Annotated in this window: 110 protein-coding genes, 1 tRNA gene and 3 pseudogenes (1 of these 114 running past the window's edge); 49 read left to right on the top strand and 65 right to left on the bottom strand. The window is 55.6% G+C overall.

The features are described from left to right. Together C3406_RS18990 and C3406_RS18985 are read left to right on the top strand one after the other, a co-directional pair. Positions 1-554, top strand: partial view of a nucleobase:cation symporter-2 family protein gene (locus C3406_RS18990; RefSeq protein ID WP_103824300.1) — the 3' portion only. 838 nt of this gene lie to the left of the window's left edge; the window shows 554 of its 1,392 coding nt (coding positions 839-1,392); the start codon falls outside the window, past its left edge; its stop codon occupies positions 552-554. Positions 555-673: 119 nt separating this feature from the next. Then, on the top strand, positions 674-2,374 hold the full coding sequence (locus tag C3406_RS18985) for an AsmA family protein (RefSeq protein ID WP_103824299.1): 1,701 nt from the start codon (positions 674-676) through the stop codon (positions 2,372-2,374). A gap of 147 nt (positions 2,375-2,521) precedes the next feature. On the opposite strand, the gene yicI is transcribed toward C3406_RS18985, so the two are convergent. Next, complete coding sequence (gene yicI / locus C3406_RS18980) at positions 2,522-4,840, bottom strand: alpha-xylosidase (protein WP_103824298.1); 2,319 nt, start codon at positions 4,838-4,840, stop codon at positions 2,522-2,524. 12 nt (positions 4,841-4,852) lie between these two features. After that, complete coding sequence (locus C3406_RS18975; protein ID WP_103824297.1) at positions 4,853-6,247, bottom strand: glycoside-pentoside-hexuronide family transporter; 1,395 nt, start codon at positions 6,245-6,247, stop codon at positions 4,853-4,855. Between the two features lie 282 nt (positions 6,248-6,529). Between C3406_RS18975 and C3406_RS18970 the strand changes: the two genes are divergently transcribed. Continuing rightward, positions 6,530-6,624 (top strand) — tRNA-Sec (locus C3406_RS18970). Positions 6,625-6,630: 6 nt separating this feature from the next. On the opposite strand, the gene C3406_RS18965 is transcribed toward C3406_RS18970, so the two are convergent. After that, positions 6,631-7,842: a DUF3644 domain-containing protein gene (locus C3406_RS18965; protein WP_103824296.1), complete on the bottom strand. Its 1,212-nt coding sequence runs from the start codon at positions 7,840-7,842 to the stop codon at positions 6,631-6,633. A 49-nt stretch (positions 7,843-7,891) separates the two neighbouring features. Next, a complete protein-coding gene (locus tag C3406_RS18960) occupies positions 7,892-8,083 on the bottom strand; it encodes a toxin-antitoxin system HicB family antitoxin (RefSeq protein WP_103824295.1) in 192 nt (63 codons plus the stop codon). Between the two features lie 125 nt (positions 8,084-8,208). Between C3406_RS18960 and C3406_RS18955 the strand changes: the two genes are divergently transcribed. Beyond that, positions 8,209-8,496 (top strand): SymE family type I addiction module toxin, encoded by a 288-nt coding sequence (locus tag C3406_RS18955; RefSeq protein ID WP_103824294.1) that lies wholly within the window; start codon positions 8,209-8,211, stop codon positions 8,494-8,496. Between the two features lie 64 nt (positions 8,497-8,560). On the opposite strand, the gene C3406_RS18950 is transcribed toward C3406_RS18955, so the two are convergent. Then, positions 8,561-8,998 carry an acetyltransferase gene (locus C3406_RS18950; RefSeq protein WP_103824293.1) on the bottom strand — a complete coding sequence of 146 codons (438 nt, stop codon included), beginning with the start codon at positions 8,996-8,998 and terminating at the stop codon, positions 8,561-8,563. A 117-nt stretch (positions 8,999-9,115) separates the two neighbouring features. On the opposite strand from C3406_RS18950, the pseudogene C3406_RS18945 reads away from it, so the two are divergent. After that, positions 9,116-9,327 (top strand): annotated as a pseudogene (locus tag C3406_RS18945) (transcriptional regulator). Between the two features lie 401 nt (positions 9,328-9,728). Here the strand turns inward: C3406_RS18945 and C3406_RS18940 are convergent. From C3406_RS18940 to C3406_RS18930, 3 genes are all read right to left on the bottom strand, one after another. Beyond that, positions 9,729-10,079 carry a hypothetical protein gene (locus tag C3406_RS18940; protein WP_103824292.1) on the bottom strand — a complete coding sequence of 117 codons (351 nt, stop codon included), beginning with the start codon at positions 10,077-10,079 and terminating at the stop codon, positions 9,729-9,731. 161 nt (positions 10,080-10,240) lie between these two features. Continuing rightward, a complete protein-coding gene (locus tag C3406_RS26210) occupies positions 10,241-10,471 on the bottom strand; it encodes a class I SAM-dependent methyltransferase (protein WP_103824291.1) in 231 nt (76 codons plus the stop codon). 48 nt (positions 10,472-10,519) lie between these two features. Beyond that, entirely contained in the window at positions 10,520-11,044 is a 525-nt protein-coding gene (locus C3406_RS18930) for a lipocalin family protein (RefSeq protein ID WP_103824290.1), read from the bottom strand. A gap of 117 nt (positions 11,045-11,161) precedes the next feature. On the opposite strand from C3406_RS18930, the gene C3406_RS18925 reads away from it, so the two are divergent. The 4 genes from C3406_RS18925 (at position 11,162) to C3406_RS18910 (ending at position 14,692) form a co-directional block, all read left to right on the top strand. Beyond that, the gene (locus tag C3406_RS18925; protein WP_103824289.1) at positions 11,162-11,890 is read left to right on the top strand and encodes a MerR family transcriptional regulator; all 729 of its coding nucleotides are present in this window, start codon (positions 11,162-11,164) and stop codon (positions 11,888-11,890) included. Between the two features lie 96 nt (positions 11,891-11,986). Beyond that, positions 11,987-12,397, top strand: coding sequence for a hydroxyisourate hydrolase (uraH, locus tag C3406_RS18920; protein ID WP_103824288.1), 411 nt, complete (start codon positions 11,987-11,989; stop codon positions 12,395-12,397). Between the two features lie 102 nt (positions 12,398-12,499). After that, on the top strand, positions 12,500-13,459 hold the full coding sequence (locus tag C3406_RS18915) for a YbgA family protein (protein WP_103824287.1): 960 nt from the start codon (positions 12,500-12,502) through the stop codon (positions 13,457-13,459). Between the two features lie 144 nt (positions 13,460-13,603). Beyond that, positions 13,604-14,692: an AAA family ATPase gene (locus C3406_RS18910; protein ID WP_103824286.1), complete on the top strand. Its 1,089-nt coding sequence runs from the start codon at positions 13,604-13,606 to the stop codon at positions 14,690-14,692. A 19-nt stretch (positions 14,693-14,711) separates the two neighbouring features. Here the strand turns inward: C3406_RS18910 and C3406_RS18905 are convergent, their stop codons facing one another. The 6 genes from C3406_RS18905 to C3406_RS18880 form a co-directional block, all read right to left on the bottom strand. Continuing rightward, positions 14,712-15,674: a GlxA family transcriptional regulator gene (locus tag C3406_RS18905; RefSeq protein ID WP_103824285.1), complete on the bottom strand. Its 963-nt coding sequence runs from the start codon at positions 15,672-15,674 to the stop codon at positions 14,712-14,714. A 25-nt stretch (positions 15,675-15,699) separates the two neighbouring features. After that, positions 15,700-16,479 carry an MBL fold metallo-hydrolase gene (locus tag C3406_RS18900; RefSeq protein WP_103824284.1) on the bottom strand — a complete coding sequence of 260 codons (780 nt, stop codon included), beginning with the start codon at positions 16,477-16,479 and terminating at the stop codon, positions 15,700-15,702. 127 nt (positions 16,480-16,606) lie between these two features. Then, on the bottom strand, positions 16,607-17,410 hold the full coding sequence (nlpA, locus tag C3406_RS18895) for a lipoprotein NlpA (RefSeq protein WP_103824283.1): 804 nt from the start codon (positions 17,408-17,410) through the stop codon (positions 16,607-16,609). Between the two features lie 195 nt (positions 17,411-17,605). Beyond that, entirely contained in the window at positions 17,606-18,004 is a 399-nt protein-coding gene (locus C3406_RS18890; protein WP_103824282.1) for a type II toxin-antitoxin system VapC family toxin, read from the bottom strand. Continuing rightward, positions 18,001-18,267, bottom strand: coding sequence for an antitoxin (locus C3406_RS18885; protein ID WP_103824281.1), 267 nt, complete (start codon positions 18,265-18,267; stop codon positions 18,001-18,003). Before C3406_RS18885 ends, C3406_RS18890 begins: the two co-directional genes overlap by 4 nt. A 117-nt stretch (positions 18,268-18,384) precedes the next feature. Further along, positions 18,385-19,884: an MDR family MFS transporter gene (locus tag C3406_RS18880; RefSeq protein WP_103824280.1), complete on the bottom strand. Its 1,500-nt coding sequence runs from the start codon at positions 19,882-19,884 to the stop codon at positions 18,385-18,387. Between the two features lie 77 nt (positions 19,885-19,961). On the opposite strand from C3406_RS18880, the gene C3406_RS18875 reads away from it, so the two are divergent. Continuing rightward, entirely contained in the window at positions 19,962-20,621 is a 660-nt protein-coding gene (locus C3406_RS18875) for a TetR/AcrR family transcriptional regulator (protein WP_103824279.1), read from the top strand. Here the strand turns inward: C3406_RS18875 and C3406_RS18870 are convergent. Then, a complete protein-coding gene (locus C3406_RS18870) occupies positions 20,618-21,037 on the bottom strand; it encodes a GNAT family N-acetyltransferase (protein WP_103824278.1) in 420 nt (139 codons plus the stop codon). The genes C3406_RS18875 and C3406_RS18870 overlap by 4 nt on opposite strands. 320 nt (positions 21,038-21,357) lie before the next feature. On the opposite strand from C3406_RS18870, the gene C3406_RS18865 reads away from it, so the two are divergent. Beyond that, positions 21,358-21,654 (top strand): YicS family protein, encoded by a 297-nt coding sequence (locus C3406_RS18865; RefSeq protein WP_103177671.1) that lies wholly within the window; start codon positions 21,358-21,360, stop codon positions 21,652-21,654. A gap of 36 nt (positions 21,655-21,690) precedes the next feature. On the opposite strand, the gene C3406_RS18860 is transcribed toward C3406_RS18865, so the two are convergent. Beyond that, positions 21,691-22,638, bottom strand: a complete 948-nt coding sequence (locus C3406_RS18860) for a LacI family DNA-binding transcriptional regulator (RefSeq protein ID WP_103824277.1) — start codon at positions 22,636-22,638, stop codon at positions 21,691-21,693. Positions 22,639-22,932: 294 nt separating this feature from the next. Here C3406_RS18860 and C3406_RS18855 point away from each other — a divergent pair, with 294 nt between their 5' ends. The 6 genes from C3406_RS18855 to C3406_RS18830 all read left to right on the top strand — a co-directional run bounded on the left by C3406_RS18855 (position 22,933) and on the right by C3406_RS18830 (position 28,882). Then, entirely contained in the window at positions 22,933-23,247 is a 315-nt protein-coding gene (locus C3406_RS18855) for a PTS sugar transporter subunit IIB (RefSeq protein WP_103824276.1), read from the top strand. 12 nt (positions 23,248-23,259) lie between these two features. After that, positions 23,260-24,585 (top strand): PTS sugar transporter subunit IIC, encoded by a 1,326-nt coding sequence (locus C3406_RS18850; RefSeq protein ID WP_103824275.1) that lies wholly within the window; start codon positions 23,260-23,262, stop codon positions 24,583-24,585. Positions 24,586-24,602: 17 nt separating this feature from the next. Then, a complete protein-coding gene (locus C3406_RS18845; protein WP_103824274.1) occupies positions 24,603-25,988 on the top strand; it encodes a glycoside hydrolase family 1 protein in 1,386 nt (461 codons plus the stop codon). Between the two features lie 11 nt (positions 25,989-25,999). Then, positions 26,000-26,302, top strand: coding sequence for a PTS lactose/cellobiose transporter subunit IIA (locus C3406_RS18840; protein WP_072250852.1), 303 nt, complete (start codon positions 26,000-26,002; stop codon positions 26,300-26,302). Between the two features lie 162 nt (positions 26,303-26,464). Then, positions 26,465-27,844, top strand: coding sequence for a carbohydrate porin (locus tag C3406_RS18835; RefSeq protein ID WP_103824273.1), 1,380 nt, complete (start codon positions 26,465-26,467; stop codon positions 27,842-27,844). A gap of 132 nt (positions 27,845-27,976) precedes the next feature. Further along, complete coding sequence (locus C3406_RS18830; RefSeq protein ID WP_103824272.1) at positions 27,977-28,882, top strand: EamA family transporter; 906 nt, start codon at positions 27,977-27,979, stop codon at positions 28,880-28,882. A 37-nt stretch (positions 28,883-28,919) separates the two neighbouring features. Here C3406_RS18830 and nepI read toward each other — a convergent pair whose 3' ends face one another. The 10 genes from nepI to ivbL all read right to left on the bottom strand — a co-directional run bounded on the left by nepI (position 28,920) and on the right by ivbL (position 39,207). Further along, on the bottom strand, positions 28,920-30,110 hold the full coding sequence (nepI, locus tag C3406_RS18825) for a purine ribonucleoside efflux pump NepI (protein ID WP_103824271.1): 1,191 nt from the start codon (positions 30,108-30,110) through the stop codon (positions 28,920-28,922). 150 nt (positions 30,111-30,260) lie between these two features. Then, positions 30,261-30,713 carry a DUF1198 domain-containing protein gene (locus tag C3406_RS18820; protein ID WP_103824270.1) on the bottom strand — a complete coding sequence of 151 codons (453 nt, stop codon included), beginning with the start codon at positions 30,711-30,713 and terminating at the stop codon, positions 30,261-30,263. 129 nt (positions 30,714-30,842) lie between these two features. After that, entirely contained in the window at positions 30,843-31,847 is a 1,005-nt protein-coding gene (locus C3406_RS18815; protein WP_103824269.1) for an alpha/beta fold hydrolase, read from the bottom strand. A gap of 162 nt (positions 31,848-32,009) precedes the next feature. Continuing rightward, on the bottom strand, positions 32,010-33,401 hold the full coding sequence (uhpT, locus tag C3406_RS18810; RefSeq protein ID WP_103824268.1) for a hexose-6-phosphate:phosphate antiporter: 1,392 nt from the start codon (positions 33,399-33,401) through the stop codon (positions 32,010-32,012). 140 nt (positions 33,402-33,541) lie between these two features. After that, positions 33,542-34,861, bottom strand: a complete 1,320-nt coding sequence (uhpC, locus tag C3406_RS18805) for an MFS transporter (RefSeq protein ID WP_103824267.1) — start codon at positions 34,859-34,861, stop codon at positions 33,542-33,544. Next, the gene (gene uhpB / locus C3406_RS18800; protein WP_103824266.1) at positions 34,854-36,359 is read right to left on the bottom strand and encodes a signal transduction histidine-protein kinase/phosphatase UhpB; all 1,506 of its coding nucleotides are present in this window, start codon (positions 36,357-36,359) and stop codon (positions 34,854-34,856) included. Before uhpB ends, uhpC begins: the two co-directional genes overlap by 8 nt. Further along, positions 36,359-36,949: a response regulator transcription factor UhpA gene (uhpA, locus tag C3406_RS18795; RefSeq protein WP_103824265.1), complete on the bottom strand. Its 591-nt coding sequence runs from the start codon at positions 36,947-36,949 to the stop codon at positions 36,359-36,361. The genes uhpB and uhpA overlap by 1 nt, the downstream gene beginning before the upstream one ends. A gap of 77 nt (positions 36,950-37,026) precedes the next feature. Beyond that, the gene (ilvN, locus tag C3406_RS18790) at positions 37,027-37,314 is read right to left on the bottom strand and encodes an acetolactate synthase small subunit (protein WP_039032259.1); all 288 of its coding nucleotides are present in this window, start codon (positions 37,312-37,314) and stop codon (positions 37,027-37,029) included. 3 nt (positions 37,315-37,317) lie between these two features. Beyond that, positions 37,318-39,006 carry an acetolactate synthase large subunit gene (ilvB, locus tag C3406_RS18785; protein ID WP_103824264.1) on the bottom strand — a complete coding sequence of 563 codons (1,689 nt, stop codon included), beginning with the start codon at positions 39,004-39,006 and terminating at the stop codon, positions 37,318-37,320. 102 nt (positions 39,007-39,108) lie between these two features. After that, a complete protein-coding gene (gene ivbL, locus C3406_RS18780; RefSeq protein ID WP_103824263.1) occupies positions 39,109-39,207 on the bottom strand; it encodes an ilvB operon leader peptide IvbL in 99 nt (32 codons plus the stop codon). Between the two features lie 524 nt (positions 39,208-39,731). Between ivbL and tisB the strand changes: the two genes are divergently transcribed. The 4 genes from tisB (at position 39,732) to dsdA (ending at position 43,073) form a co-directional block, all read left to right on the top strand. Further along, entirely contained in the window at positions 39,732-39,821 is a 90-nt protein-coding gene (gene tisB / locus C3406_RS18775; protein ID WP_039032257.1) for a type I toxin-antitoxin system toxin TisB, read from the top strand. 73 nt (positions 39,822-39,894) lie between these two features. Beyond that, on the top strand, positions 39,895-40,341 hold the full coding sequence (locus C3406_RS18770; protein ID WP_103824262.1) for a GNAT family N-acetyltransferase: 447 nt from the start codon (positions 39,895-39,897) through the stop codon (positions 40,339-40,341). Positions 40,342-40,527: 186 nt separating this feature from the next. After that, entirely contained in the window at positions 40,528-41,712 is a 1,185-nt protein-coding gene (gene emrD, locus C3406_RS18765) for a multidrug efflux MFS transporter EmrD (RefSeq protein ID WP_103824377.1), read from the top strand. Positions 41,713-41,774: 62 nt separating this feature from the next. Beyond that, positions 41,775-43,073 (top strand): D-serine ammonia-lyase, encoded by a 1,299-nt coding sequence (gene dsdA / locus C3406_RS18760; RefSeq protein ID WP_103824261.1) that lies wholly within the window; start codon positions 41,775-41,777, stop codon positions 43,071-43,073. A gap of 1 nt (position 43,074) precedes the next feature. Here dsdA and C3406_RS18755 read toward each other — a convergent pair whose 3' ends face one another. The 4 genes from C3406_RS18755 to C3406_RS18740 form a co-directional block, all read right to left on the bottom strand. After that, positions 43,075-44,178, bottom strand: coding sequence for an anaerobic sulfatase maturase (locus tag C3406_RS18755; protein ID WP_158250571.1), 1,104 nt, complete (start codon positions 44,176-44,178; stop codon positions 43,075-43,077). Beyond that, a complete protein-coding gene (locus C3406_RS18750; RefSeq protein ID WP_103824259.1) occupies positions 44,175-44,537 on the bottom strand; it encodes a DUF202 domain-containing protein in 363 nt (120 codons plus the stop codon). The genes C3406_RS18755 and C3406_RS18750 overlap by 4 nt, the downstream gene beginning before the upstream one ends. Further along, positions 44,527-44,874, bottom strand: a complete 348-nt coding sequence (locus C3406_RS18745) for a YidH family protein (protein ID WP_103177645.1) — start codon at positions 44,872-44,874, stop codon at positions 44,527-44,529. The genes C3406_RS18750 and C3406_RS18745 overlap by 11 nt, the downstream gene beginning before the upstream one ends. Before the next feature lie 181 nt (positions 44,875-45,055). Continuing rightward, a complete protein-coding gene (locus C3406_RS18740) occupies positions 45,056-46,471 on the bottom strand; it encodes an aryl-sulfate sulfotransferase (RefSeq protein WP_103824258.1) in 1,416 nt (471 codons plus the stop codon). Positions 46,472-46,948: 477 nt separating this feature from the next. Here C3406_RS18740 and C3406_RS18735 point away from each other — a divergent pair, with 477 nt between their 5' ends. From C3406_RS18735 to C3406_RS18725, 3 genes are read left to right on the top strand one after another with little or no spacing between them, the layout of a single operon-like run. Beyond that, positions 46,949-48,274, top strand: coding sequence for a PTS sugar transporter subunit IIC (locus tag C3406_RS18735; RefSeq protein ID WP_103824376.1), 1,326 nt, complete (start codon positions 46,949-46,951; stop codon positions 48,272-48,274). 28 nt (positions 48,275-48,302) lie between these two features. Then, the gene (locus C3406_RS18730; protein ID WP_103824257.1) at positions 48,303-48,626 is read left to right on the top strand and encodes a PTS sugar transporter subunit IIB; all 324 of its coding nucleotides are present in this window, start codon (positions 48,303-48,305) and stop codon (positions 48,624-48,626) included. A gap of 9 nt (positions 48,627-48,635) precedes the next feature. Then, positions 48,636-50,120 (top strand): sulfatase, encoded by a 1,485-nt coding sequence (locus tag C3406_RS18725; protein ID WP_103824256.1) that lies wholly within the window; start codon positions 48,636-48,638, stop codon positions 50,118-50,120. On the opposite strand, the gene C3406_RS18720 is transcribed toward C3406_RS18725, so the two are convergent. The 3 genes from C3406_RS18720 to ibpA form a co-directional block, all read right to left on the bottom strand. After that, on the bottom strand, positions 50,117-51,778 hold the full coding sequence (locus C3406_RS18720; RefSeq protein ID WP_103824255.1) for a putative transporter: 1,662 nt from the start codon (positions 51,776-51,778) through the stop codon (positions 50,117-50,119). The two genes, C3406_RS18725 and C3406_RS18720, sit on opposite strands and share 4 nt — an antisense overlap. Positions 51,779-51,967: 189 nt before the next feature. Further along, entirely contained in the window at positions 51,968-52,396 is a 429-nt protein-coding gene (gene ibpB / locus C3406_RS18715) for a small heat shock chaperone IbpB (RefSeq protein WP_103824254.1), read from the bottom strand. Positions 52,397-52,533: 137 nt separating this feature from the next. Next, the gene (gene ibpA, locus C3406_RS18710; RefSeq protein ID WP_103826497.1) at positions 52,534-52,944 is read right to left on the bottom strand and encodes a small heat shock chaperone IbpA; all 411 of its coding nucleotides are present in this window, start codon (positions 52,942-52,944) and stop codon (positions 52,534-52,536) included. A 310-nt stretch (positions 52,945-53,254) separates the two neighbouring features. On the opposite strand from ibpA, the gene C3406_RS18705 reads away from it, so the two are divergent. After that, positions 53,255-53,587 carry a YceK/YidQ family lipoprotein gene (locus C3406_RS18705; RefSeq protein ID WP_103824253.1) on the top strand — a complete coding sequence of 111 codons (333 nt, stop codon included), beginning with the start codon at positions 53,255-53,257 and terminating at the stop codon, positions 53,585-53,587. Here C3406_RS18705 and C3406_RS18700 read toward each other — a convergent pair whose 3' ends face one another. Further along, positions 53,588-54,814, bottom strand: a complete 1,227-nt coding sequence (locus C3406_RS18700; RefSeq protein WP_103824375.1) for a YidR family protein — start codon at positions 54,812-54,814, stop codon at positions 53,588-53,590. A gap of 100 nt (positions 54,815-54,914) precedes the next feature. Here C3406_RS18700 and cbrA point away from each other — a divergent pair, with 100 nt between their 5' ends. Beyond that, entirely contained in the window at positions 54,915-55,979 is a 1,065-nt protein-coding gene (cbrA, locus tag C3406_RS18695) for a colicin M resistance lipid reductase CbrA (RefSeq protein WP_103824252.1), read from the top strand. Between the two features lie 42 nt (positions 55,980-56,021). Here cbrA and yidA read toward each other — a convergent pair whose 3' ends face one another. The 5 genes from yidA to dnaA form a co-directional block, all read right to left on the bottom strand. Next, a complete protein-coding gene (yidA, locus tag C3406_RS18690; RefSeq protein ID WP_103824251.1) occupies positions 56,022-56,834 on the bottom strand; it encodes a sugar-phosphatase in 813 nt (270 codons plus the stop codon). A 192-nt stretch (positions 56,835-57,026) separates the two neighbouring features. Beyond that, the gene (gene gyrB, locus C3406_RS18685) at positions 57,027-59,438 is read right to left on the bottom strand and encodes a DNA topoisomerase (ATP-hydrolyzing) subunit B (protein WP_103824250.1); all 2,412 of its coding nucleotides are present in this window, start codon (positions 59,436-59,438) and stop codon (positions 57,027-57,029) included. A gap of 28 nt (positions 59,439-59,466) precedes the next feature. Beyond that, complete coding sequence (gene recF, locus C3406_RS18680) at positions 59,467-60,540, bottom strand: DNA replication/repair protein RecF (protein WP_103824249.1); 1,074 nt, start codon at positions 60,538-60,540, stop codon at positions 59,467-59,469. Beyond that, complete coding sequence (dnaN, locus tag C3406_RS18675) at positions 60,540-61,643, bottom strand: DNA polymerase III subunit beta (RefSeq protein ID WP_103177630.1); 1,104 nt, start codon at positions 61,641-61,643, stop codon at positions 60,540-60,542. The genes recF and dnaN overlap by 1 nt, the downstream gene beginning before the upstream one ends. A 4-nt stretch (positions 61,644-61,647) precedes the next feature. Further along, complete coding sequence (gene dnaA / locus C3406_RS18670; RefSeq protein WP_103177629.1) at positions 61,648-63,048, bottom strand: chromosomal replication initiator protein DnaA; 1,401 nt, start codon at positions 63,046-63,048, stop codon at positions 61,648-61,650. 322 nt (positions 63,049-63,370) lie between these two features. Here dnaA and C3406_RS26910 point away from each other — a divergent pair. The 13 genes and pseudogenes from C3406_RS26910 to C3406_RS18605 form a co-directional block, all read left to right on the top strand. After that, positions 63,371-63,421: pseudogene (locus tag C3406_RS26910) on the top strand (hypothetical protein); the annotation flags it as partial. Between the two features lie 230 nt (positions 63,422-63,651). Then, entirely contained in the window at positions 63,652-63,792 is a 141-nt protein-coding gene (gene rpmH, locus C3406_RS18660; RefSeq protein ID WP_003849659.1) for a 50S ribosomal protein L34, read from the top strand. A gap of 16 nt (positions 63,793-63,808) precedes the next feature. Next, positions 63,809-64,168 (top strand): ribonuclease P protein component, encoded by a 360-nt coding sequence (gene rnpA / locus C3406_RS18655; protein ID WP_014072458.1) that lies wholly within the window; start codon positions 63,809-63,811, stop codon positions 64,166-64,168. Then, entirely contained in the window at positions 64,132-64,389 is a 258-nt protein-coding gene (gene yidD / locus C3406_RS18650; RefSeq protein ID WP_072036746.1) for a membrane protein insertion efficiency factor YidD, read from the top strand. The genes rnpA and yidD overlap by 37 nt, the downstream gene beginning before the upstream one ends. Before the next feature lie 2 nt (positions 64,390-64,391). Further along, the gene (gene yidC / locus C3406_RS18645) at positions 64,392-66,035 is read left to right on the top strand and encodes a membrane protein insertase YidC (RefSeq protein ID WP_103824248.1); all 1,644 of its coding nucleotides are present in this window, start codon (positions 64,392-64,394) and stop codon (positions 66,033-66,035) included. Positions 66,036-66,109: 74 nt separating this feature from the next. Beyond that, positions 66,110-67,474 carry a tRNA uridine-5-carboxymethylaminomethyl(34) synthesis GTPase MnmE gene (gene mnmE / locus C3406_RS18640; RefSeq protein ID WP_103824247.1) on the top strand — a complete coding sequence of 455 codons (1,365 nt, stop codon included), beginning with the start codon at positions 66,110-66,112 and terminating at the stop codon, positions 67,472-67,474. Positions 67,475-67,668: 194 nt separating this feature from the next. Continuing rightward, complete coding sequence (gene tnaC, locus C3406_RS26905; protein ID WP_350028380.1) at positions 67,669-67,746, top strand: tryptophanase leader peptide; 78 nt, start codon at positions 67,669-67,671, stop codon at positions 67,744-67,746. A 228-nt stretch (positions 67,747-67,974) separates the two neighbouring features. After that, positions 67,975-69,390, top strand: a pseudogene (gene tnaA, locus C3406_RS18630) (tryptophanase). Between the two features lie 90 nt (positions 69,391-69,480). Then, positions 69,481-70,737, top strand: coding sequence for a low affinity tryptophan permease TnaB (gene tnaB / locus C3406_RS18625; RefSeq protein WP_103824246.1), 1,257 nt, complete (start codon positions 69,481-69,483; stop codon positions 70,735-70,737). Between the two features lie 132 nt (positions 70,738-70,869). Next, on the top strand, positions 70,870-72,045 hold the full coding sequence (locus tag C3406_RS18620; protein ID WP_103824245.1) for an MFS transporter: 1,176 nt from the start codon (positions 70,870-70,872) through the stop codon (positions 72,043-72,045). After that, positions 72,014-72,976: an HTH-type transcriptional regulator YidZ gene (gene yidZ / locus C3406_RS18615; protein ID WP_103824244.1), complete on the top strand. Its 963-nt coding sequence runs from the start codon at positions 72,014-72,016 to the stop codon at positions 72,974-72,976. The genes C3406_RS18620 and yidZ overlap by 32 nt, the downstream gene beginning before the upstream one ends. A gap of 143 nt (positions 72,977-73,119) precedes the next feature. After that, positions 73,120-73,866 carry a 4'-phosphopantetheinyl transferase family protein gene (locus C3406_RS18610; protein ID WP_103824243.1) on the top strand — a complete coding sequence of 249 codons (747 nt, stop codon included), beginning with the start codon at positions 73,120-73,122 and terminating at the stop codon, positions 73,864-73,866. A 38-nt stretch (positions 73,867-73,904) separates the two neighbouring features. Further along, a complete protein-coding gene (locus tag C3406_RS18605) occupies positions 73,905-74,471 on the top strand; it encodes an NADPH-dependent FMN reductase (RefSeq protein ID WP_103824242.1) in 567 nt (188 codons plus the stop codon). Between the two features lie 49 nt (positions 74,472-74,520). Here C3406_RS18605 and adeP read toward each other — a convergent pair whose 3' ends face one another. Then, a complete protein-coding gene (gene adeP, locus C3406_RS18600) occupies positions 74,521-75,855 on the bottom strand; it encodes an adenine permease AdeP (protein WP_139156311.1) in 1,335 nt (444 codons plus the stop codon). Between the two features lie 168 nt (positions 75,856-76,023). Between adeP and yieH the strand changes: the two genes are divergently transcribed. After that, the gene (gene yieH, locus C3406_RS18595; RefSeq protein WP_103177619.1) at positions 76,024-76,689 is read left to right on the top strand and encodes a 6-phosphogluconate phosphatase; all 666 of its coding nucleotides are present in this window, start codon (positions 76,024-76,026) and stop codon (positions 76,687-76,689) included. A gap of 36 nt (positions 76,690-76,725) precedes the next feature. Here the strand turns inward: yieH and C3406_RS18590 are convergent, their stop codons facing one another. The 8 genes from C3406_RS18590 to glmU form a co-directional block, all read right to left on the bottom strand. Further along, positions 76,726-77,874 carry an esterase gene (locus C3406_RS18590; RefSeq protein WP_476629942.1) on the bottom strand — a complete coding sequence of 383 codons (1,149 nt, stop codon included), beginning with the start codon at positions 77,872-77,874 and terminating at the stop codon, positions 76,726-76,728. Positions 77,875-78,030: 156 nt separating this feature from the next. Next, positions 78,031-78,756, bottom strand: a complete 726-nt coding sequence (gene phoU / locus C3406_RS18585) for a phosphate signaling complex protein PhoU (protein ID WP_103177617.1) — start codon at positions 78,754-78,756, stop codon at positions 78,031-78,033. Between the two features lie 14 nt (positions 78,757-78,770). After that, on the bottom strand, positions 78,771-79,544 hold the full coding sequence (gene pstB, locus C3406_RS18580) for a phosphate ABC transporter ATP-binding protein PstB (protein WP_103177616.1): 774 nt from the start codon (positions 79,542-79,544) through the stop codon (positions 78,771-78,773). 47 nt (positions 79,545-79,591) lie between these two features. Then, a complete protein-coding gene (gene pstA, locus C3406_RS18575; protein ID WP_103824240.1) occupies positions 79,592-80,482 on the bottom strand; it encodes a phosphate ABC transporter permease PstA in 891 nt (296 codons plus the stop codon). After that, entirely contained in the window at positions 80,482-81,441 is a 960-nt protein-coding gene (pstC, locus tag C3406_RS18570; protein ID WP_103177614.1) for a phosphate ABC transporter permease PstC, read from the bottom strand. The genes pstA and pstC overlap by 1 nt, the downstream gene beginning before the upstream one ends. Before the next feature lie 128 nt (positions 81,442-81,569). Then, positions 81,570-82,610: a phosphate ABC transporter substrate-binding protein PstS gene (pstS, locus tag C3406_RS18565; RefSeq protein WP_103824239.1), complete on the bottom strand. Its 1,041-nt coding sequence runs from the start codon at positions 82,608-82,610 to the stop codon at positions 81,570-81,572. A 322-nt stretch (positions 82,611-82,932) separates the two neighbouring features. Next, positions 82,933-84,762: a glutamine--fructose-6-phosphate transaminase (isomerizing) gene (gene glmS, locus C3406_RS18560; protein WP_103824238.1), complete on the bottom strand. Its 1,830-nt coding sequence runs from the start codon at positions 84,760-84,762 to the stop codon at positions 82,933-82,935. Positions 84,763-84,941: 179 nt separating this feature from the next. Then, on the bottom strand, positions 84,942-86,312 hold the full coding sequence (glmU, locus tag C3406_RS18555) for a bifunctional UDP-N-acetylglucosamine diphosphorylase/glucosamine-1-phosphate N-acetyltransferase GlmU (RefSeq protein ID WP_103824237.1): 1,371 nt from the start codon (positions 86,310-86,312) through the stop codon (positions 84,942-84,944). A 343-nt stretch (positions 86,313-86,655) separates the two neighbouring features. On the opposite strand from glmU, the gene C3406_RS18550 reads away from it, so the two are divergent. Continuing rightward, a complete protein-coding gene (locus tag C3406_RS18550; RefSeq protein ID WP_103824236.1) occupies positions 86,656-88,746 on the top strand; it encodes a right-handed parallel beta-helix repeat-containing protein in 2,091 nt (696 codons plus the stop codon). Between the two features lie 340 nt (positions 88,747-89,086). Here the strand turns inward: C3406_RS18550 and C3406_RS18545 are convergent, their stop codons facing one another. From C3406_RS18545 to asnC, 13 genes are all read right to left on the bottom strand, one after another. Then, positions 89,087-89,506, bottom strand: coding sequence for a F0F1 ATP synthase subunit epsilon (locus C3406_RS18545; RefSeq protein WP_039032217.1), 420 nt, complete (start codon positions 89,504-89,506; stop codon positions 89,087-89,089). A gap of 20 nt (positions 89,507-89,526) precedes the next feature. Further along, positions 89,527-90,909 (bottom strand): F0F1 ATP synthase subunit beta, encoded by a 1,383-nt coding sequence (gene atpD, locus C3406_RS18540; RefSeq protein ID WP_103824235.1) that lies wholly within the window; start codon positions 90,907-90,909, stop codon positions 89,527-89,529. A gap of 31 nt (positions 90,910-90,940) precedes the next feature. Continuing rightward, positions 90,941-91,804, bottom strand: a complete 864-nt coding sequence (atpG, locus tag C3406_RS18535; RefSeq protein WP_103824234.1) for a F0F1 ATP synthase subunit gamma — start codon at positions 91,802-91,804, stop codon at positions 90,941-90,943. A gap of 50 nt (positions 91,805-91,854) precedes the next feature. Beyond that, positions 91,855-93,396 carry a F0F1 ATP synthase subunit alpha gene (gene atpA, locus C3406_RS18530; protein WP_103824233.1) on the bottom strand — a complete coding sequence of 514 codons (1,542 nt, stop codon included), beginning with the start codon at positions 93,394-93,396 and terminating at the stop codon, positions 91,855-91,857. 12 nt (positions 93,397-93,408) lie between these two features. After that, the gene (atpH, locus tag C3406_RS18525; RefSeq protein WP_103824232.1) at positions 93,409-93,942 is read right to left on the bottom strand and encodes a F0F1 ATP synthase subunit delta; all 534 of its coding nucleotides are present in this window, start codon (positions 93,940-93,942) and stop codon (positions 93,409-93,411) included. 14 nt (positions 93,943-93,956) lie between these two features. Continuing rightward, on the bottom strand, positions 93,957-94,427 hold the full coding sequence (atpF, locus tag C3406_RS18520) for a F0F1 ATP synthase subunit B (RefSeq protein ID WP_032615498.1): 471 nt from the start codon (positions 94,425-94,427) through the stop codon (positions 93,957-93,959). A gap of 52 nt (positions 94,428-94,479) precedes the next feature. Further along, positions 94,480-94,719 (bottom strand): F0F1 ATP synthase subunit C, encoded by a 240-nt coding sequence (gene atpE / locus C3406_RS18515; RefSeq protein WP_000429386.1) that lies wholly within the window; start codon positions 94,717-94,719, stop codon positions 94,480-94,482. A gap of 49 nt (positions 94,720-94,768) precedes the next feature. Then, the gene (gene atpB / locus C3406_RS18510) at positions 94,769-95,584 is read right to left on the bottom strand and encodes a F0F1 ATP synthase subunit A (protein WP_040077702.1); all 816 of its coding nucleotides are present in this window, start codon (positions 95,582-95,584) and stop codon (positions 94,769-94,771) included. Between the two features lie 8 nt (positions 95,585-95,592). After that, positions 95,593-95,973, bottom strand: coding sequence for a F0F1 ATP synthase subunit I (gene atpI / locus C3406_RS18505; RefSeq protein WP_103824374.1), 381 nt, complete (start codon positions 95,971-95,973; stop codon positions 95,593-95,595). Positions 95,974-96,588: 615 nt separating this feature from the next. Further along, positions 96,589-97,212, bottom strand: a complete 624-nt coding sequence (gene rsmG, locus C3406_RS18500) for a 16S rRNA (guanine(527)-N(7))-methyltransferase RsmG (RefSeq protein WP_103824231.1) — start codon at positions 97,210-97,212, stop codon at positions 96,589-96,591. A gap of 105 nt (positions 97,213-97,317) precedes the next feature. Then, positions 97,318-99,207, bottom strand: a complete 1,890-nt coding sequence (gene mnmG / locus C3406_RS18495) for a tRNA uridine-5-carboxymethylaminomethyl(34) synthesis enzyme MnmG (RefSeq protein WP_103824230.1) — start codon at positions 99,205-99,207, stop codon at positions 97,318-97,320. Positions 99,208-99,580: 373 nt separating this feature from the next. Continuing rightward, a complete protein-coding gene (mioC, locus tag C3406_RS18490; RefSeq protein WP_103824229.1) occupies positions 99,581-100,030 on the bottom strand; it encodes an FMN-binding protein MioC in 450 nt (149 codons plus the stop codon). 90 nt (positions 100,031-100,120) lie between these two features. Beyond that, positions 100,121-100,579 carry a transcriptional regulator AsnC gene (gene asnC, locus C3406_RS18485; RefSeq protein ID WP_032615488.1) on the bottom strand — a complete coding sequence of 153 codons (459 nt, stop codon included), beginning with the start codon at positions 100,577-100,579 and terminating at the stop codon, positions 100,121-100,123. 150 nt (positions 100,580-100,729) lie between these two features. On the opposite strand from asnC, the gene asnA reads away from it, so the two are divergent. Next, positions 100,730-101,722: an aspartate--ammonia ligase gene (asnA, locus tag C3406_RS18480; protein WP_103824228.1), complete on the top strand. Its 993-nt coding sequence runs from the start codon at positions 100,730-100,732 to the stop codon at positions 101,720-101,722. Here asnA and viaA read toward each other — a convergent pair whose 3' ends face one another. Together viaA and ravA are read right to left on the bottom strand one after the other, a co-directional pair. Next, complete coding sequence (viaA, locus tag C3406_RS18475; protein ID WP_103824227.1) at positions 101,723-103,174, bottom strand: ATPase RavA stimulator ViaA; 1,452 nt, start codon at positions 103,172-103,174, stop codon at positions 101,723-101,725. Continuing rightward, a complete protein-coding gene (gene ravA / locus C3406_RS18470) occupies positions 103,168-104,664 on the bottom strand; it encodes an ATPase RavA (RefSeq protein ID WP_103824226.1) in 1,497 nt (498 codons plus the stop codon). Before ravA ends, viaA begins: the two co-directional genes overlap by 7 nt. 223 nt (positions 104,665-104,887) lie before the next feature. Between ravA and kup the strand changes: the two genes are divergently transcribed. The 7 genes from kup (at position 104,888) to rbsR (ending at position 112,806) form a co-directional block, all read left to right on the top strand. Further along, positions 104,888-106,756: a low affinity potassium transporter Kup gene (kup, locus tag C3406_RS18465; protein WP_103177598.1), complete on the top strand. Its 1,869-nt coding sequence runs from the start codon at positions 104,888-104,890 to the stop codon at positions 106,754-106,756. A gap of 196 nt (positions 106,757-106,952) precedes the next feature. Then, positions 106,953-107,372, top strand: coding sequence for a D-ribose pyranase (rbsD, locus tag C3406_RS18460; protein WP_103824225.1), 420 nt, complete (start codon positions 106,953-106,955; stop codon positions 107,370-107,372). A 7-nt stretch (positions 107,373-107,379) separates the two neighbouring features. After that, on the top strand, positions 107,380-108,885 hold the full coding sequence (rbsA, locus tag C3406_RS18455; protein ID WP_103824224.1) for a ribose ABC transporter ATP-binding protein RbsA: 1,506 nt from the start codon (positions 107,380-107,382) through the stop codon (positions 108,883-108,885). Between the two features lie 4 nt (positions 108,886-108,889). Continuing rightward, positions 108,890-109,855 (top strand): ribose ABC transporter permease, encoded by a 966-nt coding sequence (rbsC, locus tag C3406_RS18450; RefSeq protein ID WP_103177595.1) that lies wholly within the window; start codon positions 108,890-108,892, stop codon positions 109,853-109,855. Positions 109,856-109,882: 27 nt separating this feature from the next. Beyond that, entirely contained in the window at positions 109,883-110,773 is an 891-nt protein-coding gene (rbsB, locus tag C3406_RS18445) for a ribose ABC transporter substrate-binding protein RbsB (protein ID WP_103824223.1), read from the top strand. A 107-nt stretch (positions 110,774-110,880) separates the two neighbouring features. After that, positions 110,881-111,810 (top strand): ribokinase, encoded by a 930-nt coding sequence (gene rbsK / locus C3406_RS18440; protein ID WP_103824222.1) that lies wholly within the window; start codon positions 110,881-110,883, stop codon positions 111,808-111,810. Positions 111,811-111,813: 3 nt separating this feature from the next. Beyond that, positions 111,814-112,806 carry a ribose operon transcriptional repressor RbsR gene (gene rbsR / locus C3406_RS18435; protein ID WP_103824221.1) on the top strand — a complete coding sequence of 331 codons (993 nt, stop codon included), beginning with the start codon at positions 111,814-111,816 and terminating at the stop codon, positions 112,804-112,806. On the opposite strand, the gene mdtD is transcribed toward rbsR, so the two are convergent. Further along, on the bottom strand, positions 112,772-114,199 hold the full coding sequence (gene mdtD, locus C3406_RS18430; RefSeq protein ID WP_103824220.1) for a multidrug transporter subunit MdtD: 1,428 nt from the start codon (positions 114,197-114,199) through the stop codon (positions 112,772-112,774). The genes rbsR and mdtD overlap by 35 nt on opposite strands. Before the next feature lie 20 nt (positions 114,200-114,219). Further along, the gene (locus C3406_RS18425; RefSeq protein WP_103824219.1) at positions 114,220-114,912 is read right to left on the bottom strand and encodes a FadR/GntR family transcriptional regulator; all 693 of its coding nucleotides are present in this window, start codon (positions 114,910-114,912) and stop codon (positions 114,220-114,222) included. Between the last annotated feature and the right edge of the window lie 431 nt (positions 114,913-115,343).

The raw sequence follows: 115,343 nt of genomic DNA, 5'->3' as shown, positions 1-115,343 counted from the left end.
TCACCTCACTGGAAACCATCGGCGACATTACCGCGACTTCTGACGTCTCTGAACAGCCTGTCTCTGGCCCGTTGTACATGAAGCGCCTGAAAGGCGGCGTCCTGGCCAACGGTCTGAACTCGTTTGTCTCCGCCGTGTTCAACACCTTCCCGAACTCCTGCTTCGGCCAGAACAACGGCGTGATCCAGCTGACCGGCGTTGCCAGCCGCTACGTGGGCTTTGTCGTGGCGCTGATGCTGGTTTTACTGGGCCTGTTCCCGGCGGTGAGCGGCTTTGTGCAGCACATTCCTGAGCCGGTCCTGGGCGGCGCAACGCTGGTGATGTTTGGTACCATCGCGGCATCGGGCGTGCGTATCGTCTCCCGCGAGCCGCTGAACCGCCGCGCTATCATGATCATCGCCCTGTCGCTGGCAGTGGGTCTGGGTGTTTCTCAGCAGCCGCTGATCCTGCAGTTTGCCCCGGACTGGGTGAAGAACCTGCTCTCTTCCGGCATCGCCGCCGGTGGGATCACCGCTATCGTCCTGAACCTGATTTTCCCGCCAGAAAAGAACTGATCGCCTTTCACGGCAGCAGGCAACTGCTGCCGTGACACGTAATTACACCATTCCCGCCTTGAGCATTGCGTATAAATCGTGCATAACTCCTTTATGTTCGTTTTACGTGATGGAAGACCATGAAATTTATTGGAAAGCTTCTCGTCGGTATTCTGGCCGTTCTGCTTATTGCGATCCTCGCGCTCTATATCCTTGTACAAACCCGCTGGGGAGCGGCGCAGGTCAGCAGCTGGATCACAATAAACACCGATTACGAACTCAATTTTGACCTGATGGATCACCGTTTCTCGTCGCCCACGCACCTGGTGCTGAAAAACGTCACCTTCGGGCGCGATGGTCAACCTGCGACGCTGGTCGCCAAAATGGTGGATATCGGCGTGAGCAGCCGCCAGCTCACCGATCCGCTGCACATGGATACCATCACCCTGTTTGACGGCACGCTGAACCTCTCGCCCCAGACTGCCCCGCTCCCCTTCCAGGCCGATCGCCTGCTGCTGAACAACATGGCGTTTAACAGCCCGAACACTGAATGGGATTTGAGCGCCCAGAAGGTAACCGGCGGCGTGCGCCCCTGGGACCCTGAAGCGGGCAACGTGTTGGGTAAAAAAGCGCAGATTCAGATCAGCGCCGGGTCGCTAACGCTGAACGGCGTACCGGCCAGCAACGTGCTGATTGAAGGTGAACTGAACGGTAAAGAGGTGGTGCTGACCACCATCGGCGCAGACATGGCCCGGGGCTCGCTCACCGGCACCGCGCGTCGCGACGCCAACGGCGGCTGGAAGGTGGACAACATGCGCCTGAATGAGATCCGCCTGCAGAGCGATAAATCCCTTGCTGACTTTTTTGCCCCGATTACTACCCTGCCGTCGTTGCAGATTGGCCGCCTGGATGTGACCGACGCCCGCCTGCAGGGGCCGGACTGGGCGGTCACCGATCTCGATTTAAACCTGCGCAACCTGACCCTGAGCCAGGGCGACTGGCAGAGTGAGGATGGCCGCCTGTCGATGAACGCCAGCGAGTTTATCTACGGTTCACTGCATCTGTTCGACCCGATCTTGAACGCCGAATTCTCCCCGCAGGGGATCGCCCTGCGCCAGTTCACCTCACGCTGGGAAGGTGGGATGGTGCGCACCTCCGGCAACTGGTTGCGCAGCGGTAAAGCGCTGGTGCTGGATGATGTCGCCGTCGCCGGGCTGGAATACACCCTGCCGGAGAACTGGAAAACGCAGTGGATGACGACCCTGCCGGAATGGCTGCACAGCGTCACGCTGCGCAAATTCGGCCTGAGCCGGAACCTGGTGATCGATGTCGACGCCACCTTCCCGTGGCAGATCACCGCGCTCGACGGTTATGGCACCAACCTGCAACTGGCGAAAGATCGCGAGTGGGGGGTCTGGTCAGGCACTGCCACCCTGAACGGCGCGGCCGCCACCTTTAACCGTGTGGACGTGCGCCGTCCGTCGCTGACGCTTACCGCCAACGCCTCGACGATTGCCATCAATGAACTGAGCGCCTTTACCGAGAAAGGTATCCTGGAAGCGAAAGCCAGCGTGTCGCAGACCCCGGTGCGCCAGACTACCGTTAATCTGACCGGGCGCGGCGTGCCGTTGAACATCATCCAGCAGTGGGGCTGGCCAGCGCTGCCAGTGTCCGGCGACGGCAACCTTCAGCTCACCGCCAGCGGCAACGTGCAGAAAGATTCCCCGTTAAAACCGACGGTTAACGGCAGGCTGAATGCGGTAAATATGGATAAGCAACAGGTGACCCAGACGATGACGGGCGGGGCGGTGAATACGGTGGCACCACCACCCGCACCATAATGTGGGCCCGGTAAGCGTAGCGTTACCGGGCATCAGACCCCGCTGCATTGCCGGGTGGCGGCTTCGCCTTACCCGGCCTACAAAACCCACAGCATGCACGATCCGTAGGCCCGGCAAGCAACGCGCCGCCGGGCTTTTCCAGACGACTCAGAGGTGAACCACCACCTCATTCCCTTCGGCTTTCACCACCACGCCCCACTCGCTGCCGATGTTGGATGCGCCTTTCACGCTGCTAATCCGCTGCACATTGCGCAGGCAGACCGTCCAGTTCCGCGCTTCGCCGCTCCCTTTTAACGTTATGGTATCGCCGCTGCGCGTCGCGGTCAGGGTAAAGGCCACGGCACCGTTCGCCGCAGGGACTTCGCTTACCGCCGTGGCGCCATCGGCCAGGTTAAACAGCTGGAAGGCGGTGCCTTCGTTCCAGGCGTAGTCCGGTTTCTGGTCGTTGTTACCCAGCGCCAGCAGAGTGTTGTCGCGCACGTAGACCGGCAGGCTCTGGAAATCGTGCTGCTGTTTGTGCCAGCGGCTGCCCTGCAATTCGTCGTTATGCCACAGATGCGTCCAGCGCCCTTCCGGCAGGTAAAACTGCACGTCGCCCGCCTCGCTGAACACCGGCGCAACCATCACCGCATCGCCCAGCATATACTGACGGTCGAGGTAGTCGCAGGCCGGATCGTCCGGGAACTCGAGCATCATCGCGCGCAGCATCGGCGTGCCGAACTCGCGGGCCAGCGCCGCCTGCCGATAGAGGTACGGCATCATCCGGCATTTCAGCTGGGTAAAGTGGCGCACCACATCGCAGGACTCGTCATCATACGCCCACGGCACCCGGTAGGATTTGCTGCCGTGCAGGCGGCTATGGCTGGAGAGCAGCCCGAACGCGCACCAGCGTTTGTAGACGTGCGCCGGGGCGGTGTTTTCGAACCCGCCGATATCGTGGCTCCAGAACCCAAATCCGGAGAGCCCGATCGACAGCCCGCCGCGCAGGCTTTCGGCCATCGACTCGTAGTTGGCGTAGCAGTCGCCGCCCCAGTGAACCGGGAACTGTTGCGCCCCCACGGAGGCCGAGCGAGCAAACAGCACCGCCTCTTCCTCGCCCACCGTCTCTTTCAGCACGTTCCACACCAGTTCGTTGTAGATGTAGGCATAATGGTTGTGCATTTTTTGCGGATCGGAACCGTCGAACCACTGCACGTCGGTCGGGATGCGCTCGCCAAAGTCGGTTTTAAAGCAGTCGACGCCGATATCCACCAGGCCTTTCAGCTTGTCGGCGTACCAGGCACAAGCCTCCGGATTGGTGAAGTCGTAGATCGCCAGCCCCGGCTGCCATTTATCCCACTGCCACAGGGAGCCATCCGGACGTTTCAGCAGATAGCCCTTCTCTTTCAGTTCTTTAAATACCGGGGATTTCTGCCCGATGTACGGATTGATCCACACGCAGACCTTGAGCCCTTTCTCCTTCAGGCGGCGGATCATCCCTTCCGGGTCCGGGAAGGTGACCGGGTCCCACTCGAAGTCGCACCACTGGAAGGCCTTCATCCAGAAACAGTCGAAGTGGAAGACGTGCAGCGGCAGGTCGCGCTCCGCCATGCCGTCGATAAAGCTGTTCACCGTCGCTTCGTCGTAGTTGGTGGTGAACGAAGTGGTGAGCCACAGCCCGAACGACCACGCTGGCGGCAGCGCCGGACGCCCGGTGAACTGCGTATAGCGGTTCAGCACCTCTTTCGGCGTCGGGCCGTCGATGACGAAGTACTCCAGATATTCACCCTCGACGCTGAACTGCACCTTCGATACCTTCTCGGAGCCGATTTCAAAGGAGACGTTTTCCGGGTGGTTCACCAGCACGCCGTAGCCGCGGTTGGTGAGGTAGAACGGGATATTTTTATATGACTGTTCGGTGCTGGTGCCGCCGTCGCGGTTCCAGGTTTCGACCGTCTGGCCGTTGCGCACCAGGGCGGTAAAGCGCTCGCCCAGGCCGTAGACGGTTTCACCCACGCCCAGATCCAGACGCTCAAACATGTAGTTGCGATCGGTATTGCCGTCCTGCACGTAGCCGTTGTTTTTCAACTGGCTGCCGGTGATGCGCTGGCCGTCGCGGAAGAAATCCAGCGACCAGAACTCGCCTTTGGTGACGCGCACGCTGATGTTGCCGCTTTTCAGCTCGGCAAACTCCGCGTTGTTTTCAATCTGCACGTTAACGTCTTTCAGGACGTTGAGCGGATAGTGTGGGCCGTTATTCAGCGCCCCCTGGAAGTGCTCGATACGCACCCCGACAATCCCCTCCTGCGGCGCAAACAGGCGCACGGTGAACATCAGGGTGTCGAGCTGCCAGGTGCGCTCGCGCACGTCGCGTGGCGCCACATAGACCACCAGGTCGTTGCCCTGCTGCTCCACATCGAATACCTGCACCGGATAGGTTACGTTCAGACCCGGTTGAATTAGCCAGTTTCCATCACTGATTTTCATGCTTTCGTCCTCTTAGTTCTGCAATTCTTTGCTGACCGGCAGGGTGTTAAATTCCTGCTGGTTACGTCGCGCGCCCTGCGCCAGATCGTTCATGATTTTGACCAGGAATGGCGTTTTCAGGCTGTAGTAGCGTTTGGCGATCACCGCGCTCAGCAGGTAGCAAGCGGCGGGTACCAGGGTAAACAGGGCGATGATAATGCTGATGGTGGCGCTGTTCTGGGTTTTTGCTGCGGCATCGTAGCCGCCGCCAGCCAGCATCCAGCCGATTAACGCCCCGCCCAGCGCGAGGCCCAGCTTGAGCACGAACAGCGTGCCCGCAAAGCTGATGCCAGTGAGGCGTTTGCCGTTGGTCCACTCGCCGTAATCGACGGTGTCGGACATCATTACCCACTGGATCGGCGTCACCAGCTGGTGCAGCACGCCAATCACGAAGATAAAGCCGAACATGGTGATGCTGGCCTGCATCGGCACGAAGAACATCGCCACGCTCGCTACCGCCAGCAGGGCGTTGGTCCACCAGAATACGCTGACCTTGCACTTCCAGTCGGTGAGCGGTTTCGCCAGCGCGGAGCCAATCAGGTTGCCGACGCAGTAGGTGGTAAGGAAGGCGACAAACAGTTCTGGCGAGCCCATGATCCAGGTGACGTAATACATCATCGCCCCGCCGCGCACGCAGACCGCCAGAATGTTGAGGATGGTAAGCAGCCCGACGATGCGCCACTGGTCGTTCTTCCAGATGTCGCGCAGATCTTCGCGCATGGAGGTGGTGCTCGGTGGCACCTGGATGCGCTCTTTGGTGGTGAAGAAGCAGAACGCCAGCATCAGGAACGCTACCACCGACAGCACCGCGATACCGCCCTGGAAGCCGAGCGCTTTATTCTCGCCACCAATCATATTCACCAGCGGCATCATCAGTACCGTGGAGAGCATGCCGCCCGCCGTCGCCAGCACAAAGCGCCAGGACTGAAGGGAGATACGCTGCGTCGGGTCGTTGGTGATCACCCCTCCCAGGGCGCAGTAAGGAATGTTGACCACGGTATAGAGCAGGGTCAGCAGGGTATAGGTGACGGCAGCGTAAATCAGTTTGCCGTTATGGCTGAAGTCTGGGGTGGTGTAGGCCAGCACACAGACGACGCCAAACGGGATCGCCCCGAACAGTATCCACGGGCGGAATTTCCCCCAGCGGCTGCGGGTGCGGTCGGCTATCAGCCCCATGCAGGGGTCGGAGATGGCATCCAACGCACGCGCCAGCAGGAACATGGTGCCGACAAACCCGGCAGGAATGCCGAAGATGTCGGTATAGAAAAACATCATGTAGAGCATGACGTTGTCGAAAATGATGTGACTTGCGGCGTCACCCATGCCGTAACCAATTTTCTCTTTGACGGATAAGACTTCGCTTTTCATTGTTTTTCCTTCACGCGTAGGGCGCTGAGACCGGTTACATTTTTTGTAAACCATTCACCCACGGGCAGGTATTGCGTTTTCTGGTTACTTTTTTACGTTTCTTGTTTTTTGTGATCGCGGTAAAAGTGCGGGGGCGGAAAATGTAAGCTGAGGATTTTCTTAAGGTTTACGCTGGAGGCATAACACAGGTCAAAAAAGGGGTGAAATAAGTGAGGGAAAAGATGGGGTAAATGATTGAAAGTAGCTATAATGCGCCCCGCCTCCATGTAGCAATCGAGGCGCGGAAGATCGTCATCTCCGGTGAGGTGGCTGGACTTCAAATCCAGTTGGGGCCGCCAGCGGTCCTGGGCAGGTTCGACTCCTGTGATCTTCCGCCAGTTCGTTTACTTTTTTTCACGAATTTTTTTATAGTATGAAATAGATTCATTTAGCCAATTTGGTTGCTCTAAATTTTTGATTACCCATTGTATAAATTTTTCTGAATATCGATGCCGATTATCAATCGTATAATGCATATCTGAGCTCTTAGTTTTCTGTATGTTATGTTTCTTAATAATAGCTGAGAATGAATATGTGGTAATTTTAATATTACTTTGCGACTCATTAATTTTCTTGATTGCAGAGCCTTGATAATACGGATGAGTTATATCGGGATCTCGTGTCTCTCTGATAATAATAGCATTACTCCCGCTATTACCCATACCTAAAGAAAGATCGCTTTCTTTTTCATTTTTAGTCAAAATAAGTTTATAATCTAGCGATATACTGAATGAATTGGAATTTTGTTCCTTATCTGTGCTATGGAAACGAGATAAAAACTCTTTTGCGATATGAGCAGTCATCTCTCCGTAATTTTCTTTTATCGTAGCGATATCACTTTTAGGCCCATCTACGACAAGACTTAACATTCCTACACTCTGTCCTGCTAACGGTGAAGTGCCGGTTTCATTCAAATATCGTTGTTGATAATTTAAAACATTGGCTTGAAAAAGACGTGATAGCTCCGGTTGTAGCTCAGGAAGAAGAAGATGTATAGCACCATCTCGAAGTTCAATCAATGTATCAAGATTCTTTTTAACTGGATCATTTTGTTGTAGCCGCTTATTGATTGCCTCAGAAATGCATATCGAATATCCATTTTTTTTAAAGACTGAATCCATACCTAGAGATTTAATCATTTCTGCTTTTAACAAAAGCTCCCATGCATTCACCGATAAAATGCAAAACGCTTCAACACGATTATCTAAACTAGGTCTATTATACACTTCTAAAGCTAATATAAATGCATCTAAACTTCTCTTCAGAAGAGATTTATAGATTTTCATCTCTGGAGTAAGTTTTTTAGCTTTTAAAGATTGAGACATTAATAATATGAAATCATCATTTGAGATGTTTTGGATACCCTCACAACTCCATATTTTTCCATCTATACTATGTACATATTGACCATTCAGCTTCTCATTTATGTACTTTCTAATACTGTTTTCACTATAACCAGTTTCCTTTGCGAGTTCTAGTGCAGTAAATGTTGTTTTGTTTTTATCATATTTTCTAAGGGTATCTAATAATTTTCTTTGATTGGCTGTGCGTGTCATAATAAATTCCTTAATTGTTGCTGAGCAATTTATTTAAATTTGACTTTCATTAACCTTTAGGTTCTAAGCCCTTTTTTCTTAAAGCCTCCCTCGCCAGCTCCTTCAACCAGCTGGCGAGACTCACCCCCTCTTCCGCAGCCACAGCATCCAACTGTTCCTTCAATGCCGGATCAATACGCATTTTAAACTGCGGGGATTGACCGCCGCCTTTTGGTTTTTTTTCGCGCGCTATGATTGACATGGGGCCACCTATCCATCTACTCTAACTCAAATTAGGAGGCCACCTAAACCTCCGTTTTTATTAACGCCCCAATGTGCAGGAACACACCGGAGCATCTAACCTCACCAACTATCAAGGAGTTGATTATGGCTGATTCGCATTCTACCCCAGACACCACCGCAACCGGAACTGAGCGTACATTAATTGTGGGATATCGCCCGCAAGGTCGCGATCGCAGTACGCCAAACCTGATCCTTTCCGGTAAATGGCTGCGTGCGGCGGGGTTTGATACCGGAGATAAAGTCACGGTAAAAGTCATGGATGGCTGCATCGTGGTGGTGGCGCACAACCCGCATGAGAAGAAGCTGTTAGACGAATTAAAGCTGGCGCAGCAGAAGCTAAATGGCATTGAAGGTGCGCTCGCCGCTGCGTAACGTTCGCTCCATGCAGATTTTGTAGGCCGGGTAAGGCGCAGCCGCCACCCGGCATTGTGCAGGCTTAACCGCCATACCGCATATGCAACAACGGAAACGGATTACCCTGCCCGTCCCGCTCCGATCGCCCAACCTGCTCAAACCCCATATGCTGATAAAACCCAACCCCCTGCGGATTCTGCTCGTTGACGTCCACCTCGTTAGCACCGAAATGGTCAATAGTGTGTCTCAGCAGCAGCGTGCCGACGCCCTTCCCCCGGCTCGCATCATCCACAAACAGCATTTCAATGCGGTTCTCATCCACGCCCAAAAAGCCATGAATATCGCCGCTTTCATCGCGGGCGTTCACAACCTTTAAGTTCGGTAAATAGGCGTTGAGCAATAGCGGACGCAATGCCGCAATATCGCTCTCCTGCAAAAAGTGGTGCGTAGCGCGAACGGAGGACTCCCAGATCGCGACAAGTCGTTCAAATTGTGAGGGAACTGCGGGTTCAATTTTCATAATGCGATCATGGCCGGGAAACGAATCTACATCAAGCCTGAGCAGGTGTATTTATAAGCTGTAGCTTATACAATTAATAACTTATCAAGGATGACATCATGTGATGGAGACGAAAGATTGAAAACCCTGAATGAAGCGATCGCTTCGCGTTCCCCAGAAAGCCAAAAACGCATCAAAGAAATGGCCGACGAAATGATCCTGGAAACGGGTCTGCAAATGATGCGAGAAGAGCTGAAACTGCCCAAAAGCATGTCGCTGAGGCGATGGGCGGTAAACTGAGCCTGGATGTTGAACTCCCGACCGGGAAGCGCGTGGCGTTTCATATTTAGGAAATTCCAGTTTTGTCCCTCTCCCAACAGGAGAGGGAATCGACCGCGCTTAAACAGATACCTCCATCACCGTATCCACCCCGTCTTTCTGTACGACCGTATGACATTATTTTTTGCCATTAAATACTTTTGCAGCCGGTGTAATTTTCCTTTTACATATATCCATCGCACCCTGCCCCGGCAAGATATAGGACAATCAATTCGCTATATTATTGAACGTTTCCTGAAAGAGTGGATTCAATGTACGTGAGAACCTGTTGTTGATTCATTGGCGACCGCATATTGATGCCCATTCCCAGCTTTTGCAGACATGCGTGGAGCTGTTGGATTAATGCGTCATCATTCTTCAAACAGATAATATAGGCATTTTCAAAAGGTAAAATATCAACAAGCCTTATACCTTATGGGCTCAGGTAGTGGTTGATATGTTCGAGCCAAGGCATCATGTAGGGCAGATCCCAGGGCTCAATTTCAGCCTCTGACCAGTTAATTTTCTCAATGAGCGTAAAAAGATACTCAGAGGGATCAACGGGAAGAGAAACACTAGCCAGTGGTTTTAACGCCGGAAGATAACCGGTATATTCCGTCCATTCTTCATATACCATCAGATGTTGCGCGCTGAGGTTGTCATATAACCAATCCAGAACAGTTTCAGGCTCAAGGGTGGTGGGGACAGAGGCATAAAGTGAATCGGGATCTAATTCCGGGATACTGTTTTTCAGGGCGTGTATCAGGTCCTTCAAATCGTCCATTAATATTTCCTTATATTATTCACTAGATAAATTAAAAATTAATTTTCTGCTCCAGATATATCCCGCTGCGCCGTAAACAATATCAAGCGGATATAAAAACTGCAATTTCATCCCTCTGTCGTAGCCCAATAAATATGGCAACCTTACTTCCTGATTTCACTTCATCTTTCGGCACAAGGGTCGTGACGTTTTCCGCCGGGTTTCACCAGCCGTAGGATATGTTGCAAAAAGGCCACCACATCGGTGTCGTTGAAATATTCGAAGATCCCCAGCGCATCCACCTGTTTGTCGCAGCGGATCAGGCACGCTTTCAGATCGTACTGTAATGCCTGGGAACGGATGCCTATGGCGTCGTTAGCGTGGATCAACCAGTGGCGGCTGTTGCTGTCCATCCGGTTGTCCGTCTGCCCGCACGCCGCCCCAGGAAGAAAGCACGATATTTATTGCTTCACCCATACCAGCTGATCGACCCGGAAGCCCAGGCTGCGCGCGGTATTGAGATAATCCTCTTTCACCGCCTCCGGAATGGTCGGGGTGCGCGACAAGAGCCACAGGTAGTCGCGGTTCGGGCCGCTGACCAGCGCGTACTGGTAGTTATCGTCCAGCTTGATGACGTTATACCCGCCGTAGAACGGGCCGAAGAACGAAACCTTCAGCGCGGCGGTGGTCGGCGCGCCGGTGAAAGAGGCTCTCCCCTCGCTCTCGTTCCACTTGCGTTTCACCGGATCGTATCCGCGGTTGATAACGCTGATCTGCCCGTCGCTGCGCTTGCCGTAGGTGGCAGTAACCTGCTCCAGACCGCGTTCGAAGCGGTTTTCCAGGCGGGCGACTTCGTACCACTTGCCGAGATAGCGGCTGGCGTCAAAGTTGGTTATCGGCTGCACGCCTTTCGGCGGCGTAGGGGATTTACAGGCAACCAGGGTCAGCGCAATGGCGACACCGGTCACAACAGGCCATAGTTTCATGAGAGCTCCTTTCATTTGCGCGTCTGGATGTAAAGTGTAGTGCACCGGTGTGGTGCTTCATCCCGCAGGCAAATATTCGTAGTATATTGAGATTAATCCTTTCCTTCGGACGCAGACATGGCCTACTCCATCGGCGAATTCGCCAGACTCAGCGGGATCACCGCCACCACCCTGCGGGCGTGGCAGCGCCGCTACGGTTTACTCAAGCCGCAGCGCACGGAGGGCGGCCATCGCCAGTACAGCGAGGAGGATGTCCAACAGGCGCTGAAAATCCTCGACTGGGTGAAAAAAGGCGTCCCGATTGGCCAGGTGAAACCACTGCTAGAGCGCCCTGCACCGAGCCGTACCAACAACTGGCAAACGCTGCAACAAAACATGCTGGACCGTCTGCAGGCGGGCAAAATCGAATCCCTGCGCCAGATGATTTACGATGCCGGCCGCGAGTACCCGCGGCCAGAGCTGGTCGCGAAGGTGTTACGCCCGCTGCGCAGCCAGGTCTCGGCGAACGTTCCCGCCGCCATGACCCTGCGCGAGATCCTCGATGGCATTATCATCGCCTATACCTCGTTTTGCCTTGAGGGCGACAAGAAAGCGCCGGGCGACAACCTTCTGCTCAGCGGCTGGCACCTGAACGACCCCTGTGAAATCTGGCTTGAAGCCTTAGCGCACACCGGCCAGGGCCACCGTATCAACCTCCTGCCCATTCCGCCTGCCGCTCTGGCGCCGGAGATGTTCCCGGACCGCAAGTGGCTGTTGGTCACCAGCGGTAAGCTCAATGCCGCGCGCAAAAGGCAGGTTGAGCAGTGGCAGCAGCAGGTTTCCCTTGAGGTGATTATCCTCCGATGATTTTCTTCTGCGGGAATTGTCACGAAAAGTTGAATATTTTCCCGCGCAGCAAATGCTAACGTTTTCCTGTGACTTACTACTCCACAGGAAAACCCAATGAAAAAAAGTGCCCCTCTGCTGATCCTGGCCTCTATGGCCTTTGCTCCTGTCGCCTTTAGCGCCCCTCTCGGTACGCTGAGCGTGCATATTCTTGACCAGCAAACCGGTACGCCACCGCCGGGCGTCAGCGTCACGCTGGAAAAACAGCAGCAGGACAAATGGACCCCTGTTGCCAGCGGCAAAACCGACCAGGATGGCCGCATCAAGTCGCTCTATCCAGACGATCAGGATATGCAACCTGGCGTCTATAAAGTGACGTTTAAAACCGCAGAGTACTTCCAGGCGAATAAGCTGCAGTCATTCTTCCCGGAGATCCCGGTGCTGTTTACCGTGACCCGCACCAACGAGAAGCTGCACATCCCTCTGCTGCTCAGCCAGTACGGTTACTCGACCTACAAGGGCAGCTAAAAACTATTGATATTTATAGATATTAAAAAATAATCTCGCCAATACTTGGACAAAATAGTCAAGTTGTGTAACTTTTAGATATAGGCTCTGGAGGTACACACCATGACAACAAAACCTGTGCTGGGTATTAGCGGATGTTTAACCGGTTCCGCCGTTCGCTTCGACGGCGGGCATAAGCGTATGGGCTTTGTCATGGATGAGCTGGCCCAGTGGGTCAACTTCAGGCCCGTCTGTCCGGAAATGGCTATTGGTCTGCCGACGCCTCGTCCGGCGCTGCGCCTGGTCCTGACCGACAGCGGTGAGACGCAGATGCGGTTCAGCAAATCGCCTCACGAAGACGTTACGCAGAAGATGGTCGATTTTGCGGCGGGTTATCTGCCAAAAATCGGCGATCTTGCTGGCTTTATCGTCTGTGCCAAATCCCCCAGCTGCGGCATGGAACGCGTGCGGCTTTATGATGAAAACGGCAACCGGGGCCGCAAGGAGGGTGTCGGGCTGTTCACCGCTGCGCTCCTTGAAACCTGGCCGTGGCTACCGGTGGAGGAAGATGGACGCCTGCACGATCCGGTACTGCGGGAGAATTTTGTTGAGCGCGTCTTTGCCCTTCACGAACTGAACACCCTGCGCGCTAATGGCCTGACGCGCCGCGCGCTGCTGGACTTCCACAGTCGTTACAAACTTCAGCTGCTGGCCCATCATCAGGCAGGCTATCGGGAGGTTGGCCCGTTCGTCGCTTCGCTGCACGAGTGGGAGGATCTGAATGCTTTCTTCGAGGCGTACCGCGAAAAGCTGATGGCGATCCTGAAGCAACCCGCCTCGCGCAAAAACCACACTAATGTCCTGATGCATATTCAGGGCTATTTCCGTAACCAGCTTAACAGCCGCCAGCGTGGCGAATTGCGTGATGTGATCCTGCATTACCGTGACGGGTTACTGCCTATTCTCGCCCCGCTCACGCTGCTGAAGCACTATCTGGCGGAATATCCTGACCAGTACCTGATGACGCAAAACTACTTTGATCCCTACCCGGATGATTTAGGTCTGCGTCTCGCTGTAGCCTGAAATTCACAATGCGAAGGCCCCATTGACCCACAGAGGCCCAAAGCAGTACCCCGTTTAGACGACACCCTCACTGTCGTCTTTTTTTTGCAGTTTGCTTAAAATACTGTAGCTTTATACAGGCTTAAGCCGCAAAAGGGTCCGCCCATGATCAACTCCCTGCACATTCAAAACTACCGCTCAATTCGCGACATGTCGCTGGATCTGGAGCAGCTCAATATCGTTTTCGGCCCGAACGGCAGCGGAAAATCGAATATCTATAAAGCCATCCACCTGATGCACAGCGCGGCGCAGGGGCAGTTTTCCCAGGCGCTGGCAAATGAAGGCGGCATTCTGAAGGTGTTCTGGGCAGGCAAAACCCGCAGCGATCAGCTGCGGCGGATGAATCTGGCGGTGGAAACCGAAACCTACGAGTATGAACTGCAGGTGGGTTTTGTTGAAAAGCTGCCTTATCCCTCGCAGTTTCAGCTCGATCCGGTCATCAAAGAGGAGTCCATCTGGCTGAGCGGCCATCAGCGGCGCCCCTCCGCACGCCTGATGCAGCGCAAAAACCAGACCGTGTTTCTGAATAATGTTCATCACGAGAAGGTGACCCACAGCGGCACCCTGTATGAGAACGAATCGGTCTTCGGCCAGCTCGGCGAGCCGCACCTCTACCCCGAGGTGTCGCAGATGCGCGAATCCCTGCGTAACTGGCGTTTTTATCATGAGTTTTCTGTCTCATCCGGTTCGGCGATGCGCGCCCCGCAGGTGGGGTTCCGCTCCCCAGTGCTGGCCAGCGACGGCGCAAACCTGGCGGCCGCGTTTCAGACCATCGTCGAGATTGGCGACGAAATGCTGCTGATGCGTATTCTCGACCAGGCTTTCCCCGGCTGCGTCTTTTACAGCGACAATACGGGGGGACGTTTCCGGATGATGATGCAGCGCGAAGGCTTAAGCCGGCCGCTGGAGCCCGTAGAGTTTTCCGACGGCACGCTGCGTTTTCTCTGTCTGGCGGTGGCCCTGCTCAGCCCGCGCCCGCCCGCCTTTATCGCCCTCAACGAACCGGAAAACAGCCTGCATCCGCAGATGCTGCCTGCCCTGGCGAGCCTGATTGCTGAGGCCAGCCGCTATTCGCAGATCTGGCTCACCAGCCACTCGCCGGAGCTGGCGAACCTGATTGAGAAGCATCGATCGTTTTCGCTGTATCAGCTGTCGATGGTGGAAGGCGAGACGAGAATGGCGCGGCTGGGGTAAATGCCGGAAGGCGCTACGCTTACCCGGCCTGGGCCTGTGTGCGGAAGGTTTTTCGCCACTCCGCCGGGCTGACGCCAAAGCGGGCCTTAAACTGCTGACGCCAGGTCACGGCGGAGAGATAGCCCACCTGCTCTGCCACCGCCTCTATCGGCAGATTGCTGCTCTCCAGCAACAGCTGGCTACGCCGCAGGCGTTCGGCGGTGATCCACGAGACCACACTCATCCCGGTGGCTTTCATAAAATGGCGGGTCAGGGTGCGGCGACTCATCGCCACGCTCTCTGCCAGCGCATCCAGGCTGAGCGGCTGGCTGATGTTACGCTGGAGATAGTCGATCAGGTTGTTGATCCGCGCATCACGGGTGGTTTCCGGCACCGGCTGGGCGATAAACTGCGCCTGCCCGCCCTCGCGGTGGGGCGGCACGATCATCCGCCGGGCAATCTGATTTGCCACCACGCCGCCAAAGCGCTGACGGATAATGTACAGGCAGCAGTCCAGCGCGGCGGCAGTACCGGCAGAGGTGATGATGCGGTCGTCATCAACGTACAGCGCGTTGATATCGAGCTGCACGTTCGGGAAAAGCGTCTGAAACTGGCGTTCGAATTCCCAGTGCGTTGCCGCGCGTTTGCCGTCGAGAATGCCAGCATATCCGAGAACAAACGACCCCAGACACAACCCGACGATCTCCGCCCCGCGGTCTTTGGCCTGCACCAGGCTGTCGAGCAGCGCCTGCGGTGGGCGTTCAAGCACATGTGCCCAGTAGGGCACTACAACGATATCGGCCTCTGTGATGGCCGAAAAATCGTGGGTGGCATTGAGCGCAAAGCCGTCATGGGAGGTGAGTAACCCTGGATTTTCGGCGCAGATCGTCACATTAAAACGCTTTTTACCGGAAACGGTATCGCCAAACAGAATGCAGGGAACGGAGTAGTGGAACGGGCTAAACCCGTCCACGGCGACAATGGCAACGTGAGTAAGCGGCATTGATCTCTCCTTTCCCCTGATTGCCTCAGAATATAACGGATTCACCATCCTGAGGAATGCTCAGCACGTCGCTGACCTGATTATCCTCTGCATACTGGCGCAACGCGCTGCGGGTCAGCAGGCAGTGGTTGATGGCCTCCATATGGACCGCCACAATTTTCGCCTGCGGTAGCAGGAAGTGGATATTCAGCACATCCTCCTGACCCATGATGATCGGCCCAAACCCGATCACGTGGGCATAACCGGCGTTGATGACCACCACATCCGGCTGATGTTTTTGCAGATCGGTCGCCACCGCCTCGCGCCAGATCGTATCCCCAACAATGCAGAGCGTCTTTTCGTCAGGATGACGAAACACCACGCCGCAAGCTTCGCCCAGTCGCTCCGCCAGCTCCGGCACCGCATAGGCACGATCGGTACCGTGCTGGCCGCCGTCGGTTTTACTTAGCCGGATATCGCCAAACGGGCTGTTGTCCGTCAGCACGTTAAGATGGGTGAAGCCCTGGCTGCGCAGAAGCTGCGCGTCATCTTCGTTCTGAACGAAGATCGGTTTGTCTTTGGCGATCCGCTCGATGGCGTACTGATCCCAGTGATCCGGGTGGGTATGGGTTACGATAACGGCATCGACATCCAGCAGGGTTTCAATCGGACAGGGCAGTTCCACCATCGGGTTGCGGATCGCCTCCCGGGCGGTGCCCGGAAAGCCGGGGTAAGTCCCTTTAGGTGCCAGCATCGGGTCAACCAGAAAGCGCTTTCCGGCATAGGTGATAAGCTGTGTCGCGTTACGAATATGGGTGATGTTCATGAGCTCTCCTCCGGTCTGTATTGCAGATAGGATAGCCGGAGGAGGAGCGGCAGAATGTGGGCTAAAGGGCATTCAACGATGGGATTGGGCCAACTTATTTTCATGCCGCAGTGAGCGGCATGAAGTTTTATTCCCAGCCCGGCACTGCCCCGCCGTTAAAGATGGTCTCTGCTGCTTTCGCGACCTCTGGTGACTGGTAGGCCTGGATAAACTCCTTCACCTTCTGCGCATCTTTATTATCTTCCCGCGTCACCACAATGTTCACGTAAGGCGAGTTTTTATCTTCGATAAAGACGCTGTCATGCACCGGCGACAGCCCGGTTTGCTGGAGATAGGTGGTGCTGATAATCGCCACATCCACTTTCGGATCGTCCAGCACGCGCGGCAGTTGCGCCCCCTCCAGCTCCATGATTTTCAGGTTTTTTGGGTTGGCGGTGATATCCAGCGCCGTCGGCAGCAAACCGACGTCCGGTTTCAGGGCGATCAGCTTTTCGTTTTGCAGCAGCAACAGCGCACGGCCCAGGTTGGTGGGGTCGTTCGGGATGGCGATGGTTGCGCCATCTTTGAGTTCAGAGACCGATTTGATCTTGCGGGAATAACCCGCCATCGGGAAGACAAAGGTGTTGCCCACCGCCACCAGCTTGTAGCCGTGCGCTTTGTTGTCTTCCGCCAGGAATGGGCGATGCTGGAAGACGTTGGCGTCCAGCTCACCGTGGTCAGTGGCATCGTTTGGCAGCAGCGAGCCGCTAAAACCCACCAGCTCAACGTCGAGGCCGAACTTCTCTTTCGCCACTTTTTTGGCGACTTCTGCCACGTCCTGCTCGGCGCCGTTGATCACGCCGACTTTAATGTGTTTAGCATCGCTGCCGCTTTGGTCACAGCCCGCCAGCAGCAGGCCAGCAAGAAGAAGCGCACCCAATCGAAGTTTCACCGGTCATATCCTTTTGAGAAATGTTTTATCGACTATATCGGCAACCCAGCGGCAGGTTAAAAAACGAAAAGGCATCAATAAGAAGGATAAGTTATATGCAGGTATTGCCGGGCGGCGCTGCGCTTGCCCCGCCTACGTGAAGAGACAGAGAACTGTCGTAGGCCCGGTAAGCGTCGCGCCACCGGGCGTTGGGGCTCACGCCGCTGTAGTCCAGTCCTCGATAGTCAACTCCTGTACCATTCCGAAAGCATGATCGTTAGTCACAATCGTTGTGCCCCGGCTGATGGCATGGGCTGCGATCAACTGATCAAGATCTGCCATCACTTTACCTCGAGTTTCCATCTCAGCACGGAGTTTGCCGTAAGCGGCTGCGGCGTCACTGTCCCAGTCATAGATAGTGATAGTGCTCAGAAACGTCTTTATGGTCTCTTTTAACCTGGTGCTTTGTTTTTTATCCGCCCCATAAAGCAGCTCCGCTTCTGTGATACTTGAGATACATACGTCCGCTGGCTTCAGGTTAGTCATTCTATTTACAACACCGGGATGCCTTTTAAATAAATGGCTCACAATATTCGTATCCAGCATATGTTTCATACCTGAACTCCATCCAAAGGATCCCTCTTTGTAATACTCTGATTTCTTTCCTCCGGACTTAAAAATGAATCCGGTACGGTGGTGTTTTCCAACATCCTGAAAAATTCATCCCAGCTTTTTTCCTTGGCAGGTTTTGCAGCCAAAACCACATTCCCCTCTTCATCCCGCCGGATCCAGACACTCTCCGCATCAAACGCGAACTCAGCAGGCAGTAAAACCGCCTGGTTTTGCCCTTTTTTGAACAGTTTTGCTTTACGTTCCATCGCAACCTCTGCTGGTTTATTGACCAGGCCAAAGCATGCGCCAGCACCGTCGGGAATGACAAGTCAGAGCGTCAAAATTCGGAAAGCGACTCGCAACAAATAGCAGACCCACTAACCTTACGCCTCCCGCTTGCGCAGCGGCGCCTCGCGCAGGAACCACGACAGCACAAAGGCCAGCACCATGATCCCGGCAGCCATCAAAAACACCGCATGAATGGCCGAACCAAAGGCGTCCAGGTAGTCCAGGCGCAGGGCATCCGGCAGGTGATGAATGGCGGTGGGATTCATCTCCCGCGGCAGTTCGGTTCCCTCAGGGATCCGCGCTATCAGGCCCGACTGCAATACGTGGGTGAAGACCGCGCCAAACAGCGCCACGCCAATGGCCCCGCCGATGGAGCGGAACAGGGTCACGCCCGAAGTGGCCACACCGTACTGGCTGGATGAGACGCTGTTCTGTACTGCCAGCACCAGCACCTGCATCACCAGACCCAGCCCCGCCCCCAGCACGCCGGTAAACAGGTAAAGCTGCCAGACCGGTGATTCGATGGTGATCCGCGTGAGCAGGGCCATGCCGACCACACCCAGCAGGGTGCCGAGGATCGGAAACAGGCGATATTTCCCGGTGCGACTGATAATGCGACCGCTAATAATCGAGGTTAGCAGCAGTCCGCCCATCAGCGGGATCAGCTGTAAACCGGCCTGGGTCGGGGTCGCCTCTTTGACAATCTGCAGATATAGCGGCAGGAAGGTGACCGAGCCAAACAGCGACATGCCGATAATAAAGCCAATCAGACTACACAGCAGAAAGCTGCGATCCCGGAAGAGCGACAGGGGAATAATCGGCTCCCACGCCAGACGCTCCTCGTAGATAAACCCGGCGATACCCGTCAGGCCAAAGGCCAGAATGCACCACAGCTGCGGGTCGCTCCACTCGCGTACCGTGCCCCCTTCGCTGGTAAACAGGATGATGCACAGCAGGGCCATGCTGAGGTAAATCGCCCCCAGATAGTCGATCTCATGTTTGTTGCGCTTCGCGCTGCCGCGGAAGACCGCGCCAATCACCAGCAGGGCAAACAGCCCCAGCGGCAGGTTGATGTAGAAAATCCAGCGCCAGGAGGCGTGCTGCACCAGAAAACCACCGACCAGCGGACCAATCACCGTCGCGAGACCAAAGACCCCGCCGAATAAGCCCTGATAGCGACCACGCTCCGCGGGGGGAATAACGTCCGCCACCGCCGCCATGCTGATCACCATCAGCCCCCCGCCGCCCAGCCCTTGCAGGGCGCGCATCAGCACCAGCTGGGTCATGTTCTGCGCCAGCCCGCACAGGGCGGAGCCCACCAGAAACAGGATAATCGCAATTTGCAGGACGATTTTGCGGCCAAAAAGATCGCCAAACTTACCGTACAGCGGCACCACAATCGTGGAGCTGAGGATATAGGCCGTCACGACCCAGGAGAGTTTATCCAGGCCGCCCAGCTCGCCCACAATGGTGGGCAGCGCCGTGGAGACGATGGTCTGATCGAGAGCCGAGAGCAGCATCACCAGCAGGAGCGCGCTGAAGAGCAGCCGCACCGGGGGCGCGTTTTTGGTTTGCGTTGTTGAATCGGAGACCATAAACACCGCTTGAAATTAATTAATCGTATAATTAATATTTATCTAAGTTATGAATCAGGTCAAGGGATCCCCCGCGCATGTCAGCACATAAAGATAATTCCGACCCTACGCCACAGGCTCGCCGCCCCGGACGCCCACGCGGAAGCAAACCCACCGCCACCAGCCGGGAGCAGCTGCTGGATATCGCCCTCGATCTCTTTGCGCGCCAGGGGATTGCCCGCACCTCCCTTAACGCCATTGCCAAAGAAGCAGGCGTGACGCCGGCGATGTTGCACTACTACTTCAACTCCCGGGAGCAGCTGCTTGACGCAATGATCGAGGAGCGTTTTCTGCCGCTTCGCAGCGCCATCGCGACGCTTTTCAGCGCTCACCCGGACGATCCGGTCACCGCCCTGACGTTGATGGTGGAAAAGCTGGCCGAACTGGCCGGAGAGCATCACTGGTTCGCGCCGCTATGGATGCAGGAGGTGATCGGTGAAATGCCGGTGCTGCGTGCGCATCTGCAGGCCCGCTTTGGCGATGAGAAATATCAGGGGACGCTGGATACCGTCGCCCGCTGGCAGCAGGAAGGTAAACTGAACCGCGATCTGGCGCCGGAGCTTTTATTCACCACCCTGTTGAGTCTGGTGCTGGTGCCCTTTTCGCGTATGCGCAATGACGAGAGGTTAAGCGCCCTCTCGCCGGAACGTATTGTGCGCCATGCTCTGGCGGTGATGGGCGGCGGTATTGGCGCTTAAAGCGCCTTCGACAGGTAGTGTCGTTGTATTCCCGGATAGGGGAAATCGTTGAGCGTCATTTCCAGCTTATAGCCCTGCTTTTCATAAAACGGACGCGCCTGGAAACTGAAAGTGTCCACCAGCGCATGCCGGCACCCCTGCTTCCGGGCCTCGGCTTCGGCGGCTTGCATCAGCTGGCTGCCAAGCCCGCTACCACGCAATTCATCGGATACCCACAGGTACTTGATGTTCAGCCACTCGCCCTGGCGGTTGCCGATGAGTCCGCCGCGCATGTTGCCGCTGTCATCGCGGGCATAGACGGCGAGATCGCTCCCCACGCGGGAAAAATCAATAAACTGGCTGTTATAGATCCGCAGTAGCTGGAGTAACTCTTCCTGTTCGTGTTCAGTAATGGTGTCGGTAATACTCAGTTGCATATCAATCCCCCGTTACGTTGCAGATCGACTATCGCATACTCCGCCCGGGATACAAACGCCAAATTCTGGCTCCGTGCGGGTTAAAAATGTAAGTGCAATCAACGGAAAAGTGCCTTTGCGAGTCGCATCACTCTTTATTACCTGTCACCCGCCAGCCGTCACACATTTTTTTTCTGCGCTTTCCTCTCCGGCAAATTCTGCGGCTACGCTTAGTCGTACCCCTGCGCAACTATTGGCAAAATTAATACTTTCGGCTTGGGTCGCAAAGGCGGATGTAACGATATATTTCATAAACGTGTGTGTTTTTTTCGGAGGTTTCCATGAAGTCAGCGCACCTGTTTTGCCTCATCGTCTGCCTGCTTTTCGCCGCCTTCGTTCATGCTCAGGAAATGAACGATCCGGCAAAGTTAGAGCAGATGAAACAGGCGGTTTTAAAGGATGTGAAGAAAGCCTGTGCCCCACAACGCAAGCAAACCGATAAAGAGTGGCAGGCGATGATCATGGCGTCTGAGGCGAATCAGATGCTGGTCAAAAACGCGGTGGTGGCGATGGAGCGGAACAACCAGGAGGGTTACTGGGATGCTGTCAGTCAGGTGGACTGCATGGAGGATTACTGATTACGCATAAAGGGGCCATATAGCCCCCTTAATATTTTAGCGACGCACATCCGGAATAATTAAATCCCCGCGCAGCACATACGAACCCAGCATCTGGGTCTTCTCATTCAGCCAGCTGACGATCCGTGCCGCCATGGCATCCATTGAGTACTCAATCGCCGGAATGGTCGGAATACCCGGCAGATGCAGTGAACCCGCCAGACTGAAGACCATGATGTCGCCCGGCACCGATCGGTTGAACGCCTGGAGCTGGGGGATCACCCGCTGCGCTTCCTGCTCGTCGGCCACCAGCAAGGCGTTGAAGTTAAGCGTGGAGGCGTTGTTGAGCAACTCCTGCAAGGCCACGGAGGATGAGGTGGCTTCCATAAAGACCAGGTTGCGATTAAACGGCAGGAAGTTCTTTTCCAGCCCATGCTTGTAGCCCAGCAGCACCTGATCGGCAAAACCACTGCCGTACGGGTGGATCAGGGCAATCTGGCGTCGCCCCTGGCTGGCGAGGAAATTACAGGCGGTTTCCGCGGCAAAAGCGTGGTCATACTGGATACTATTGACGTTATTGGTTTCCATGCAATCCACCAGGATGACGTTCTCCTGATCGATCTGCAACGGGAAACGGGCGCCAATAATCAGAATGTCATCGCATAGCCCGCAGGAGAGTTCATCCAGCGCGCTCATGACTTCGGCTTTGGTATTGGCGAAGCGAAGCAGCAGGTGCTTCTGGTGCTGGCTGAGGTGTTTTTCCAGCGCGTAAAGGTAACCCGTAGTCTGGTTAATGTTGTCCTGCGCACAAATGACGCCGATACAACCGGTTGTCTGGCTCAGCAGCGATTGGGCAATCACGTTTGGCCGGTAGTTCAGCTCTTCAACTGCTTTCAGTACGGCCTGACGGCTGGCTTCCTTCACGCCGCGCGACCCGCTCAACACCCGTGATACCGTGGCTTTGGACACCCCGGCCAGACGTGATACATCGTTGATTGTAGACATCTTTATCCCCTGACAGGTCTCTCCAGGCCCCTGTAATTCCTGATTCCACTTCGGCTCATATTATAGCCACTCAGGAGTATATCTGTTTCCGTTTTCTATGGAAACCGATTTTCCGTTTCCACTCTAAGTGATGCAAAAGCAGCCAAAATATGTGACCCAAATCCGATAAACAGCCCCTATAAGTAATGGATCTTGATGGCTGTCACACTTCTGTCTTATATGCATGGAAACCGGTTTCCATATGTTATCCAATCATCTCCGCAATAACTATTTACATTTTGAGGATGGTTGTCGATGTTCAAGATTATGCTGTGCTGTTCTGCCGGGATGTCTACCAGTCTGCTGGTACGGAAAATGGTCGAAGCCGCGGAAGAACGCGGAATCCCCGTCAAAATCGATGCGTACGGTGTTTCAGAATTTGATACACAGTTTCCGCAATATCAGGTCGTGCTTCTCGGACCGCAAGTCAAATACATGCTAAAAACGCTCTCAGACAAGGCTGCCACCCAGGGCATACCCGTTCAGTCCATCGATACAATGGATTACGGTATGCAACGTGGCGATAAAGTGCTGGACTATGCTCTGTCGCTCATCGAAGCGGCACACTAAGAAGGTGTTCTCATGAGTTCGTTATATCAATCTATGGTTGCCGTCATTGAGCAGTCCATCGCGCCGCTGGCAGGCAAGCTGGGCCAGCAGAAGTACGTGATTGCCATCCGCGACGGCTTTACCGCCGCGCTGCCGTTTATGATCATCGGCTCGTTTATGCTGGTGTTCATCTTCCCGCCATTCTCTGCGGACACCACCAACAGCTTTGCCCGCGGCTGGCTCGATTTCTCTGAAACCTACCGCGACCAGCTGATGTTGCCGTTTAACCTCAGCATGGGCGTGATGACCTTCTTCATCGCGGTAGGGATTGGCGCCAGTCTGGGCCGCCAGTTTAATCTCGACCCGGTAATGTCCGGTCTGCTGGCCTTTATGGCCTTCCTGCTGGTCGCCGCCCCTTATGCCGACGGGAAAATCTCCACCCAGTATCTGTCGGGCCAGGGGATCTTCACCGCGCTGATCACCTCTATCTATGCCACCCGCGTCTACGCCTGGCTGAAAGATCATAACGTCACGATCCGCCTGCCAAAGGAAGTGCCAACCGGCGTGGCGCGTTCGTTTGAGATCCTGATCCCGGTGGTGGTGATAATCGGTACGCTGCACCCGCTGAACCTGTTTATCGAAGCGCAAACCGGGATGATTATCCCGCAGGCGATTATGCACCTGCTGGAGCCGCTGGTTTCCGCCTCTGACTCCCTGCCTGCCATTCTGCTCTCCGTGCTGCTGTGCCAGATCTTCTGGTTTGCCGGCATCCACGGCGCGCTGATTGTCACCGGTATCATGAACCCATTCTGGATGGCTAACCTTTCTGCCAACCAGGCCGCACTGGCTGCTGGCGCTGCGCTGCCGCACGTCTATCTGCAGGGCTTCTGGGATCACTACCTGCTGATTGGCGGCGTGGGCTCTACCCTGCCGCTGGCCTTCCTGCTGCTGCGTAGCCGTGCAACGCACCTGCGCACTATCGGCAAAATGGGCATCGTGCCAAGCTTCTTTAATATCAACGAACCGATTCTGTTCGGCGCGCCGATCATCATGAACCCGATGCTGTTTATTCCGTTCGTGTTCGTTCCGATGATCAACGCTTGTCTGGCGTATACCGCCACCAAACTCGGCTGGCTGGCACAGGTTGTGTCGCTGACGCCGTGGACGACACCGGCTCCGATTGGCGCCTCCTGGGCGGCAAACTGGGCCCTGAGTCCGGTGGTGATGTGCGTCATTTGTATGGTGATGTCGGCGCTGATGTATTTACCGTTCCTGCGTGCTTATGAGCGCTCCCTGGTGAAAACCGAAGAGCAGAAAGCGCAGGCGTCTGTAGGTGCAGCAGAGACCGTCGGCAATTAAGTCAAAGAGGACGTTTTATGAAATATGCATTTCCCGAAAACTTCTGGTGGGGTAGCGCCTGTTCTGCACTGCAAACCGAAGGGGAAAGCCAGGGCGGCGGCAAGGGATTAACCACCTGGGATCACTGGTTCGCCACACAGCCAAATCGCTTTCACAACGGGGTGGGGCCGCAGAATACCTCCACGTTTTATCAGAACTGGAAAGCTGACATTCAGCTGTTAAAGCAGCTGAACCACAATAGCTTTCGCACCTCGATAAGCTGGGCGCGCCTGATCCCGGAAGGTCTCGGTGAAGTGAACCAGGAAGCGGTGGCGTTTTACAACCAGGTGATCGACGAACTGATCGCCCAGGGCATTACGCCATTCATCACCCTGTTCCACTTCGACATGCCGATGGCGATGCAGGAGATTGGCGGCTGGGAAAACCGCGATGTGGTCGCGGCTTATGCCCGCTACGCAGAAACCTGCTTTGAGCTTTTTGGTGATCGGGTAATGCACTGGTTTACCTTTAACGAGCCGATTGTGCCGGTAGAGGGCGGGTATCTGTACGACTTCCACTACCCGAACGTGGTCGATTTCCGTCGCGCCGCCACCGTGGCTTATCACACCGTGCTGGCCCATGCTCAGGCGGTGCGCGCCTTCCGCGCTGGGCATTATGCCGGTGAGATTGGCATCGTACTGAACCTGACGCCGTCCTATCCGCGTTCGCAGAACCCGGCGGACGTGAAAGCCGCGCACCATTGCGATCTGCTGTTTAACCGCAGCTTCCTCGACCCGGTGCTGTGCGGTGAATACCCGGCCGATCTGGTGGCGATGCTGAAAGCGCACGATCAGCTGCCAGCCTGTCTGCCAGAGGACAGCGCGCTGATTGCCGACGGTAAAATCGACCTGCTGGGCATTAACTACTACCAGCCGCGTCGGGTGAAGTGCCGTGATACGGCCATTAATCCCAACGCGCCGTTTATGCCAGAGTGGTTCTTCGACAGCTACGAGATGCCGGGCCGCAAAATGAACCCGCATCGCGGCTGGGAAATCTACGAGCCAGGTATTTACGATATTCTTATTAACCTGCGCGATAATTACGGCAACCCACGCTGTTTTATTTCTGAAAATGGTATGGGTGTTGAAAACGAGCAGCGTTTTATTGAGAACGGTCAGATTAACGACCAATATCGTATCGAATTTATTTCTGAACATCTTAAATGGCTGCATAAAGGCATTAGCGAAGGCTGTAATTGCCTTGGCTACCATATGTGGACATTTATTGATAACTGGTCGTGGTGTAATGCGTATAAAAACCGATATGGCTTTGTCCAGCTCGATTTAGAAACGCAGCAACGCACCATTAAAAAGAGCGGAGAATGGTTTGCCGAAACCTCTCTGAATAATAGTTTCGATAAATAGAGTGGAAGATGATGATTGCCTTAGAAGAAGCAGTAATGGAAATCATCGTCAATGCTGGTCAGTCGCGCAGCCTGTGCTTTGAAGCACTGCATGCTGCGCGGCAGGGCAACTTTGACGAAGCGAAAAGCCTGCTGCGCGAAGCCGATGGCTACGCGCGCCAGGCGCACCATATGCAGACCAAACTCATCGAACAGGACGCAGGCGAAGCCCGTCAACCGATGACCTTAATTATGGTGCATGCTCAGGATCATTTAATGAACTCGCTGCTGGCCCGTGAATTATCCGAAGAGATTATTCATTTATACCAGCGCTAATATTTAAATATCAGTGATGGAGATAGCTTTACGATAATAGTGTAAAACCTCTGTACCCTAAAAAATAAAAATCAACTTGTTCTGATGGTAGCGACATATTTTGTCAATGCGGAACGGGATGGTTATTGTCTGAATAAAATTTAAATATATATTGAGATAACCATGAATATGATTAAAAAACTTCCATTAACAATGGCGGTTATCGCCGCGCTTTGCCCAATCTCTGTACTCGCACAAGAATTTACGCAGGAGCAAATCGACGCCATTGTGGCCAAAGCGGTGGATAAAGCGCTGGCAGAACGCCAGGCAAAAATGGATGCCGCGGTAGCGAAAAAAGCCGACGTCATCAACGAACCGCAAAGCGCCGCGCAGTCTCCGGATATGGCGATCCCGTTCGGCATTAAATTTACCGGTTATGCCCGCTACGGCGCCCACTTCCAGGCCGCCGATCAGAAATACGTTGCCGTAGATGGCTCCTATAACGGCGCCTCAGCGATTGGTCGTCTGGGTAACGAAAGCAACGGCGGCGAGTTCCAGCTCTCCAAAGCCTTCAAGGGCGAGAACGGCGCCATCTGGGACGTCAACGTGATGATTGACCACTGGGGCGACGAAGTTAACCTGAAAAAAGCCTACGCCGGGGTGACCAATATTCTGGCATCCAACCCGAACGCCTATATCTGGGCGGGTCGTGACTTCCACCAGCGTCCGCAACAGGGCATCAACGACTACTTCTGGATGAACCACGATGGCCAGGGTGCCGGGGTGAAGAACTTCGACATCGGCGGCGTGCAGTTTGACGTAGCCACCGTGGCGGCAGTGGAATCCTGTAGCCCGGAAGTGATGGACGATGAAGCCAACCCGTCGCGCATCACCTGTACCGGCGGCTCCGGCACCGGCGACAAGGGCAACTACGCGGCCACCTCCAAAATTCACGGCATGAAGCTCGGCCCGATCGATCTGGAGCTGTACGCCAACTACGGCTTTGACTCCAAAGCCATCGACACCGAAGAGCGCACCAACGCCTGGCAGGGTGGCGTGGTGCTGAGCCATACCAACGACAGCGGCGTGAACAAAGTGATCGCCCGTTACTCTGATAACTCTGACAACAGCGTGTTCAACAAAACCGAGGATCTGACCACGGTGTACGCCAGCTTCGAAGGGCTGCACAAGTTCACCCCGGCGACCCAGGTGGAGTACATTCTGGCCTTCCACGACTATGACAACAGCCGTGACAACACCGACAACCGTAAGAACTACAACGCCATCGTGCGTCCAATGCACTGGTGGAACGACGTTCACTCCACCTGGCTGGAAGCGGGCTGGCAGCATGTTGATTACGACAACGGCGGCGATAACAAAGGCTGGAAGCTGACCCTGTCGCAGAACATGTCTATCGCTATGGGCCCGGAATTCCGTCCGATGCTGCGCTTCTACGTCACCGGCGGCAAGGTGGATAACGAACGCACCGCCCGCGTGAACAACACCAAAGACGAAACGCTCGACGACTTCAACGTCGGCGCGATGTGGGAAGCCTGGTTCTAACCCCAGCTGCGCCCGGCGGCGCTGCGCTTGCACGGGCCTACAAAGTTTTGTAGGCCGGGTAAGCGTAGCGCCACCCGGCAGGCCCCGTGTTATGCTGCTGGCCTTTGAAAAGCCAATATCGCAGGGGAGAACATGGGTTCCACACGTAAAGGGATGCTGAACGTCCTGATCGCCGCCATTTTATGGGGCAGCTCAGGGGTTTGCGCGCAGTACATCATGGAGAAAAGTCATATTTCCTCGCCTTACCTCACCATGGTTCGCCTGCTGTTTGCCGGCGTGATCCTGCTGACACTCTCATTCATTCACGGTGACAAGATTTTCTCGGTCATCAAAAATCGCAAAGATGCCCTTAGCCTGCTGATTTTCTCTCTGTTCGGGGCGCTGATCGTCCAGCTCACCTTCCTGGTGACGATTGAAAAATCCAACGCCGCCACCGCCACCGTGCTGCAGTTCCTCTCCCCGACCATTATCGTGGCGTGGTTCGCGCTGGCGCGTAAAAAGCGCCCGGGGATTTTCGTGCTGGCGGCGATCATGACCTCGCTCATCGGCACCTTTTTACTGGTCACTCACGGCGATCCGACTTCGCTGACCATCTCCCCTGCTGCGCTCTGCTGGGGCATCGCCTCCGCCTTCGCCGCGGCGTTCTATACCACCTACCCCTCGGTGCTGATTGCCCGCTACGGCACCCTGCCGATCGTCGGCTGGAGCATGCTGCTGGCCGGATTAATGCTGACGCCGTTCTATGCCGGGCGTGGCACTACCTTCGTTATCGACGGCAGCCTGCTGCTGGCCTTCTTCTACCTGGTGGTGATCGGCACGTCGGTGACTTTCAGCCTCTATCTGAAAGGCGCGCAGATGATTGGCGGGCCAAAGGCGAGCATTCTGAGCTGCGCCGAGCCGCTGAGCAGCGCCCTGCTGTCGGTGATTTTACTGGGAGTGGCGTTTACCCTGCCGGACTGGCTGGGCACGCTGCTGATTGTGTCGTCGGTGGTGCTGATTTCGCTGGATTCGAGAAGAAGGGCTCAGACATCGTCGTAGCCTGATGCCCTCTCCCGGCGGGGAGAGGGCCAAAAACTTACTGCGCCTTCACTTTCCCCGCCACCAGCAGCGCCGTCAACAGCATCAGGGTGCCGGAAATCACCACCGGTGAGGTCAGCCCTAAATTATCCAGCGCCAGGCCGCCCAACGCCGCACCGCAGGTATTCGCCAACTGGATCACCGCCACCTGAATGGACCCGGCCTTTTCCGCCTGATCGGCCAGCGAGCGGGTGATCCAGGTCGACCAGCCCACCGGGATCAGCGCAAAGGCAAATCCCCAGATAATGGCGATCGCCGAGGCGACCCACTTGTCGCTGCCCCACAGAATCAGCACAAGCGCGCTGACCGCCAGCACCAGTGGCGCGCCCGCCAGGGCCACCTTCAGGGAGCGTTTCAGGAACTGCGCCGACAGCGAGGTGCCGACAAAGCTGGCGATACCGAAGCTTAACAGCACCAGCGTCAAGCCATCGACGTCAAACCCGGCCATGGTCATAAACACCGGGCGGATATAGGTAAAGAAGGCAAACTGCCCGGCGAAGGCCATAAAGATGGCGGTCATCCCCGCCAGCACGCCCGGGCGTTTCAGCAGGCTGAACATGTTCTGCTTGTGGTGCGCGGCTTCGCCCGGCAGTGACGGCAGCGCCTTCCAGACCCACAGAATACAGAGCACGCCCATCACCGCGGCACCGTTAAAGACGTTGCGCCAGCCGATAATCCCGCCGAGGAAGCTGCCGAGCGGCGCGGCAATCACCAGCGCGATGGAGACCGCCCCGAAGATGACCGAGAGCGCTTTCGGCACGGTACGCGCTGGCACCAGCCGCATGGTGAGCGAAGCAGACATCGCCCAGAACCCACCGAGCCCCAGCCCGAGGCAGGCGCGCCCTAACAGCAGCAGGGTGAAACTTTCAGCGAAGGAGACCAGCAGGCAGGAGAGGGTCAGCAGCACGCTGAACAGGATCACCACCTTGCGACGGTCAATGGTGCCGATCGCCTGGGTGATAAACAGGCTGGCAAACATCGCCACAAACGCGGTAACGGTAACCGACTGGCCCGCCAGCCCTTCAGAGATGCCCAGATCCTGCGCCATCGGCGTCAGCAGGCTGACCGGCAAAAACTCCACGGTAATCAGGCAGGCGACGCAAAACGCCACGGAAAAAACCGCCGACCAGTTCGGGCGAGAAACCGCGTCAGCATGGGGCGAAGGGGCGGATTGGATCTGTTCTGTCATGGCATCACCTGAGGAGAAAACGAGCGGGAAAGCCGCGCAGTTTAACAGTTTAAATGTGATCCATTTAACGTTTTGACAACTTTTGGCACTTTTTGCCGGGCGGCAGGATCGGTAGGCCCGGTAAGCGTAGCGTCACCGGGCGATGTTTAATCAGTGCAGGAAGAAAACTCCCTCTTCCGGCAGGAAGAGTTGGTTATAGCGCAACTGGAAGGCGTTAAGCTCGTAGGGATCCGGTTCCATTTCGCGCATAAAACCGAGCGCCAGGCGAACCTGTGCATCGGTGATAGGCGCGGCGAGGCGCGCCTTGCGCAGCAGGCGATACCAGTTCTGCAGGTTGTTTTCACTGCTGTCGACGATGCACACCCGCCAGATCAGCAGCACCTGCGCGGCATTGAGCAGATGCGCCTCGTCGGGACGTTCAAGGTAGCGGATAAACTCGTTGCCGGCGCTTTTGCCAAACTGGTCGATCATCGACTCCAGCGGCACAGGGGTGATCCCCAGCCGTTCGCTGAGACGACGAATGGCGCGCCGGGAACCCGACGTCATGACGCGAAAGCCCACCACAAATACCACGGCCAGCGTAGCCAGCATTATCCAGACCATGCATTCTCCTTACGGTTAGCCATGCATGATATCGGGAAACGTGGCGCGTCAACAGCAGGTAACGTCGTATTAATAAAGCAACAAACAGTGGATCGGGCCGGGGAAAACCGCTACCTGCCGCATGAAGCGTTACTGCGTCTGTAACTCCTTCAACAGCGCCTCATGGAAACGTTCGGGATCCTGCATCTGCGGGGCATGACCCATATCGTCAAACTCCACCAGCGTGGCGTGAGGGATACGCTTCGCCGTCTCCTTACCCAGCACCGCGTAGTTGCCCAGCGTCTTACGTATTTCCGGCGGGGCGAGATCTTTGCCGATGGCGGTATTGTCCTTCGTACCGATCATCAATAATACCGGCATCTTCAGCTCGCTGAATTCATACATCACCGGCTGGGTGTAGATCATGTCGTAGAGCAGGGCCGAGTTCCAGGCCACGCGCTCTTTACCCGGCCCGTTGTTCAGCCCGGCGAGCATGGTGACCCAGCGCTCATATTCCGGCTTCCACTCTCCGGCGTAATAGGTGTTTTTTTCGTACTGGCGGATGCCGTCGGCGCTGGTTTTTAGCTCGCGCTGATACCACTGATCGACCGTAATGTGCGGCACGCCGCGCGCTTTCCAGTCCTCCAGACCAATCGGGTTGACCATCACCAGCTGTTCCACCTCCTGGGGCCACATCAGCGCGTAGCGGGTCGCCAGCATGCCGCCAGTGGAGTGTCCAATAACGGTAACGCGATCGATCCCCAGTTCTTTCAGCAGGGCATGGGTGTTATCCGCCAGCTGCTGGAAGGTGTATTGATAGCGCTCCGGCTTGGTGGATTTGCAGAAGCCGACCTGATCGGGAGCTACCACGCGGTAGCCGCTGGCAGTGAGGGCGCGGATGGTGCCGTCCCAGGTGCCCGCGCAGAAGTTTTTACCGTGCATCAGCACCACGGTGCGGCCGTTGGCTTTTTCCGGCTTTACGTCCAGATAAGCCATATCAAGCGCCTGATTTTGCGAGGTGAAGGTGAAGTGTTTTACCGGCCAGGCGTAGTCAAAACCTTCCAGTTTTTCGCCGTAGGTGGGGGTATCGGCCGCCAACGCGGGTGAGGCCAGCGCCACCAGCAGCGCAAGGCAGGATAATCGTCGGGTCAACATGCAAGCTCTCCGTTAGCAAAGGGGCTAAGGCTGCGCGAAAGGCGGCAGCAAACTAAAACTGTAGAGCATAGGGCGGAGCGGGTGTGTAAAGCGGGGTAAGGTAATCGGGGTGAGAATGTAAAAAAGCCCGGCATCACGCCGGGCAAAAAGTTATCTGCACACTCAGGCTGCTTTCAAACGTTGCACGCGTTTTTCACGGCGGATCTTGCGCTCTTCCAGCACCGCGACCATCGCCATCAGGACGATACAGCCGATGGCTGCCGCATCCAGCGCGGCAAAGGTGCCTGCCCAGCCGGTAAGGCCGAAGATCGGCGTGCCGTCGGCTATCATCCCCAGACCCAGCTTGGCGAAGCTGTCGCCGATCAGGTAGGCGAAGGTGCCTTTAATCCCATCGGCGGCGCCGATCGCTTTTTTCGGCACGAAGCCGACCGCCGCCACGCCGATCAACAGCTGCGGACCAAACACCAGGAAGCCGAGCGCGAACAGGGAGGCGAGATAGACGTACTGGTTGCTGGCATGCTGATAAACCCCCAGCGTGGCGATAATCAGCGCCAGCGCGACGCAGGCCACCAGCGCACGACGCCCGTTGGCGAGATCGGAGAGCCAGCCCCACAGCAGGGTGCCGACCAGCGCGCCCACTTCGAACAGGGTGAAGCCCTGAATCGCCACTTCTTTCGAGAGCTTCAGCTCCTGGAAGGCATACACGGTTGACCACTGGTCGATACCGATGCGCACCACGTAGAGGAAGATATTGGAGAAGCAGAGCAGCCAGATCACTTTGTTTTTCAGCACGTACTCAACAAAGATCTGCCATTTGGTCATCTCGTTCTCTTCAGTCTCTTTGTCCTCTTCGCTGATCTCTTCGTTAAACAGCTCTTCGGCTTTACCCAGACCGTATGATTCCGGGGAGTCGCTGCCGAAGCGCAGGCCGATAAAGCCGACGATCAGGGCGATAATGGACGGGAAGATAAACATGCCGATGACATGGCCGTCGAACAAATAGTTAGCACCGAACAGCGCCACCCCTGCCGCACCGGCACCGCCGAGGTTGTGGGAGATGTTCCACATGCCGAGGTAGGAGCCACGCTTGCGGCGCGGGGTCCATTTGGTGATGGTGGAATAGCTGCACGACCCGCCGGTACTCTGGAAGAAACCGCTCAGGGCGTAGAAGGCGATCATCAGGAACAGACTGACGGAGCCCGCGCCCATGCTGGCGCTGAAGCCGAGCATACAGATGGCGGAGAGGATCAGCATAAACGGCAGGAACTGCTTGGTGTTTTTGCCGTCCGCGTAGTAGGAGACAACGGTTTTGCCCACGCCGTAGGTGATGGAGAAGCCGAGGCCAATCATCCCCAGCTGGGTCATGCTCAGCCCGTAGGTGGAGATCATGTCGTTCTGCGCAATGTTAAAGTTTTTGCGGATCAGGTACATGGTCAGGTAGCCGATAAAGACCACCAGGTAGGACTGCATGAAGGGTTTGAACCACATTTTGCGCCGCACATCGAGCGGCAGATCCAGGGTCGGCTTGCGCACCTGATTGAGGAAGGCCAGCATGGTTTGCTCCTGAGCTGATTTTAACCTGCGAATGGCAGGCATTGTAAAAATCAGCCAGGCGTAACGCCTGAGACAGCGTCCAGGCGGAACCGGGAAAATTTCTTAGTTTTGCCCCACTCGCGGTGAAAAGGTGAGGCGCATCACATCACACTGGCTTCACGCGGGGCCTGGGCGTTAAGGAAAGGCAGCAGCAGCAGGGCCGAAATCCCCGCCGCGATGGCGATCACCGCGAAGAACCCGCTCCAGTGCCAGGTATCGATCACCCGGGCCAGCGGCCAGCCGGAGAGCGACGCGCCGAGGTAGGCGAACAGCCCGACAAAACCTGTCGCTGCCCCAGCCGCATCCTTGTGGGAACACTCCGCCGCCGCCATGCCAATCAGCATCTGCGGGCCAAACACAAAGAAGCCGATAGTGAAGAAGCACGCCGCCTGCATGACGTAGCTGGCAAAGGGCATCAGCCACAGCGATCCGACCGAGAGCAAAATCCCGGCGGCAAAGATGAGGTTCATCGGGCCGCGGTTGCCGTTGAAGAGCTTATCCGAGCCCCAGCCCGCCACCAGCGCGCCGATAAAGCCGCCCAGCTCGAACATCGTCACCGCAGAGTTTGCGGTGACCAGGTCTACGCCGAGCGTCTCGGACATGTACAGATTGCCCCAGTCGTTGATCGCGGCACGCACCACGTAGACCAGCACGTAGCAGAGCGACAGCAGCCAGATATAGGGGTTTTTCAGCACGTATCGGGTGAGGATCGCTTTGCGGGACAGCCCCGCCCCCTCCTGCTGCTGGGCAATCTCCATCTCATCGTGCCGCCAGTCGCCTACTGGCGGAAGGCCCACGGTTTGCGGCCGGTCGCGCAGTCGCCAGCAGAGGAACAGCCCGGCAAAGATTGCGAGACAACCGGCAATCATCATCCCCGCGCGCCAGCCGTAGTGCAGCGCCGCCGCGCCCACCACCATCGGGATCAGCGCCCCGCCGACGTTATGGGCGGTGTTCCAGATCGCCCACCAGCCGCCGCGCTCGTTGCGCGAATACCAGGCGGTGAGCAGGCGGGCGCAGACCGGCGCGCCCCAGCCCTGGAAAAAGGCGTTCAGCGCCCACAGCAGGGCAAAGGCCCAGAGCGAGGTGGAGAAGCCAAACAGAATGTTCACCACCCCGGTGGCGATCAGCCCGACGCCCATAAAGTAGCGGGCGTTGGAGCGGTCGCTGACGATGCCGGAGAAGAACTTCGACAGGCCGTAGGTGATGTAAAACAGCGTCGCCAGCAGGCCGATATCGGTGCGGGTCATCACGCCGCTGGCGAGGATCTCCGGCGCGGCGGCGTTGAAGCTTTTGCGGGTAAAGTAGAACAGGGCGTAGCCGAGCCAGAGGGTGATCAGAATATGGCGTCGCCAGTAGCGGTAGCGGGCGTCGATTTCTGCCTTATCGCTTATCGGGGCGGCATCGACAGGGGGTTTAAACATGGTGGCTCCGAAGCGGTAAACTGACGCTGACGCGCGTCCCGTGGGTGCAGGAGAGGTTCAGCGTGCCGCCCAGCGCCTTCACGCGCTCGCGCATCCCCGCCAGGCCAAAGCCCTGCTGACCTGAGCCCGGCGGCAGGCCGCAGCCGTCGTCTTCAATCACCAGCATCAGGCGTTCGTCCTGCTGCCAGCCCTGTATCGTGACCGCGCTGGCGCTGGCATGTTTGACGATATTATTCAGCCCCTCCTGACAGATGCGGAACAGGGTGACGCGCTGACCTTCGCTCAGCGTTGTCTCGTCGATGCCCCAGTCGAGATGGCTGACAATCCCGCGGCTCTCCAGCTCCATCTCACGCATCAGGGAGCGTACCGCCTGTTCCAGGGTCAGGTCGTCGAGCTGACGCGGACGCAGCCTGCCCAGCAGACGGCGCACCGAGTCATATACGCCCAGCGAGAGCTGTTCGATATGCGCCCCGCCCTGCTTCACCCCGGCGTTGTCCGCCGCCAGACGCTGGACGATACCCGCCTGGGTACGAATGGCGGTAATGGTCTGGCCGATATCGTCGTGCAGTTCGCGCGCCACCTCCTGCCGCACGCTCTCTTCGGTCTCCAGCAGGCGTTCTGCCAGGCGGCGATTGCGCGACAGCTCGGTTTGCAGGGACTGGTTCAGCTCACGCAGGCGTTGAATGCCTGCGCCGAGCAGCAGTCCGGTCAGGCTCTGGGCCAGCAGGGAGAGCAGCAGATCCACCGGGTGATCGTGCCAGGTCTGGCTGGCAATCAGCGCGATGGCGTTCATCAGCGTGGCGATCAACGCCCCCTGCCAGCCGTAATGCCAGGCGAGAGCAATGATCGGCAGCGCCAGACAAAACGGCGTAAAGCGCGACAGCTCTGCGGGCAGGCCAAGCTGCAACCACAGGCTCACCACAAACAGCAGCAGATACCAGATGAGATGCCGGGCGCGCCAGTTCACCGGTTGCGAAACCAGCGCCGGGCCAAGGGGCTGCCAGACGGTGCTGGTGAGGTAATGCCAGATGACGAGGCAGGTCGGGGCCAGGGTCAGCCCGCCGGTCAGGGTCAGCAGCAGGGCGTTAAGCATCTCCTTCTCGCCCACCCACGGCAGGGACTGCAACAGCGCGGCGGCGATCAGCGCGGCCCCCTGGCGCAGCAGGGTGCGCCAGTCGCGCTGGTGGCGGTAGCAGGAGATCAGCGCCACGGGAATAAGCGTCAGTACGCTTCCGGTCATCAATAAGGGCAGATGCGCCAGCGCCACCTGCTGTGTCAGCCAGACCAGCATCAGCCACTCGGCGCCCAGCAGCACCGGCCAGTAGCCGCGCGGACATTGCAGTATCAGCCCCAACCGCAGGCCGAAGGGGAACAGCAGCACCGCCAGCTCCGGGCGTTCTACCAGGTGCAGGCTGATGCTCCACAGGCAGAACCAGGCGGCGGAGAAGATAAAGAAGCTGGCGACCACCGCCACCAGCCGGGAGAAAAAGGCGTGCATTACCAGCCGTCAAACATGCGGCGCGCCAGCTCAACGTCATTGCTGACGCCCAGTTTTTCCATCAGGTTGGCGCGGTGAACGTGTACGGTTTTTGGCGACAGGCCAAGCTCAAGGGCGATCTCTTTCACCGCCATCCCCTGTGCCAGCTTTTCCGCCACCTGGCGTTCGCGTCGGGTAAGCGGGTCCTGGCGTCCGGCCGCCAGCTTGAGGGCGATATCTGGCGTCAGGTAACAACCGCTGGTGGCGACGGTGCGCACGGCGGCAATCAGCTCGTCCGGGCTACAGCGTTTGGAGAGAAACCCGCGCGCGCCCGCGTTCAGCGCCTGCTCTACCAGCGCCGGACTGTCGTGAACCGAGAGCATAATGGTCGTTATTCCCTTCGGCAGCTGGCTCAGCAGCTCCAGCCCGGAGAGGTCCGGCATTGAGATATCGCAGATACAGACCTGCACCCCGCGCCCCGGCAGGCCGGCCAGCGCCTCGCGGCCGGAGCCGAACTCAGCCACCACCTGAAAATCGGGCTCCAGGCTCAGCAGCTGGGCAAATCCGGAGCGGACGATAAGGTGATCGTCGATAAGGGCGATGGTGGTCATGGTGCGTTCCTGGCGGGCGGATAAAAAAACGCGCTTACCTTAACGATAAGCGCGCGGGTGTTCAAGCAATGAGCGATTTATTCGAAGAACACCGCAATTTTGTTAAACATGGTCGGATCGGACTGGTTGCGCACCACTTTTACCACATCCTCCAGCTTGTCGATCTGCGCCATCATCTGCTCCAGACGCTGGTCATCATTCACCAGTAGCCAGATGCGGCTGTGCTCGCTGCCCTGGATTGGCAAACAGAGAATGCCTTCCACGTTGAACGCCCGGCGGGCAAACAGCCCGCAGACGTGGGTCATGACGCCTGGGTGGTTGCGGACGGTGAGTTCCAGAATGACGTTATCATTTTGCTTCTGCATGGCTTATTCCCCCACCATTTCTGTATTGGCCGCACCCGGCGGTACCATCGGATAAACTTTTTGTTGTGGATCGATACGCACGTGGATCAGTGCCGGGCCAGGGCGTGAGATCGCCGCCTGCAGCGCGGCCTGCGCATCCTCTTCGGCATTCAGATCGCAGGTGTGCAGGCCAAAACCGGCAGCAATCTGCATAAAGTTAATCATCCCCGGATAGGTGGCGGCAAAGACGCCCTGCTTGTAGAACAGGCTCTGCTGCTGATGCACCAGCCCCAGCGCTTCGTTGTTCATCAGGATGATTTTCACATCCAGCTGATTTTCCGCCGCGGTGGCCATCTCCTGGATGTTCATCATCAGGCTGCCGTCGCCGGAGAAGCAGATCACCTTGCGGTCCGGATTCGCCAGCGCCGCGCCCACCGCCGCAGGCAGGCCAAAGCCCATGGTCCCCAGCCCGCCGGAGGTCAGCCACTGACGCGGACGGTTCAGTGGATAGGCCTGGGCGGTCCACATCTGATGCTGTCCCACGTCGGTGGTGATAATGGCGCTGTCGTCCACGCAGGCGGCCACGGCGTTAATCAGCCCGTAGTGGCTCAGCGGATCACCTCCGGTCGGGATAGCGCCCGGGAACTCCTGCTGCAAACCGGTAACCTGCTCACGCCACGCGGTGCGCGGAGTGGCGACAATGTGCGGCAGCAGCTGCGCCAGTACTTCGTTAACATCGCCCTGGATCGCCACGTGCGGCTGCTTGATTTTACCCAGCTCCGCGCGGTCGATATCCACATGAATGATTTTGGCGTTCGGGCAGAACTGCTCGGTTTTGCCGATCGCCCGGTCATCAAAACGTGCCCCGAGAACGATCAGCAGATCCGCTTCCTGCAGAATAAAGTTAGTGCTGCGCGCGCCATGCATCCCGAGCATGCCCAGCGACAGCGGGTGCGCTTTGGGCAGCATACCCAGCGCCATCAGGGTCATGGTAGTCGGCAGGTTGGCTTTTTCTGCCAGCGCACGCACCGCATCAGGCGCGTCGATCACCCCGCCGCCCAGATAGAGCACCGGGCGCTGGGCGGCGTTAATCATCGCCGCCGCCTCGCGTACGCTCTCGACGCTAAATTTCGGCGATGGCGCGCGGGTGCCTGGCTCTGGCAGCACGTCGATCTCAATTTCAGCGGTCTGCACATCCTTAGGAATGTCTATCCACACCGGACCCGGACGACCGGACTGGGCAATGCGAAACGCATCGCTGATAACCTGCGGTAATTCGCTGATATCGCGCACTAAATAGTTGTGCTTGGTGATGGGGATAGAGATGCCGTAGGTGTCCACTTCCTGAAACGCATCGGTGCCGATCATTGAGGCAGGTACCTGGCCGGTAATGCAGACTAACGGGATAGAGTCGAGACGCGCGTCGGCGATGGCGGTTACCAGGTTAGTGGCCCCCGGCCCGCTACAGGCCATGCACACCGCTGGTTTGCCTTGAGTACGCGCCATGCCCTGGGCGATAAAGCCTGCGCCCTGCTCGTGACGCGCCAACACGTGGCGGATCTGCGTGCTCTGACTTAAGGCGTCATACAGCGGGAGTACCGTCCCGCCAGGGATACCTGCAACCGTGGTAATGCCCTGACGTTCCAGCAGATGAACGATTAACTGCGCGCCAGTGAAACGCGTCTTGTGTGATGTTGTGCCCGAACTTGCCATGCTCCAGTCCTTTTATTCTGAGCCGACTTTCCGGGGGGCTTTAAACGAAAAACCCCGCCGGTTTGCGCCGGCGGGGTTTGGAATCGTGTGTTGATCCAGTCCCTACGGCGCATTGCCGACGACGACCACCACACGCACGACGACCACTGCGGCTGGGTGCGCAGTTTTTAGTAGGGTCGCGGTGTTCATGGATGCAGTCATGGGGGACCTGTCTCTGGAATCATTAAGTGGATTTATACAAGCACAGGTTGAGAGGCGTGACAACGGAATTATTTTCATCTGCATAAAAACGCGTCAACGATCACGTTTCGTTTGTCGAGTGATGAAAACAAAAAACCCCGCCGGAGCGAGGTTTTTTTTACAGCGTTTGCGGCTGGTGACCGCAGAGCACACTGTGTTACGTCAACGCCCGAAGTATACGCGATCGCACAGGAACGCGCAATTTTGGGCACGGATTTTGACGCATTTGAGTATGGATCGCCCTTCACGTTTTGTCCATAAATTACTGTTCATATATACAGTATTTATCTATACTGGTTGTGTTCACAGGGTGTGAGGGGAGCCGCTCGTAGTACACCGGCGCAACGAAGTCCTGGCTGAAACGGGTGGTGCCGTCAGCGCCTCCACTCCCCAACTGAGCACACTGTGTTACGTCAACAAAGGTGCTGGTCACAGGCGGCGGAAAGGTACGCCAGCATCGTGCTCCTTAACCAGAGGAGACGCGTATGAGCGTAGTGGATATGGTTGTACTTATCCTCAAACTCATTGTTGCAGCACTGCAACTGCTTGATGCTGTCCTGAAGTATGTGAAGTAATTCAGGTTCAAGTCGCACCGAAGAGGGGCGGGAAACCGCCCCTCTTTAACAACGATAATAACGAGGGAATGCTATGTCGCGTTTGCTAATTGAACCCGTTACGCCGGACGAACCGGGGTATATCGCGCTTAAGGCCGAGAGCATTGCGCGCAATTTCAACATGCTGCGCAGGCTGGAAGAGAACTGGCAGCGCGGCGAAAACCGCTTCAATGCCCCCGGCGAAAAGCTGCTGGGTGCGTTTCTCAATGGCAAGCTGGTAGGAATCTGCGGACTAAACCGCGATCCGTTCAGCCAGCAGCCGCGGGCCGGGCGCATTCGCCATCTTTATATCAGCGAAAAGTGTCGCGGGCAGGGTATCGGCAGGCAATTGCTCGGTGTGGTGATGGCCGATGCCAGCATCTGGTTCGATTTTCTCAATACCCATGCGCCGAAAACCGCCTGGGCCTTCTACCAGCGGTCGGGCTTTACGCTGGTCGCCGATGAACCGCGCGTGACGCACCGGCTTTTTTGCGCGGTTTAAGCAAATGAATTAACGCTGGCAACATTCGTTGCCGCTGTCGTTTAAAAATCCTGCCTTCTTGCCCCTTCCCGTTCTTCAGCCGGGTACTTAACTTGTCATTTTCCTGTGGTAGATTCCTCGCGCATTTATGGGAATGCGTAGTTACTTATTCTTTATTTCTCACTTTTGGCAAAAGTATTCAGCGACATGAAAAAACAGCGGAACGTTAATTTACTCTTGATGTTGATCTTGCTGGTCGCCGTCGGTCAGATGGCGCAAACCATCTATATCCCGGCCATTGCGGACATGGCGAAGGAACTCCAGGTACGCGAAGGGGCGATCCAGAGCGTGATGGGCGCCTATCTGCTGACCTATGGCGTATCGCAGTTATTCTACGGCCCACTCTCGGACCGCGTGGGTCGCCGTCCGGTGATCCTGGTCGGCATGACGATTTTTATGATCGCGACGGTCATCGCCATGTCCACCCACAGCCTGAGCGTGCTGATTGCCGCCAGCGCGTTGCAGGGCGTCGGCACCGGCGTCGGCGGGGTGATGGCGCGCACGCTGCCGCGGGATATGTATCAGGGCACCCAGCTGCGCCACGCCAACAGCCTGCTGAACATGGGCATCCTGGTGAGCCCGCTGCTGGCGCCGCTGATTGGCGGCCTGCTGGATACCGTCTGGTCATGGCGGGCCTGCTATGGCTTCCTGCTGGTGCTGTGCGCCATCGTCACCTTCAGCATGGCGCGCTGGATGCCGGAAACCCGGCCTACTGAGGCGCCTCGCACCAGACTGCTCACCAGCTACAAAATCCTTTTCGGCAATGGGGCGTTTAACTGCTACGTGCTGATGCTGATTGGCGGCCTGGCGGGGATCGCGGTGTTCGAAGCCAGTTCGGGCGTGCTGTTGGGCGCCGGGCTGGGCCTCAGCAGTATGGTGGTGAGTATTCTGTTTATTCTGCCGATCCCGGCAGCATTCTTCGGCGCCTGGTTTGCCGGACGCGCGAATAAACGCTTTACCACCCTGATGTGGCAGTCGGTCGCAAGCTGCCTGCTGGCGGGGCTGATGATGTGGATCCCGGGGCTGTTCGGGGTGATGAATGTCTGGACTCTGCTGATCCCGGCTGCGCTCTTCTTCTTTGGCGCGGGGATGCTCTTCCCGCTGGCGACCAGCGGCGCGATGGAGCCCTTCCCATTCCTCGCGGGCACCGCCGGGGCGCTGGTGGGAGGATTGCAGAATATCGGCTCCGGCGCGCTGGCCTGGCTCTCGGCGATGATGCCGCAAAACGGACAGGCCAGCCTCGGTCTGCTGATGACCTTAATGGGGCTGCTGATTGTGCTGTGCTGGCTGCCGCTGGCCTCCCGCGCCTCGCATCACCAGCAGGCGGTGTAGCGCTCACTTGCCCTCGCGTCCGTTTCCTGTTTACTTAAGGGGATAACGCCTGCGAGGAACCTATGACGCCACAGACCCAGACATTAATCGCGCAATATCCCCTGCTCAATGCGCTGATCGCCCTGAAAGAGACCACCTGGCTTAACCCCAAAGCCACCACCCTTGCCGACGGGCTGCCCTGGGTCGGTCTGACCCAGGCCGACGTGGATGATGCCCACGCGCGCCTGGCGCGCTTTGCGCCGTACCTGGCAAAAGCGTTCCCGGAGACGGCGGCCACAAACGGGATTATCGAATCGGAGCTGGTCGCCATACCGGCGATGCATAAGCAGTTGGAGACGGCGTTCGATATCACCCTTCCCGGCACGTTGCTGTTGAAAAAAGACAGCCATCTACCGATCTCCGGCTCCATTAAAGCCCGCGGCGGCATCTATGAAGTGCTGACCCACGCGGAAAAACTGGCCCTCGCCGCGGGCCTGTTAACGCCGGAGGAGGATTACAGCATCCTGCTGGAGCCGCGCTTCAAAGATTTCTTCAGCCAGTACAGCATCGCCGTGGGGTCGACCGGCAATCTGGGGATGTCCATCGGCATCATGAGCGCCCGCATTGGCTTTAAGGTGACGGTCCATATGTCCGCCGACGCCCGTGAGTGGAAAAAAGCGAAACTGCGCAGCCACGGCGTGACGGTGATGGAATATGAGCAGGACTACGGCGTGGCGGTGGAGCAAGGGCGCAAAGCGGCCGAAAACGATCCGAACTGCTTCTTTATCGACGATGAAAACTCCCGCACCCTGTTTTTAGGCTATGCCGTGGCAGGCGCACGACTGAAAGCGCAGTTTGCTGACCAGGGCCGGGTGGTGGACAGGGATCATCCCCTGTTTGTCTACCTGCCATGCGGCGTCGGCGGCGGCCCTGGCGGCGTGGCGTTTGGGCTGAAGCTGGCCTTTGGCGACCATGTGCACTGCTTCTTTGCCGAACCTACTCATTCGCCGTGCATGCTGCTGGGGGTTTATACCGGGCTGCATGACCAGATTGCCGTGCAGGATCTGGGGATCGATAACCTCACCGCGGCCGATGGCCTGGCGGTAGGCCGCGCGTCCGGTTTTGTCGGCCGCGCCATGGAGCGCCTGCTCGACGGGTTCTATACCCTCTCCGATCAGAGCATGTATGACATGCTGGGCTGGCTGGCGCAGGAGGAGCAGATTCTTCTTGAGCCCTCCGCGCTGGCGGGCATGGCCGGGCCGGTACGTCTCGCCACTGCCGGGCACTATGCGCTGGACAACGCCACCCACCTGGTGTGGGCCACCGGCGGCGGCATGGTGCCAGAAGAGGAGATGGCGAAGTATCTGGCGAAAGGGCGATAATTTACTGGCTCTGGCGTAACAGGGTCATTAACTCAATGGGCGAACGGTGATGGCGGATAAGATCGCGCATCACCCGCATATGCGGGGCGCAATGGCGGAAGAACGCCAGGTACCCCGCACACAGCGCGCTTTTGCCCTCCACCCGGTGTTTTGGGCAGTCGCCATTGCACAGGTGAAGCGCCGGGCAGGCCTGGCACTCACCGGATAAAGTGGTTTTTTTACGCAGGCCAAAAGCGATGGCTGCCTCACTGTTATTAAGCTCTGCCAGTGGCGTCTGATGGATGTTACCCAGCCGGTACTCGGGGTAGACATAGTGATCGCATTGATAGAGATCGCCCTGCGCCTCCAGCGCGAAGGCGTGGCCGCAGGTGACGGCGAGGGAACAGATCTGCGACGGATAGCCGCACCAGACCCCTAATGTCGAGTCGAAAAGCTGCACAAAGATGCGACCAATATCCTCCCGCACCCAGATATCAAACACCGACGACAGGAACGCTCCCCACTGCGCATCGCTGACCGATTCCGGGTTGTCGTGCTCCTGCAGGGGAAGAAACTGCAGATACGGCGTGCCCAGCGCGCGCAAATAGCGATAGATGCGCTCCGGCTGGCCGCTGTTCTGCCGGTTGATGACCGTCAGAAGATTAAACGACACCTGATGCGCTCGCAGCTTCTCTATCGCCGCCAGCACCTTATGATGAGTAGGGTTGCCGCTGCGGCTGACGCGGTAAGCATCATGCAGCGCCGCAGGCCCATCGAGAGAGATACCCACCAGCCAGCCCTGTTCGCGAAAAAAGATACACCAGGCGTCATTGAGCAGGATGCCGTTGGTCTGAAAAGCGTTGTGGATACGTTTTCCTGCGCCATGCCGCTGTTGCAGTTCCACGACGCGACGAAAGAAATCCAGCCCGCACAGGGTCGGTTCCCCGCCCTGCCAGGCGAACTGCACCTCTGGCCCGGGCTGGGCGGCGATATGCTGTTGAATAAAGGTTTCCAGGGTGGCGTCATCCATGATCGCCTGTTGAGGCTTATCGATATAAAAACAGTAGCGGCAATTCAGGTTGCATCGTGAGCTGGCTGGCTTGGCCATAACCTGACATCCTGTCATGTAATACCCCTGATGAAAGTAATGAGATGGTGGACATGACTAGCAGCAAACAGTAATGCGAGGGATAACACTGCGAGGGCGATCAAAAATTTAATATGCACCGGTCGGGATGATGAAAAATCATACAGAGAAACATCCATTTGCGCCCGGCTGCGGGTGTAATACCAGAGGATCAGCGCCGCGATTGCCAGTACGCCCAGCGCCACCCAAAACAGCGGCCCTGCCTGCTGCCAGTTGTGTTTAACCGCCAGCGCCATCAATGCCCCGTAGCCCAGCAGGGTGCGCAGCCAGGCGAGCGAGGTCCGCTCCGGCTGCAGTCCCGGATCGGCCAGGCGGCGGGCTTTGCGGTTATCCGCCATAGAGCACCAGTCCCATGACAATCACCGCCACCACCATCAGGATCAGGCTGATAATCAGCAGGCTGTGGGTATAGGGCAGGTCTTCTTTCAGGCGCATCGCCTTTTCATTACGCAGCCAGCGCAGGTAACCGTAGATCGCCAGCCCGCCGGAAAAGAGGCACAGCAGCAGCGCCAGCAGCTGGCGGATCACCGGCGTGGCAAAGTCGGGGGCCAGCTGGTCAAGGCCGACACCGGCTGCCAGAAAGCCCAGTGCGGTGCGGATCCAGGCCAGAAAGGTGCGCTCGTTTGCCAGCGAGAAGCGATAATCCGGCGCTTCGCCGAGGCGGGAAATTTTCATAACTACTCCTGTCTGGCTGCTCATCGAATAAAACTCAGGCAATAGTAACGTATACAGAGAAGTCATTCCCACCCGCAGGATCCGGTGGTAACAGCCGTATAACCACAGCCAGGGGAACGGGTTACAGGTGGTGTAAAAGCGGCAAGTAACACGAAGCCTTATCTTGCCGCTGAGGTTAATTTTAGATTAATGAACGCAGCTCATCGTAAGTAAATATTCTGCCGCGATAGCCTAAGCCGGTATCAATATTATAAACCGACACACCAATATTATTATCGGTATCAAAAACGAAGAAAGATTGTTCGGCACCAAAATAAACATTGTAATATTCGTTCCCGACATCAAATACCGATGACGTGAGTTCGCTGCGCTGGCCTGGGAAATGAAACTGATCCAGGCGCTGAACCGTCGAGGCGGTTAAATCAATGGCAAGAATGGTAGGTAAGGAATCCAGTGCGGCAGCGGTATAAGTAACCGGGTCCGATTCAATTGTCCGGACCAGTTCATTGCCCTGTTCATCTGCGCAGGAATTGTTATTGAACAGGGAAACAACAAATTTATTTTCACCCCGCCACGCCTGGTACCGGCTGTTGTGTGTGACAAAGACGGCATGCTCGCCGTTGGGATAGCTGAAGTTATCCGCGTCCATCACCTGCAAATTCAGGGCGCTATTCAGCACGGGAAAAGCTGGGTTATCAATAATCCATTCCGGATCCCCAGAGGCACTATTAAGGCCCAGCACAGTACAGCTGGAGCGGGAATTAATCATAAGCTGCCCGGTCTCTGCGACATATTCCAGACTATTGAAATGCACATCGTTGGTGTCGGTATTATCCAGCACCGTGGCACCCATAAATTCCCGGGAATAATCACGCTGCCAGAGCAACGCCCCGCTGTTGATGTCGTATTTATAGAGGATGCACTCCAGTTTTTGCTCGTCACTCCACCCCTCCAGCAGCGAGCCTAACACCCAGAGATTGCCTTGCCCGTCAGTGGTGATGTCGTGGTGAAAACCGTAACCCGCAGGAGCAGAGTAGGTTTGCGTGACCTTACCGGCAAGGTTAAAGCGGTACAGTGTCGGCGCAAAAGCATGCTTGTCGGGCTCCCAGGTTTCACTGGCTTCGGCTGACCAGAGTGAGTTTTCAATAATTTTTAAGTTGCCGTACATCCATGGGAACAGGCCGGTAATACGCAAATCGCCATTGATGTCATAGCCATTCCACGCACTGGTGACAAACCAACCCTGCCCTAAGGTATTCTCTGCCATCGTGCCGTCAGCAATATTGATTGCCAGCGACAGGGGCGCTTCGCCATAGTCCTGTCCCTCTGTTGATATCGATATAAGGAGAGTTTCTGTGGCATTGTCAGCGGTGTAAAGATTCAACGTAACGGTATTTAAATAATTGGCATACAACCCCACCACGACAATCTCTGGATTAACGCTGTATTGATCGGTGCCGTAATGAAAACTGGTGTTCGCCGTTTTGCCCTTGACGGTGTAGTCAAAGCGTACCGCCTCGGTACTATCAATAGAAATTAATGCACACAGTTTGTTTTTATCGTAGGGATTCAGCTTAACAGTATAAGTTGCGTTCATTTTTTCATTCCTTTGTTTAATAATGATTGGAAAATTACTCAGCCGTGCGAAAACTAACTTATACTTCGTTTTAATATAATTTTGTGGCTGATCCCGCAAAATAAAACCATCGCCGTTATTTTATTAAATATATTTTCAAAATAGTTCCCATCTCAATAATTAAGATTAAAACATTGACCATTTATATATTGAATCATCCAATAATCGTATCCACGATCATTCACAAAGCGATTTTATATATAAAAGCCTTATCAAATAAGCATTTGAATAATCGAAAGTAATACATCAGTAATTTTGCAAATAGAATCACAAAAAATCAAAATTAATCTTCTAATGACTAAATATGATTATTACAGTGCATTTGCTGCCAAACATGTTTGCCTTAATCACTACTAGTCGTTCCGTTATTAAATAAGAAGCAACAAAAATGTGGATTTTATTAATCTGGAAGCGAATATCACGGAGGTTGACTGCATTATGTTTTCAGACTTCATTTCAATAATACAATCTTTTTTAACCGAACCCGCTATTTTAATCGGGTTGCTGGTGGGACTGGGTTATGCCCTCGATAAGAAACCGCCGATCAAAATTATTACCGGTATGGTTAGCGCCATGGTGGGATTAATGATGGTGCTCTTTGGCGGATTTCAGTTCTCAGCCACATTTAAACCCGTTGCCGATGCGGTCAGTAAATCTTATGGCATTCATGGTTATTTAATGGATTCCTATGCCATGAAAGCAGCAACCCAGATTGCACTTGGCGATAATTTCGGTTTTGTAGGGTATGTGTTTGTGCTGGCCTTTTTTACCAACCTGGTGCTGGTCTTACTTGGCCGCTACACAAAGGTGAAAGGCATTTTTCTTACCGGCAATACCGGGGTGTCTCACTCTCAGGCAGTGCTGTGGTTGATCGTCTTCTGGCTGGGCTTTGGCTGGGTACCGTCGATTATTATCGCCGGGATTTTAACCGGTGTATTCTGGGCGTTTGCCACCACCCTGATAGCCAAACCGGTGGCGAAAATCACCAATAATGCCGGCTTTACCATCGCCCATAACCAGATGCTGGGGATCTGGTTTTTCTCGAAATTCGCCCACCTGTTTGGCGATGCTGAGAAGCAGGATGCCGAAAATATGAAGCTACCCGGCTGGCTGGCGATTTTTAACCATAACGTCACCTCCATCGCTATTGTCATGACCGTGTTCGTCGGCGGGTTCCTGTTGACCACCGGCATTGATAACGTTCAGGTCATGGCAAAAGGTAAGCCCTGGTATATCTATATTATTAATCTCGGCCTGCAGTTCTCTATGTATATGGTGATCCTGCTCCAGGGTGTTCGTATGATGGTCGGGGAAATTAACGCCTCGTTTAAAGGCTGGCAGGATCGTTTAATTCCCGACGCGATTCCCGCTGTCGATGTTGCAGCATTACTTCCCTTTTCCCCAAATGCCGCCACCCTTGGTTTTATTTTCTGTACCTTCGGCACGATTTTCTCGATGGGGATCCTGCTGCTGACCCATAGCCCGATTATGGTATTGCCTGGTTTTGTTCCGCTATTTTTCGCAGGCGGCCCGATCGGCGTATTAGCCAACCGGCTGGGCGGTTATCGCGCCGTTATTATTTGTACTTTCCTGCTGGGGATTATTCAAACCTTCGGCACCGTATGGGCCATTCCCTTAACCGGCCTCGCCGCCGAAGGGGTGGGCTGGACCGGTATTTTCGACTGGGCGACCTTATGGCCAGCGATTTGCGAAGTGCTTAAGTTTATTGCCTCAACGTTCCACCTCGGGCCTTATGCGGGCTAACTCATCTCATTGTGAAAAGGATATCGTTATGAAAGACAAAATTAATATTCTGTTTGTTTGCGGCTACGGTGTCGGCAGCAGCGTGATGTTGCAGACGGTGGTGAAAAAAGCGTTAGCCAAATATGACATTAATTTCGCCATGGAGCACACTGCCGCCGGCGAAGTCGGCGGATTTACCGAATGGGCCGATATCTATGCTATTTCGAAAAAGCTGATTGATGTGGTGAGCCTCGATCCGCGGCACGGGCAGTATCTGATCCCCATCGAAAATATTATGGACGGAGAGACCATCGGGAAGCAGATCTACGCCGTGGTTGAAGAGCATTTCCCGCATCTGGTAAAGGCCCGTTAAGGAGCGACGATGAAAGCGATCATTCTGCTCTTCGACAGTCTGAATAAGCACTATCTGCCGCCGTACGGGGATATGATCACCCAGGCGCCAAATTTCCAGCGTCTGGCGGCCCGCTGCGCCACATTCAACAACAGCTATGTCGGCAGTATGCCCTGCATGCCTGCCCGCCGGGAGCTGCACACCGGCCGGTATAACTTTCTGCACCGGGAATGGGGGCCGCTGGAGCCGTTCGACGACTCCATGCCGGAGCTACTGAAAAAAGCGGGCATCTATACCCACCTAATCAGCGACCATCTGCATTACTGGGAGGATGGCGGCGGTAATTATCATAACCGCTACAGCTCATGGGAAATTATCCGTGGACAGGAGGGGGATCACTGGAAGGCCAGCGTCGCCGACCCGGCCATCCCGCAGGTGCTGCGCGTGCCCCAGAAGCAAACAGGGGGCGGAGTCTCCGGGCTCTGGCGACACGACTGGGTCAACCGCGACTACATTCAGCAGGAGGCGGACTTCCCGCAAACCCAGGTCTTTAACGCCGGGTGCGAGTTTATCGACAAGAACCATCAGCAGGATAGCTGGCTGTTGCAGGTGGAAACCTTCGACCCCCACGAGCCGTTTTATACCACCGAGGCGTATCTCTCGTTGTACCAGGATCCCTGGGACGGCCCGCACTACGACTGGCCCCGCGGCAAAGTGGAAGAGAGCCCCGAGGCGGTAGAGCATATTCGCTGCCGCTATCGCGCCCTGGTCTCCATGTGCGATCGCAACCTGGGTCGCATTCTGGACCTGATGGACCGCCACGATCTGTGGCGCGATACGATGCTCATCGTCGGCACCGATCACGGTTTTCTGCTCGGGGAGCATGGCTGGTGGGCGAAAAACCAGATGCCCTATTACAACGAAGTGGCGAATAACCCGCTGTTTATCTGGGATCCGCGCAGCGGCCATCAGGGGGTGCAGCGAGATGCGCTGGTGCAGATGATTGACTGGGCGCCGACGCTACTGGAGTTCTTCAACCAGCCCATCCCGCCTGACGTTCAGGGCCGTCCGTTAGCCCGCATTCTTGAAGATGATACCCCGGTGCGTGACGCGGCGCTGTTTGGGGTCTTCAGCGGCCATGTTAACGTCACGGACGGGCGCTATGTCTATATGCGCGCCGCACTGCCCGGGCGTGAGAATGACATCGCTAACTACACCCTGATGCCCATCAAGATGAATACCCGCTTTACTCCGGAGGAGCTGGAGGCGATCGCGCTGGCGCCCCCCTTCCGCTTTACCAAAGGGGTTAAAACGCTGCGTATTCCGGCTCAGGAAAAATACCCTGGGGTGAATCGCGTCGGTCATCTGCTGTTCGATTTACACACCGACCCGCACCAGCAGTGCCCGATTGAAGATAAAGCTATCGAAGCGCGGATGATTGCCCTGCTGGTGCGTCTCCTGCATGAGAGCGACGCCCCGGCAGAGCAGTTCGCCAGGTTAGGGTTAGAGGTTTAACCTATCCCCCAGAACAGCACCGCCAGCAGCTGCGGTGTGATAATGCGCATAAACATCACCAGCGGATAGACCGTGGCGTAGGAGAGCGCCGCCGCCCCGCTGGTGGGATGCAGGTTGTTGGCGAAGGCCAGCGCCGGGGGATCGGTCATCGAACCGGCCAACATGCCGCAGAGGGTCAGGTAGTTCATCTTCGCCAGAAGCCGCGCCAGAATGCCCATAGTGATCAGCGGGACGGCAGTAATCAGAATGCCGTAACCAATCCAGCTCACGCCGTCGCCGCGGGCGAGCGTCTCGATAAAATCGCCGCCGGATTTCAGCCCCACCACCGCCAGAAACAGCACGATCCCCAGCTCGCGCAGGGCAAGGTTAGCGCTCGGGGGCATAAACCAGTAGAGCTTACCGACACAGCCGATACGACCAAGGATCAGCGCCATAATCAACGGCCCGCCTGCCAGCCCCAGCTTGAGCGCCACCGGGAACCCCGGCACATACAGCGGAATAGAGCCGAGCAGCACGCCGAGCCCGATACCGATAAACACCGGCAGCATCTGCACCTGCTGAAGTTTTTGTTGTGCGTTGCCCACCATATTGGCGACGGCGTCGATGGAGGCCGGGCGCCCGACGAGGTTGAGGATGTCGCCAAACTGCAGGCTGGCGTCCGGGCTGGCCACCAGCTCGATCCCGGCGCGGTTCAGGCGGGAGATCACCACGTCGTAGCGCTCTTTTACCTGCAGTTCGCGGATTTTCTTGCCTAATACCTTCTCGTTGGTTACCACCACGCGCTCGACGCGCATATCGGTGCCGCGGGTAGAAAGGGAGGTATCCACCTCCTGACCAATCACCAGTTGGGCGTTATGCAGGTCCGCCGGTTGCCCCACCAGATGCAACAGGTCGCCTATCTGGATCACCGTGCCGGGCAGCGGCACCATCAGGGTCTGCTCGCGCTTCAGACGGGAACAGATAATATTGGCGCTGTTAAGGATCGGCACGTCCTGAATCGGCAGATTGTTCAGATTGGGGTTGTCGACGCGGATGTTGATGGTTTTAATCAGCGCCTGTCCCTGCGTAAGGGTGGATTCATGCTCCCGGGCTTCTTGTTCAACGTTGACGCGAAACAGAATGCGCATCAGCCACATGGTAAGCAGGATGCCGCAGATGCCGAACGGGTAGGCCATGGCGTAGCTCATCCCCATCTGATCGACGATGTCGGGCGCGATGCCCAGATCGCGCAGGATTTGCTGCCCGGCACCCAGCGCGGGAGTATTGGTTACCGCACCGGAGAAAATGCCCAGCACCACCGGCAGCGGAATGGCGAAGAGTTTATGCAGCAGAGCGGTGACCAGCCCACCCATCACCACAATCCCCATCGCAAAAAGATTAAGGCGCAGGCCAGAGACGCGCAGCGAGGCGAAAAAACCGGGCCCGACCTGGATGCCGATAGTGTAAACGAAGAGGATCAGGCCAAATTCCTGAATGAAGTGCAGCATTTCCGCGCTGAGCGTAATGCCCAGCTGGTCGGCAAAATGGCCGACAAAAATCCCGCCAAAGAGCACGCCGCCAATGCCAAACCCGACGCCGCGGATTTTGACATTACCTATCCATAGCCCGACCACCGCAACCAATGCCAGAATACTGACCGTTAACGCTATATCACTCATGACGGCATCCCTGTGAATAACATTATTATTAACAGGGATTTTCGCAGAGCGCGGGCGGGTTGTATGGGCGATGGCGCACAAAAAAGCCCCGCCGGGGCGGGGCTTTGATTTTGCCCGGCGGCGCTTCGCTTGCGCGGGCCTGCGGGTCTTGTAGGTCGGGTAAGCGTAGCGCCACCCGACACAGCTGGATTAACTGTTCAACGCCGGACGCTCGCTGATGGCGATCCGCTGCGGGGCAATTGCCTCCGGCACGTTGCGGGTGATGTCGATATGCAGCAGCCCGTTGGTGAAGGTGGCGCCTGTCACCTCCATATGTTCAGCCAGGGTAAAGCTCAGGCTGAACGGCTGGGTCACCAGCCCCTGGTGCAGCCATTTGGTTTCAGCTGCCGGTTTTTCCGGGGTGCCTTTTACCGTCAGGCGCGTGCCTTCCAGCTGAATATCGAGGTTCTGCTGGCTGAAGCCGGCCACCGCGAGCGTAATGCGATAGTGGTTATCGTCGCTCTTTTCAATGTTATACGGCGGGAAGGTCTGGCTTTCGGTGGTGCTTTGCAGCGCGGAGGCCAGTTTGTCAAAACCGATCCACTGACGCAGCAGCGGGGATAAATCGTAATTACGCATAGTAAATCTCCTTCTGAGAAGCGAGTTCGGCACAGGTGAATTTTGTGCGCAGTTATTCCTGTAAATCCTTATGGATTCACATATGCTCCCGATATCGGCAAGCATTCATATTTGGGCCGCGCAAGCGACCCGGATAATTAATTAATTTCGATACGGCGCGGTTTTTTCGCTTCCGGAATAACACGTTCCAGATCGATATAGAGCAGGCCGTTAACCAGGTTCGCGCCGTGAACGTGGATGTTCTCAGCTAAATGGAACTTACGTTCAAAGTTACGTTCCGCGATGCCCTGATAGAGATAGGTACGTTCTTTCTGCTCGCCTGCATGAGCGCCTTTCACCACCAGCAGGTTATCCTGAGCGGTGATCTCCAGTTCGCTTTCAGCGAAACCGGCCACGGCAATCGCAATGCGATAGTGGTTTTCGTCAACCAGTTCAACATTGTATGGAGGGTAGCCATTGCTCTGGCTTTGGTTGTTTTCTAAATGGCTGAACAGACGATCGAAGCCAATGGCTGAACGATAAAGCGGAGAAAGATCAAAGTTACGCATACAGTTAAAACTCCTGAAATCAGCAAGAATTGTCGCCTTCCACCGTGGACAGGCTGGGGTATCCCAAACGCCCCTCAGGCACGTTTGTTCATCGATACAACCTTAAAATGGGTCCGTTTGCGATCTTTTCAAGAGCAGCGCAGCGAGAATTTTTGCACTTTGCGGGTACTGGCATAGACTGGGACTACAGCACGTAAGGTTAAAATGCGATAGGTGCCACAGAGCGGTACTTTTCAACTATTCATTTTAAGAATGGCCCGTTATAAACCCGGTTACGGGTCTGCACCGTGCCATTGATGATGACTGACTGATAATGAAAAATGTTCTGATAAAGCTGACGATATTCAGCGCAGTGGTTGTGCTTTGCGGGTGTTCGAGCGTGATGTCTCACACCGGCGGTAAAGAAGGAACCTATCCCGGAACACGCGCCAGCGCGAATATGCTGGCGGATGACGACACTAACTGGGGCACCAAATCCCTGGTGGTGCTGGATATGCCGTTTACTGCTGTTGTTGATACGCTGCTGCTGCCGTGGGATCTCTTCCGCACCGATAAATCCGTACGCTCCCGCGTGGAGCAAAGCGAGGAGAAGACGCTGGTAACTAACGCCGTCATCCCGCCCGCTCAGATGCCCTCTCGCTGATCAGCGCCCGGTTTCTGCTACCCAGATCTGACGGAAGCCACCGACCTCCTCCATCCAGGCAATGGTGTGCCCATCCGGAGAGTAAATCACCGCATCGCCCGACGGCGGATTGCCGTGATCGGACGTCAAAAACGTCACAGCACCAGACACCGCATCACAGGTCGCAATGCGATCCTCCAGCACAAATCCCAGTGAATGGCCCGCCGGATGCCAGTTAAAGGCCGACTGAATATCGCTTTGATTATGGGTGAGCTGACGGGGTTCTCCCCCTTCCGGGGCGATCAGCCATAGCTGCACCACACCGTTATCATCCCGCATCAGGAATGCGATTTGTGTCGCCTGGGGGTTGCTGCGCACCCAGTGGCGCGGCACGTTCACCAGCCCCGGATAGCGGTTGCCGTGAGTAAAGGTTAAGCGGCGCTGCATGACCCCGGCAGGCGGGGCGGGCATGCGCTCTGCCGTGCCCTGAAGCGGTAGATCGCCCGCCTGCTTCCAGCCCTGTTCGTCTTTTGGCAGGTCAACGATAAACAGCTCCGGCACCTTCTCGCCGCTGGCGGAAAGGGTATCGCCGATAAAAGCCAGTTGGTGATTACCGACCCAGCCCTCTTCATAGGCGCGGTTGATCTCATCGCTGCCCGGCTGCGGCGTGGGAGTGGTACGGCTGACCAGCACGCTCCAGTGCGTACCGGCATACTCCCGCGGATGGTGACCCGCAGGCTTCACCGGGCCATAAGGCGCGGCCACGCCCACGTTGCGTAAATCCAGCGCCGGATCGAGCGTGTGCAACACATGGTCGTTATAGGTAAAGCTGACGAACTGCCCGTCCGGACTATACACATGAACATGACTGCCGCCGCGCAGCGCGCCGGGGGTGAAAGGCGGGGTGATATCCATCGCATCAAGATTGCTCACCTGCCCGCGCTCTGCAACCACCCCCTGACGGTGATGGAAGTCGTACTGCCAGTGAGCATCGGGATGTTGCGGGCCGTGGATAAAGATGTATTTATCAGCCGTCGGATGGACGGTGACAACACCCACATGCGCGCCGTTACTGGCGCGATAGATCACTTCGACGTCGCCGGTTTTAACATTCACTCTTTCAATGGTTTCGCCGGTAAACGACGCCCCGGAAGGCCGGACGTCAAAGACCAGCCACTGGCTGTCTGCGGTCCAGGTACGGGTGTTGGTGAGCTGATGGTTGCGGGGAGCGAAAGTGATTTGTTTCATGAGGATACCCTGATGCGCGACAAATTTATTAATCATACTTCACAAGGACTTCACTTTCAGGGTTTAGCGTAACGCCACCCTAAACGATGCGAACAACACAATGGAACACTTTGACGTAGCAATTATTGGTCTTGGGCCAGCAGGCTCAACTCTGGCGCGCAAGCTAAGCGGCAGCATGCGCGTGATTGCGCTGGATAAAAAGCGTCAGCATGGAAGTGAAGGGTTCACCAAACCCTGTGGTGGTCTGCTGGCTCCTGATGCCCAGAGATCGTTTATCCGTGACGGGATTACGCTCCCGATTGACGTTATCGCCAACCCACAAATTTTTAGCGTTAAAACTGTCGATGTGGCTGCGTCACTCACACGCAACTACCAGCGCAGCTATATCAACATCAACCGGCATGCTTTTGATTTATGGCTCAAATCACTTATACCCGGTGACGTGCAGGTTTATCACGATAGTTTATGTCGGGAGATCTGGCGCGAGGACGATCAATGGCATGTGATATTTCGTGCTAACGGTGCGGAACATCAGATCACCGCACGTTATCTGGTTGGTGCGGATGGCGCGAATTCGATGGTGCGTCGTCAACTCTACCCGCAACATCAAATCCGTAAATATATTGCCATTCAGCAATGGTTTGTGGAAAACCATCCAGTGCCGTTCTACTCGTGTATTTTTGATAACGACGTGACGGACTGTTACTCCTGGAGCATCAGCAAAGACGGTTTTTTTATCTTCGGCGGTGCATACCCAATGAAGGATGGAAAACAACGTTTCGATACGCTTACCCGCAAAATGGCAGATTTTTATTACACATTTGGCGAGCCGATTAAAACAGAAAAATGCACGGTCCTGTTTCCGTCACACTGGCAGGACTTTGTCGGTGGTAAGGAGAATGCATTTTTGATCGGAGAAGCGGCAGGATTTATCAGCGCAAGCTCGCTGGAAGGCATCAGCTATGCGCTGGATAGCGCAGAGCTTCTCGCCTCAGTGCTGCTTAAATCTTTTGAAGAGAAGCATCACGCTTACTGGCGCGCTACGCGAATGTTGCGCATAAAACTGTTTGGCAAGATCCTAAAAAGCCGTCTTCTTACCGCCCGCACAACGCGGAAATGGATTATGAAGAGCGGGCTGGCACATATTACTCAGACGGAAAGATGAGAGCAGGCGGCAAGTACGACATGCGTACTTGCCTGACAGGCTTTAATTCAGCACAAACTTCTCAATCGCGTAGGCCACGCCGTCTTCGAGGTTAGATTTAGTGACGAAGTTAGCCACCTCTTTCACCGACGGGATCGCGTTCTCCATCGCCACGCCTAAGCCAGCATATTCCAGCATCGCAATGTCGTTTTCCTGATCGCCGAGCGTCATGATCTCTTCCGGCTTGATCCCCAGCGTTTCGGCCAACGATTTCACGCCGGTGCCTTTATTGACGCGTTTATCGAGGATTTCGAGGAAGTACGGCGCACTTTTCAGCACGGTGTACTTCTCTTTTACCTCATCCGGAATGCGGGCGATGGCCTGGTCGAGAATGGCGGGTTCATCGATCATCATAACCTTCAGGAACTGGGTTTCGGGATCCATTTTTTCCGCTTCGCAGAACACCAGGGGGATGGTGGCGACGTAGGATTCATGCACGGTGTAGTAGCTGATATCGCGGTTCGCGGTGTACAGCGTGGTGCGGTCGAGGGCGTGGAAGTGCGAGCCTACCTCGCGGGAGAGTTGTTCCAGATAGCGATAATCGTCATAGCTCAGCGCCGTCTGCGCCACCGTGCTGCCATCGGCCGCTTTCTGCACCAGCGCACCGTTGTAGGTAATGCAGTAATCCCCCGGCTCATTCATGTGCAGCTCTTTCAGGTAGTTATGTACCCCCGCATACGGGCGACCGGTGCACAGCACCACGTTCACGCCCTTCTCACGGGCTGCGGCAATCGCATTTTTAACGGCAGGAGAGATGGTGTGATCTGGCAGCAGCAGCGTGCCGTCCATATCGATTGCAATGAGTTTGATAGCCATGGGATCCCCGGTTGGAATGAGTCTGGCTTCATGCTAACGCGATTCCGCTCAAAAAACACGGTAAGAAAGGGGATGGGGTCTGGAGAGGAAATTCCTCTTTTGCATCTAAAGAAAAGCCCGGTGGCGCTGACGCGTACCGGGCCTACGAAACCTGTAGCCCCGGTAAGCGCAGCGCCACCGGGAACAAACGGCTTAGATGTCGATATTCGCCGCTTTCAAGGCGTTCTCTTCGATGAAGGCGCGACGGGGTTCAACCGCATCGCCCATCAGGGTAGTGAACAGCTGGTCGGCAGCAATCGCGTCCTTAACGGTAACGCGCAGCATGCGGCGGCTTTCCGGATCCATGGTCGTTTCCCACAGCTGATCCGGGTTCATTTCGCCCAGACCTTTATAGCGCTGAATGGAGAGGCCACGACGGGACTCTTTCACCAGCCACTCCAGCGCCTGCTCGAAGCTGGCAACCGGCTGACGGCGTTCGCCACGCTCGATGAAGGCGTCGTCTTCGATCAGGCCACGCAGCTTCTCGCCGAGGCTGCAGATACGACGGTATTCCGCGCCGGTCACGAACTCGTGCTCCAGCGGATAGTCGGTATCGACGCCGTGGGTACGCACACGGATCACCGGCTCGAACAGCTGAGCGGCGTTCTGCTGAATATCGAACTTCCACTGGCTGCCGTGCTGCTCGTTCTCGTTCAGCTCGCTGACCAGGGTATTGACCCAGCGGGTCACCGCCTGCTCGTTATCGAGATCGGCTTCGTTCAGAGTCGGCTGGTAAACCAGCGCCTTCAGCAGCGCTTTTGGATAACGGCGCTCCATGCGGCCAATCATCTTCTGGGTGGCGTTGTACTCGGAGACCAGACGCTCCAGCGGCTCGCCCGCCAGCGCCGGGGCGCTTGAGTTGGCGTGCAGGGTGGCGCCATCAAGAGCGATAGCGATCTGGTACTGATCCATCGCCTCGTCATCTTTGATGTACTGCTCCTGCTTGCCTTTTTTCACCTTGTACAGCGGCGGCTGGGCAATGTAGACGTGGCCACGCTCAACGATCTCCGGCATCTGACGGTAGAAGAAGGTCAGCAGCAGGGTACGAATGTGCGAGCCGTCGACGTCCGCATCGGTCATGATGATGATGCTGTGATAGCGCAGCTTGTCCGGGTTGTACTCGTCGCGGCCAATGCCGCAGCCCAGGGCGGTGATCAGGGTTGCCACTTCCTGAGAGGAGAGCATCTTGTCGAAGCGCGCCTTCTCAACGTTGAGGATTTTACCCTTCAGCGGCAGGATCGCCTGGTTCTTACGGTTACGGCCCTGCTTCGCAGAACCGCCCGCTGAGTCCCCTTCCACGAGGTAGAGTTCAGACAGCGCCGGGTCGCGTTCCTGGCAGTCCGCCAGTTTGCCTGGCAGGCCTGCTAAATCCAGCGCGCCTTTACGACGGGTCATTTCACGGGCTTTACGTGCCGCTTCACGGGCACGCGCCGCATCGATAATTTTACCGACGACGATTTTAGCGTCGGACGGGTTTTCCTGCAGGTAGTCGCTCAGCAGCTCGTTCATCTGCTGTTCAACCGCCGATTTCACCTCAGAGGAGACCAGCTTGTCTTTGGTCTGGGAGGAGAACTTCGGATCCGGCACTTTTACGGAGACAACGGCGATCAGGCCTTCACGGGCATCGTCACCGGTGGCGCTGACTTTCGCTTTTTTGCTGTAGCCTTCTTTGTCCATGTAGGCGTTCAGGGTACGGGTCATCGCCGTACGGAAGCCGACCAGGTGCGTACCGCCGTCGCGCTGCGGAATGTTATTGGTGAAGCAGTAGATGTTTTCCTGGAAACCGTCGTTCCACTGCAGCGCCACTTCCACGCCGATACCATCTTTTTCGGTGGAGAAATAGAAGATATTCGGGTGAATTGGCGTTTTGTTCTTGTTCAGATACTCAACGAACGCCTTGATACCGCCTTCGTAATGGAAGTGGTCTTCTTTGCCGTCGCGCTTGTCGCGCAGGCGAATCGAGACGCCGGAGTTCAGGAATGACAGCTCGCGCAGACGCTTCGCCAGGATGTCATATTCGAACTCGGTCACGTTGGAGAAGGTTTCGAGGCTCGGCCAGAAACGGACCGTGGTACCGGTTTTCTCCGTCTCGCCCGTTACCGCCAGCGGTGCCTGCGGCACGCCGTGGGTATAGACCTGACGGTGAATTTTACCTTCGCGGTTGATCACCAGCTCCAGCTTCTGCGACAGGGCGTTAACCACAGAGACGCCCACGCCGTGCAGACCGCCGGACACTTTATAGGAGTTATCATCGAACTTACCGCCCGCGTGCAGAACGGTCATGATCACTTCCGCCGCAGAGACGCCCTCTTCCGGGTGGATGCCGGTTGGGATGCCGCGTCCGTCATCCTGTACGGAAACAGAGTTATCGGCGTGGATGGTGACAATAATGTCTTTACAGTGACCCGCGAGCGCTTCGTCGATAGCGTTATCTACCACCTCGAATACCATGTGGTGCAGACCGGTGCCGTCATCCGTGTCGCCGATATACATACCCGGGCGCTTACGCACCGCATCCAGCCCTTTCAGGACTTTGATACTGGAGGAGTCATAAGAATTCGACATCAACGTTTCTCGCTCATTTATTCTTGGGTTAATCCGTTATTTTACCCTTTTCCACGTTAAACATCTTCGAATTTTCGTCCGACATGTCTATTACGTGTTCAGCGCTAATCGCGCTGACGAAAACCTGCGACTGCGTGGCTTTTAAGCGGCTGGCAAGCAACCCGCGCCGCGCATCGTCAAGTTCCGAGGCAAAATCATCTATCAGGTACAGGCAACGTCGCCCGCTTTCACGGGTTAAGAACTCGCCCTGCGCCAGGCGCAGCGCGCACATCAGGAGTTTGAGCTGCCCGCGTGATAAGGTGTCTTCCACCGGCGCGCCATCGGCACGAATGCGGAAATCCGCCTTGTGCGGGCCATGCGCGGTGTAGGTCAGCATGCGATCGCGCTCGAAGCTTCGCTCCAGCACCTCGGCATAATCTGTCTCTTTCTCCCAGCCGCGCTGGAAGGAGAAGCTCAGGGAGAACTCGGGTAAAAACTGCTGGCAGGTGTCCGCCATGTCTTCCGCGATCCCGACGCTGTACTCCGCACGCCAGCGGCTAATCTGCTCCGCCAGCGGGATCAACTCTTTATCCCACGCCCGCAGTTGGGCGTAGCGGGTCACCTGGCGCAGCGCGGCATTGCGCTGTTTCAGCAGCCGCTTGAGGTTGCTCCAGGCGGTAAAGAAGCCCGCTTCGTTATGGAAGCATCCCCAGTCGAGGAAGGCTCTTCTGTATTTGGGGCCGCCATTGAGTAAAGTAAACCCCTCGGGGGTGATTAGCTGCATGGGCATCAGCAGCGCCAGCTCGGCCACTTTGTGCCCGTCGGTGCCGTCGATGCGTACCTTGCTGTCACCGTGCTTGTCTTTGGTCAGGCCGATGGCGGTCTCGTGTTCTTCGCCCCGTAAACGGCCATGAAGCACAAACGCGTCCTGCTCGTGGCGAATGACGCGGCCAATCTGCAAACTGCGAAACGCCCGGCCATGGCCGAGCGTATAGATGGCTTCCAGCACGCTGGTTTTGCCGCTGCCGTTGGCGCCAACCAGGAAGTTAAAGCCGGGGGATAAAGCAAGATCCGCGCTTTCGATATTGCGAAAGTCGCGGATCAACAGGCGGGTGAGCGACATTACAGTCTCATTGGCATGACAACATAAGCAGCCGACTGGGATGCGGCATCTTCAATTTGTACGCTCGACACGGAGTCGGTCAGCAGAATACGCACGTTCTCGCACTTCAGCGCGTTCAGCACATCCAGCACGTAACTGACGTTAAAGCCGATTTCCATCTCGGTGCCTGCGGCATAGGTGACATCCAGAATCTCTTCGGCCTCTTCCTGTTCCGGGTTGTTGGCCGTGATCTTCAGCTGGTTTTCGCTCACGTACAGACGCACGCCGCGGAATTTCTCGTTGGAGAGGATTGCCGCGCGGGCAAAGGCCTGCTTGAGGATATCGCAGCCCGCTTCCAGCGTTTTGTCCGGGTTCTTCGGCAATACGCGGCGATAATCCGGGAAGCGGCCATCTACCAGCTTGGAGGTAAAGATGAAGTCGCCCACGTGGGCGCGGATGTTGTTGCTGCCAATCTGCACGCGCAGCGGGGTTTCGCCGCCGTCGAGCATACGCATCAGCTCAATCACGCCTTTACGCGGTACGATTACCGAATGGTTCGGCAGCGTCACGCCAACCGGCATGGAGCAGACCGCCAGGCGGTGGCCGTCGGTGGCAACGGTACGCAGCTCTTCCCCTTCGGTTTCGAACAGCATGCCGTTTAAGTAGTAGCGAACGTCCTGATGCGCCATAGAGAACTGGGTGGCTTCAATCAGACGCTTCATGGTGGCTTGTGGCAGGGTGAATTCGACTTCACTCTGCCAGTCGTCCAGGTTCGGGAAGTCAGCAGCAGGCAGCGTGGAGAGCGAGAAACGGCTGCGGCCAGAGCGCACCAGCATACGGTCGCCTTCCAGCTGCACGGCAATCTCTGCCCCTTCAGGCAGTCCGCGGCAGATATCAAAGAACTTACGCGCCGGAACGGTGGTTGCGCCCGCTTCGTGAGGCTGAGAAAGCGTCACACGTGCGACCATTTCCATCTCGAGATCGGTCCCGGTCAGCGACAGCGTGCCGTCTGCCACCTGCAGCAGCAGGTTACCAAGAATAGGCAGCGTCGGGCGGCCGCCTAATGGGCCACTCACCTGTTGCAGCGGTTTTAATAAATGTTCACGTTCAACGGTAAATTTCATAGCATCACGATGATAATGTTCTGATTAAATTGGAGAAGTCTTCTTTTATGTCGTGGCTTTCTTCACGCAGCTGCTCGATCTTACGGCAGGCGTGCAGCACGGTGGTATGGTCACGGCCACCAAACGCATCGCCGATCTCCGGCAGACTGTGGTTGGTTAATTCCTTTGCCAGCGCCATCGCCATCTGACGCGGTCTCGCCACCGAGCGGGAACGACGTTTAGACAGCAAATCTGCCACTTTAATTTTGTAGTACTCCGCCACCGTCTTCTGAATATTGTCGATGGTGACCAGTTTTTCCTGCAGCGCCAGCAGATCGCGCAGCGCCTCACGCACGAAATCGATGGTGATCGCCCGTCCGGTAAAGTTGGCGTTAGCGATCACGCGGTTCAGTGCGCCTTCCAGCTCACGAACGTTGGAACGCAGACGCTTGGCGATAAAGAACGCCACCTCGCCCGGCAGACGAATGTCGTTCTCGTCGGCCTTTTTCATCAGGATCGCCACGCGGGTTTCCAGCTCCGGTGGCTCGATCGCCACGGTCAGGCCCCAGCCGAAGCGCGATTTCAGACGATCTTCAACCCCGTTAATCTCTTTTGGATAGCGATCCGAGGTCAAAATGATCTGCTGATTGCCTTCCAGCAGCGCATTGAAGGTGTGGAAGAACTCTTCCTGGGATCGTTCTTTATTGGCAAAGAACTGGATGTCATCGATCAGCAGCGCATCAACGGAACGGTAGTAGCGTTTAAACTCTTCGATCGCGTTGTTTTGCAGGGCTTTTACCATGTCCTGAACGAAGCGCTCGGAGTGCATATACACCACTTTGGCATTGGGCTTACGCGCCATGATGCCATTGCCTACCGCATGCAGCAGGTGCGTTTTACCCAGGCCGGTACCGCCATAAAGGAACAGCGGGTTATAGGCGCCGCCCGGGTTATCTGCCACCTGGCGCGCTGCCGCGCGGGCCAGCTGGTTCGATTTACCTTCGACGAAGTTATCAAAGGTGTGTTTGACGTTAACGTTAGAGCGGTAGGTCGGCTCTGCCGGTGCCGGGACGTTATCCCAACCCGCACGCGGCGCAGGGGCGACGCGCGGCATCTGAACCTGCGCGGTCTGCGCGGGCGCAGCGGCGACGTTAACGGTCTCTTTAAGGGTTTGGGTGACCGGTTTAGTGCCCACTTCAAAACGCAGCTGTGGGGCATCGGCACCGCAAAATTCGTTTAGCAGTCCGTTGATATTATTGAGGTATTTGTCCCTGACCCAATCGAGCACAAAACGGTTTGGCGCATACAAAGCCAGCGTGTTATCGCTCAGTTCCGCCTGCAACGGGCGGATCCACATACTGAATTCTGTGGCTGGTAACTCATCCTGCAATCGGGCAAGACACTGCTGCCAAAGCGAAAGTGACACGGCGGACTCCACTCGAACATAAAAAGAAAGCTATTGAATAGTCGTGATTGTTGACACACGTCGAAAGAACCCGGCGTTTAGGGGGACGTGCGAACCGCTATCTGCGGTTTTTTTACCTGCTCTGGATCCTGGGATCGCGATCAGGACCGCGGATCATAGCCTAAACTGAGCCAGAGATCTTCTGTTTCTCACAGTTTCTTCCCGATTTATCCACAGGAGGATCGAAACGGGGTAAGTGTAAACGATCCTGGCGAAGCGACCCCGCGATTTAGGCCGCATATTGGAAAAATTAATGAGTAGCGATAATTTTTTGCTTAAATGATCTAACGAAGATCCTGGACGATCCTTGCGATTTGCCCTGGAGCCCGTATAATTCCCCACCCGGCGCGTGGGACTCGATTTCCTGCGTCTGACGCTGCTCAATTTGCACGCTAAAAACGTGCGGAAAGACGCGGGAAATAAGGAAAGAGAATTGACTCCGGAGTGTACAATTATTACAATCCGGCCTCTTTAATCACCCATGGCTTCGGCGTCCATCGTTCGTTATTCGTTCGGACTCCACAAAAAGTCATTGAATTTATTCAAGTTTAGGTAGAAATCGCCATGAAACGCACTTTTCAACCGTCTGTACTGAAGCGCAACCGTTCTCACGGCTTCCGTGCTCGTATGGCTACTAAAAATGGTCGTCAGGTTCTGGCACGTCGTCGTGCTAAAGGCCGTTCACGTCTGACCGTTTCCAAGTAATTAAGCTAACCCCTGAGTGGTTAAGCTAGCATTTCCCAGGGAGTTACGTTTGTTAACTCCCACTCATTTCACTTTCGTCTTCCAGCAGCCACAACGGGCTGGCACGCCGCAAATCACCATTCTCGGCCGCCAAAATTCGCTGGGGCATCCCCGTATCGGTCTCACTGTCGCCAAGAAAAACGTTAAGCGTGCGCATGAACGCAATCGGATTAAACGTCTGACGCGTGAAAGCTTCCGTTTACGTCAACATGAACTGCCTTCTATGGATTTCGTGGTGGTGGCTAAAAAAGGGGTTGCCGACCTCGATAACCGTGCTCTCTCGGAAGCGTTGGAAAAATTATGGCGCCGCCACTGTCGCCTGGCTCACGGGTCCTGATCGGCCTTATCCGGGTCTATCAACGCCTGATTAGTCCGCTACTCGGGCCACACTGTCGTTTCAGACCGACCTGTTCGCAATACGGAATTGAGGCATTGCGCAGGTTTGGAGTGATAAAAGGCAGTTGGTTGACGGTGAAACGCGTATTAAAATGCCACCCTTTACACCCAGGTGGAGACGACCCCGTCCCTCCAGGACCTTTTGATACCAGAGAACACTAACGATGGATTCGCAACGCAATCTTCTTATCATCGCTTTGTTGTTCGTGTCTTTCATGATCTTCCAGGCTTGGGAGCAGGACAAAAATCCTCAACCTCAGCAGCAGGTCACGCAGACAACGACCACCGCAGCGGGTAGCGCCGCCGACCAGGGCGTACCGGCCAGTGGCCAGGGGAAACAGATTACGGTTAAGACCGATGTGCTTGAGCTGACTATCAACACCCGTGGTGGTGATATTGAGCAGGCGCTGCTGTTGACCTACCCGAAAGAGCTGAAGTCTTCCGAACCTTTCCAACTGCTGGAAACCACGCCTGAGTTTATCTATCAGGCACAGAGCGGCCTGACCGGTCGTGATGGCCCGGATAACCCGGCTAACGGTGCGCGTCCGCTCTATAACGTAGATAGCGATACCTTTGTGCTGGCTGATGGTCAGAACGAAATCACCATTCCGCTGACCTACACCGACGCCGCGGGTAACACCTTCACCAAAACCTTCACCCTGAAACGCGGTGAGTTTGCGGTAAACGTGGGCTATAACGTACAGAACGCCGGTGCGAAGCCGCTGGAAGTGTCGACCTTTGGTCAGCTGAAGCAGTCCATCAATCTGCCGTCGCACCGCGACACCGGTAGCAGCAACTTCGCGCTGCACACCTTCCGCGGCGCAGCGTACTCTACGCCGGATGCGAAATACGAGAAATACAAGTTCGACACCATCGCCGATAACGAAAACCTGAACGTCAGCTCCAAAGGCGGCTGGGTTGCGATGCTGCAGCAGTATTTCGCTACCGCGTGGATCCCGAATAACGACGGTACCAACAACTTCTATACCGCGAACCTGGGTAACGGTGTTGCCGCTATCGGCTATAAGTCTCAGCCGGTTCTGGTTCAGCCGGGTCAAACCGGTACACTGACCAGCACCCTGTGGGTCGGCCCGGAAATCCAGGACAAAATGGCTGCCGTGGCGCCGCACCTGGACCTGACCGTAGACTACGGTTGGTTGTGGTTCATCTCTCAGCCGCTGTTCAAGCTGCTGAAGTGGATCCACAGCTTCCTGGGTAACTGGGGCTTCTCCATCATCGTTATCACCTTTATCGTTCGTGGCATCATGTACCCGCTGACCAAAGCGCAGTACACCTCCATGGCGAAGATGCGTATGCTGCAGCCGAAGATTCAGGCGATGCGTGAGCGTCTGGGCGATGATAAACAGCGTCAGAGCCAGGAGATGATGGCTCTGTACAAAGCCGAGAAAGTGAACCCGCTGGGTGGCTGCTTCCCGCTGCTGATCCAGATGCCTATCTTCCTTGCGCTCTACTACATGCTGATGGGCTCCGTTGAGCTGCGCCACGCGCCGTTCGCGCTGTGGATCCATGACCTTTCCGCACAGGACCCGTACTACATCCTGCCGATCCTGATGGGCGTGACGATGTTCTTCATCCAGAAGATGTCGCCGACCACCGTGACCGACCCGATGCAGCAGAAGATCATGACTTTTATGCCGGTCATCTTCACCGTGTTCTTCCTGTGGTTCCCGTCAGGTCTGGTGCTGTACTATATCGTCAGCAACCTGGTAACCATCCTTCAGCAACAGCTGATCTACCGTGGTCTGGAAAAACGTGGCCTGCATAGCCGCGAAAAGAAAAGCTCCTGATCCCAAGTAGGCTGTAGCTAAAATAAAGGCGGTCATCAGACCGCCTTTTTTATTGCGTTAAGAAGAGACAAACCATGAGCCATAACGACACTATCGTCGCCCAGGCAACCCCACCGGGACGCGGTGGTGTGGGCATTCTGCGTATCTCCGGCCTGAAGGCGCGCGAGGTGGCAGAAGCGGTGCTGGGTAAACTGCCAAAGCCACGCTATGCCGATTATCTTCCCTTTAAAGATAGCGACGGAACGGCGCTGGATCAGGGCATCGCACTCTGGTTCCCGGGCCCGAACTCCTTTACCGGTGAAGACGTGCTCGAACTGCAGGGCCACGGCGGGCCGGTGATCCTCGACCTGCTGCTAAAACGCATTCTGACCCTGCCGGGCCTGCGTATCGCGAAGCCGGGCGAGTTCTCCGAACGCGCCTTCCTCAACGATAAGCTCGATCTGGCGCAAGCCGAGGCGATTGCCGACCTGATCGACGCCAGCTCCGAACAGGCCGCGCGTTCGGCGCTGAACTCGCTGCAGGGCGCCTTTTCCGCGCGCGTTAACCATCTGGTGGAAGCACTTACTCACCTGCGCATCTACGTGGAAGCAGCCATTGATTTTCCGGATGAGGAGATCGACTTCCTCTCCGATGGCAAAATCGAAGCCCAGCTTAACGAAGTGATGAACGATCTCAACGCGGTACGCGCCGAGGCGCGTCAGGGCAGCCTGCTGCGCGAAGGGATGAAGGTGGTCATTGCCGGGCGTCCGAACGCCGGGAAATCGAGCCTGCTGAATGCCCTGGCGGGGCGTGAAGCGGCGATTGTCACCGACATAGCCGGCACCACCCGCGACGTGCTGCGGGAGCATATTCATATCGACGGTATGCCGCTGCATATCATCGACACCGCGGGCTTACGCGATGCCAGTGACGAAGTGGAGCGTATCGGTATCGAGCGCGCCTGGCAGGAGATCGAGCAGGCCGACCGGGTGCTGTTTATGGTCGACGGGACTACCACCGCCGCCGTTGACCCTGCCGAGATTTGGCCGGACTTTATCGCCCGCCTGCCGGCAAAACTGCCGATCACCGTGGTGCGCAACAAAGCGGACGTTACCGGCGAAACGCTGGGTATCAGCGATGTGAATGGTCACTCACTTATCCGTCTGTCGGCACGTACCGGCGAGGGCGTGGATGAGCTGCGCAACCATCTGAAGCAGAGCATGGGCTTTGATACCAGCATGGAGGGCGGCTTCCTCGCCCGTCGTCGCCATCTGCAGGCGCTGGAAGAGGCGGCACAGCATCTGGATCAGGGTAAAGCCCAGCTGCTCGGCGCCTGGGCCGGAGAGTTGCTGGCAGAAGAGCTGCGCCTGGCGCAGCAGGCGTTAAGCGAGATCACCGGGGAGTTTACCTCGGATGATCTGCTGGGTCGCATCTTCTCCAGCTTCTGCATCGGGAAATAAACCCGTTGCAGTTAACTGCAAAAAGCCGCAATAGCATCGCTGTTATTGCGGCTTTTTCTTTTCCCATATTACCGGAATAAATACCAAATACGCCTGTTATATTCTCTGTGATTACAATCACAATTAATATCATCGCGCATAGACAAATATTCTCATTCGAATAGTGTAGTAGCGTGTCTAATGAGGATAAATCAATGATGATTATCTTAAATACATATATCACATCTAAGTGGTTCAATATTGACAATAAAATTGTCAATCACCATCCTTAATCTCCCTTCGCTTCTCATTCTCTATGCAACCTGAATAGATTAACACTCTATTTATCCGGTATGCCTGAAATTATTGCGCCCGTAAGGCTGCAATTGTGCCTCTGCACGTCTCTGTCGGTGGAATATATTCTCCCGTTTGCGTAGCGGTATGGCAGGTCCGGGCATGCCTGTATTAATGGTTATTAAAATAGCCACCAGCACCGCTGCGATAAAAACAGGAATGATATAATGGAAAACTTCAAACATTTACCAGAACCATTTCGCATCAGAGTTATTGAGCCGGTTAAACGCACCACAAGGGAGCATCGCGAAAACGCTATTATTAAATCGGGGATGAACCCTTTCCTGCTGGATAGCGAAGACGTATTTATTGATTTACTGACCGACAGCGGCACCGGCGCGGTCACACAAAATATGCAGGCCGCCATGTTGCGCGGTGACGAAGCCTACAGTGGAAGCCGGAGTTACTACGCGCTGTCTGACGCGGTGAAGGAGATTTTCGGCTATCAATATACTATCCCGACCCATCAGGGGCGCGGCGCGGAGCAGATCTATATTCCTGTGTTAATCAAAAAACGCGAGCAGGAGAAGGGATTAGACCGCACAAAAATGGTCGCCTTCTCTAACTACTTTTTTGATACCACACAGGGTCATAGCCAGATAAATGGCTGCACCGTGCGCAACGTCTATATTAAGGAAGCATTCGATACCGGCGTCCGTTACGATTTTAAAGGCAACTTTGACCTGCAGGGTCTGGAAAACGGCATCGAAGAGGTGGGGCCGAGTAACGTGCCTTATATTGTCGCAACCATCACCAGTAACTCCGCCGGTGGGCAGCCAGTGTCGCTGGCGAACCTGAAGGCGATGTATGCGATTGCCAGAAAATACGATATCCCGGTGGTCATGGATTCTGCGCGCTTCGCAGAAAACGCCTACTTTATTCAAAAACGCGAAGCGGAATATAAAGACTGGACTATCGCGGAAATAACCCGGGAAACCTACAAGTACGCGGATATGCTGGCGATGTCCGCCAAGAAAGATGCCATGGTGCCAATGGGCGGGTTGCTGTGCATCAAAAACGATGACTACTTCGACGTCTACACCGAGTGCAGAACGTTGTGCGTTGTCCAGGAGGGGTTCCCGACTTACGGTGGCCTTGAAGGTGGCGCAATGGAGCGTCTGGCTGTCGGCCTGCATGACGGCATGGGCCAGGACTGGCTGGCGTACCGGATTAATCAGGTGCAGTACCTGGTTGACGGCCTGGAAGCCATCGGGGTGGTTTGCCAGCAGGCAGGGGGCCATGCTGCCTTTGTGGATGCGGGTTAGTTATTGCCGCACATTCCAGCAGAACAGTTCCCGGCGCAGGCGCTGGCCTGTGAGCTCTATAAAGTGGCGGGTATTCGTGCAGTGGAAATCGGTTCGTTTTTATTAGGCCGCGATCCGAAAACCGGTAAACAATTACCTTGCCCGGCAGAGCTGCTGCGTTTAACCATTCCACGCGCAACCTACACGCAATCGCATATGGATTTCATCGTCGAAGCCTTTAAACACGTTAAAGAAAATGCGAAGAATATAAAAGGATTAACCTTCACCTACGAACCTAAAGTATTACGCCACTTCACTGCAAAACTCAAAGAAGTTTAACCTTCTGTCCCCGGGTGGTTAAATAATGTTAGCCACCCGCAAAGTAAATATATCAATAACATCAGGCTTACCATAATTGATGGGGGCACCATGGATAATGCTTTAGAATTAGAGACTAAACACTCTTCGGTTTGGGGTGTCATGGTTATAGCAGGTACCGTTATTGGCGGGGGGATGTTTGCTTTACCCGTGGATCTGGCAGGGGCATGGTTTTTTTGGGGTGCGTTTATTTTAATTATCGCCTGGTTTTCAATGCTTCACTCCGGGTTGTTATTGCTGGAAGCGAATTTAAACTATCCTGTCGGTTCAAGTTTTAATACGGTCACCAAAGATCTGCTTGGCAATAAATGGAATATCGTAAGTGGTTTCACGGTCGCCTTTGTGCTTTATATCCTGACCTATGCCTATATTTCGGCCAACGGCGCAATCATAAGTGAAACCATCGCCATGAATCAGGGCACCCATATGAACCCGCGCATTGTGGGTGTCAGTACGGCGCTCTTTGTCGCGGCGGTGTTGTGGTTCAGCTCATTAGCCGCCAGCAGGATCACCTCGCTGTTTTTAGGCATTAAGATCATCGCCTTTATCGTTGTTTTTGGGTCATTTTTCTTTCAGGTTGATTACTCGATATTAAGAGACAGCAACGTTACCTCTGCCAGCAATACCACCTACTTCCCCTATATCTTTATGGCCCTGCCCGTCTGCCTGGCATCGTTTGGTTTTCATGGCAACATTCCCAGCCTGATCATCTGCTATGGGAAGCGGAAAGATAAGCTGATCAAAAGCCTTGTGTTTGGCTCGCTGCTGGCGCTTTTTATCTATCTGTTCTGGTTGTATTGCACGATGGGGAATATCACCCGCGACAGCTTCAACGAGATCATCTCGTCAGGGGGCAACGTCGATTCGCTGGTGAAATCTTTCCTTGGCACCCGGCAGCATGGGGTCATCGAATTTTGTTTACTGGTTTTCTCCAATTTAGCCGTCGCCAGCTCCTTCTTTGGCGTCACGCTAGGCTTGTTCGATTATCTTGCCGACCTCTTTAAACTGGATAATTCCCCCTCCGGTCGTCTGAAGACGATCATGCTGACCTTCCTGCCGCCCACTTTGCTCTACCTTATCTTCCCGAACGGCTTTATCTACGGAATTGGCGGTGCCGGGTTATGTGCAACCCTATGGGCGGTCATTGTCCCGGCCCTGCTCGCGTTGAAAGCGAGACAGAAATTCCCGGATAAGATGTTCACCGTCTGGGGAGGGATGGTGATCCCTTTCATGGTGATCCTCTTCGGTGTCGTGGTCATTTTTTGCTGGTTCGGTAATACTTTTAATTTCCTGCCGCGCTTTGGTTGATCCTGCCTGCATACCCGTAAGCCACCTCTCGCTGAGGTGGCTTTCCTGCCAGGAAATCACCTTTGTCCAAATGGCAACTCGCTAAACCTCTCTTCTCCCCCTATGCTTCATGCCTGCATTTATGGGGGGTTTATGGCTCGTTTTCTGTTTTGTAGTTTTGCGCTGGTGCTGCTTTATCCATCGGGCATTGATATGTATCTGGTGGGGCTGCCGCATATCGCCCGCGATCTGGGCGCCAGCGAAGCGCAGCTGCATATCGCGTTTTCAGCCTACCTCGCGGGGATGGCGTCATCGATGGTGTTTGCCGGGAAGATTGCCGATAAAGCCGGGCGTCAGCCCGTCGCCATTACCGGGGCTGTGATATTTGCCCTGGCATCGGTACTCTGTTCTCTGGCGCAGGAGAGTACGCTGTTTCTGGCCGGGCGCTTTATTCAGGGCATCGGCGCGGGCGGCTGCTACGTGGTGGCGTTTGCGATTTTGCGTGACACCTTAAGCACCCAGCGACGCGCCAAGGTGCTCTCCATGATAAACGGTATCACCTGTATTATTCCGGTGCTGGCGCCGGTGGTGGGCTACCTGATCATGCTGCAATTCCCGTGGCAGAGCCTCTTCTGGGCCATGGCGGCGATGGGAATGCTGGTCTTTATCCTCTCTATCGCGGTGCTGAAAGAGACCCATCCAGGAGCGCAAAACCATACTCACACCGCGTCGGTTCCGCCGGAGGAGACGCTGCTTAACCGCTTCTTCATCAGCCGGCTGCTGATCACCACCCTGAGCGTGGCGGTGATCCTGACCTATGTAAACGCTTCCCCGTTATTATTAATGGAAATCATGGGTTTCGATCGCGGCGAGTATTCCACAGTAATGGCGTTAACCGCGCTGGTCAGCATGGCCGTCTCCTTCTCGGCGCCGTTTGCGCTGAATATCTTCAGTCAACGTACGCTGATGCTGTCCTCCCAGGTGCTGTTCCTGGCGGCGGGCGTGGTGCTGGCGACAGCCAGTTCCCCAACCTTGATGCTGGCGGGTATCACTCTGGTTTGCGCCAGGTTCTCAATGGGGTTTGGTGTGGCGATGAGCCAGGCATTAGGCCCGTTTGCGCTGCGAGCGGGAGTGGCAAGCTCGGTGCTGGGTATTACTCAGGTCTGCGGCTCGTCGCTGTGGATTTGGCTGGCGGCGATAATCGGGCTGAATGCACTGAATATGCTGATCGGGGTTCTGATTGGCTGTAGCATGCTCGGCATCACCCTACTTATGGTCATCCGGCCCGCAGCACATCATGAAGAAGCCCCTCAGCAGTCTCGATCTTAACCTGTTGTTGTGCCTGCAGCTTTTGCTGCAGGAACGCAGCGTCACCAAAGCCGCGAAACGGATGAACGTTACCCCGTCCGCGGTGAGTAAATCGCTGGCGAAGCTGCGCGACTGGTTTGACGATCCCCTGTTTGTGAAGACCCCTCTGAGGCTACTGCCCACCCCGCTGACGGTGAGTCTGGAACAGGATCTGGCCGACTGGATGCAGATTGGCAACCAGATCCTCGATAAATTCCACCATGACTCTCCCGGCGGCCTGACCTTTGAGCTGGCGGCGGAAACGCCGCTGATGCTGATCCGCTTTAACGCTCTGCTGGAACAGGTGAATCAGCGTTACCCACAGGCGACTGTGAAGATGCGCCACTGGGATTACGATTCGCTGGACGCCATTACCCGCGGGGAGGTCGATCTCGGTTTTACCGGGCGCGAAACGCACCCGCGCTCCCGGGAGTTACTGAAGCTGATGCCGTGGTTTATCGACCACGAAATTCTCTTCAGCGACCGTCCGTGCGTCTATCTGCGTGAGGACCATCCTGCCCTTCAGGAGACGTGGGATCTGGAGACCTTCCTGCGCTATCCCCATATCAGCATCTTCTGGGAGCGGAGCGACACCTGGGCGCTGGATGAAGTGCTGAGAGAGATGGGGCGTACGCGTAATATCGCCATGAGCCTGCCCGGATTCGAGCAGTCAATGTTTATGGCGGCGCAGCCGGGCCATAACTACATTGCCACCGCGCCGCACTACTGCCATCACTATAATCAGCTCCACCAGCGGAAGCTGGTTGCCCTGCCGATCCCCATCGATGAAGCGCAGGCGCAAAAGCTCACCGTCCCCTTCACTCTGATCTGGCATAAGCGTAACAGCCACAACCCTAAAATCCTCTGGCTGAGAGAAACCATTAAGGCGCTGTATGGTTCTCCATTGCGCTAATTGCCCGGTTTTTGGCTAAGCAAATGTAAAGTTCCGCTGCAAACCTTCCCTTACCCCCATTTAGCCATTAAAACAGTAGATAAGTTAAGCGATAATGATGTAAACGTTTAACCCGTCTACTGACCATTATCATGGAGCGAAAAATGGCAACGCATTTTGCAAGAGGGACGCTGACCGAGGGGCGGCTGGTTTCGACCAGACTCTCTCCATCCTGTCATATCGAAGCGCGGAAGCTTCCGGAACATCGTCGAGCACGATTTTTGGCCTCCCGATCGCTGCTCGCTGAACTGATGTTTATGCTTTACGGCACCAGCGAGCTGCCGGACGTGATTACCGAACCTGAAGGGCGCCCGGTTTTTGCCGATCCTGAACTCCCCCGTTTTTCCATTGCCTACGCCGGCAATATTGTGGGTCTGGCGCTGACCACGGAAGGCGACTGCGGTCTGGATATGGAGCTGCAGCGGACCATTCGCAGCATGGATGGTACCCACGCTCATGACACCTACCCCTTGTCCAGCAACGAGAACTTATGGGTGCGTAATCAGCACGACCCCAACGAAGCCAGAGCACAGCTGATTACCCTGCGCCAGAGCATTCGTAAACTGTCAGGCGACGCCAATGACTGCGCCAGCCTGCTGCAACTGTTACCGGGTTCCGGTCGTCTGCGGGCGTCCAGAGCCGCGCAGGTGGAAGCCTTAAGCGATGCCGAAGATGTGTTGATCTGGTCTGTTGCCGTCACCCCGGTTATTGAACGGCTAAAAATCTGGTCATTCGATAGCCGCCTCGGATGGAACGGTCTGCCGGATGTTCCTGCCCGTGCCAACGAGCCGGCAGCACGCCTGATGCGGCTCACCAGTTTACCGGCGGAGAAAGCGATTACCCTCACCTGACCCTTCAGCAGGGCCATCATGATGAAGAAGGAGTAGTGATGTCTGATACGTTGAATGTTGTTACGTTACTGGGAAGCCTGCGCAAAGGTTCATTTAACGGCATGGTTGCCCGCACTCTGCCGAAGCTGGCGCCTGAAGGGATGGCAATTAGCGCCCTGCCGTCGATCGGCGATATCCCGCTGTACGACGCGGATGTGCAGCAGGAAGAGGGTTTTCCGGCTGCCGTAGAAGCGCTGGCAGAACAGATCCGCCAGGCAGACGGCGTGGTGATTGTGACTCCGGAATATAACTACTCCGTGCCGGGTGGCTTAAAGAATGCTATCGACTGGCTTTCTCGTCTGCCGGAGCAGCCGCTGGCAGGTAAGCCGGTGCTGATCCAGACCAGCTCAATGGGGGCGATTGGCGGTGCGCGCTGCCAGTATCATCTGCGCCAGATCCTGGTCTTCCTCGACGCGATGGTAATGAACAAGCCGGAATTTATGGGTGGCGTGATTCAGAACAAGGTCGACCCGCAGACGGGTGAAGTGATTGACCAGAGCACGCTGGATCACCTGAGCGGACAGCTGAGCGCGTTCGGGAAGTATATTCAGCGGGTTAAAGCGTAAAAGAAGAAACAAAAATTAAAGCCCTTTTCTGAGAAAAGGGCTTTTTTTATTACGCGTCGATAAACGCAATCTTCAGAATGAACAGCAGCGCAACGACCATCACGCACGGGCTGATTTCACGCCAGCGCCCGGTCCCCGCCTTCATGACACAGTAAGAGATAAAGCCCAGCGCAATGCCTTCGGTGATGGAGAAACTGAACGGCATCATCACCGCAGTGATAAACGCTGGCACCGCTTCGGTCAGGTCATCCCACTTCACGCGCGCCAGGCTGGAGGTCATCAGTACGCCGACATAGATCAGCGCGCCTGCGGCAGCGTAGGGCGGCACCATACCGGCCAGCGGAGAGAGGAAGATCACCAGCAGGAACAGCAGACCGACGACGACAGCGGTCAGACCGGTACGGCCACCCACGGAGACCCCGGAAGAGGATTCGATGTAGGCGGTCACAGAGGAGGTACCGATAAAGGAGCCGGTCACGGAGGAGATGCTGTCCACAAACAGCGCCTGCTTCATGCGCGGGAATTTGCCCTTCTCATCCGCCAGACCAGCCTTGTCGGTCACGCCAATCAGCGTCCCGGAGGAGTCAAACAGGTTCACCAGCATGAAGGAGAAGATCACCCCGGCCAGGCCCAGGTTCAGCGAGCCCGCCAGATCGACATGGCCAATCACCGTGGAGACGCTCGGCGGCGCGGAAACGATGCCGTTGTAGTGTACATCGCCCAGCATCCAGCCCAGCAGGGTGGTGACAATAATCGACACCAGCACCGCCGCGTGGATATTGCGGGAGGCCAGAATCGCGATGATGAAGAAGCCCAGCACACCCAACAGCACGCTGTGGGAGGTGAGTTTACCGATGCTGACCAGCGTTTCCGGGTTCGCCACGATCACACCGGCGTTTTTCAGCCCCATCATGCCAATAAACAGGCCGATACCGCTGGTGATACCTACGCGCAGGCTGACCGGGATATTGGCAATCATCCAGTAACGCACGCGGAAAATGGTCAGCAGCAGCAGACCGACCGCCCCCCAGAAGATAGCGCCCATGCCCACCTGCCACGGCAGGCCCATCGCCTGAACCACGACGAAGGCGAAGAAGGCGTTGAGGCCCATCGCCGGTGCCAGAGCAACCGGCAGGTTAGCGAACAGCCCCATCAGGATGCTACCGAAGGCGGCGATAAGACAGGTCGTAACGAAGACGGCGCTGGTGTCCATGCCAGCAACGCCCAGAATTTGTGGGTTCACGAAAACGATATAGACCATCGTCAGGAAGGTGGTGAAACCGGCGATCACTTCGGTGCGTGCCGTCGTGCCGTGTTCGCGCAGTTTAAACACGCGCTCAAGCAAACCCGCGCCAGAAGACTGGGTAGTGTGTTGTTGACTCATTATCTATTTCCGAACAGGGAGGGAAAATCCGTCGCTATCCTATACCAAAATGCGACAATAGGGGCGGTTGTGAGGTACTTTTTTTCATTGCATCTGCTTATACGGCAACGATTGCGTCACACCGTTATGCATAACGTAAACGTTAAACTTGTTAAGAAAGGGAAAGGCATGTCTCAGATTGATGCGGTATTTTTCGACTGCGACGGTACGCTGGTCGACAGTGAGGTCATCTGTTCCCGGGCGTATGTCACCATGTTCCAGGAATTTGGTATCACGCTCGATCTCGAAGAGACCTTCAAACGCTTTAAGGGCGTGAAGCTCTACGAGATCATCGACATCATTAATGCCGAACACGGCGTCAGCCTCGCGAAAGCGGATCTGGAGCCTGTTTACCGCGCCGAGGTCGCACGCCTTTTCGACTCGGAACTGGAAGCGATCGCCGGGGCCAGCGCCCTGCTGGATGCCATGGCGGTGCCGATGTGCGTGGTCTCTAACGGCCCGGTGAGCAAAATGCAGCACTCCCTTGGCAAGTTACAGATGCTGCACCATTTCCCGGAAAAACTGTTCAGCGGCTACGATATTCAGCGCTGGAAGCCCGATCCGGCCATGATGTTCCATGCGGCGAAAGCGATGAACGTCAACGTCGAGAACTGCATCCTGGTGGATGACTCCAGCGCAGGCGCGCAGGCGGGGATCGCCGCGGGCATGGAGGTGTTCTACTTCTGCGCCGATCCGCACAACCCGCCGCTCGACCATCCGAAGGTGACAACCTTTACCGATCTGGCGCAGCTGCCGGCACTGTGGAAAGCGCGCGGCTGGAATATTACCCGCTAAGCAAATGCCCTCCCCCTATGGGGAGGGCTGATATTTTTACTTAAAGAGTTTTTGTACAAATTCCGCATAGGCCGGACGCCAGACGTCCATTTCGTGATTCAGTCCGGGATACAGCTTGTAGTCAAATTTAATGCCCTGCTTTTCCAGCTCCGCTTTCAGCCCGGCGATATCTTTTCCGGTTACCGAATCATGCTCCCCTACCACTACCGTAAAATTATGCAGCTGTCCGTTGATAACATCGGGCTGCTTAAATCTTGCGGCTACGCCCTCGTCCGGTACGGTAGTTGTGGTAACGCCGCTGAAGGTTCCCAGCCAGCCAAAGCTGTCCAGGTGATTCATTCCGGAAACCAGCGCCTGGTATCCCCCCTGCGACAGACCCGCCAGCGCGCGGCCCTCCGCCTCTTTACGCACGTTGAAGCGGGTATCAATCAGCGGAACGATCTCGCTCATCAGCTCACGATCTGCGGCTTTAGCGTTGAGGTGATAAAAGGTTTTGCGTCTTTCGGCAGGCGGGAAGTTCTCAGGAATCGCCTCGGGAATGTCGGTCTCCGTGTCGGGCACGACCACCAGCATAGGTTTGATTTTCCCCTCGGCCATCAGGTTATCCATGATTTGCGGCAGGCGGCCCTGATCGATGGCTGAAAGGCCGGTATCCCCAAAACCATGATAGAAATAGAGAACCGGTAACGGTTCGCCTTTACCGTTATATCCCGGCGGGGTCCAGACATAGACGCGGCGTTCAGCATTGAGCGCCTGCGAATGCCAGGTCAGGGTGGTCAGATCGCCATGGGGAACCGGACGATCGTCCAGAATGCTGCCGGGGACCAGAATCAGGCTGGTATTGACCTGGCGCTGGGGTTTTGGATAGCGGCTGCCCGTGTCGCTGGAGCGAAAACCGTCAATATCGTAGAAATATTCATACAGGTTCGGAGCCATAGGCTCGCTTTTCCATGACCAGACGCCGTTTTTATCTTTCGTCATATCATGGGAAACCCAGGTTTCCGGCATTGATCCCGTCACCACGGAGACCCGCTTCGCAGCAGGCGCAAACAGGCGAAAGGTAATACTTTTATCCGTATTAACCTGCGTGACATAGTGGCTAACCGGCATCGCCGGATCGGGTGTGGCAGGAAAGGGGGCGGCGTTAACCGACATTCCAGTACTTATTCCAATACTGATTGCCATAGCCAGGCATGCTAATGATTTTTTCATGTTCCATCCTTTGCTGTTTTTCGTCCCACGTTAGCGCGTTTCGGTCGTCAGGCAACGGATGAAGGTAAATAATGTGATTGCACCAGAAATAATCACGCCAGTAAGTACTGGCGTGATGAGAGGAGGGTATTACTCTTTCGGATCTTTACCCGCCAGCATCTTGTCCAGCTCGTCGCCACCCACATGGCGGAAATCCTGGCCCTTCACGAAGTAGAAGATGTATTCGCAAATGTTCTGGCAACGGTCACCGATACGCTCGATAGAACGAGCGCAGAACAGTGCGGTCAGAACGCTTGGAATGGTTCGCGTATCTTCCATCATGTAGGTCATCAGCTGGCGCACGATGCCTTCGTACTCCTGGTCGACTTTCTTGTCTTCCCGATAAATACGTACCGCTTCATCCAGATCCATACGCGCAAAGGCATCCAGCACATCATGCAGCATCTGCACGGTGTGACGCCCCAGCGACTCCAGGCTCACCAGCAGCGGCTGGTGTTGCTGGGAGAATTTCTCCAGCGCAGTGCGGCAGATTTTGTCCGCCACGTCGCCAATACGTTCCAGCTCGGCGATAGTTTTGATGATCGCCATGACCAGACGCAGGTCGCTCGCTGTCGGCTGACGCTTGGCGATAATGCGCACGCAGGCCTCGTCGATCGCCACTTCCATCATGTTGACATGTTTGTCGCCTTCCACCACGCGCTTCGCCAGCTCGCTGTCCTGGTTATGCATTGCGGTGATCGCGTCAGAAAGCTGCTGCTCGACCATTCCGCCCATGGTCATCACCTGGGTGCGGATACTTTCCAGCTCTGCGTTGAACTGGCCGGAAATGTGTTTATTAAGATTGAGATTATCCATTGCGCACTCCTGAATCAGCCGTAGCGTCCGGTGATGTAGTCTTCTGTTTGTTTCTTCGCAGGCTTGGTGAACAGGTCGTCCGTTTTACTGAACTCAATCAACTCGCCCAGGTACATAAATGCTGTGTGGTCGGAACAACGGGCAGCCTGCTGCATGTTGTGGGTCACGATCACCACGGTGTAATCCGCTTTCAGCTCGGTGATCAGCTCTTCAATACGCCCGGTGGAGATCGGGTCCAGCGCTGAGCACGGCTCATCCAGCAGCAACACTTCCGGGCGAATGGCGATACCGCGCGCAATGCACAGACGCTGCTGCTGACCACCGGAGAGAGAGTACCCGCTCTGGTGAAGTTTATCTTTGGTTTCGTTCCACAATGCGGCTTTGGTCAAAGCCCACTGTACGCGTTCATCCATATCGGCACGGGAGAGCTTCTCGAACAGGCGCACACCGAAGGCGATGTTGTCATAAATCGACATCGGGAACGGCGTCGGTTTCTGGAACACCATACCCACTTTCGCGCGCAGCAGAGCGATATCCTGGGTATTGGTCAGAATGTTGTCGCCATCCAGCAGGATCTCGCCTTCAGCGCGCTGCTCGGGATAAAGCGAATACATTTTGTTAAAGGTACGCAGCAGCGTGGACTTACCGCAGCCAGACGGACCGATGAACGCGGTAACCTGGTTTTTAGCAATATCCAGGTTGATGTTCTTCAGGGCATGGAACTTACCGTAGTAGAAGTTCAGGTCACGAACCGAAAGTTTACCCGGAGCAGTATTCACCATACTCATTGACTCATTTCCTCATCCGGCGCCGCAGCGTGCCACGCCGTCAATAATTAACCGTGTTTCTTCTTCGCGAAAATAACGCGCGCCAGAATGTTCAGTAACAGTACGCACAGGGTAATAATCAGTACCCCGGCCCAGGCCAGTGACTGCCATTCGGCAAACGGGCTCATCGCAAATTTAAAGATCGTCACCGGCAGGTTGGCGATCGGCTGCATCATGTCCGTGCTCCAGAACTGGTTTGAGAGCGCGGTAAAGAGCAGCGGTGCCGTTTCACCGGCGATACGGGCAACGGCCAGCAGCACACCTGTCAGGATCCCCGAGATGGAGGCTTTCAGGGTGATGGCAGAAATCATCTTCCACTTTGGCGTACCCAGTGCGTAGGCCGCTTCACGCAGGCTGTCCGGCACCAGTTTCAGCATGTTCTCGGTGGTACGAATAACGATAGGTACCTGCAGCAGCGCCAGCGCAATCACACCCGCCCAGCCGGAGAAGTGTTCCATCTGCGCCACCACGATGGTGTAGACGAACAGGCCGACCACAATCGATGGAGCAGAGAGCAGGATGTCGTTGATGAAGCGGATCACTTCTGCAATCCAGGATTTACGGCCATACTCCGCCAGGTAAATACCCGCCATGATGCCAAGTGGCGTACCGAACACGGTCGCCCACAGGATCAGCAGGCCGCTGCCCGCCAGGGCGTTTGCCAGACCGCCGCCCGCCGTATTTGGTGGTGGGGTCATCTCGGTGAACAGCGCCAGCGACATGCCGTCGATACCGCGCGTTACCGTGGAGAAGAGGATCCAGATCAGCCAGAACAGACCAAAGGCCATGGTCGCCATGGAGAGCGTCAGGGCGAGGCGGTTTTTCATGCGGCGCTTCGCCTGCATTTTGCGGCGGGATTCCGCCAGCTCCGCGGTATTTTGCATTTCGAGCGTAGCCATTAGCGTGCCCCCTCATTTTTCGCCAGGCGCATGATCATCAGTTTGGAGATCGCCAGAACAATGAAGGTGATAACAAACAGAATTAGGCCCAGTTCCATCAGCGCGGCTACGTGCAGGCCCGACTCCGCTTCAGCGAATTCGTTTGCCAGCGCCGAGGTAATGCTGTTACCCGGCATATAGAGCGAGGCGCTGTCGAGCTGGTAGGTATTACCGATGATAAAGGTCACCGCCATGGTTTCACCCAGCGCACGACCCAGACCCAGCATAATGCCGCCGATTACCCCATTTTTGGTGAACGGCAGGACGATACGCCAGATCACTTCCCAGGTGGTGCAGCCGATGCCGTAGGCAGACTCTTTCATCATCACCGGGGTCTGTTCGAAGACATCGCGCATGACCGCCGCAATGTACGGAATAATCATGATGGCGAGGATCACGCCTGCGGCCAGGATACCGATACCGAAAGCCGGACCGGAGAACAGTGCGCCCACAAACGGGATAGCGGAAAGGACGTTACCTACCGGCTCCTGAAAGTAGGTCGCGAACAGCGGAGCGAAGATAAACAGACCCCACATGCCGTAAACGATACTTGGAATGGCCGCCAGCAGTTCAATGGCAATACCCAGCGGGCGTCGCAGCCAGTTTGGCGCCAGTTCGGTCAGGAACAGGGCGATACCGAAGCTCACCGGCACCGCAATCAGCAGCGCGATAAACGAGGTCACCAGCGTGCCGTAGATAGGCACCAGCGCACCGTAGATATCGTTCGGCGCATCCCACTCTTTGGTCCACAGGAAGGAGAAACCAAATTTCTGGATGCTCGGCCAGGAGGAGAAAATCAGGGACACGATAATGCCGCCCAGCAGCAATAGCACAATCAGCGCAGCCAGTTTTACCAGCGCGCTGAAAATCATGTCACCTTTTTTACCCGGAGGGTTAAATGCAGGCTTGGTTGCAGCCATAAATTACTCTTCTGTTTGAGACGTCTTACGAATATGCCCGGTGACGCTTACGCTTGCCGGGCCTACAGTCGGAACCGTAGGGCGGGTTAGCGCCAGCGCCACCCGCCATCTTCGTCAAAAATATCCTGTTAGTACAGCGCCTTACCGCTGCTGTCTTTCACGTTGGTTTTCCATGCAGCACGAATCTGCTCAACCACGCTGTCCGGCAGGCTGGCGTAATCCAGGTCGTTAGCCTGTTTGCCGCCATTTTTGTATGCCCAGTCGAAGAACTTCAGCACTTCAGCACCCTGCTCTGGCTTCTTCTGATCCTTGTGGACCAGGATGAAGGTGGTAGAGGTGATTGGCCATGCATTGTCGCCTTTCTGGTTGGTCAGATCCTGAGCGAAAGATTTGCTCCAGTCAGCGCCTTTGGCTGCGTTAGCAAAGTTCTCTTCGGTCGGGCTGACAGGTTTGCCGTCGGCAGAAACCAGTTTGGTGTACGCCAGGTTGTTCTGCTTGGCGTAAGCGTATTCTACGTAGCCGATGGAGCCAGGCAGACGCTGTACGAACGCGGCGATACCGTCGTTACCTTTACCGCCCAGACCGGTCGGCCAGTTAACGGTAGAGCCGGAACCGACTTTGGATTTCCACTCTTCGTTCACTTTCGCCAGGTAGCTGGTGAAGACGAAGGAAGTACCGGAACCGTCAGCACGACGAACCACAGCGATGTTCTGCGAAGGCAGCTTAACGCCCGGGTTCAGTTTGGTGATGGCTTCGTCATCCCATTTTTTGATTTTGCCGAGGTAGATATCACCCAGGGTTTTGCCATCCAGCACCAGTTCGCCGGACTTCAGGCCAGGGATATTTACCGCCAGCACAACACCACCGATAACGGTCGGGAACTGGAACAGGCCTTCCTGATTCAGTTTCTCATCCGACAGCGGAGCATCAGATGCGCCGAAATCAACGGTATTTGCGGTAATTTGTTTAACGCCACCGGAGGAGCCGATACCCTGGTAGTTCACCTTGTTACCAGTCTCTTTCTGGTAAGTATCAGCCCATTTGGCATACACCGGCGCAGGGAAGGTTGCACCAGCGCCAGTCAGGCTTGCCTCTGCAAATACAGAGAACGCGCTCATCGATAAGGTCGCGGCGACAACAGTTGCGACAGTGGTACGCATAACTTTCATAATGTCTCCTGCAAGATTTTCGTAAATCGTTGTTTAGTGGCTACGATGAGCAAAATAGGACAAAGAGGTGACAGATAAATGTACGAATTATGACAGTTTTATGACAACGAAAATCACGCAGAAAAACCGGTAAAATAATCTATCATTATCAATCGGTTATATTGAAATGTGACAGATTGATTTCAGGTAAATTTTCTTTCTGTGACACTGAAAAAAATAGCCGAAGATGACAGTTTGTCATAGAACGCAGGGTAAAAAAGCAGGCGAAAAAACGCGCAGAAAGGATAAAAAAAGCTCCACCCGAAGGTGGAGCCTGAGAGGATTACTCGACGGTAACGGACTTCGCCAGGTTACGCGGCTGGTCGACGTCAGTGCCTTTGATCAGCGCAACGTGGTAAGCCAGTAGCTGCAGCGGAACGGTATAGAAGATTGGCGCAATCACCTCTTCCACATGCGGCATCTCAATGATGTGCATGTTGTCGCTGCTGGTAAAGCCGGCATCCTGATCCGCGAAGACATAGAGCACGCCGCCACGGGCGCGGACTTCTTCGATGTTGGACTTCAGTTTTTCCAGCAGTTCGTTGTTCGGTGCCACCACGATAACCGGCATATCCGCATCGATCAGCGCCAGTGGGCCGTGTTTCAGCTCCCCTGCCGCGTAGGCTTCAGCGTGGATATAGGAGATCTCTTTGAGCTTCAGCGCGCCTTCCAGAGCAATCGGATACTGATCGCCACGACCCAGGAACAGGGAGTGATGCTTGTCGGAGAAATCTTCCGCCAGCGCTTCAATGCGCTTGTCCTGGGAGAGCATCTGCTCAATACGGCTCGGCAGCGCCTGCAGACCGTGCACGATATCGTGCTCAATCGCCGCATCCTGACCTTTCAGACGGGCCAGTTTCGCCACCAGCATCAGCAGGACCGTCAGCTGGGTGGTGAACGCTTTGGTAGAGGCGACGCCGATTTCGGTACCGGCTTTGGTCATCAGCGCCAGGTCAGACTCACGCACCAGCGAGGAACCCGGTACGTTACAGATCGCCAGCGAGCCCAGATAGCCCAGCTCTTTGGAGAGACGCAGCGCCGCCAGGGTATCAGCGGTTTCGCCGGACTGGGACAGGGTGATCATCAGGCTGTTACGACGCACGGCTGATTTGCGATAGCGGAACTCGGAGGCAATCTCCACGTCGCACGGCACGCCTGCCAGCGCTTCAAACCAGTAGCGGGAAACCATACCGGAGTTGTAGGAGGTGCCGCAGGCCACGATCTGAATGTGCTCAACTTTTGCCAGCATTTCGTTGGCGTTAGCACCCAGTTCGCTCAAATCCACTTCGCCGTGGCTGATACGCCCGGTCAGGGTGTTTTTGATGGCGTTCGGCTGCTCGTAGATCTCTTTCTGCATGTAGTGACGGTAAGCGCCTTTATCACCCGCGTCGTATTGCAGGTTGGATTCGATATCCTGACGTTTTACCGGCTCGCCAGATTTATCAAAGATTTTGACGTCACGGCGGGTCACTTCTGCAATATCGCCCTCTTCCATGAAGATAAAGCGACGGGTCACCGGCAGCAGCGCGAGCTGATCGGAGGCGATAAAGTTCTCCCCCATCCCCAGGCCAATCACCATCGGGCTGCCAGAGCGGGCTGCCAGCAGGGTGGACGGGTCGCGGCTGTCCATGATCACGGTGCCGTAGGCGCCGCGCAGCTGTGGGATCGCACGCAGTACGGCCTCACGCAGCGTACCGCCCTGCTCCAGCTCCCAGTGAACCAGGTGGGCAATCACTTCGGTGTCGGTTTCAGAGACGAAGGTGTAACCACGCGCGATAAGTTCTTCACGCAGCGGTTCATGGTTTTCGATGATGCCGTTATGCACCACCACAATGTGTTCAGAGACGTGCGGGTGCGCGTTGCCTTCCGAAGGTTCACCGTGGGTCGCCCAACGGGTATGGGCAATACCTGTGCCACCGTGCAGCGGGTTCTCTTCCGCGGCCTGTGCCAGCATGTTTACTTTACCGAGGCGACGCAGACGGGTCATATTCCCTTCAGCATCGACCACTGCCAGACCGGCAGAGTCATAACCACGGTATTCCAGACGACGTAAACCTTCGAGAAGGATTTCAGCAATATCACGCTGCGCGACTGCGCCAACAATTCCACACATAGTTTTAGATTCCGAATAGAGGCTTTCGCCTGCGTTGTCGCTGACCTGTTATGCCCTTTCCGGGCGCCCCGAGCCTTGTAGAGAGTGGGGTTATATTTATGGGTACTGCTGATGGGCGGGGGATTATGTTATCCCCTCATCCCGAACCCTCTCCCGGAGGGGGAGAGGAAATAATCCGCTTACTTCTTTTTCACCGGGCGTTTCCAGCCCTGCTTGTGCACCTGCGGCACACGGCTTAATACCAGCTCGTTCTCCGCCACATTGCGGGTAACGGTCGTGCCCGCCGCAATGGTGACGCCTTTACCAATCGTCACGGGTGCCACCAGCTGCGAATCCGATCCCACAAAGACGTCGTCACCGATAATGGTTTTAAACTTGTTCGCGCCATCGTAGTTACAGGTGATAGTCCCGGCGCCGATATTCACGTTATCGCCAATCTCCGCATCGCCCAGATAGGTCAGATGGCCAGCTTTCGAGCCTTTGCCCAGACGCGCTTTTTTCATTTCGACGAAGTTGCCGACGTGTGCGCCTTCCAGCAGCTCAGCGCCCGGACGCAAACGGGCGAACGGCCCGATAGTGCAGGCGGCGGAGAGATGAGCATCTTCAACCACGCTATATGGGCTGATTTCGCAGTCGTCGCCAATGACGCTGTTTTTGATCACACAACCGGTGCCAATTTTGACGCGATTACCCAGCGTTACGTTGCCTTCCAGAATAACGTTAGTATCGATTTCGACGTCGCGCCCGTGGCTCAGCACCCCACGCAGATCGAAACGCGCCGGATCGCGCAGCATCACGCCCGCCAGCAGCAGTTTTTCAGCCTGCTCGGATTGATATACGCGCTCCAGACGGGACAGCTGAAGACGGTTGTTCACCCCTTCCACTTCGCTTAAACGATCCGGATGAACGGCAGCGATTTCGCGGCCTTCCTGATACGCCATCGCGATGATATCGGTGATGTAGAATTCGCCCTGGGCGTTATTGTTGTTCAGCTGTGACAGCCAGCGCTTCATGTCCGCGCCGTTGGCGATCAGAATGCCGGTGTTAATTTCCTGAATTTCACGCTGCGCCTCGGTGGCATCTTTGTGCTCAACGATGCCCGTCACCTTGCCGTTATCACGGGTGATACGGCCATAACCGGTTGGATCGTCCAGCTTAACGGTCAGCAGACCGATTCCGCCCTGCGGTTTTGCAGCACGCAGGCGGGTCAGCGTCTCAACGGAGATCAACGGCACATCGCCGTAGAGCATCAGGATGTCTTCGTCGTCAGAAAAGAACGGGGAGGCCTGCTGCATGGCGTGGCCGGTGCCCAACTGTTCTGCCTGCAGAACCCAGTTGAGTTTGTCATCACGCAGCGTCTGCTTCAGCAGATCGCCGCCGTGACCGTAGACCAAATGCACCTGGCTGGCGCCAAGATCGTTAGCGGCATCAATGACATGCTGCACCATCGCTTTCCCTGCAAGGGTGTGCAGCACTTTAGGAAGATCGGAATACATGCGGGTGCCTTTGCCTGCGGCAAGGATGACCACGCTCATTGCAGTGTTCAACATACACGTCCTGACTGTAATTTGAGTGAAAAGTAAAACCCTTTGGCGTTGAAAATTCTACATATTTTGCGCCAAAAAATGGAGTGACGGTAAAACGCACAACGTTGCCTGTTTCGGGCAAATTAACGGTCCTTTTTACCGCAGATTAAAGGGCTTTGCCTGTGAAATATAGCGCCCTTTAGCGAACTCTCCAGCCCTCCCAACATGTTAGCTATTTTTTCGCTCTATTAATAAAGCCTGTTATAAGCAAAACACTGTTTTAATTATCTGAATGTGTGACAAACAAAAAAGAAACGCTATTTTATTCTGATGATAATAGCGCTCAATTATTACTCAGGAGAATAAGATGAAGTCTAAAATACCTCTGGCCCTGATGATGTGTAGCGCCTTTTCCGCTATGGCAACAGAACAACCTCATGTCTGGAAAGCCATTGCGTTTGGGCAATCAACGGATCTGAATTTTTCCTCCAACGTGCTGCCCGAAAAAATCGGCGTCAATGATGTGACCATCGACGGGAAAAAGCTCTCACCCCAGGAGAGCGCTGACCTGGCAAAAGCCATCACCCTGGAAAGCCGGGGCGGCAAAATCGCCAACTCTCACGACGGCTTAACGTTTTTCTATACCGAGCTGCCGACGGCAGAAAATTTCGTTTTGCAGGCCACTGTCCGGGTTGACCAGTTTGGGCCGGAGAATGGCGCGAAACCAGCCGCGCAGGAGGGCGCCGGACTGCTGGTGCGCGATGTCCTCGGCAACCCGCGCCAGCAACCGCTAAAAACGGGTTATGAAGAGTTTCCGGCGGCATCGAATCAGGTGATGAACGCCATCATGACCCAGGATAAAAAAGACCATCAGCGGGTAAAAATGCAGGCTATCACCCGGGAAGGGATCAGCCATCCGTGGGGTGATGCCGGAGCCGCCATTAAGAAACAGAGTTATAAGGAAGAGGTGGATCTGAGCCAGACGCCGGAATTTCGCCTGAAACTCCAGCGTACCGACGACGGCTTTATTACCGCCTGGGCCCCGCTGGACAGCGACACCTGGGTGAGCAAGCGCGTGCCGCGCGCTGACCTGATTTCGGTACAGAACAAGGATCACTATTACGTCGGCTTTTTTGCCTCCCGCAATGCCAAAATTACGGTAACTAACGCCTCGCTCACTACCACCAGCGCCCATACCGTGCCTTCGGAGCCCTGGCAGGCAGAGCCACTGCCGGTCGTGGTGCAGCTGGCGTCCGGTACGGTCAGCGCTTCGCCAGATTACCTGCTACAGGCGCGCGCTAATGAGGACGGGGTATTTAGCGTAAGACAAAACGAAGTGGTGATCGGTAATGAGAAAGCGGTGAAAGCAGGCGAGATGTACACCCTGCCAGCCCGACTGGAGCAGACCAGCACCTTCACGGTGACCTTTACGCCTGCTCATGGCACGCCAGTGAATCAGCAGCTCACCGTCGAACGCATTGCGGACAGAGATACGACGCACCTGTATGCCGCTCCGGACGGAAAAGCGGATGCACAAGGCACCGCCGATGCGCCACTGGATCTCGCCACCGCCATCGCCCTGCTGGCGCCCGGCGGCAAACTGGTGCTGAAAAGCGGCGATTACCCGCAGAGTGAGATCCCCGTCGCTGCCAGCGGCAGCAGCGATAAACTCAAAACCCTGCAGGCAGACGGTAAAGTGGTGATCCACGGCCTGCTGCTTGATGCCAGCTACTGGCATATCAACGGTATCGACGTGACCGGCAAAAGTTTGCGCGTCCAGGGTAGCCATAACCTGATCGAGCGCGTCACGGCCTACCGCAACGATGATACCGGGATCCAGATCTCCTCCCCGGAAAAAATTGGCCGGCCATTATGGGCAAGCTATAACCGGGTTGTGGATTCTGAATCTTACGCCAATGAAGATCCCGGCAAGATTAACGCCGATGGCTTCGCGGTGAAAATGCGGGTGGGGGAAGGTAACCGGCTGGAGCGTTGCTATTCCCACGACAATATCGACGACGGTTTTGACCTGTTCAACAAGATTGAAGATGGCGCAAACGGCGTGGTCGTGATCGAGAACTCGGTTGCCAGCAACAATACCAGTAACGGCTTTAAGCTCGGCGGAGAAGGGCAGCCTGTGGCGCATCAGATCCGCAACAGCAAAGCCACGGGCAATCACCTGGACGGCTTCACCGATAACTTTAACCCCGGCAGGCTGGTGGTGGAGAACAATATCGCGGTAGATAACCAGCGCTTTAACTATATCTTCCGTCCAAGCCCGTACGGCGATATGACAACTCAGGGAACCTTTACCGGCAACGTATCGATCCGTAATAAGCCAGGCGAGTACGACGATGCGGTGACAGGAAACATTGATAACACGAACTACTTTATCAAGAAGGGTAAAAGCGTGAACAGTGAAGGGAAGGAACTGGAGAAAACGCAGGTAAAAATGTAGGTACCAGGGAGGCGCTTCGCTTATCACACTACGGTAAGCGTGGCGCCACCCGGCATATCAGCACTTAGTGGTTGAACGTACCGAAAGAGACGTTCATGTTGCTGAAAAGGGCGATGATTTTGTTGATCGTTTTCATGATGGCATCCTGATATTTTTGGAGTTCAGTTATGTGATATTCATCACAAAACGAAGTCTACTCCTGACTATTCTGCCGATCAATCTTTTTGTGATCTAAATCACAAAATAATAAAACGTCGTTTTAGTTTCAGATTTTCTGAAACGGATCCATAAAAAAAGCCAGTCTGGAGACCAGACTGGCTTTCGTGCTTTCAAGCCGGTGTTACATCGCTTTTTTGGTCAACTCGATAACGCGCAGTTTCGCGATCGCTTTGGCCAGCTCTGCAGACGCCTGAGCGTAATCCACGTCGCCATGAGAGCTCTTAATGTGCTCTTCTGCTTTACGCTTCGATTCCAGAGCTCGCGCTTCGTCGAGATCCTGGCCACGAATTGCGGTATCAGCCAGTACGGTCACGCTACCAGGCTGCACTTCAATAATGCCGCCAGACAGATAGATAAACTCTTCATGACCGAACTGTTTAACGATGCGGATCATACCAGGCTTAATGGCGGTGAGCAGCGGGGCGTGACCCGGGAAAATACCCAGTTCACCTTCGCTACCCGTTACCTGGATTTTCTCGACCAGACCAGAGAACATTTGTTGCTCTGCGCTGACGACGTCCAGGTGGTAAGTCATTGCCATATCACCCTCCGATTAAGGCGTTAAAGTTTTTTGGCTTTTTCCACGGCTTCGTCGATGGAACCCACCATATAGAACGCCTGCTCCGGCAGGTGATCGTATTCGCCTTCCATGATGCCTTTAAAGCCACGGATGGTGTCTTTCAGCGCAACGTATTTGCCCGGAGAACCGGTAAATACTTCTGCTACGAAGAACGGCTGGGACAGGAAGCGCTGGATCTTACGCGCACGTGCTACCACCAGTTTGTCTTCTTCAGACAGTTCATCCATACCCAGGATGGCGATGATGTCTTTCAGTTCCTGATAACGCTGCAGCAGGGACTGTACGCCACGCGCGGTGTCGTAGTGTTCCTGACCCACTACCAGTGGATCCAGCTGACGGCTGGTGGAGTCCAGCGGGTCAACGGCCGGGTAGATACCCAGAGACGCGATCTGACGGCTCAGTACCACGGTTGCGTCTAAGTGCGCAAAGGTGGTTGCTGGGGATGGGTCAGTCAAGTCATCCGCAGGTACGTATACCGCCTGAACGGAGGTAATAGAACCGGTTTTGGTAGAGGTGATACGTTCCTGCAGAACACCCATCTCTTCCGCCAGGGTCGGCTGGTAGCCTACCGCTGATGGCATACGACCCAGCAGTGCGGATACTTCCGTACCGGCCAGGGTGTAACGGTAGATGTTGTCGACGAACAGCAGTACGTCACGACCTTCGTCACGGAATTTCTCAGCCATGGTCAGACCGGTCAGCGCAACGCGCAGACGGTTTCCAGGTGGCTCGTTCATCTGGCCGTAAACCAGGGATACTTTATCCAGAACGTTGGAGTCGGTCATTTCGTGGTAGAAGTCGTTACCCTCACGAGTACGCTCACCTACGCCCGCAAACACGGAGTAACCGGAGTGCTCGATCGCGATGTTACGGATCAGCTCCATCATGTTTACGGTTTTACCTACACCCGCACCACCGAACAGACCAACTTTACCGCCCTTCGCAAACGGACACATCAGGTCGATAACTTTGATGCCGGTTTCCAGCAGTTCCTGAGAGCTGGACAGCTCTTCATAGGAAGGTGCTGCGCGGTGGATAGCCCAACGCTCTTCTTCGCCGATATCGCCTTTCATGTCGATCGGCTGACCCAGGACGTTCATGATACGACCCAGGGTTGCTTTACCTACTGGTACTTCAATTGGGTGCTCGAGGTCTTTTACTTCCAGACCACGACGCAGACCGTCGGAAGAACCCATGGCGATGGTACGCACGATACCGCCACCGAGCTGCTGCTGAACTTCCAGCACCAGATTTTCGTTACCATTCTGAACCTCAAGAGCATCGTACACGCGCGGTACGGCATCCTGAGGGAATTCGACGTCAACTACGGCGCCGATTACCTGGACAATCTTTCCAGTAGCCATCTTGAATCCTCTACGTAATTCGTAAACCTGGTTAAACCGCGGCGGCCCCCGAGACGATCTCGGTGAGTTCCTGAGTAATGCTGGCCTGACGAGCTTTGTTGTATACCAACTGCAGCTCTTTGATCAGGCTGCCACCATTATCGGTAGCGGCTTTCATCGCCACCATACGTGCGGCCTGCTCGCTAGCCAGGTTTTCTACCACGCCCTGATAAACCTGAGATTCAACATAACGACGCAGCAAGGTATCCAGCAGCGGTTTTGGATCCGGTTCATACAGGTAATCCCAGGCTTTATGTTTTAACTCTTCATCTTCTGATGCCGGTAACGGCAGCAGCTGAGTGAGGGTCGGAACCTGAGACATGGTGTTAATAAATTTGTTATTTACAACGTACAGCCTGTCCAGACGGCCTTCATCATAGGCCTGCAACATCACTTTAACCGGACCGATCAGTTCGGACAGGGACGGGTTATCACCCATACCAGTCACCTGGGCGACAATATTGCCGCCTACGGAATTGAAGAAAGAGACGCCCTTAGAGCCGATCATCGCGATATCGCTTTGAACGCCTTTATCGGACCATGCTTTCATATCCGCCAGCAGCTTTTTGAACAGGTTAATGTTCAAGCCGCCGCACAAACCACGGTCGGTAGACACCACCAGGTAGCCCACGCGCTTAACGTCGCGCTCTTCCAGGTAAGGGTGCTTATATTCCAGATTACCGCTCGCAAGGTGACCAATCACTTTGCGCATGGTATCTGCATAAGGACGGCTGGCCGCCATACGTTCCTGCGATTTACGCATTTTGGAAGCGGCGACCATCTCCATCGCTTTAGTGATCTTTTGCGTGTTCTGGACGCTTGCGATCTTACTACGTATCTCTTTTGCGCCGGCCATGAGCTTCTCCTCAATGCCTTGCGGTCTGCCCTAAGACAGACCGCCAGACGTTACCAGGACTGGGTTGCTTTGAAGGAATCGAGCAGGCTCTTCAGCTTGCCTTCGATTTCGTCGTTATAGCCACCGGACTGGTTGATCTCTTGCATCAGTGGAGCATGGTCACGGTCAGCGTAAGCCAGCAGTGCGGCTTCAAAGCTACCGATTTTCGCCAGTTCTACATCCCCCAGATAACCACGTTCTGCTGCGAACAGTACCAGGCCCTGCTGTGCGACTGACATAGGGGCATACTGTTTCTGTTTCAGCAGCTCGGTCACTTTCTGACCGTGGTCAAGCTGTTTACGGGTTGCATCGTCAAGATCGGATGCAAACTGGGAGAACGCTGCCAGTTCACGATACTGTGCCAGTGCGGTACGGATACCACCGGACAGTTTCTTGATGATCTTGGTCTGCGCTGCACCACCTACACGGGATACGGAGATACCCGGGTTAACCGCCGGACGAATACCGGAGTTAAACAGGTTGGTTTCCAGGAAGATCTGACCATCGGTAATGGAGATTACGTTGGTCGGAACGAACGCAGAAACGTCACCCGCCTGGGTTTCGATGATCGGCAGAGCGGTCAGAGAACCGGTTTTGCCTTTCACTTCACCTTTGGTGAAGTTCTCAACGTATTCCGCGTTAACGCGGGATGCACGCTCCAGCAGACGGGAGTGCAGATAGAATACGTCGCCCGGGAATGCTTCACGTCCAGGTGGACGACGGAGCAGCAGGGAAACCTGACGGTAAGCAACAGCCTGTTTAGACAGGTCATCGTATACGATCAGTGCATCTTCACCGCGGTCACGGAAGTATTCGCCCATTGCGCAACCGGCATACGGTGCCAGGTATTGCAGTGCAGCAGATTCAGAAGCGGTCGCCACAACAACGATGGTGTTGGACAGCGCGCCGTGCTCTTCCAGTTTACGCACCACGTTAGAGATGGTGGACGCTTTCTGGCCGATAGCCACGTACACACATTTGATGCCGGAATCGCGCTGGTTGATGATCGCATCGATTGCCATCGCGGTTTTACCGGTCTGACGGTCACCGATGATCAGCTCACGCTGGCCACGGCCGATTGGGATCATGGCGTCAACGGATTTATAACCGGTCTGCACCGGCTGGTCGACGGACTGACGGTCGATTACGCCTGGTGCGATAACTTCGATTGGCGAGAAGCCATCGTTATCAACCGGACCTTTACCGTCGATTGGCGCACCCAGGGTGTTCACCACGCGACCCAGCAGGCCGCGGCCAACTGGAACTTCAAGAATACGGCCAGTACACTTAACCTTCATGCCTTCGGCGAGGTCAGCGTAAGGACCCATCACAACTGCACCTACGGAGTCGCGCTCCAGGTTCAGTGCGATAGCGTAACGGTTACCCGGCAGGGAGATCATTTCACCCTGCATACAATCGGCCAGGCCGTGGATGCGGATAACACCGTCGCTTACAGAAACAATAGTACCTTCGTTGTGAGCTTCACTCACAACACTGAACTGAGCAATGCGCTGCTTGATCAGTTCGCTGATTTCGGTGGAATTCAGTTGCATGCTCCAGTCCCCTTAAGACTGCAAGACGTCTGCAAGGCGCTCAAGACGGCCGCGTACGCTGCCATCAATGACCATATCACCCGCACGGATGATTACGCCTGCCATTACAGACTTATCGATATTGCAATTCAGCTTCACTTTGCGTGACAGACGTTTTTCCATCGCGGCGGTGATTTTCGCAAGCTGTTCGTTACTCAGTTCAGTCGCAGAAGTTACTTGAACTTCAACAGTGGCTTCACTGAGGGCACGCAGGTGCTCAAACTGCTCGAGAACATCCGGGAGCGCTTTCAGACGACCATTTTCTGCCATTACCCGAATCAGGTTCTGGCCGTTGGCGTCCAGCTGCTCACCGCAAATGGCGATGAACGAATCGGCGAGCGTTTCAGGCGCCAGGGCGCCAGAAAGCATCTCAGCCATATGTTCGTTTTTCGTTACCTCAGCGGCAAACGCCAGCATGTTCTGCCAGCGATCGACATTTTGGTGTTCGATAGCAAAGTCAAAAGCTGCTTTGGCGTAGGGGCGAGCTACCGTAACAAATTCAGACATCAGCCCCTCCCTCCTTACAGTTCAGCGACAAGTTTGTCCACGATGTCGCTGTTAGCAGCTTCATCCACGGAACGTTCGATGATCTTCTCGGCGCCAGCAACAGCCAGAATCGCGACCTGCTTACGCAGCTCTTCGCGGGCACGTTTACGCTCGGCATCAATTTCTGCCTGCGCTTGTGTCACGATTTTAGTACGTTCCTGTTCTGCTTCAGCTTTCGCTTCGTCCAGGATCTGAGAACGACGTTTGTTCGCCTGCTCGATGATTACCTGGGCTTCCGCTTTCGCTTTTTTCAGCTGGTCGGTCGCGTTGGCCTGTGCAAGGTCCAAATCTTTCTTAGCGCGTTCTGCAGAAGCCAGGCCGTCAGAAATTTCTTTCTGACGTTTTTCGATGGCAGCCATTAAAGGCGGCCATACATACTTCATGCAGAACCAGACAAAGATAACAAACGCGATGGCCTGGCCGAGGATTGTTGCGTTCATGTTCACAGCACAATACCTCTTTAAATTTACAACTGTGGCTTAGGGTTTAAACGACTTACTACGCGACAGCAAACATCACGTACAGACCCAGACCTACAGCGATCATCGGGATAGCATCCACCAGACCCATAACGATAAAGAACTGAGTACGCAGCAGAGGAATCAGATCTGGCTGACGCGCTGCGCCTTCCAGGAATTTACCCCCGAGGATGCCGATACCGATCGCAGCACCGATAGCCGCCAGACCCATCATCACAGCGGCAGCCATGTACAGCAGATCCATATTCAGGTTTTCCATGACAGTCTCCAGTTTGTTTCAGTTAAAACGTAGTAGTGTTGGTAAAGAATCAGTGCTCTTCAGACGCCATCGACAGATAGACGATCGTCAGAACCATGAAGATAAAGGCTTGCAGCGTAATGATCAGGATGTGGAAAATGGCCCACGGCACATTCAGAACCCACTGTGACCACCACGGCAGAAGACCCGCGATCAGAATGAAAATCAGCTCACCCGCATACATGTTGCCGAACAGTCGCAGACCGAGGGAAATCGGTTTGGACAGCAGGCTAACGCCTTCCAGAATCAAGTTGATCGGAATAAACGCCCAGTGGTTGAACGGCTGCAGGGTAAGCTCTTTCACGAAGCCGCCTACACCTTTCATTTTGATGCTGTAGAAAAGAATCAGGATGAATACGCCCAGCGCCATAGACAGGGTGATGTTCACGTCAGCAGACGGCACCACACGCAGCGCAGGCAGACCGAAGATATGCTCGCCGATAAACGGCAGCAGGTCGATCGGCAGCAGGTCCATCAGGTTCATCAGGAAGACCCAGACAAAGACGGTCAGCGCCAGCGGTGCAATCACCTTGCTCTTACCGTGATACATGTCTTTGACGCTACCGTGAACGAAGCCAATGATCATTTCGATGAACGTCTGGAATTTCCCTGGAACGCCGCTGGTCGCACGTTTCGCAACGCCGCGGAAAATGGCCAGGAACAACAGACCCAGTACCACCGAGAAGAACATGGAGTCGATATTGATCGTCCAGAAGGTGGCTGGGGGGTTATGCGGATCCACCAGCGAGAATGTACGCAGGTCGATCTGAAGGTTGTTCAGATGGTGACCTATGTAATCCTGCGGCGTCATATTTTCTGAAGCCATGATGCCTTTTACCCTTTGTTATTGATTACAGCTGGCGCCAGAATTTGTACCACCAGCACCAAAACCCACGTCACTATCAGCGGCAAAAATACCACTTTAAAAACCGCCAGCGCCACCACCAGGAGGGCAAAGGTCAACAACACCTTACACACTTCGCCGAGGGCGAAGGACCAGGCCATGCGGCCTTTGGCAGGTGTATGCGCCTGATGACGCCAGGCAAAAATCATAAACAACATGTTTGGCACAACCACTGCCAAACCTCCGCTTACCGCAGAGATGCCCCAGAAGGGGTCTTTGAGGCAGAACAGCAATCCACTTGCTATCACCGCCAGAAACTGAATGAACAGAAGCTTACGAGCAACGTTTCGACTCAAGAGCGACACTGATATCACGTTTTTACTCCTGCTCACTTCGAGGTATGTCGCGTGTCGTATAAAACGTTCTTTAAGGCTCAGAGTCAAGCAGCAAAAAGCGGACAAATTATACGGTGCGTCCCCGTGATTTCAAACAATAAGTAGCGAAAAGGTGAATAAATGTTTAAATATTTTTCCCCGGCGCTATTTCTTAACTTTTCGCCAAACAATGAATGGCGCGTCAAAACTGCAAACAACGCGGAAACGTTGACGATAAAGCGTGCACGAGATCACAAAATAGACATTTACGATAAGGTCGAATAAATTAAAGCGGTAAAACGTTATATTTCATCTTTCTGATATTAAAGATTAATTTCAGCAACTATTCTCAAAACAGCCCTGTATACAACAAAAACCTTTTATTGACATTTTTAATAAATATTTAACATTACAATCTGATTACTCTTCCCTACTTTTAGCAAGCTGATATTTTCGGTGTTTATTATCTTTTGGGTTAACTACGCGCCCAGGTTAACCCAAAGAAAATCCACAGTAAAAAAGCGGTTAAATTAGCCCTGTTTACTTCTTAGCCTGACGCGTAATTTTTAACATACTAAGAACAGCACAAATTCCACATTTTTTATTATATTTTTAAAAAGATTTTGGCTTAACAATCACCAGATGACGTTCGCCTTCCAACTGGGGAACGTGCAATTTAATCGCCTCTTCCATCTCAAAACCTTCAGGCATCTGCGCGATTTCCTCTTCCGGCAGCACCCCTTTCAGGGCATAGAAGCGGCCATTTTCCGCAGGCAGGTGCTTACACCAGTCGATCATGTCATTGAGGGAGGCAAAGGCCCGGCTGATCACGCCATCAAACGGCGGTTCGGCGGGAAACGCCTCTACCCTACTCTGCACCGGATGAATATTTTCCAGCTTCAGTTCATGCTGAACCTGACGCAGGAAGCGTACGCGCTTGCCCAGGCTGTCCAGCAGCGTGAAATGGCTCTCAGGACGAACGATAGAGAGCGGAATGCCCGGCAGACCCGGTCCCGTTCCCACATCGATAAAACGCTCCCCTTTGAGATGCGGCGCTACCACGATGCTGTCGAGGATGTGACGAATCAGCATCTCGTTCGGATCGCGAACCGAGGTGAGGTTATAGGCCTTGTTCCATTTGTGCAGCATATCGACATACCCCACCAGCTGATTTTTCTGGTGATCGGTGAGCGAAATACCGGCTTGTTCCAGCAGACGAGTGAGTTTGTTGAGCACGGTGAATACCTGTTGAGATAGGTGCTGGCGGGTGGCGCTACGCGAACCCGCCCTACGGAATTCTGTAGGCCCGGTAAGCGCAGCGCCACCGGGCAGTTCTTACAATTAAGCGCTACGGCGCAGCATACCCTGTTTTTTCAGCCACACCAGCAGAATGGAGATGGCCGCAGGCGTGACGCCTGAAATTCGCGATGCCTGGCCAATAGACGACGGCTTATGGTCATTCAGCTTGGCGATCACCTCATTGGAGAGGCCGTTAACCAGACGGTAATCCAGCGTGGCGGGCAGGATCGTACTCTCGTTACGCTGCTGTTTCTCGATCTCATCCTGCTGACGAGCGATATAGCCTTCGTATTTCACCTGGATTTCGACCTGCTCAGCGGCCTGCACGTCTTCCAGACCCGGCGCAAACGGCGTCATCTGGATCAGCTGCTCGTAGGTCATCTCCGGACGACGGAGCAGATCTTCCCCGCTGGCTTCACGGGAGAGCGGCGCCGACAGGTGAGCATTCACTTCGTCTACAGACTCGGCGGTTGGGTTGACCCAGGTCGATTTGAGGCGCTGACGTTCACGCTCGATGTTCTCCAGCTTCTCGTTGAAGCGCGCCCAGCGTGCGTCATCCACCAGCCCCAGCTCACGACCGATTTCGGTCAGGCGCAGGTCGGCGTTATCTTCACGCAGCATCAGACGATATTCCGCGCGGGAGGTAAACATGCGGTACGGCTCTTTGGTGCCGAGGGTGCAGAGGTCGTCCACCAGCACGCCCAGGTAAGCCTGAGAACGCCCCGGCGCCCAGCCCTCTTTTTCGGCCGAGAAGCGCGCGGCGTTCAGACCAGCCAGCAGCCCCTGAGCGGCAGCCTCTTCGTAACCGGTTGTGCCGTTGATCTGGCCCGCAAAGAACAGCCCCTGGATAAATTTGCTCTCCAGGGTTGGCTTCAGGTCACGCGGATCGAAGAAGTCATACTCAATGGCATAGCCCGGACGGACGATCTTCGCATTCTCCATCCCCTGCATGGAACGGACGATCTGCATCTGCACGTCGAAAGGCAGGCTGGTGGAGATACCGTTCGGGTAGATCTCGTTGGAGGTCAGCCCTTCCGGCTCCAGGAAGATCTGGTGCTGGTTACGATCGGCGAAGCGCATCACCTTGTCTTCGATCGACGGGCAGTAGCGTGGGCCGATCCCTTCAATCACACCGGCATACATCGGGCTGCGATCGAGGTTACTGCGGATCACGTCATGGGTTTTCTCGTTAGTGTGCGTGACATAGCACGGCACCTGGCGCGGATGTTGATCCACGCTGCCCATGAACGAGAAGACCGGCATCGGGTTATCGCCGTGCTGTTGGGCCAGCACGCTGAAATCAATGGTGCGGGCGTCGATACGCGGTGGCGTACCGGTTTTCAGGCGGCTGACGCGCAGCGGCAGCTCGCGCAGACGGCGTGAAAGGGGAATGGATGGCGGATCGCCAGCACGGCCACCGCTGTAGTTATCCAGTCCGATGTGAATTTTGCCGTCGAGGAAGGTTCCGACGGTCAGCACGACGGCTTTGGCACGGAACTTCAGACCCATCTGGGTCACGGCGCCAACGACACGATCGTTTTCCACAATCAGATCCTCAACCGCCTGCTGGAAGATCATCAGGTTCGGTTGATTCTCCAGCGCGGTGCGTACGGCCTGGCGGTAGAGCACGCGGTCCGCCTGAGCACGGGTCGCCCGAACGGCGGGGCCTTTGCTCGCGTTTAGTATCCTAAACTGGATACCCGCATGATCGATCGCGGTTGCCATCAGGCCGCCAAGTGCATCCACTTCTTTTACCAGGTGTCCTTTCCCAATGCCGCCAATCGCCGGATTACAGGACATCTGTCCTAGCGTGTCGATATTGTGTGTCAAAAGCAGGGTCTGCTGACCCATTCGCGCCGCGGCCATTGCGGCCTCGGTGCCTGCATGACCCCCGCCAATGATAATGACGTCAAAAGGATCCTGATAAAACATGGTGGTCTGCCTCGCGTAAAGCGGTAAGAAAATGGATTGAAGCCCGGGCCGTGGATTCTACTCAACTTTAGTCGTTCGAGAAAGCACTGGGATCCTGGCTATTAAAAAGAAGATCTTTTTATTTAGAGATCTGTTCTATTGTGATCTCTTATTAGGATCGCGGGTTTCTGTGGATAAGCCGGATCTCCCAAAGAAGATCATGTGCTTAGAGAGGATCGTTTGCTGTGAATGATCGGTGATCCTGTGACGTATAAGCTGGGATCAGATCGCGATGTTATACACAGCACAAAAAGTCATCACGGGTTGTTCTTTGGATAACTACCGGTTGATCCAAGCTTTTAACCAGAGTTATCCACATCTGATCGCACGATCTTTAATCTGTTTTGAGTAAATTTTTCCATTCCGCCAGCCAAAGTTCGGCTGGATCTTCCGGAATATCATGATCGAGGATGTTGATCTTCAGCGTTTCACCGATCTGTTGTGCCCCGCAGGACTTCAGTTCGGTCTCGACCTTCTCAACGGCGCCGCAGAAGGTGTCGTACTCCCGGCTGCCAATACCAATGGCACCAAACCGGACGTTCGACAGGTCGGGCTGCTGCTCTTTTAACTCTTCATATAAAGGAAGAAGGTTATCCGGAAGATCCCCCGCACCATGGGTGGAGGTGATCAACAGCCAGATCCCGTCGAGCTGGAGATCCTCTAATAACGGTCCATGCAGCGTTTCAGTAGAAAAGCCTGCGTCTTCCAGCTTTTCGGCCAGGTGTTCCGCGACATATTCAGCACCGCCAAGGGTGCTGCCGCTAATAAGAGTAATGTCCGCCATTGATCGCTCGCTCAGATAAACAGGGGGACATTGTACGCTGTGAACGAGCTGGGATCTACCTGTGGAAAATGTGGTAATTATTTTGCCCTGTTACGGGCGGATGGTACGCATGATCGGGTTCTGCAGGGAGATCAACGTCTCGGTGGACTGAATTTCATCGATTGTTTGGATCTTGTTGATAAGTACCTGTTGCAGGGCGTCGATCGATCGGCACATCACCTTAATAAAGATGCTGTAGTGGCCGGTGGTGTAGTAGGCCTCGGTCACTTCATCCAGCGCATTCAGCTTTGCCAGCGCCGAGGGGTAGTCTTTGGCGCTCTTGAGGATGATGCCGATAAAGCAGCAAACGTCATACCCCAGCTGTTTCGGACTGACGTCAATATGGGCGCCGGTAATGATCCCCGCCTGTTTCATCTTCTCTACGCGCACGTGAATGGTCCCCGGGCTGACACCAAACTGTTTTGCCAGTTCTGCGTAGGCAGTACGTGCATTGGCCATCAGCGCCTCGAGAATGCCGCGGTCCAGATTGTCGATCTGATAATTTTCCATAGCTTTTTCTTATGAAGATTAATGAATCACTCTATTTTAGCGGGTAATTTTAGCGATTTAAAAGTGAGTCGGGAGTTTTATTGTTGGATTATTGAAAGATGTTCTTTTTTGTTGCTTAATCAATGCCAACAGGACGCAGGAGTATAAATAATGAAAACCGCTTACATCGCACAACAACGCCAGATCAGTTTCGTTAAATCCCACTTTTCCCGCCAGCTGGAAGAGAAGCTTGGTCTTATTGAAGTCCAGGCACCGATCTTAAGCCGTGTGGGCGACGGGACGCAGGACAACCTGTCTGGTTGCGAAAAAGCGGTACAGGTGAAAGTGAAAACACTGCCAGACGCCCAGTTCGAAGTGGTCCATTCCCTTGCGAAGTGGAAGCGTCAAACCCTGGGACAACACGACTTCAGCGCGGGCGAAGGGCTTTACACGCACATGAAAGCCCTTCGCCCCGATGAAGACCGTCTTACCGCGATTCACTCTGTTTACGTTGACCAGTGGGACTGGGAACGCGTCATGGGTGATGGCGAACGTCATACCGGTACGCTGAAAGCGACGGTAGAAGCCATTTATGCCGGGATCAAAGCCACCGAGGCGGCGGTCAGCAAAGAGTTTGGTCTGACCCCGTTCCTGCCGGAGACGATCCACTTTGTCCACAGCCAGGAGCTGCTGAGCCGCTTCCCGGATCTGGATGCCAAAGGGCGTGAACGTGCGATCGCCAAAGAGTTAGGGGCCGTGTTCCTGATCGGGATCGGCGGCAAGCTGTCTCATGGTCAGCGTCACGATGTACGTGCGCCGGATTATGATGACTGGAGCAGCGAAGGCGAGAGCGGCCTGGCGGGTCTGAACGGCGATATTCTGGTCTGGAACCCGGTGCTGGAAGATGCGTTTGAACTCTCTTCCATGGGGATCCGCGTGGATGCCGAGGCGCTGAAGCGCCAGCTGGCTATTACCGGCGATGAAGATCGTCTTAAGCTGGAGTGGCACCAGGCGCTGCTGCGTGGCGAGATGCCGCAGACCATCGGCGGCGGTATCGGCCAGTCTCGTCTGACCATGTTACTGCTGCAGCTCTCCCATATCGGCCAGGTGCAGTGTGGCGTATGGCCGCAGCAGGTTCGTGACAGCGTCGACGCCCTGCTGTAATTAGCGTTTCCAGCGCCGCAGTAGGCGGCTACGCAACCCGGTATCAAAGCGCCAGATATGATCGAAGATGCGCATGATGCCGGGTTTTCCATGTGTGGACATCGCCACGGCATGAAAACGATGCTGGTGGACCTGCTGCAGTACCTTCACCTTACTCACCACCTCTTCCGGCAGCCGCTGGGCAATAAAGTCTGAAATCACCACCGCGTCGGCGTCATACCACTCGCCGCCCTGCATCCGCTCAATAATGGCACGAAAACAGCTGGCGAGATCGGTACCACCGCGAAAGCGCTGGCTTAAGAAACGGATCGCCTGCTCCAGACCGTGCTGGCCCGAGAGTTCGTAGCCCACTACCTCGCTGGAAAACAGCATGATAAAGCAGCGTCGTCTGTCGGCGAGCGCCACGCGCATCAGGGCCAGACAGAAGGCTTTGGCGCACTGCTCGTTGAATCCTCCCATCGAACCGGAGGTATCCACGCAGACGATAAATGGCCCGCGGGGCTGTTCGTCGAAATCCTGATGTACCGCCGGGCGCTGGCTCACCTTCTCCCGCCAGGCATCGCCTTGCAGACGGTAAGTAAGGAGCTGCTTCTCCACCAGCCGACGGTAAAATTCGTACTCAAGTTCTGTGATGCCGAGGGTCGCCAGCTCTGGTGGCAGCAGGCGCAGAATGTCATCGCTCTGCTGTAGACCGTCTACCTGCTCCGGCACCGTCGCCGGTTCGCGCACCAGGGTGCGGAAGGTTTCCAGCGGGGCATCCTTTTTTGGCACCGACTTCGCCTCCCGCGAACGGCCCAGCTGTTCCGCCAGTTGCATCAGCTCCGGCTGCTGTGCCAGAAAATCGCCGTAGCGAACGATAAGCTGATGATCCCCCCGCTTGAGCTGACCGGCGCTCATATCCCAGAGGCGACCGGCGGAATTTTCGTTCTCCACCAGTACCGGCTCCAGCGCCCCGGCCAGTGTCATCCGCTCCTGTACTTCGCTGAGCAGCTGTTCGCGCTCCTCTTCCAGTAACTGCTGATTCAGGGAGGTGGCCTGCACCACCAGGCTCAGCCGCCAGCGCTGTAAAAAGAGGGTATGCAGGGCGGGGGTAAAGGTGGCGTTATCCACCACCAGCTGCCGCGCCTGGCCAGCGAATGGGGAGTGAACCTTGTCCAGCAGGGTTAAAATCTGCGGCAGCTGGACGATCAGCTGGGGCGTGGAGAGTAACTGGCTCTGCTGATAGCACATCACCTCTTCGGTGAGTTCCGGCGGAACGCGGGTATCTTTCAGCCTTTTGCGGAGATTTTCCCGCCAGCGAGGAAGATCGTCGGTGATGGCGGTTTTAAGGCGCGGGAATTTTTCGAAAAAGATCGCCAGCTGCGGCGAGGCCAGCAGGGTGAGGATGATCTCTTCGATCATGCCCTCCTCGCCGACGGCAAGCATGACGTTAAGGGTATCCAGCGTCAGCATTGACGCGCCTGTTTGATCTGCGCGCTTACATCCTGCAGGCTGGCTTCAATCCGCCCCAGCCAGTCGCTATGAATGAACAGACATTTTTGCTGCTCGCTGAAGCGAGTGTGCTGAAGATGCCACTGGTTATCCAGCGCTTCCAGCTGCTGTTTGATCTCTTCCGGCACGCTTTCCGACGCGGTGCCGGGCAGCGCAAGGCGCGATCCCTGCAAACTGACGTCGCGGATCACCAGATGCAGGCTGCCGTCCACTTCCATATTGAGCGGCTGGGCGAAACCAATGCCGTTAAGTTTGCCGCGGATCTCGCCGCCTTTGGTCAGCCACTGCGCCAGGGCTTCCCGCTCGAGGGTGATGTGAATCACCTGCATATCGTGGAGCTTGAGCGGCTGCTGGAGGAGCAGCGTCAGGGTGGTATCACTCAGTTCGGCTGGTAATTCGTAGTGTGGGCGACGGGCGAACATGCCGCTCTGACGGATAACGCGCAGGGCGGTTTTGTCGCTCTGCTGCTGCTGAAGCTGAAGGCGGCGCTGGGTAATGGCTCCGAGCTGGTTCAACATCTCCTGCTGTCCCCACGCGTGTCCGGTCATCAATATTTCCAGCTGCTGCTGCATCAGATTCATGCCGCTGGCGTCGTGCCAGAGGCAATCCTTCAGCAGGATCAGGTCGATTGGCGCCACCGCATCGCGACCGCTGAACAGCGCGCTGGCCTGCAGCAGGCGGATGGCTTTCTTCCAGCGGCGATCGGAGACGTAAGGGGCCCCCGGCAGGGCATCAAGCTGCTGGCGCAGCATAAAGACCAAATCAAACACCGCATCAGGCAGGGTGATTTTGCCAATGTCCTGCTGCCACTGCTGATACTCCTCGTCCGTCACCTGCAATGCGGCAGGCACCGGGTTATCGTTTTCATCCTGCTGGCTGGTCAGCAGCGAGCGGAAGTTCGCTTTGTCCTGCACCTTATCGAGCCACAGGCGGATCAGCATACGGTCATACAGGGCTTCGAGGCTGCTGTCGGCTTCGGGCAGTTCGTTGGATGCTGCCACCAACAGGCGCATCGGGATTTTCTCCTCATGCGCGCCGTTGCGGAACCGGCGTTCGTTAATGGCGGTAAGCAGGGTATTCAGGATCGCCGGGCCGGCTTTCCAGATCTCATCAAGAAAGACGATTTCCGCTTCCGGCAGATAGCCGGCGGTTAACCGTTCGTATCGCCCTTCATCTTTTAACGCCTGAATGGAGAGCGGACCGAAGACCTCTTCCGGCGTGGAAAAGCGGGTCATCAGGTACTCAAACGCCCTGGCGTGCTGAAAAGCGAACTTCAGCCTGCGGGCAATCAGGCTTTTTGCGATGCCGGGCGGCCCCAGCAGAAATACGCTTTCGCCGCTCAACGCCGCCAGTAAACAGAGGCGAATGGCGTGGCTACGTTCATAAAGCCCTTTCTCCAGTGCACCGCTGAGACGGGAAATTCTTTCTGCTAATAAATGAGTGTGAGCCATAATTGTTTTTGCATCCTTTCGCCGTACCCCCGGCTAATTGAAGCGAGTATAGACGTTTCGTTCCGGGCTGGTAATAGACTGAACCACGGTGCTATTTTCTTTGCGCTACGTTAATGAGGTGGCATTTAGGGGTACGATTCTAAGATTAATCGTGCATACTGTGCGCTTTTTGTGGGCCAAGGGACTAAGCACACATTTGTTATTTAAACGAAAAGACTAGTCTATGAGCACTGATAATAAGCAATCATTACCCGCAATTACGCTCGCGGCGATCGGCGTTGTCTACGGTGATATCGGCACCAGCCCGCTTTATACGCTGCGCGAATGTTTGTCCGGTCAGTTTGGATTTGGCGTTGAACGCGACGCTGTGTTTGGTTTTTTGTCCCTGATCTTCTGGCTGCTGATCCTGGTAGTTTCTGTTAAATATCTCTCCTTCGTGATGCGTGCAGATAACGCCGGTGAAGGTGGGATCCTGACCCTGATGTCGCTTGCCGGGCGCAATACGTCCGCCAGAATGACCTCGTTCCTGGTCATCATCGGTCTGGTGGGAGGCAGCTTCTTCTATGGCGAAGTGGTGATCACCCCCGCTATCTCGGTGCTGTCGGCGATAGAGGGGCTGGAGATTATCGCGCCGCATCTTGATGAGTGGGTTGTCCCGCTGGCCATACTTGTTCTGACCCTGCTGTTTGTGATTCAGAAACACGGTACCGGGCTGGTGGGCAAACTCTTTGCGCCGATTATGCTCTCCTGGTTCCTGATCCTGGCGGCGCTGGGGTTACGCAGCATCATTGCTAACCCGGAAGTGCTGCATGCTCTGAATCCGATGTGGGCAGTGCATTTCTTCCTCGAATACAAAACCGTGTCGTTTATCGCGCTGGGCGCGGTGGTGCTCTCTATTACCGGGGTTGAAGCGCTCTATGCCGATATGGGCCACTTCGGTAAGCTGCCTATTCGCGTGGCCTGGTTTTTAGTGGTGCTGCCATCGCTGGTGCTGAACTACTTCGGCCAGGGGGCGCTGCTGCTCAAACATCCGGAAGCGATTAAAAACCCGTTCTTTCTGCTGGCGCCGGACTGGGCGCTGGTGCCGATGCTGATCCTCGCGACGCTGGCGACGGTGATTGCTTCTCAGGCGGTGATTTCCGGCGTCTTCTCCCTGACCCGCCAGGCGGTGCGTCTGGGCTATCTGTCGCCAATGCGTATCATCCATACCTCCGAGATGGAGTCGGGCCAGATCTACATTCCTTTCGTTAACTGGCTGCTTTATGTCGCGGTGGTAATTGTTATCGTCAGCTTCGAGCATTCCAGTAACCTGGCGGCGGCCTACGGTATTGCCGTTACCGGTACGATGGTGCTGACCTCGATCCTCTCTACCACGGTGGCGTACCGGAACTGGCACTGGAATAAATTCCTTGTGGGCATGATTCTGGTCGGCTTCCTCTGTATTGACGTGCCGCTGTTCTCCGCGAACCTCGACAAGATTGTCTCCGGCGGCTGGCTGCCGCTGACGCTGGGTCTGGTGATGTTCATTGTGATGACCACCTGGAAGAGCGAGCGTTTCCGCCTGCTGCGCCGGATGCATGAACACGGTAACTCTCTGGAGGCGATGATTGCCTCGCTGGAGAAATCTCCGCCGGTGCGCGTACCCGGCACTGCGGTCTATATGTCGCGCGCGTTGAACGTGATCCCGTTTGCCCTGATGCACAACCTCAAGCACAACAAAGTGCTGCACGAGCGGGTGATCCTGTTGACCCTGCGTACCGAGGATGCGCCCTATGTGCATAACGTCCGCCGGGTGCAGATAGAGCAGCTGTCGCCCACCTTCTGGCGGGTGGTGGCCAGCTACGGCTGGCGTGAAACCCCGAACGTGGAAGAGGTGTTCCACCGCTGCGGTCTGGAGGGTTTAAGCTGCCGAATGATGGAGACCTCGTTCTTTATGTCCCACGAGTCGCTGATCATCGGCAAACGCCCGTGGTATCTGCGCCTGCGTGGCAAGCTCTATCTTATTCTCCAGCGTAACGCCCTGCGCGCGCCTGACCAGTTCGAGATCCCGCCTAACCGCGTGATTGAGCTGGGGACGCAAGTCGAGATTTAATCCCTCCTGAAAATGCCGGGTGGCGCTTCGCTTACCCGGCCTACAAAACTCCTCCCTGACCGCCATAATTGTCTCCCCATTTCACTTAGCGAAACGTTTCGACAACGATCACAAATCTGTTACGTCATGGTGGTTTTCTGCGCATCGGTAAGATAAAACTGATGCCAGCGAAACGTTTCGCTAGTGGAGCAAGAAAATGAAGAAAGGCACGGTACTCAACTCTGAAGTCTCATCGGTCATCTCCCGTCTCGGGCATACCGATACGCTGGTGGTTTGTGATGCGGGTTTACCCATTCCCCACAGCACAACGCGTATTGATCTGGCATTAACGCAGGGCGTACCCACGTTTATGCAGGTGCTGGATGTGGTGACAACCGAGATGCAGGTTGAGGAAGCCATTCTCGCAACGGAAATCAAACAACATAATCCGCAGCTCCACGAAACGTTGCTTGGCCATATCAAGCAACTGCAACAATGCCAGGGAAACACCATAAAAATAAGCTACATAACGCACGAGCAGTTCAAGAAAAATACCGCTGACAGCCAGGCGGTGATTCGCAGCGGGGAGTGTTCCCCGTATGCGAATATCATTCTCTGTGCTGGCGTCACCTTCTGAGGCCATCATGGACGCACTCCTGCAACTGAAAGGGATCGATAAGTCGTTCCCGGGCGTTAAAGCCCTCTCCGGTGCCGCGCTGAATGTTTACGCCGGGCGCGTGATGGCGCTGGTGGGTGAGAACGGCGCTGGCAAATCCACTATGATGAAAGTGCTGACCGGTATCTATCAGCGCGACGCCGGTTCGCTGCTGTGGCTGGGAAAAGAGACCACCTTTAATGGCCCGAAATCCTCTCAGGAAGCCGGGATCGGCATCATCCACCAGGAGCTGAACCTCATCCCGCAGCTCTCCATCGCGGAGAACATCTTCCTGGGGCGTGAGTTTGTTAACCGCTTTGGCAAAATCGACTGGAAGCAGATGTATGCCGAAGCCGACAAACTGCTGGCGAAGCTGAATCTGCGCTTTAAGAGCGATCGTCTGGTGGGCGAACTCTCTATCGGCGATCAGCAGATGGTCGAAATCGCCAAGGTCCTGAGTTTCGAATCCCGCGTTATCGTGATGGATGAACCCACCGACGCCCTCACCGATACCGAAACCGACTCCCTGTTCCGCGTGATCCGCGAGCTGAAAGCGCAGGGGCGCGGCATTGTCTATATCTCCCACCGCATGAAAGAGATCTTCGAGATTTGCGATGACGTGACCGTCTTCCGCGACGGGCAGTTTATTGCCGAGCGTGAAGTGGCGACGCTTAACGAAGACACGCTGATTGAGATGATGGTGGGACGTAAGCTGGAAGACCAGTATCCACGTATCGATAAAGCGCCGGGCGAGATCCGCCTGAAGGTCGACAATCTGTGTGGCCCTGGGGTGCATGATGTCAGCTTTACCCTGCGTCAGGGGGAGATCCTCGGCGTGGCCGGGCTGATGGGCGCCGGGCGTACCGAGCTGATGAAGGTGCTGTATGGCGCCAACCCGCGCACCAGCGGCTATGTCACCCTTGATGGTCATGAAGTTGTCACCCGTTCTCCGCAGGATGGCCTGGCGAACGGTATCGTCTATATCTCCGAAGACCGTAAGCGCGATGGCCTGGTACTGGGCATGTCGGTGAAAGAGAACATGTCCTTAACCGCGCTACGCTACTTCAGCCGCAGCGGCGGTGGTCTGAAGCATAAAGACGAGCAGCAGGCGGTCAGCGATTTTATCCGCCTCTTTAATGTTAAAACCCCGTCGATGGAACAGGCTATCGGGCTGCTCTCCGGCGGGAATCAGCAGAAAGTGGCGATTGCCCGCGGTCTGATGACCCGTCCGAAGGTACTGATCCTTGATGAACCGACGCGCGGCGTGGATGTTGGCGCCAAAAAAGAGATTTACCAGCTCATTAACCAGTTTAAGGCTGACGGGCTAAGCATCATTCTGGTCTCTTCCGAGATGCCAGAGGTATTAGGCATGAGCGATCGCATTATCGTCATGCATGAAGGGCATCTCGGCGGTGAATTCAGTCGCGAGCAGGCCACCCAGGAAATTCTGATGGCTGCCGCTGTGGGCAAGCTTAATCGCGTGGATCAGGAGTAAGAAGATGACTACCCAGGCTGTTTCTGGACGCCGTTATTTCACTAAGGCATGGTTGATGGAACAAAAATCGCTGATTGCCCTGCTGGTGCTGATCGCGATTGTCTCTACCATGAGCCCGAACTTTTTTACCGTTAATAACCTGTTCAACATCCTCCAGCAGACGTCCGTGAACGCCATTATGGCGGTGGGCATGACGCTGGTGATCCTGACCTCGGGTATCGATCTGTCCGTCGGTTCCCTGCTGGCGCTCACCGGCGCGGTTGCTGCTTCAATTGTAGGGATTGAAGTCAACGCGCTGGTGGCCGTTGCAGCGGCGCTGGCACTGGGTGCGGCTATTGGGGCTGTTACCGGTGTTATTGTGGCGAAAGGTCGAGTTCAGGCGTTTATTGCCACCCTGGTGATGATGCTGCTGCTGCGCGGTGTCACCATGGTTTACACCAACGGCAGTCCGGTCAACACCGGCTTTACCGATAACGCCGATCTGTTTGGCTGGTTCGGTATTGGCCGCCCGCTGGGTATCCCGACGCCGGTCTGGATCATGGGCCTGGTCTTCCTCGCGGCGTGGTACATGTTGCATCACACCCGCCTGGGCCGCTATATCTATGCCCTGGGGGGTAACGAAGCGGCGACCCGTCTGTCCGGTATCAGCGTCAATAAAGTCAAAGTTATCGTCTACTCCCTGAGCGGCCTGCTGGCTTCGCTGGCAGGGATTATCGAAGTGGCGCGTCTCTCGTCTGCGCAACCGACCGCCGGTACAGGCTATGAGCTGGATGCCATCGCCGCGGTCGTGCTGGGTGGCACCAGCCTGGCCGGGGGGAAAGGCCGTATCGTCGGTACGCTGATCGGTGCGCTGATCCTCGGCTTCCTGAATAATGGATTGAATTTGTTAGGTGTTTCTTCCTATTACCAGATGATCGTCAAAGCGGTAGTGATTTTGCTGGCGGTACTGGTAGACAACAAAAAACAGTAACTGACGACACTACAGGACATCTTTGATATGAACATGAAAAAACTGGCTACCCTGGTTTCTGCTGTCGCGCTGAGCGCAACCGTGAGTGCAAACGCCATGGCGAAAGATACCATCGCGCTGGTGGTTTCTACCCTGAATAACCCATTCTTCGTCTCCCTGAAGGATGGCGCGCAGAAAGAGGCCGACAAACTGGGCTACAACCTGGTGATCCTCGACTCCCAGAACAACCCGGCAAAAGAGCTGGCTAACGTGCAGGACTTAACCGTTCGCGGCACCAAAATTCTGCTGATCAACCCGACCGATTCCGATGCGGTAGGTAACGCCGTGAAGATGGCGAACCAGGCTAACATCCCGGTGATCACCCTTGACCGTCAGGCGAATAAAGGCGACGTGGTGAGCCACATTGCCTCTGATAACGTGCTGGGCGGCAAAATCGCCGGTGACTACATCGCCAAGAAAGCGGGCGAAGGCGCTAAAGTTATCGAACTGCAGGGCATCGCCGGGACTTCCGCAGCGCGTGAGCGTGGCGAAGGCTTCCAGCAGGCGGTTGCTGCCCACAAATTCAACGTACTGGCCAGCCAGCCGGCAGACTTCGACCGTACTAAAGGCCTGAACGTCATGCAGAACCTGCTGACCGCGCACCCGGACGTTAAAGCGGTATTCGCACAGAACGATGAAATGGCGCTGGGCGCGCTGCGTGCGCTGCAGACTGCGGGTAAATCTGATGTGATGGTGGTTGGATTTGACGGCACGCCTGATGGTGAAAAAGCGGTAAACGATGGCAAACTGGCTGCGACCATCGCTCAGCTGCCGGATCAGATCGGCGCCACTGGCGTACAGACTGCTGACAAAGTGCTGAAGGGCGAGAAAGTTCAGGCCAAATACCCAGTTGACCTGAAACTGGTCATCAAGCAGTAATATGCGATTCAGGCAGTCGCAGGCTGCCTGAGGGACAACATATAAAGAAAAGAGTGGCATACGCCACCGGGGCATCCCGGTGGCACTCTCTGATGGACACTTCAACTATGAAAACCGCAGGTAAGCTCGTCGTCCTTGGCAGTATTAATGCCGATCACATTCTTAACCTTGACGCTTTCCCGACACCGGGCGAAACCGTAACGGGTCATCGCTACCAGGTCGCCTTTGGCGGCAAGGGCGCGAACCAGGCGGTCGCCGCCGGACGTAGCGGGGCGAAGATCGCCTTTATCGCCTGTACCGGCGATGACGATACCGGGGAGCGCGTTCGCCAGCAGCTGGAAAGTGACAACATCGATATTGCGCCAGTGAGCGTGGTGGACGGTGAATCAACCGGCGTGGCGCTGATTTTTGTCAACGGAGAAGGTGAGAATGTCATCGGTATTCATGCGGGGGCAAACGCGGCGCTGATGCCTGAGCGAGTGGCGGCGCAACATGCGCTTATCGCCGGTGCCGACGCCCTGCTGATGCAGCTGGAATCCCCGGTAGAAAGCGTGCTGGCGGCAGCGAAAATTGCTCATGAAAATCATACCACTGTCGTACTAAATCCCGCGCCAGCCCGTGTATTATCAGACGAGCTTCTGGCGCTGGTGGACATTATTACCCCGAATGAAACCGAGGCCGAAAAGCTGACGGGCATTCGCGTTGAAAACGATGAGGATGCGGCGCGCGCGGCGAAAGCCCTGCACGACAAAGGCATCCGCACGGTCATCATTACTCTTGGCAGCCGCGGCGTATGGGCCAGCGTTGAGGGAGAAGGGCGTCGCATTCCTGGCTTTAAGGTGAAAGCTGTCGATACCATCGCTGCGGGCGACACCTTTAATGGTGCGCTAGTGACGGCGCTGCTGGAAGGCGAACAACTGGATGACGCAATCCGCTTTGCCCATGCGGCGGCGGCCATTGCGGTGACCCGTCCAGGTGCACAGCCTTCTGTACCATGGCGTAATGAGATCGATGAATTTTTAAGTCAGCAGAGGTAACGCTTGGCCACAATGAAAGATGTCGCCCGCATGGCGGGCGTCTCTACTTCGACGGTCTCCCACGTCATCAATAACGATCGCTTCGTCAGCGACGCGATTCGGGAGAAGGTCGAGGCTGCCGTTAAATCCCTCAATTATGCGCCTTCCGCCCTGGCGCGCAGTCTGAAACTCAACCAGACGCGTACCATTGGCATGCTCATTACGGCCAGTACCAACCCCTTTTACTCTGAGCTGGTGCGCGGCGTTGAGCGCAGCTGTTTTGAGCGTGGCTACAGCCTGGTGTTATGCAATACCGAAGGCGACGAACAGCGCATGAACCGCAATCTGGAAACGTTGATGCAAAAGCGCGTCGACGGATTGCTATTGCTGTGCACCGAAACGCACCAACCCTCCCCGGAGATTATGCAGCGCTACCCCTCTGTTCCTGCGGTGATGATGGACTGGGCGCCATTCGACGGTACCAGCGATCTCATCCAGGATAACTCGTTGCTGGGCGGGGACATGGCGACGCAGCATCTGATTGATAAAGGCCACACCCGCATCGCCTGTATTACCGGTCCGCTGGATAAAACCCCCGCCCGTCTGCGGCTGGAAGGGTTTCTGGTGGCGATGGCACGTGCCGGTTTGCCGGTGCCTGAGGGCTATCAAATCACCGGTGACTTTGAATTTAGCGGCGGGTTTGAGGCGATGCAGGCCTTACTCGCCCAGAAGGAGCGCCCGCAGGCGGTCTTTATTGGTAACGATGCGATGGCGGTAGGGGCTTACAAGGCGCTTTATCAGGCGGGACTGCGTATCCCGGACGATATCGCCGTGGTGGGATATGACGATATCGAACTGGCGCAGTATATGACGCCGCCGCTCACCACCATTCATCAGCCAAAAGATGAACTGGGCGAGCTGGCGGTTGATGTCCTGATCCACCGTATCGCCCAGCCCGCTCTGCAACAACAGCGGCTGCAGCTTACTCCTGTTCTGATGGAACGGGGGTCTGTTTAGGTTTGTGCCGATCTTTAATAAGGTTACGACCATCCTTCGGTTTTAGCAGCATAAAGACCAGCGCCGAAATCACCGTCAGCACGCCCATGGTGATAAAGGTGGAGTGAAACTGTTCGACAGTATTTGTGCTGTCGAACCCTTCATAAAAACGCAGTACTGCCGCACTTACCGCCACCCCCAGACTGATCGACAGCTGTTGCGTCACCGCCAGCACGCTGTTACCGCCGCTGGCATTCTCGTCATTGAGATCGGCAAGGGTAATGGTGTTCATCGACGTGAACTGGATGGACATCGCCATCCCCAGCACAAACAGCGGCAGGATCAGCATCCATACCGGCAACGCCGCCGACTGCAGTGAGAACTGTGCAATCATCACGCCGATAAATATCGTCACGCCAACCAGCGTCCTGCGGTAGCCCAGCCGGCGCAGCAGTTGCGTCACGCCGGATTTGGCAAGGATCGAGCCCACCGCCGTAGGCGCCATCATGCAGCCCGCAATCAGTGCCGGGTAACCAAACCCGACCTGCAGCATCAGCGGCATCAGGAAGGGAACGCAGCCGGTGCCCAGCCGTGAAGCGATGTTGCCGGCAATACCCACCGAGAAGGTACGCGTGTTAAACAGCGACAGCGAAATAAGCGGCGTCGGGTGACGGCGCGCATGCCGGATATAAAGAAGGAAAAGAACGATGCCGCTGAAAATGATGGAGATAGCCAGCCAGGTCGCCACCACTTTCTCACCGAACAGCTCCATACCGCTGGAAAAGAGCACCAGGCTCAGGCCAAACAGGAAGAACCCGCCCATATCGAATTTGCGCCGTGGGGTGGTGAAGTTCGGCATAAATTTACGGGCATAGAAAAGCCCGGCGATCCCAATCGGGATATTAATGAGGAATATCCAGTGCCAGCTGGCCCAGGTGACCAGCACGCCACCCAGCACCGGGCCGAGGATCGGCCCGACCAGGCCCGGCATGGTGACAAAGTTAAGCACCGGCAACAGTTCGCTGCGCGGATAGGCCCGTAACAGTGCCAGGCGCGCAACCGGCATCATCATCGCGCCGCCTATCCCCTGGATCACCCGGAAGACAACCAGCTCTCCCAGAGAACTGGAGAGTGCGCAGGCCAGCGAGCCCAGCGTAAATAACGTTACCGCCAGCATAAAGACACGGCGGGTGCCGAAGCGATCGGCCAGCCAGCCGCTCACCGGGATCAGCATTGCAACGGTCAGGGTATAACTGATGATGGCCGACTGCATGGCCAGCGGAGAACGGTTCAGGCTTTGGGCTATTGCGGGAAGGGCAGTATTGAGGATGGTCGCATCCAGGGCCTGCATAAAGAAGGCCATTGCCGCTATCCACGGCAGGCCCGCCATACTGCGTGCTTTTTTTACTGTCATTCGAGTTCCTGTTGTTATGGCTACCGTGCTGGTGGGGCAAGCAGCGCCTGGCTGGCTGCCATGGCGCGTGGCCCGTCACTGTCCTGAATGGCATCGACAATGGCCTGGTGTAAATCCAGCTTAACCACTTCATCCTGGGTAATAGAGGTAAAGTAGGTGTGATAGACAGAGTGAAAGAGCGAGGCAAAAGAGGTCAGGAACGGATTACCGCTCATCTCATAGATATGCTCGTGCCAGGCCATATCCACATCTATCCAGCGTTCCCGGTTAAAGTGCTTTTTCAGATGCACCATCTCATCCATCAGAGTATTTAGCCGCGCTTTTTGCTCTGCCGTTCCGATCGTTGCGGCCAGCAGGCAGGCTTGCGGCTCCAGGCTACTGCGCATGACAAGGAAGTGATCAATAACCTGCTGGAAGTTATCTTCCGTCATCCACCAGGAGAGCAGCTCCTGATCGAGGAAGTTCCAGTTGCCCTGGGGCATCACGCGCGTACCGATGCGCGGACGGGGCAGCACCATCCCTTTCGCGGTTAACGTTTTCACGGCTTCACGAACGGCCGTTCGGCTCACGCCAAACTGTTCCCCCAGTTCCAGTTCACCCGGCAGGATGCTGCCAGGCGTGTAAACACCTGCCAGGATCCGCTGTGCCAGTTTTTCTGCCAGCACATAGGAAAGGTTTTTTTGTGCCGCCAGCTGTTGCGCGCTTAAAGGCATAAAGCATATTCCTTAAATCTTGATGCCAGTAAGTATGCCACCTGCAGGCGGCTTGTGGTGGCGAAAACAGCAATTAGCGCCGTTTCTGGCTAAAAGATGAGGCTTTTGGCGAAAAAAAACACGGTTGATAGATTTTTTTAATTTTACGCTTGTCAGCGCCGAAGAACTCCCTATAATGCGCCTCCACTGACACGGAACAACGGCACGCAAGCCGCCGGGTCAGCGGGGTTCAGCGATGAATACCCGGCAGAGAAAAGCGCGAAATAATCGCTTGACTCTGAATGAGGAAAACGTAATATACGGGACCTCGCAACGGTGAGCGAAAGCCGCGTTGCACTGCTCTTTAACAATTTATCAGACAATCTGTGTGGGCACTCAAAGTGACATGGATTCTTAACGTCCTCGGACAATAAATGAATACCAAGTCTCTG

This window comes from Leclercia sp. LSNIH8, from assembly GCF_002920195.1.
GTDB lineage: Bacteria > Pseudomonadota > Gammaproteobacteria > Enterobacterales > Enterobacteriaceae > Enterobacter.
This window is presented reverse-complemented; position numbering and strand designations above follow the sequence as displayed.

Coding starts and splice junctions, on each gene's coding strand:
- yicI (WP_103824298.1), bottom strand. CDS start 4,840: ATGAAAATCAGTGATGGAAACTGGCTAATTCAACCGGGTCTGAACGTA.
- C3406_RS18910 (WP_103824286.1), top strand. CDS start 13,604: ATGATCAACTCCCTGCACATTCAAAACTACCGCTCAATTCGCGACATG.
- C3406_RS18840 (WP_072250852.1), top strand. CDS start 26,000: ATGATTGCCTTAGAAGAAGCAGTAATGGAAATCATCGTCAATGCTGGT.
- C3406_RS18855 (WP_103824276.1), top strand. CDS start 22,933: ATGTTCAAGATTATGCTGTGCTGTTCTGCCGGGATGTCTACCAGTCTG.
- C3406_RS18605 (WP_103824242.1), top strand. CDS start 73,905: ATGTCTGATACGTTGAATGTTGTTACGTTACTGGGAAGCCTGCGCAAA.
- tnaB (WP_103824246.1), top strand. CDS start 69,481: ATGGATAATGCTTTAGAATTAGAGACTAAACACTCTTCGGTTTGGGGT.
- yidD (WP_072036746.1), top strand. CDS start 64,132: ATGGCGCCGCCACTGTCGCCTGGCTCACGGGTCCTGATCGGCCTTATC.
- pstB (WP_103177616.1), bottom strand. CDS start 79,544: ATGAGTATGGTGAATACTGCTCCGGGTAAACTTTCGGTTCGTGACCTG.
- ravA (WP_103824226.1), bottom strand. CDS start 104,664: ATGGCTCACACTCATTTATTAGCAGAAAGAATTTCCCGTCTCAGCGGT.
- C3406_RS18620 (WP_103824245.1), top strand. CDS start 70,870: ATGGCTCGTTTTCTGTTTTGTAGTTTTGCGCTGGTGCTGCTTTATCCA.
- C3406_RS18735 (WP_103824376.1), top strand. CDS start 46,949: ATGTTTTCAGACTTCATTTCAATAATACAATCTTTTTTAACCGAACCC.
- rbsC (WP_103177595.1), top strand. CDS start 108,890: ATGACTACCCAGGCTGTTTCTGGACGCCGTTATTTCACTAAGGCATGG.
- uraH (WP_103824288.1), top strand. CDS start 11,987: ATGAAAAAAAGTGCCCCTCTGCTGATCCTGGCCTCTATGGCCTTTGCT.
- C3406_RS18740 (WP_103824258.1), bottom strand. CDS start 46,471: ATGAACGCAACTTATACTGTTAAGCTGAATCCCTACGATAAAAACAAA.
- dnaN (WP_103177630.1), bottom strand. CDS start 61,643: ATGAAATTTACCGTTGAACGTGAACATTTATTAAAACCGCTGCAACAG.
- C3406_RS18905 (WP_103824285.1), bottom strand. CDS start 15,674: ATGCCGCTTACTCACGTTGCCATTGTCGCCGTGGACGGGTTTAGCCCG.
- atpG (WP_103824234.1), bottom strand. CDS start 91,804: ATGGCCGGCGCAAAAGAGATACGTAGTAAGATCGCAAGCGTCCAGAAC.
- C3406_RS18890 (WP_103824282.1), bottom strand. CDS start 18,004: ATGAAACATATGCTGGATACGAATATTGTGAGCCATTTATTTAAAAGG.
- atpE (WP_000429386.1), bottom strand. CDS start 94,719: ATGGAAAACCTGAATATGGATCTGCTGTACATGGCTGCCGCTGTGATG.
- recF (WP_103824249.1), bottom strand. CDS start 60,540: ATGTCGCTCACCCGCCTGTTGATCCGCGACTTTCGCAATATCGAAAGC.
- C3406_RS18860 (WP_103824277.1), bottom strand. CDS start 22,638: ATGTCTACAATCAACGATGTATCACGTCTGGCCGGGGTGTCCAAAGCC.
- C3406_RS18755 (WP_158250571.1), bottom strand. CDS start 44,178: ATGACAGGATGTCAGGTTATGGCCAAGCCAGCCAGCTCACGATGCAAC.
- C3406_RS18865 (WP_103177671.1), top strand. CDS start 21,358: ATGAAGTCAGCGCACCTGTTTTGCCTCATCGTCTGCCTGCTTTTCGCC.
- C3406_RS18960 (WP_103824295.1), bottom strand. CDS start 8,083: ATGTCAATCATAGCGCGCGAAAAAAAACCAAAAGGCGGCGGTCAATCC.
- yidA (WP_103824251.1), bottom strand. CDS start 56,834: ATGGCTATCAAACTCATTGCAATCGATATGGACGGCACGCTGCTGCTG.
- uhpB (WP_103824266.1), bottom strand. CDS start 36,359: ATGCACGCCTTTTTCTCCCGGCTGGTGGCGGTGGTCGCCAGCTTCTTT.
- uhpA (WP_103824265.1), bottom strand. CDS start 36,949: ATGACCACCATCGCCCTTATCGACGATCACCTTATCGTCCGCTCCGGA.
- C3406_RS18845 (WP_103824274.1), top strand. CDS start 24,603: ATGAAATATGCATTTCCCGAAAACTTCTGGTGGGGTAGCGCCTGTTCT.
- atpA (WP_103824233.1), bottom strand. CDS start 93,396: ATGCAACTGAATTCCACCGAAATCAGCGAACTGATCAAGCAGCGCATT.
- dsdA (WP_103824261.1), top strand. CDS start 41,775: ATGACGCCACAGACCCAGACATTAATCGCGCAATATCCCCTGCTCAAT.
- phoU (WP_103177617.1), bottom strand. CDS start 78,756: ATGGATAATCTCAATCTTAATAAACACATTTCCGGCCAGTTCAACGCA.
- ibpA (WP_103826497.1), bottom strand. CDS start 52,944: ATGCGTAACTTTGATCTTTCTCCGCTTTATCGTTCAGCCATTGGCTTC.
- C3406_RS18830 (WP_103824272.1), top strand. CDS start 27,977: ATGGGTTCCACACGTAAAGGGATGCTGAACGTCCTGATCGCCGCCATT.
- C3406_RS18930 (WP_103824290.1), bottom strand. CDS start 11,044: ATGAAACTATGGCCTGTTGTGACCGGTGTCGCCATTGCGCTGACCCTG.
- ilvN (WP_039032259.1), bottom strand. CDS start 37,314: ATGCAGAAGCAAAATGATAACGTCATTCTGGAACTCACCGTCCGCAAC.
- gyrB (WP_103824250.1), bottom strand. CDS start 59,438: ATGTCGAATTCTTATGACTCCTCCAGTATCAAAGTCCTGAAAGGGCTG.
- C3406_RS18425 (WP_103824219.1), bottom strand. CDS start 114,912: ATGCCTTTAAGCGCGCAACAGCTGGCGGCACAAAAAAACCTTTCCTAT.
- C3406_RS18870 (WP_103824278.1), bottom strand. CDS start 21,037: ATGCAACTGAGTATTACCGACACCATTACTGAACACGAACAGGAAGAG.
- mdtD (WP_103824220.1), bottom strand. CDS start 114,199: ATGACAGTAAAAAAAGCACGCAGTATGGCGGGCCTGCCGTGGATAGCG.
- atpB (WP_040077702.1), bottom strand. CDS start 95,584: ATGGCTTCAGAAAATATGACGCCGCAGGATTACATAGGTCACCATCTG.
- C3406_RS18610 (WP_103824243.1), top strand. CDS start 73,120: ATGGCAACGCATTTTGCAAGAGGGACGCTGACCGAGGGGCGGCTGGTT.
- cbrA (WP_103824252.1), top strand. CDS start 54,915: ATGGAACACTTTGACGTAGCAATTATTGGTCTTGGGCCAGCAGGCTCA.
- C3406_RS18820 (WP_103824270.1), bottom strand. CDS start 30,713: ATGGTCTGGATAATGCTGGCTACGCTGGCCGTGGTATTTGTGGTGGGC.
- kup (WP_103177598.1), top strand. CDS start 104,888: ATGAGCACTGATAATAAGCAATCATTACCCGCAATTACGCTCGCGGCG.
- C3406_RS18725 (WP_103824256.1), top strand. CDS start 48,636: ATGAAAGCGATCATTCTGCTCTTCGACAGTCTGAATAAGCACTATCTG.
- C3406_RS18950 (WP_103824293.1), bottom strand. CDS start 8,998: ATGAAAATTGAACCCGCAGTTCCCTCACAATTTGAACGACTTGTCGCG.
- C3406_RS18750 (WP_103824259.1), bottom strand. CDS start 44,537: ATGGCGGATAACCGCAAAGCCCGCCGCCTGGCCGATCCGGGACTGCAG.
- rbsB (WP_103824223.1), top strand. CDS start 109,883: ATGAACATGAAAAAACTGGCTACCCTGGTTTCTGCTGTCGCGCTGAGC.
- C3406_RS18885 (WP_103824281.1), bottom strand. CDS start 18,267: ATGGAACGTAAAGCAAAACTGTTCAAAAAAGGGCAAAACCAGGCGGTT.
- mnmG (WP_103824230.1), bottom strand. CDS start 99,207: ATGTTTTATCAGGATCCTTTTGACGTCATTATCATTGGCGGGGGTCAT.
- C3406_RS18875 (WP_103824279.1), top strand. CDS start 19,962: ATGTCAGCACATAAAGATAATTCCGACCCTACGCCACAGGCTCGCCGC.
- yidZ (WP_103824244.1), top strand. CDS start 72,014: ATGAAGAAGCCCCTCAGCAGTCTCGATCTTAACCTGTTGTTGTGCCTG.
- rbsK (WP_103824222.1), top strand. CDS start 110,881: ATGAAAACCGCAGGTAAGCTCGTCGTCCTTGGCAGTATTAATGCCGAT.
- C3406_RS18550 (WP_103824236.1), top strand. CDS start 86,656: ATGAAGTCTAAAATACCTCTGGCCCTGATGATGTGTAGCGCCTTTTCC.
- pstC (WP_103177614.1), bottom strand. CDS start 81,441: ATGGCTGCAACCAAGCCTGCATTTAACCCTCCGGGTAAAAAAGGTGAC.
- C3406_RS18730 (WP_103824257.1), top strand. CDS start 48,303: ATGAAAGACAAAATTAATATTCTGTTTGTTTGCGGCTACGGTGTCGGC.
- adeP (WP_139156311.1), bottom strand. CDS start 75,855: ATGAGTCAACAACACACTACCCAGTCTTCTGGCGCGGGTTTGCTTGAG.
- glmU (WP_103824237.1), bottom strand. CDS start 86,312: ATGTTGAACACTGCAATGAGCGTGGTCATCCTTGCCGCAGGCAAAGGC.
- C3406_RS18720 (WP_103824255.1), bottom strand. CDS start 51,778: ATGAGTGATATAGCGTTAACGGTCAGTATTCTGGCATTGGTTGCGGTG.
- C3406_RS18900 (WP_103824284.1), bottom strand. CDS start 16,479: ATGAACATCACCCATATTCGTAACGCGACACAGCTTATCACCTATGCC.
- C3406_RS18880 (WP_103824280.1), bottom strand. CDS start 19,884: ATGGTCTCCGATTCAACAACGCAAACCAAAAACGCGCCCCCGGTGCGG.
- C3406_RS18985 (WP_103824299.1), top strand. CDS start 674: ATGAAATTTATTGGAAAGCTTCTCGTCGGTATTCTGGCCGTTCTGCTT.
- yidC (WP_103824248.1), top strand. CDS start 64,392: ATGGATTCGCAACGCAATCTTCTTATCATCGCTTTGTTGTTCGTGTCT.
- mioC (WP_103824229.1), bottom strand. CDS start 100,030: ATGGCGGACATTACTCTTATTAGCGGCAGCACCCTTGGCGGTGCTGAA.
- C3406_RS18590 (WP_476629942.1), bottom strand. CDS start 77,874: ATGGCAATCAGTATTGGAATAAGTACTGGAATGTCGGTTAACGCCGCC.
- asnA (WP_103824228.1), top strand. CDS start 100,730: ATGAAAACCGCTTACATCGCACAACAACGCCAGATCAGTTTCGTTAAA.
- atpH (WP_103824232.1), bottom strand. CDS start 93,942: ATGTCTGAATTTGTTACGGTAGCTCGCCCCTACGCCAAAGCAGCTTTT.
- C3406_RS18955 (WP_103824294.1), top strand. CDS start 8,209: ATGGCTGATTCGCATTCTACCCCAGACACCACCGCAACCGGAACTGAG.
- pstS (WP_103824239.1), bottom strand. CDS start 82,610: ATGAAAGTTATGCGTACCACTGTCGCAACTGTTGTCGCCGCGACCTTA.
- uhpC (WP_103824267.1), bottom strand. CDS start 34,861: ATGTTTAAACCCCCTGTCGATGCCGCCCCGATAAGCGATAAGGCAGAA.
- C3406_RS18770 (WP_103824262.1), top strand. CDS start 39,895: ATGTCGCGTTTGCTAATTGAACCCGTTACGCCGGACGAACCGGGGTAT.
- C3406_RS18545 (WP_039032217.1), bottom strand. CDS start 89,506: ATGGCAATGACTTACCACCTGGACGTCGTCAGCGCAGAGCAACAAATG.
- mnmE (WP_103824247.1), top strand. CDS start 66,110: ATGAGCCATAACGACACTATCGTCGCCCAGGCAACCCCACCGGGACGC.
- C3406_RS18835 (WP_103824273.1), top strand. CDS start 26,465: ATGAATATGATTAAAAAACTTCCATTAACAATGGCGGTTATCGCCGCG.
- ibpB (WP_103824254.1), bottom strand. CDS start 52,396: ATGCGTAATTACGATTTATCCCCGCTGCTGCGTCAGTGGATCGGTTTT.
- C3406_RS18925 (WP_103824289.1), top strand. CDS start 11,162: ATGGCCTACTCCATCGGCGAATTCGCCAGACTCAGCGGGATCACCGCC.
- C3406_RS18965 (WP_103824296.1), bottom strand. CDS start 7,842: ATGACACGCACAGCCAATCAAAGAAAATTATTAGATACCCTTAGAAAA.
- C3406_RS26210 (WP_103824291.1), bottom strand. CDS start 10,471: ATGGACAGCAACAGCCGCCACTGGTTGATCCACGCTAACGACGCCATA.
- rbsA (WP_103824224.1), top strand. CDS start 107,380: ATGGACGCACTCCTGCAACTGAAAGGGATCGATAAGTCGTTCCCGGGC.
- tisB (WP_039032257.1), top strand. CDS start 39,732: ATGAGCGTAGTGGATATGGTTGTACTTATCCTCAAACTCATTGTTGCA.
- asnC (WP_032615488.1), bottom strand. CDS start 100,579: ATGGAAAATTATCAGATCGACAATCTGGACCGCGGCATTCTCGAGGCG.
- C3406_RS18745 (WP_103177645.1), bottom strand. CDS start 44,874: ATGAAAATTTCCCGCCTCGGCGAAGCGCCGGATTATCGCTTCTCGCTG.
- C3406_RS18915 (WP_103824287.1), top strand. CDS start 12,500: ATGACAACAAAACCTGTGCTGGGTATTAGCGGATGTTTAACCGGTTCC.
- uhpT (WP_103824268.1), bottom strand. CDS start 33,401: ATGCTGGCCTTCCTCAATCAGGTGCGCAAGCCGACCCTGGATCTGCCG.
- rpmH (WP_003849659.1), top strand. CDS start 63,652: ATGAAACGCACTTTTCAACCGTCTGTACTGAAGCGCAACCGTTCTCAC.
- C3406_RS18850 (WP_103824275.1), top strand. CDS start 23,260: ATGAGTTCGTTATATCAATCTATGGTTGCCGTCATTGAGCAGTCCATC.
- yieH (WP_103177619.1), top strand. CDS start 76,024: ATGTCTCAGATTGATGCGGTATTTTTCGACTGCGACGGTACGCTGGTC.
- C3406_RS18975 (WP_103824297.1), bottom strand. CDS start 6,247: ATGAAAAGCGAAGTCTTATCCGTCAAAGAGAAAATTGGTTACGGCATG.
- C3406_RS18940 (WP_103824292.1), bottom strand. CDS start 10,079: ATGGACGATTTGAAGGACCTGATACACGCCCTGAAAAACAGTATCCCG.
- emrD (WP_103824377.1), top strand. CDS start 40,528: ATGAAAAAACAGCGGAACGTTAATTTACTCTTGATGTTGATCTTGCTG.
- C3406_RS18815 (WP_103824269.1), bottom strand. CDS start 31,847: ATGTTGACCCGACGATTATCCTGCCTTGCGCTGCTGGTGGCGCTGGCC.
- ivbL (WP_103824263.1), bottom strand. CDS start 39,207: ATGACTGCATCCATGAACACCGCGACCCTACTAAAAACTGCGCACCCA.
- ilvB (WP_103824264.1), bottom strand. CDS start 39,006: ATGGCAAGTTCGGGCACAACATCACACAAGACGCGTTTCACTGGCGCG.
- viaA (WP_103824227.1), bottom strand. CDS start 103,174: ATGCTGACGCTGGATACCCTTAACGTCATGCTTGCCGTCGGCGAGGAG.
- rbsD (WP_103824225.1), top strand. CDS start 106,953: ATGAAGAAAGGCACGGTACTCAACTCTGAAGTCTCATCGGTCATCTCC.
- atpD (WP_103824235.1), bottom strand. CDS start 90,909: ATGGCTACTGGAAAGATTGTCCAGGTAATCGGCGCCGTAGTTGACGTC.
- pstA (WP_103824240.1), bottom strand. CDS start 80,482: ATGGCTACGCTCGAAATGCAAAATACCGCGGAGCTGGCGGAATCCCGC.
- nepI (WP_103824271.1), bottom strand. CDS start 30,110: ATGACAGAACAGATCCAATCCGCCCCTTCGCCCCATGCTGACGCGGTT.
- tnaC (WP_350028380.1), top strand. CDS start 67,669: ATGATGATTATCTTAAATACATATATCACATCTAAGTGGTTCAATATT.
- glmS (WP_103824238.1), bottom strand. CDS start 84,762: ATGTGTGGAATTGTTGGCGCAGTCGCGCAGCGTGATATTGCTGAAATC.
- C3406_RS18700 (WP_103824375.1), bottom strand. CDS start 54,814: ATGAAACAAATCACTTTCGCTCCCCGCAACCATCAGCTCACCAACACC.